The organism is Bacillus sp. HU-1818 (assembly GCF_022695965.1).
GTDB classification, from domain to species: domain Bacteria; phylum Bacillota; class Bacilli; order Bacillales; family Bacillaceae; genus Bacillus; species Bacillus atrophaeus.
Window position 1 is genome coordinate 630142 of the sequence record NZ_JAAPBE010000003.1, and the last position, 114334, is coordinate 744475.

At 43.2% G+C, this 114334-nt stretch carries 131 protein-coding genes, 1 other RNA gene and 2 riboswitches (2 of these 134 running past the window's edge); of the genes, 113 read left to right on the forward strand and 19 right to left on the reverse strand.

Going from position 1 to position 114334, the window contains the following annotated elements; all coding sequences use genetic code 11:
* The 5 genes from resD to aroD all read left to right on the forward strand — a co-directional run.
* A protein-coding gene (gene resD / locus GXP75_RS13805) for a DNA-binding response regulator ResD (RefSeq protein ID WP_004429698.1) crosses the window boundary here: on the forward strand, positions 1 to 33 show its 3' end. It extends 690 nt beyond the left edge of the window; 33 of the gene's 723 nt are visible here — the last part of the coding sequence; its start codon lies off the left edge, out of view; its stop codon occupies positions 31 to 33.
* Complete coding sequence (locus tag GXP75_RS13810; RefSeq protein ID WP_004429699.1) at positions 30 to 1817, forward strand: ATP-binding protein; 1788 nt, start codon at positions 30 to 32, stop codon at positions 1815 to 1817. The genes resD and GXP75_RS13810 overlap by 4 nt, the downstream gene beginning before the upstream one ends.
* Positions 1818 to 2000: 183 nt before the next feature.
* Positions 2001 to 2585, forward strand: coding sequence for an RNA polymerase sigma factor SigX (sigX, locus tag GXP75_RS13815; protein ID WP_061572944.1), 585 nt, complete (start codon positions 2001 to 2003; stop codon positions 2583 to 2585).
* Positions 2521 to 3621 (forward strand): sigma-X negative effector, encoded by a 1101-nt coding sequence (locus GXP75_RS13820; RefSeq protein ID WP_106044228.1) that lies wholly within the window; start codon positions 2521 to 2523, stop codon positions 3619 to 3621. The genes sigX and GXP75_RS13820 overlap by 65 nt, the downstream gene beginning before the upstream one ends.
* A 138-nt stretch (positions 3622 to 3759) precedes the next feature.
* The gene (gene aroD / locus GXP75_RS13825) at positions 3760 to 4515 is read left to right on the forward strand and encodes a type I 3-dehydroquinate dehydratase (protein ID WP_242557032.1); all 756 of its coding nucleotides are present in this window, start codon (positions 3760 to 3762) and stop codon (positions 4513 to 4515) included.
* Positions 4516 to 4564: 49 nt separating this feature from the next.
* Here the strand turns inward: aroD and serA are convergent, their stop codons facing one another.
* A complete protein-coding gene (gene serA, locus GXP75_RS13830) occupies positions 4565 to 6142 on the reverse strand; it encodes a phosphoglycerate dehydrogenase (RefSeq protein ID WP_061572947.1) in 1578 nt (525 codons plus the stop codon).
* 223 nt (positions 6143 to 6365) lie between these two features.
* Positions 6366 to 6502: riboswitch (FMN riboswitch) on the forward strand.
* A gap of 152 nt (positions 6503 to 6654) precedes the next feature.
* On the opposite strand from serA, the gene fmnP reads away from it, so the two are divergent.
* Entirely contained in the window at positions 6655 to 7233 is a 579-nt protein-coding gene (gene fmnP, locus GXP75_RS13835; protein ID WP_088117487.1) for a riboflavin transporter FmnP, read from the forward strand.
* A gap of 71 nt (positions 7234 to 7304) precedes the next feature.
* On the opposite strand, the gene GXP75_RS13840 is transcribed toward fmnP, so the two are convergent.
* Positions 7305 to 7553 carry a ferredoxin gene (locus tag GXP75_RS13840; protein ID WP_004429710.1) on the reverse strand — a complete coding sequence of 83 codons (249 nt, stop codon included), beginning with the start codon at positions 7551 to 7553 and terminating at the stop codon, positions 7305 to 7307.
* A gap of 267 nt (positions 7554 to 7820) precedes the next feature.
* Between GXP75_RS13840 and GXP75_RS13845 the strand changes: the two genes are divergently transcribed.
* The 17 genes from GXP75_RS13845 (at position 7821) to fni (ending at position 23868) form a co-directional block, all read left to right on the forward strand.
* Entirely contained in the window at positions 7821 to 8879 is a 1059-nt protein-coding gene (locus GXP75_RS13845) for a YpbB family protein (RefSeq protein WP_242557161.1), read from the forward strand.
* Positions 8872 to 10362, forward strand: coding sequence for a RecQ family ATP-dependent DNA helicase (locus GXP75_RS13850; protein ID WP_242557033.1), 1491 nt, complete (start codon positions 8872 to 8874; stop codon positions 10360 to 10362). The genes GXP75_RS13845 and GXP75_RS13850 overlap by 8 nt, the downstream gene beginning before the upstream one ends.
* Before the next feature lie 14 nt (positions 10363 to 10376).
* Positions 10377 to 10991, forward strand: coding sequence for a CPBP family intramembrane glutamic endopeptidase (locus GXP75_RS13855; RefSeq protein ID WP_279626851.1), 615 nt, complete (start codon positions 10377 to 10379; stop codon positions 10989 to 10991).
* Positions 10942 to 11781: a LysM peptidoglycan-binding domain-containing protein gene (locus tag GXP75_RS13860; protein WP_242557034.1), complete on the forward strand. Its 840-nt coding sequence runs from the start codon at positions 10942 to 10944 to the stop codon at positions 11779 to 11781. Before GXP75_RS13855 ends, GXP75_RS13860 begins: the two co-directional genes overlap by 50 nt.
* Before the next feature lie 65 nt (positions 11782 to 11846).
* The gene (locus GXP75_RS13865) at positions 11847 to 12305 is read left to right on the forward strand and encodes a YpbF family protein (protein ID WP_061670078.1); all 459 of its coding nucleotides are present in this window, start codon (positions 11847 to 11849) and stop codon (positions 12303 to 12305) included.
* Between the two features lie 83 nt (positions 12306 to 12388).
* Complete coding sequence (locus GXP75_RS13870) at positions 12389 to 13177, forward strand: metallophosphoesterase (RefSeq protein WP_242557035.1); 789 nt, start codon at positions 12389 to 12391, stop codon at positions 13175 to 13177.
* Between the two features lie 167 nt (positions 13178 to 13344).
* Positions 13345 to 13929, forward strand: a complete 585-nt coding sequence (locus tag GXP75_RS13875; protein WP_061572953.1) for a genetic competence negative regulator — start codon at positions 13345 to 13347, stop codon at positions 13927 to 13929.
* A gap of 166 nt (positions 13930 to 14095) precedes the next feature.
* Positions 14096 to 15370 (forward strand): NAD-specific glutamate dehydrogenase, encoded by a 1275-nt coding sequence (gudB, locus tag GXP75_RS13880; RefSeq protein ID WP_004429726.1) that lies wholly within the window; start codon positions 14096 to 14098, stop codon positions 15368 to 15370.
* 107 nt (positions 15371 to 15477) lie between these two features.
* On the forward strand, positions 15478 to 16452 hold the full coding sequence (locus GXP75_RS13885) for a YpdA family putative bacillithiol disulfide reductase (RefSeq protein WP_242557036.1): 975 nt from the start codon (positions 15478 to 15480) through the stop codon (positions 16450 to 16452).
* A gap of 131 nt (positions 16453 to 16583) precedes the next feature.
* Positions 16584 to 17240, forward strand: a complete 657-nt coding sequence (gene prsW / locus GXP75_RS13890; RefSeq protein ID WP_088117482.1) for a glutamic-type intramembrane protease PrsW — start codon at positions 16584 to 16586, stop codon at positions 17238 to 17240.
* A 144-nt stretch (positions 17241 to 17384) separates the two neighbouring features.
* On the forward strand, positions 17385 to 18314 hold the full coding sequence (gene sleB, locus GXP75_RS13895) for a spore cortex-lytic enzyme (RefSeq protein ID WP_010789078.1): 930 nt from the start codon (positions 17385 to 17387) through the stop codon (positions 18312 to 18314).
* Positions 18315 to 18348: 34 nt separating this feature from the next.
* On the forward strand, positions 18349 to 19698 hold the full coding sequence (gene ypeB / locus GXP75_RS13900; protein ID WP_242557037.1) for a germination protein YpeB: 1350 nt from the start codon (positions 18349 to 18351) through the stop codon (positions 19696 to 19698).
* Positions 19699 to 19793: 95 nt separating this feature from the next.
* Positions 19794 to 20459 (forward strand): flagellar brake protein, encoded by a 666-nt coding sequence (locus GXP75_RS13905; protein ID WP_242557162.1) that lies wholly within the window; start codon positions 19794 to 19796, stop codon positions 20457 to 20459.
* A 36-nt stretch (positions 20460 to 20495) separates the two neighbouring features.
* Positions 20496 to 20672 carry a YpfB family protein gene (locus GXP75_RS13910; RefSeq protein WP_106044239.1) on the forward strand — a complete coding sequence of 59 codons (177 nt, stop codon included), beginning with the start codon at positions 20496 to 20498 and terminating at the stop codon, positions 20670 to 20672.
* Positions 20673 to 20750: 78 nt separating this feature from the next.
* Entirely contained in the window at positions 20751 to 21437 is a 687-nt protein-coding gene (gene cmk, locus GXP75_RS13915; RefSeq protein ID WP_214918727.1) for a (d)CMP kinase, read from the forward strand.
* A 220-nt stretch (positions 21438 to 21657) separates the two neighbouring features.
* Positions 21658 to 22806 carry a 30S ribosomal protein S1 gene (rpsA, locus tag GXP75_RS13920; RefSeq protein WP_004429740.1) on the forward strand — a complete coding sequence of 383 codons (1149 nt, stop codon included), beginning with the start codon at positions 21658 to 21660 and terminating at the stop codon, positions 22804 to 22806.
* A 12-nt stretch (positions 22807 to 22818) separates the two neighbouring features.
* The gene (fni, locus tag GXP75_RS13925) at positions 22819 to 23868 is read left to right on the forward strand and encodes a type 2 isopentenyl-diphosphate Delta-isomerase (protein WP_242557163.1); all 1050 of its coding nucleotides are present in this window, start codon (positions 22819 to 22821) and stop codon (positions 23866 to 23868) included.
* Between the two features lie 52 nt (positions 23869 to 23920).
* Here fni and GXP75_RS13930 read toward each other — a convergent pair whose 3' ends face one another.
* Positions 23921 to 24052 (reverse strand): YpzI family protein, encoded by a 132-nt coding sequence (locus tag GXP75_RS13930; RefSeq protein WP_004429742.1) that lies wholly within the window; start codon positions 24050 to 24052, stop codon positions 23921 to 23923.
* Positions 24053 to 24132: 80 nt separating this feature from the next.
* Between GXP75_RS13930 and GXP75_RS13935 the strand changes: the two genes are divergently transcribed.
* From GXP75_RS13935 to GXP75_RS14115, 37 genes are all read left to right on the forward strand, one after another.
* On the forward strand, positions 24133 to 24735 hold the full coding sequence (locus tag GXP75_RS13935; RefSeq protein WP_106044240.1) for a YphA family membrane protein: 603 nt from the start codon (positions 24133 to 24135) through the stop codon (positions 24733 to 24735).
* Positions 24732 to 25625: a YIEGIA family protein gene (locus GXP75_RS13940; RefSeq protein ID WP_061572960.1), complete on the forward strand. Its 894-nt coding sequence runs from the start codon at positions 24732 to 24734 to the stop codon at positions 25623 to 25625. Before GXP75_RS13935 ends, GXP75_RS13940 begins: the two co-directional genes overlap by 4 nt.
* On the forward strand, positions 25622 to 25816 hold the full coding sequence (locus GXP75_RS13945; protein WP_004429745.1) for a capping complex subunit for YIEGIA: 195 nt from the start codon (positions 25622 to 25624) through the stop codon (positions 25814 to 25816). The genes GXP75_RS13940 and GXP75_RS13945 overlap by 4 nt, the downstream gene beginning before the upstream one ends.
* Before the next feature lie 157 nt (positions 25817 to 25973).
* On the forward strand, positions 25974 to 27284 hold the full coding sequence (der, locus tag GXP75_RS13950) for a ribosome biogenesis GTPase Der (protein WP_061572961.1): 1311 nt from the start codon (positions 25974 to 25976) through the stop codon (positions 27282 to 27284).
* 17 nt (positions 27285 to 27301) lie between these two features.
* Positions 27302 to 28339, forward strand: a complete 1038-nt coding sequence (locus GXP75_RS13955) for an NAD(P)H-dependent glycerol-3-phosphate dehydrogenase (RefSeq protein WP_214918730.1) — start codon at positions 27302 to 27304, stop codon at positions 28337 to 28339.
* 337 nt (positions 28340 to 28676) lie between these two features.
* Entirely contained in the window at positions 28677 to 28880 is a 204-nt protein-coding gene (locus GXP75_RS13960) for a DUF2768 domain-containing protein (RefSeq protein WP_004429748.1), read from the forward strand.
* Positions 28881 to 28901: 21 nt separating this feature from the next.
* Positions 28902 to 29633, forward strand: a complete 732-nt coding sequence (locus GXP75_RS13965) for a hypothetical protein (protein WP_214918733.1) — start codon at positions 28902 to 28904, stop codon at positions 29631 to 29633.
* A 194-nt stretch (positions 29634 to 29827) separates the two neighbouring features.
* Complete coding sequence (gene spoIVA / locus GXP75_RS13970; RefSeq protein WP_004429750.1) at positions 29828 to 31306, forward strand: stage IV sporulation protein A; 1479 nt, start codon at positions 29828 to 29830, stop codon at positions 31304 to 31306.
* A 363-nt stretch (positions 31307 to 31669) separates the two neighbouring features.
* Complete coding sequence (gene hbs / locus GXP75_RS13975) at positions 31670 to 31948, forward strand: non-specific DNA-binding protein Hbs (RefSeq protein ID WP_003153447.1); 279 nt, start codon at positions 31670 to 31672, stop codon at positions 31946 to 31948.
* 197 nt (positions 31949 to 32145) lie between these two features.
* A complete protein-coding gene (gene folE, locus GXP75_RS13980; protein ID WP_242557038.1) occupies positions 32146 to 32718 on the forward strand; it encodes a GTP cyclohydrolase I FolE in 573 nt (190 codons plus the stop codon).
* Positions 32719 to 32740: 22 nt separating this feature from the next.
* On the forward strand, positions 32741 to 32968 hold the full coding sequence (gene mtrB, locus GXP75_RS13985; protein ID WP_003230576.1) for a trp RNA-binding attenuation protein MtrB: 228 nt from the start codon (positions 32741 to 32743) through the stop codon (positions 32966 to 32968).
* 165 nt (positions 32969 to 33133) lie between these two features.
* Entirely contained in the window at positions 33134 to 33889 is a 756-nt protein-coding gene (hepS, locus tag GXP75_RS13990; protein ID WP_004429753.1) for a heptaprenyl diphosphate synthase component 1, read from the forward strand.
* A gap of 5 nt (positions 33890 to 33894) precedes the next feature.
* Entirely contained in the window at positions 33895 to 34596 is a 702-nt protein-coding gene (gene menG / locus GXP75_RS13995) for a demethylmenaquinone methyltransferase (RefSeq protein ID WP_010789067.1), read from the forward strand.
* Positions 34597 to 34624: 28 nt separating this feature from the next.
* Positions 34625 to 35587, forward strand: a complete 963-nt coding sequence (gene hepT, locus GXP75_RS14000) for a heptaprenyl diphosphate synthase component II (protein ID WP_010789066.1) — start codon at positions 34625 to 34627, stop codon at positions 35585 to 35587.
* Positions 35588 to 35709: 122 nt separating this feature from the next.
* Positions 35710 to 36156: a nucleoside-diphosphate kinase gene (gene ndk, locus GXP75_RS14005; RefSeq protein ID WP_004429759.1), complete on the forward strand. Its 447-nt coding sequence runs from the start codon at positions 35710 to 35712 to the stop codon at positions 36154 to 36156.
* A gap of 223 nt (positions 36157 to 36379) precedes the next feature.
* On the forward strand, positions 36380 to 37150 hold the full coding sequence (locus GXP75_RS14010) for a protein-glutamate O-methyltransferase (RefSeq protein WP_061572964.1): 771 nt from the start codon (positions 36380 to 36382) through the stop codon (positions 37148 to 37150).
* A 71-nt stretch (positions 37151 to 37221) separates the two neighbouring features.
* Complete coding sequence (gene aroC, locus GXP75_RS14015; protein ID WP_004429762.1) at positions 37222 to 38394, forward strand: chorismate synthase; 1173 nt, start codon at positions 37222 to 37224, stop codon at positions 38392 to 38394.
* Entirely contained in the window at positions 38394 to 39482 is a 1089-nt protein-coding gene (aroB, locus tag GXP75_RS14020; protein ID WP_242557039.1) for a 3-dehydroquinate synthase, read from the forward strand. The genes aroC and aroB overlap by 1 nt, the downstream gene beginning before the upstream one ends.
* Entirely contained in the window at positions 39479 to 39862 is a 384-nt protein-coding gene (aroH, locus tag GXP75_RS14025; RefSeq protein ID WP_010789062.1) for a chorismate mutase, read from the forward strand. The genes aroB and aroH overlap by 4 nt, the downstream gene beginning before the upstream one ends.
* Before the next feature lie 217 nt (positions 39863 to 40079).
* Complete coding sequence (gene trpE, locus GXP75_RS14030; RefSeq protein ID WP_242557040.1) at positions 40080 to 41627, forward strand: anthranilate synthase component I; 1548 nt, start codon at positions 40080 to 40082, stop codon at positions 41625 to 41627.
* On the forward strand, positions 41599 to 42615 hold the full coding sequence (trpD, locus tag GXP75_RS14035) for an anthranilate phosphoribosyltransferase (protein WP_242557041.1): 1017 nt from the start codon (positions 41599 to 41601) through the stop codon (positions 42613 to 42615). The genes trpE and trpD overlap by 29 nt, the downstream gene beginning before the upstream one ends.
* Positions 42608 to 43360: an indole-3-glycerol phosphate synthase TrpC gene (trpC, locus tag GXP75_RS14040; RefSeq protein ID WP_242557042.1), complete on the forward strand. Its 753-nt coding sequence runs from the start codon at positions 42608 to 42610 to the stop codon at positions 43358 to 43360. Before trpD ends, trpC begins: the two co-directional genes overlap by 8 nt.
* A gap of 4 nt (positions 43361 to 43364) precedes the next feature.
* Positions 43365 to 44021, forward strand: a complete 657-nt coding sequence (locus tag GXP75_RS14045; protein ID WP_242557043.1) for a phosphoribosylanthranilate isomerase — start codon at positions 43365 to 43367, stop codon at positions 44019 to 44021.
* Positions 44002 to 45204 carry a tryptophan synthase subunit beta gene (gene trpB, locus GXP75_RS14050; RefSeq protein WP_242557044.1) on the forward strand — a complete coding sequence of 401 codons (1203 nt, stop codon included), beginning with the start codon at positions 44002 to 44004 and terminating at the stop codon, positions 45202 to 45204. Before GXP75_RS14045 ends, trpB begins: the two co-directional genes overlap by 20 nt.
* On the forward strand, positions 45197 to 46000 hold the full coding sequence (gene trpA / locus GXP75_RS14055) for a tryptophan synthase subunit alpha (RefSeq protein WP_106044249.1): 804 nt from the start codon (positions 45197 to 45199) through the stop codon (positions 45998 to 46000). The genes trpB and trpA overlap by 8 nt, the downstream gene beginning before the upstream one ends.
* Before the next feature lie 11 nt (positions 46001 to 46011).
* Entirely contained in the window at positions 46012 to 47094 is a 1083-nt protein-coding gene (gene hisC, locus GXP75_RS14060) for a histidinol-phosphate transaminase (RefSeq protein ID WP_242557045.1), read from the forward strand.
* A gap of 50 nt (positions 47095 to 47144) precedes the next feature.
* Positions 47145 to 48260 (forward strand): prephenate dehydrogenase, encoded by a 1116-nt coding sequence (locus tag GXP75_RS14065; RefSeq protein ID WP_216413589.1) that lies wholly within the window; start codon positions 47145 to 47147, stop codon positions 48258 to 48260.
* Between the two features lie 11 nt (positions 48261 to 48271).
* Entirely contained in the window at positions 48272 to 49558 is a 1287-nt protein-coding gene (aroA, locus tag GXP75_RS14070; RefSeq protein ID WP_242557046.1) for a 3-phosphoshikimate 1-carboxyvinyltransferase, read from the forward strand.
* A gap of 349 nt (positions 49559 to 49907) precedes the next feature.
* The gene (locus tag GXP75_RS14075; protein ID WP_150223325.1) at positions 49908 to 51179 is read left to right on the forward strand and encodes a tetratricopeptide repeat protein; all 1272 of its coding nucleotides are present in this window, start codon (positions 49908 to 49910) and stop codon (positions 51177 to 51179) included.
* Positions 51180 to 51255: 76 nt separating this feature from the next.
* Positions 51256 to 51795, forward strand: a complete 540-nt coding sequence (locus tag GXP75_RS14080; RefSeq protein ID WP_004429781.1) for a ReoY family proteolytic degradation factor — start codon at positions 51256 to 51258, stop codon at positions 51793 to 51795.
* Between the two features lie 55 nt (positions 51796 to 51850).
* Positions 51851 to 52297: a YpiF family protein gene (locus GXP75_RS14085; protein ID WP_242557047.1), complete on the forward strand. Its 447-nt coding sequence runs from the start codon at positions 51851 to 51853 to the stop codon at positions 52295 to 52297.
* Positions 52298 to 52438: 141 nt separating this feature from the next.
* On the forward strand, positions 52439 to 52942 hold the full coding sequence (locus tag GXP75_RS14090) for a Rieske (2Fe-2S) protein (protein ID WP_010789049.1): 504 nt from the start codon (positions 52439 to 52441) through the stop codon (positions 52940 to 52942).
* 1 nt (position 52943) lies between these two features.
* The gene (gene qcrB / locus GXP75_RS14095; RefSeq protein ID WP_003225560.1) at positions 52944 to 53618 is read left to right on the forward strand and encodes a menaquinol-cytochrome c reductase cytochrome b subunit; all 675 of its coding nucleotides are present in this window, start codon (positions 52944 to 52946) and stop codon (positions 53616 to 53618) included.
* A gap of 32 nt (positions 53619 to 53650) precedes the next feature.
* Positions 53651 to 54418 (forward strand): menaquinol-cytochrome c reductase cytochrome b/c subunit, encoded by a 768-nt coding sequence (locus GXP75_RS14100; protein ID WP_004429786.1) that lies wholly within the window; start codon positions 53651 to 53653, stop codon positions 54416 to 54418.
* A gap of 112 nt (positions 54419 to 54530) precedes the next feature.
* On the forward strand, positions 54531 to 55124 hold the full coding sequence (gene lhaT, locus GXP75_RS14105) for a lipoprotein heptaprenylglyceryl N-acetyltransferase LhaT (RefSeq protein ID WP_242557048.1): 594 nt from the start codon (positions 54531 to 54533) through the stop codon (positions 55122 to 55124).
* Positions 55125 to 55191: 67 nt separating this feature from the next.
* Positions 55192 to 55986, forward strand: a complete 795-nt coding sequence (ypjB, locus tag GXP75_RS14110; protein ID WP_214918765.1) for a sporulation protein YpjB — start codon at positions 55192 to 55194, stop codon at positions 55984 to 55986.
* 31 nt (positions 55987 to 56017) lie between these two features.
* The gene (locus tag GXP75_RS14115; RefSeq protein ID WP_242557049.1) at positions 56018 to 57190 is read left to right on the forward strand and encodes an oxalate decarboxylase family bicupin; all 1173 of its coding nucleotides are present in this window, start codon (positions 56018 to 56020) and stop codon (positions 57188 to 57190) included.
* 36 nt (positions 57191 to 57226) lie between these two features.
* On the opposite strand, the gene GXP75_RS14120 is transcribed toward GXP75_RS14115, so the two are convergent.
* Entirely contained in the window at positions 57227 to 58099 is an 873-nt protein-coding gene (locus GXP75_RS14120; RefSeq protein WP_061572982.1) for a YitT family protein, read from the reverse strand.
* Positions 58100 to 58239: 140 nt separating this feature from the next.
* Between GXP75_RS14120 and GXP75_RS14125 the strand changes: the two genes are divergently transcribed.
* From GXP75_RS14125 to GXP75_RS14215, 19 genes are all read left to right on the forward strand, one after another.
* Complete coding sequence (locus GXP75_RS14125) at positions 58240 to 58575, forward strand: nucleotide pyrophosphohydrolase (RefSeq protein ID WP_003325626.1); 336 nt, start codon at positions 58240 to 58242, stop codon at positions 58573 to 58575.
* An 11-nt stretch (positions 58576 to 58586) separates the two neighbouring features.
* On the forward strand, positions 58587 to 59390 hold the full coding sequence (gene dapB, locus GXP75_RS14130) for a 4-hydroxy-tetrahydrodipicolinate reductase (RefSeq protein ID WP_061572983.1): 804 nt from the start codon (positions 58587 to 58589) through the stop codon (positions 59388 to 59390).
* 13 nt (positions 59391 to 59403) lie between these two features.
* Positions 59404 to 59817: a methylglyoxal synthase gene (gene mgsA, locus GXP75_RS14135; RefSeq protein WP_003325628.1), complete on the forward strand. Its 414-nt coding sequence runs from the start codon at positions 59404 to 59406 to the stop codon at positions 59815 to 59817.
* Positions 59810 to 60520, forward strand: coding sequence for a bacillithiol biosynthesis deacetylase BshB1 (gene bshB1, locus GXP75_RS14140; RefSeq protein WP_214918773.1), 711 nt, complete (start codon positions 59810 to 59812; stop codon positions 60518 to 60520). The genes mgsA and bshB1 overlap by 8 nt, the downstream gene beginning before the upstream one ends.
* A complete protein-coding gene (gene bshA / locus GXP75_RS14145) occupies positions 60517 to 61650 on the forward strand; it encodes an N-acetyl-alpha-D-glucosaminyl L-malate synthase BshA (protein WP_214918775.1) in 1134 nt (377 codons plus the stop codon). The genes bshB1 and bshA overlap by 4 nt, the downstream gene beginning before the upstream one ends.
* 4 nt (positions 61651 to 61654) lie before the next feature.
* A complete protein-coding gene (locus GXP75_RS14150; RefSeq protein WP_242557050.1) occupies positions 61655 to 62848 on the forward strand; it encodes a CCA tRNA nucleotidyltransferase in 1194 nt (397 codons plus the stop codon).
* Entirely contained in the window at positions 62833 to 63816 is a 984-nt protein-coding gene (locus GXP75_RS14155; RefSeq protein ID WP_242557051.1) for a biotin--[acetyl-CoA-carboxylase] ligase, read from the forward strand. The genes GXP75_RS14150 and GXP75_RS14155 overlap by 16 nt, the downstream gene beginning before the upstream one ends.
* Complete coding sequence (locus GXP75_RS14160) at positions 63797 to 64015, forward strand: hypothetical protein (RefSeq protein WP_242557052.1); 219 nt, start codon at positions 63797 to 63799, stop codon at positions 64013 to 64015. Before GXP75_RS14155 ends, GXP75_RS14160 begins: the two co-directional genes overlap by 20 nt.
* A gap of 41 nt (positions 64016 to 64056) precedes the next feature.
* Positions 64057 to 64890 carry a 3-methyl-2-oxobutanoate hydroxymethyltransferase gene (panB, locus tag GXP75_RS14165; protein WP_242557053.1) on the forward strand — a complete coding sequence of 278 codons (834 nt, stop codon included), beginning with the start codon at positions 64057 to 64059 and terminating at the stop codon, positions 64888 to 64890.
* The gene (gene panC / locus GXP75_RS14170) at positions 64891 to 65751 is read left to right on the forward strand and encodes a pantoate--beta-alanine ligase (protein ID WP_214918784.1); all 861 of its coding nucleotides are present in this window, start codon (positions 64891 to 64893) and stop codon (positions 65749 to 65751) included.
* Between the two features lie 2 nt (positions 65752 to 65753).
* Positions 65754 to 66137 (forward strand): aspartate 1-decarboxylase, encoded by a 384-nt coding sequence (gene panD / locus GXP75_RS14175; protein ID WP_214918786.1) that lies wholly within the window; start codon positions 65754 to 65756, stop codon positions 66135 to 66137.
* Between the two features lie 128 nt (positions 66138 to 66265).
* On the forward strand, positions 66266 to 69058 hold the full coding sequence (gene dinG, locus GXP75_RS14180) for an ATP-dependent DNA helicase DinG (RefSeq protein WP_242557054.1): 2793 nt from the start codon (positions 66266 to 66268) through the stop codon (positions 69056 to 69058).
* A gap of 150 nt (positions 69059 to 69208) precedes the next feature.
* Positions 69209 to 69379: a YpmA family protein gene (locus GXP75_RS14185; protein ID WP_003325639.1), complete on the forward strand. Its 171-nt coding sequence runs from the start codon at positions 69209 to 69211 to the stop codon at positions 69377 to 69379.
* 9 nt (positions 69380 to 69388) lie between these two features.
* A complete protein-coding gene (gene tseB, locus GXP75_RS14190; protein ID WP_003325640.1) occupies positions 69389 to 69874 on the forward strand; it encodes a cell wall elongation/penicillin-binding protein regulator TseB in 486 nt (161 codons plus the stop codon).
* A 22-nt stretch (positions 69875 to 69896) separates the two neighbouring features.
* Complete coding sequence (locus GXP75_RS14195) at positions 69897 to 71078, forward strand: pyridoxal phosphate-dependent aminotransferase (RefSeq protein ID WP_214918790.1); 1182 nt, start codon at positions 69897 to 69899, stop codon at positions 71076 to 71078.
* A 139-nt stretch (positions 71079 to 71217) separates the two neighbouring features.
* The gene (gene asnS / locus GXP75_RS14200) at positions 71218 to 72510 is read left to right on the forward strand and encodes an asparagine--tRNA ligase (protein ID WP_242557055.1); all 1293 of its coding nucleotides are present in this window, start codon (positions 71218 to 71220) and stop codon (positions 72508 to 72510) included.
* A gap of 94 nt (positions 72511 to 72604) precedes the next feature.
* On the forward strand, positions 72605 to 73303 hold the full coding sequence (gene dnaD / locus GXP75_RS14205) for a DNA replication protein DnaD (protein WP_061572996.1): 699 nt from the start codon (positions 72605 to 72607) through the stop codon (positions 73301 to 73303).
* Between the two features lie 18 nt (positions 73304 to 73321).
* Positions 73322 to 73981, forward strand: coding sequence for an endonuclease III (nth, locus tag GXP75_RS14210; RefSeq protein ID WP_242557056.1), 660 nt, complete (start codon positions 73322 to 73324; stop codon positions 73979 to 73981).
* Positions 73978 to 74469 (forward strand): YpoC family protein, encoded by a 492-nt coding sequence (locus GXP75_RS14215; RefSeq protein WP_242557057.1) that lies wholly within the window; start codon positions 73978 to 73980, stop codon positions 74467 to 74469. Before nth ends, GXP75_RS14215 begins: the two co-directional genes overlap by 4 nt.
* A 92-nt stretch (positions 74470 to 74561) precedes the next feature.
* Here the strand turns inward: GXP75_RS14215 and GXP75_RS14220 are convergent, their stop codons facing one another.
* Together GXP75_RS14220 and recU are read right to left on the reverse strand one after the other, a co-directional pair.
* Positions 74562 to 77321 (reverse strand): PBP1A family penicillin-binding protein, encoded by a 2760-nt coding sequence (locus GXP75_RS14220; RefSeq protein WP_242557058.1) that lies wholly within the window; start codon positions 77319 to 77321, stop codon positions 74562 to 74564.
* Positions 77322 to 77358: 37 nt separating this feature from the next.
* Positions 77359 to 77967, reverse strand: coding sequence for a Holliday junction resolvase RecU (recU, locus tag GXP75_RS14225; RefSeq protein ID WP_061572999.1), 609 nt, complete (start codon positions 77965 to 77967; stop codon positions 77359 to 77361).
* 42 nt (positions 77968 to 78009) lie between these two features.
* Between recU and GXP75_RS14230 the strand changes: the two genes are divergently transcribed.
* Positions 78010 to 78972 (forward strand): DUF2515 domain-containing protein, encoded by a 963-nt coding sequence (locus GXP75_RS14230; protein ID WP_242557059.1) that lies wholly within the window; start codon positions 78010 to 78012, stop codon positions 78970 to 78972.
* 26 nt (positions 78973 to 78998) lie between these two features.
* On the opposite strand, the gene sspM is transcribed toward GXP75_RS14230, so the two are convergent.
* Positions 78999 to 79103, reverse strand: coding sequence for an acid-soluble spore protein SspM (sspM, locus tag GXP75_RS14235; RefSeq protein WP_003325650.1), 105 nt, complete (start codon positions 79101 to 79103; stop codon positions 78999 to 79001).
* A gap of 200 nt (positions 79104 to 79303) precedes the next feature.
* Here sspM and GXP75_RS14240 point away from each other — a divergent pair, with 200 nt between their 5' ends.
* Complete coding sequence (locus GXP75_RS14240) at positions 79304 to 79549, forward strand: DUF5446 family protein (RefSeq protein WP_150223338.1); 246 nt, start codon at positions 79304 to 79306, stop codon at positions 79547 to 79549.
* A gap of 41 nt (positions 79550 to 79590) precedes the next feature.
* A complete protein-coding gene (locus GXP75_RS14245) occupies positions 79591 to 79965 on the forward strand; it encodes a YppE family protein (protein WP_214918801.1) in 375 nt (124 codons plus the stop codon).
* 30 nt (positions 79966 to 79995) lie between these two features.
* On the opposite strand, the gene GXP75_RS14250 is transcribed toward GXP75_RS14245, so the two are convergent.
* Entirely contained in the window at positions 79996 to 80184 is a 189-nt protein-coding gene (locus tag GXP75_RS14250) for a YppF family protein (protein WP_214918804.1), read from the reverse strand.
* Positions 80185 to 80372: 188 nt separating this feature from the next.
* Here GXP75_RS14250 and GXP75_RS14255 point away from each other — a divergent pair, with 188 nt between their 5' ends.
* Entirely contained in the window at positions 80373 to 80762 is a 390-nt protein-coding gene (locus GXP75_RS14255) for a YppG family protein (RefSeq protein ID WP_242557060.1), read from the forward strand.
* Between the two features lie 19 nt (positions 80763 to 80781).
* Here GXP75_RS14255 and GXP75_RS14260 read toward each other — a convergent pair whose 3' ends face one another.
* Positions 80782 to 81201 (reverse strand): Hsp20/alpha crystallin family protein, encoded by a 420-nt coding sequence (locus GXP75_RS14260; protein ID WP_010789024.1) that lies wholly within the window; start codon positions 81199 to 81201, stop codon positions 80782 to 80784.
* A 149-nt stretch (positions 81202 to 81350) separates the two neighbouring features.
* Here GXP75_RS14260 and GXP75_RS14265 point away from each other — a divergent pair, with 149 nt between their 5' ends.
* The 9 genes from GXP75_RS14265 (at position 81351) to GXP75_RS14305 (ending at position 88700) form a co-directional block, all read left to right on the forward strand.
* Positions 81351 to 81857, forward strand: a complete 507-nt coding sequence (locus GXP75_RS14265; protein ID WP_242557061.1) for a PTS sugar transporter subunit IIA — start codon at positions 81351 to 81353, stop codon at positions 81855 to 81857.
* Between the two features lie 104 nt (positions 81858 to 81961).
* On the forward strand, positions 81962 to 84211 hold the full coding sequence (locus GXP75_RS14270) for a DEAD/DEAH box helicase (protein WP_242557062.1): 2250 nt from the start codon (positions 81962 to 81964) through the stop codon (positions 84209 to 84211).
* 15 nt (positions 84212 to 84226) lie between these two features.
* Complete coding sequence (locus tag GXP75_RS14275) at positions 84227 to 85468, forward strand: ribonuclease H-like domain-containing protein (RefSeq protein ID WP_214918813.1); 1242 nt, start codon at positions 84227 to 84229, stop codon at positions 85466 to 85468.
* A 101-nt stretch (positions 85469 to 85569) separates the two neighbouring features.
* The gene (locus tag GXP75_RS14280) at positions 85570 to 85698 is read left to right on the forward strand and encodes a hypothetical protein (RefSeq protein WP_003230707.1); all 129 of its coding nucleotides are present in this window, start codon (positions 85570 to 85572) and stop codon (positions 85696 to 85698) included.
* An 84-nt stretch (positions 85699 to 85782) separates the two neighbouring features.
* Complete coding sequence (gene cotD / locus GXP75_RS14285; RefSeq protein ID WP_003325661.1) at positions 85783 to 86007, forward strand: spore coat protein CotD; 225 nt, start codon at positions 85783 to 85785, stop codon at positions 86005 to 86007.
* An 86-nt stretch (positions 86008 to 86093) separates the two neighbouring features.
* Complete coding sequence (locus tag GXP75_RS14290; RefSeq protein ID WP_061573007.1) at positions 86094 to 86648, forward strand: SLOG family protein; 555 nt, start codon at positions 86094 to 86096, stop codon at positions 86646 to 86648.
* A gap of 71 nt (positions 86649 to 86719) precedes the next feature.
* Positions 86720 to 87016 carry a cell division regulator GpsB gene (gene gpsB, locus GXP75_RS14295; protein WP_003325664.1) on the forward strand — a complete coding sequence of 99 codons (297 nt, stop codon included), beginning with the start codon at positions 86720 to 86722 and terminating at the stop codon, positions 87014 to 87016.
* Between the two features lie 51 nt (positions 87017 to 87067).
* Positions 87068 to 87451, forward strand: an RNA gene (gene rnpB, locus GXP75_RS14300) — RNase P RNA component class B.
* Positions 87452 to 87542: 91 nt separating this feature from the next.
* Complete coding sequence (locus GXP75_RS14305; RefSeq protein WP_242557063.1) at positions 87543 to 88700, forward strand: THUMP domain-containing class I SAM-dependent RNA methyltransferase; 1158 nt, start codon at positions 87543 to 87545, stop codon at positions 88698 to 88700.
* 54 nt (positions 88701 to 88754) lie between these two features.
* On the opposite strand, the gene GXP75_RS14310 is transcribed toward GXP75_RS14305, so the two are convergent.
* Complete coding sequence (locus GXP75_RS14310; RefSeq protein ID WP_003153548.1) at positions 88755 to 88907, reverse strand: YpzG family protein; 153 nt, start codon at positions 88905 to 88907, stop codon at positions 88755 to 88757.
* A gap of 162 nt (positions 88908 to 89069) precedes the next feature.
* On the opposite strand from GXP75_RS14310, the gene GXP75_RS14315 reads away from it, so the two are divergent.
* Both GXP75_RS14315 and GXP75_RS14320 read left to right on the forward strand, forming a co-directional pair.
* A complete protein-coding gene (locus GXP75_RS14315; protein ID WP_242557064.1) occupies positions 89070 to 89261 on the forward strand; it encodes a hypothetical protein in 192 nt (63 codons plus the stop codon).
* Positions 89262 to 89364: 103 nt separating this feature from the next.
* Positions 89365 to 91296 carry an ATP-dependent DNA helicase gene (locus GXP75_RS14320; protein WP_242557065.1) on the forward strand — a complete coding sequence of 644 codons (1932 nt, stop codon included), beginning with the start codon at positions 89365 to 89367 and terminating at the stop codon, positions 91294 to 91296.
* A gap of 43 nt (positions 91297 to 91339) precedes the next feature.
* Here the strand turns inward: GXP75_RS14320 and kduD are convergent, their stop codons facing one another.
* Positions 91340 to 92104: a 2-dehydro-3-deoxy-D-gluconate 5-dehydrogenase KduD gene (gene kduD, locus GXP75_RS14325; RefSeq protein ID WP_242557066.1), complete on the reverse strand. Its 765-nt coding sequence runs from the start codon at positions 92102 to 92104 to the stop codon at positions 91340 to 91342.
* Complete coding sequence (gene kduI, locus GXP75_RS14330; protein WP_061573012.1) at positions 92105 to 92932, reverse strand: 5-dehydro-4-deoxy-D-glucuronate isomerase; 828 nt, start codon at positions 92930 to 92932, stop codon at positions 92105 to 92107.
* 221 nt (positions 92933 to 93153) lie between these two features.
* On the opposite strand from kduI, the gene GXP75_RS14335 reads away from it, so the two are divergent.
* The 14 genes from GXP75_RS14335 to GXP75_RS14400 all read left to right on the forward strand — a co-directional run bounded on the left by GXP75_RS14335 (position 93154) and on the right by GXP75_RS14400 (position 107815).
* Complete coding sequence (locus GXP75_RS14335; RefSeq protein WP_106044277.1) at positions 93154 to 94170, forward strand: LacI family DNA-binding transcriptional regulator; 1017 nt, start codon at positions 93154 to 93156, stop codon at positions 94168 to 94170.
* A 37-nt stretch (positions 94171 to 94207) separates the two neighbouring features.
* A complete protein-coding gene (locus tag GXP75_RS14340) occupies positions 94208 to 95182 on the forward strand; it encodes a sugar kinase (RefSeq protein ID WP_214918822.1) in 975 nt (324 codons plus the stop codon).
* A gap of 1 nt (position 95183) precedes the next feature.
* A complete protein-coding gene (gene eda, locus GXP75_RS14345; protein WP_061573015.1) occupies positions 95184 to 95774 on the forward strand; it encodes a bifunctional 4-hydroxy-2-oxoglutarate aldolase/2-dehydro-3-deoxy-phosphogluconate aldolase in 591 nt (196 codons plus the stop codon).
* A 51-nt stretch (positions 95775 to 95825) separates the two neighbouring features.
* Entirely contained in the window at positions 95826 to 96818 is a 993-nt protein-coding gene (gene kdgT, locus GXP75_RS14350; protein WP_242557164.1) for a 2-keto-3-deoxygluconate transporter, read from the forward strand.
* A gap of 144 nt (positions 96819 to 96962) precedes the next feature.
* Entirely contained in the window at positions 96963 to 98468 is a 1506-nt protein-coding gene (locus tag GXP75_RS14355; RefSeq protein ID WP_061573016.1) for a carboxypeptidase M32, read from the forward strand.
* A gap of 152 nt (positions 98469 to 98620) precedes the next feature.
* A riboswitch (purine riboswitch) is annotated at positions 98621 to 98720 on the forward strand.
* A gap of 89 nt (positions 98721 to 98809) precedes the next feature.
* On the forward strand, positions 98810 to 99394 hold the full coding sequence (gene xpt / locus GXP75_RS14360) for a xanthine phosphoribosyltransferase (RefSeq protein ID WP_061573017.1): 585 nt from the start codon (positions 98810 to 98812) through the stop codon (positions 99392 to 99394).
* Positions 99391 to 100704: a xanthine permease PbuX gene (gene pbuX / locus GXP75_RS14365; protein ID WP_242557067.1), complete on the forward strand. Its 1314-nt coding sequence runs from the start codon at positions 99391 to 99393 to the stop codon at positions 100702 to 100704. Before xpt ends, pbuX begins: the two co-directional genes overlap by 4 nt.
* A gap of 72 nt (positions 100705 to 100776) precedes the next feature.
* The gene (locus tag GXP75_RS14370) at positions 100777 to 101874 is read left to right on the forward strand and encodes a type III polyketide synthase (protein ID WP_242557068.1); all 1098 of its coding nucleotides are present in this window, start codon (positions 100777 to 100779) and stop codon (positions 101872 to 101874) included.
* A 2-nt stretch (positions 101875 to 101876) separates the two neighbouring features.
* Positions 101877 to 102383: an isoprenylcysteine carboxyl methyltransferase family protein gene (locus GXP75_RS14375; protein WP_214918831.1), complete on the forward strand. Its 507-nt coding sequence runs from the start codon at positions 101877 to 101879 to the stop codon at positions 102381 to 102383.
* Between the two features lie 69 nt (positions 102384 to 102452).
* Positions 102453 to 102542 (forward strand): Fur-regulated basic protein FbpC, encoded by a 90-nt coding sequence (gene fbpC, locus GXP75_RS14380; protein ID WP_100198805.1) that lies wholly within the window; start codon positions 102453 to 102455, stop codon positions 102540 to 102542.
* 161 nt (positions 102543 to 102703) lie between these two features.
* Complete coding sequence (gene dynA, locus GXP75_RS14385; RefSeq protein WP_242557069.1) at positions 102704 to 106282, forward strand: dynamin GTPase; 3579 nt, start codon at positions 102704 to 102706, stop codon at positions 106280 to 106282.
* Between the two features lie 65 nt (positions 106283 to 106347).
* Positions 106348 to 106605: a YpbS family protein gene (locus GXP75_RS14390; RefSeq protein ID WP_003325682.1), complete on the forward strand. Its 258-nt coding sequence runs from the start codon at positions 106348 to 106350 to the stop codon at positions 106603 to 106605.
* A 74-nt stretch (positions 106606 to 106679) separates the two neighbouring features.
* Positions 106680 to 106826, forward strand: coding sequence for a hypothetical protein (locus tag GXP75_RS14395; RefSeq protein WP_010789002.1), 147 nt, complete (start codon positions 106680 to 106682; stop codon positions 106824 to 106826).
* Positions 106827 to 106924: 98 nt separating this feature from the next.
* Positions 106925 to 107815, forward strand: a complete 891-nt coding sequence (locus GXP75_RS14400) for a 5'-3' exonuclease (protein WP_242557070.1) — start codon at positions 106925 to 106927, stop codon at positions 107813 to 107815.
* A 6-nt stretch (positions 107816 to 107821) separates the two neighbouring features.
* Here the strand turns inward: GXP75_RS14400 and sspL are convergent, their stop codons facing one another.
* From sspL to GXP75_RS14415, 3 genes are read right to left on the reverse strand one after another with little or no spacing between them, the layout of a single operon-like run.
* Positions 107822 to 107950, reverse strand: coding sequence for a small, acid-soluble spore protein L (sspL, locus tag GXP75_RS14405; RefSeq protein WP_003325686.1), 129 nt, complete (start codon positions 107948 to 107950; stop codon positions 107822 to 107824).
* 41 nt (positions 107951 to 107991) lie between these two features.
* The gene (locus tag GXP75_RS14410) at positions 107992 to 108390 is read right to left on the reverse strand and encodes a reverse transcriptase-like protein (RefSeq protein ID WP_061573024.1); all 399 of its coding nucleotides are present in this window, start codon (positions 108388 to 108390) and stop codon (positions 107992 to 107994) included.
* A gap of 2 nt (positions 108391 to 108392) precedes the next feature.
* The gene (locus GXP75_RS14415; RefSeq protein WP_151290513.1) at positions 108393 to 109079 is read right to left on the reverse strand and encodes a queuosine precursor transporter; all 687 of its coding nucleotides are present in this window, start codon (positions 109077 to 109079) and stop codon (positions 108393 to 108395) included.
* Between the two features lie 89 nt (positions 109080 to 109168).
* Here GXP75_RS14415 and GXP75_RS14420 point away from each other — a divergent pair, with 89 nt between their 5' ends.
* Both GXP75_RS14420 and GXP75_RS14425 read left to right on the forward strand, forming a co-directional pair.
* Positions 109169 to 109840, forward strand: a complete 672-nt coding sequence (locus GXP75_RS14420; protein ID WP_106044285.1) for a ribonuclease H family protein — start codon at positions 109169 to 109171, stop codon at positions 109838 to 109840.
* A gap of 2 nt (positions 109841 to 109842) precedes the next feature.
* Positions 109843 to 110025, forward strand: coding sequence for a zinc-finger domain-containing protein (locus tag GXP75_RS14425; protein WP_242557071.1), 183 nt, complete (start codon positions 109843 to 109845; stop codon positions 110023 to 110025).
* A gap of 28 nt (positions 110026 to 110053) precedes the next feature.
* Here GXP75_RS14425 and GXP75_RS14430 read toward each other — a convergent pair whose 3' ends face one another.
* Positions 110054 to 110311 carry a DUF2564 family protein gene (locus GXP75_RS14430; RefSeq protein ID WP_010788998.1) on the reverse strand — a complete coding sequence of 86 codons (258 nt, stop codon included), beginning with the start codon at positions 110309 to 110311 and terminating at the stop codon, positions 110054 to 110056.
* Positions 110312 to 110466: 155 nt separating this feature from the next.
* Between GXP75_RS14430 and degR the strand changes: the two genes are divergently transcribed.
* Positions 110467 to 110649 carry a transcriptional regulator DegR gene (degR, locus tag GXP75_RS14435; RefSeq protein ID WP_003325692.1) on the forward strand — a complete coding sequence of 61 codons (183 nt, stop codon included), beginning with the start codon at positions 110467 to 110469 and terminating at the stop codon, positions 110647 to 110649.
* Positions 110650 to 110700: 51 nt separating this feature from the next.
* On the opposite strand, the gene cspD is transcribed toward degR, so the two are convergent.
* The 3 genes from cspD to metA form a co-directional block, all read right to left on the reverse strand.
* Entirely contained in the window at positions 110701 to 110901 is a 201-nt protein-coding gene (gene cspD, locus GXP75_RS14440) for a cold-shock protein CspD (RefSeq protein WP_003153604.1), read from the reverse strand.
* A gap of 286 nt (positions 110902 to 111187) precedes the next feature.
* The gene (locus GXP75_RS14445; RefSeq protein WP_010788997.1) at positions 111188 to 112336 is read right to left on the reverse strand and encodes a diglucosyl diacylglycerol synthase; all 1149 of its coding nucleotides are present in this window, start codon (positions 112334 to 112336) and stop codon (positions 111188 to 111190) included.
* 230 nt (positions 112337 to 112566) lie between these two features.
* Positions 112567 to 113472 carry a homoserine O-acetyltransferase MetA gene (gene metA / locus GXP75_RS14450; protein WP_214918842.1) on the reverse strand — a complete coding sequence of 302 codons (906 nt, stop codon included), beginning with the start codon at positions 113470 to 113472 and terminating at the stop codon, positions 112567 to 112569.
* 342 nt (positions 113473 to 113814) lie between these two features.
* Here metA and GXP75_RS14455 point away from each other — a divergent pair, with 342 nt between their 5' ends.
* Together GXP75_RS14455 and GXP75_RS14460 are read left to right on the forward strand one after the other, a co-directional pair.
* A complete protein-coding gene (locus GXP75_RS14455; protein ID WP_061573030.1) occupies positions 113815 to 114297 on the forward strand; it encodes a glutathione peroxidase in 483 nt (160 codons plus the stop codon).
* 11 nt (positions 114298 to 114308) lie between these two features.
* A protein-coding gene (locus GXP75_RS14460; protein WP_214918844.1) for an HD domain-containing protein crosses the window boundary here: on the forward strand, positions 114309 to 114334 show its beginning. It continues 598 nt past the right edge of the window; only the first 26 of its 624 coding nucleotides appear in the window; its start codon is at positions 114309 to 114311; the stop codon falls past the right edge of the window.

Genomic DNA, 114334 nt, shown 5'->3' on the forward strand with positions numbered 1-114334 from the left:
GTCGGCTATAAATTTGAGGTAGGCGCTGAATGAAATTTTGGAAAAGCGTAGTAGGCAAGCTATGGTTCACAATCCTTTCGCTTGTTCTGATCGTTTTATTTATCTTAACGGTCCTGCTGCTGGAATTTATCGAAAATTATCACGTAGAAGAAGCGGAAAATGACTTAACCCAGCTCGCCAACAAAGTAGCGGTTATTTTAGAAAACCATGAGGATCAAGCGCTGGCCAGATCCATCACATGGGAGCTGGCAGATAACTTAACAAGCATTGCGATTGTACAGGATGAGAAGAAACACTGGTATTCGCCTAATGATAAAAATCAATTATCCTCGATTACGCTGGAACAAATTAAGCGTGACCCGGAGTTAGACAAGGCGCTGTCGAACTACCAAAAAGTGAGTAAACGCACCGGAGTCAACGACACTAATACGAATAATGAGCGGCTCGTCGTCGGAGTCCCTTATGAAAAAGACGGAAAAAAAGGGATGGTATTTTTATCGCAGTCTCTTTTAGCTGTGAAGGATACGACAAAACACACAACCCGCTATATTTTTCTGGCTGCAGGCATTGCGATCGTGCTGACAACATTTTTCGCCTTCTTTCTGTCAAGCCGGGTAACCTATCCGCTTCGAAAAATGAGGGAAGGTGCTCAGGATCTGGCGAAAGGAAAGTTTGACACAAAGATTCCGATTCTGACGCATGACGAAATCGGTGAGCTTGCGACTGCCTTTAATCAAATGGGGAGACAGCTCAACTTCCATATTAACGCGCTGAATCAGGAAAAAGAACAGCTTTCCAACATATTGAGCAGTATGGCCGACGGGGTCATTACAATTAATATAGACGGAACAATTCTGGTCACAAACCCGCCGGCGGAGCGTTTTCTGCAAGCGTGGTATTATGAGCAGAACATGAATGTACAGGCAGACGATCACCTTCCGCCGGAGGCAAAAGAACTGTTCCAAAACACGGTCAATACAGAAAAAGAACAAATGATCGAAATGACGCTGCAAGGGCGGTCGTGGGTGCTTTTAATGTCGCCGCTTTACGCGCAGTCTCATGTGCGGGGCGCCGTTGCCGTGCTGCGGGACATGACGGAAGAGCGCCGGCTTGATAAATTGCGGGAAGATTTTATCGCCAATGTGAGCCATGAGCTCAGAACGCCGATCTCTATGCTTCAAGGCTATAGTGAGGCCATCGTTGACGATATCGCAAGCTCAGAGGATGACCGGAAAGAAATTGCGCAGATCATTTACGACGAGTCATTACGAATGGGCCGTCTTGTCAATGATTTGCTGGATTTAGCGAGAATGGAATCCGGCCATACCGCATTACATTACGTAAAAGTAAATCTCGATGAATTTTTAGAAAAGATCTTCAGAAAATTTTCCGGAGTTGCAAAAGAGAAAAACATCTCTTTAACGGACGACATATCACTTAATGAAACAGAGTTTGCATTCGATGAGGACAAAATGGAGCAGGTATTTACAAATTTAATTGACAATGCGCTGCGTCATACTCAATCGGGCGGAACCGTCCATATTGCGGTCCAATCTGTCAAAGACGGATTGAAAATTGACGTGAAGGACTCTGGTTCAGGAATACCGGAAGAAGATTTGCCGTTTATCTTCGAGCGTTTCTACAAAGCGGATAAAGCACGTACAAGGGGCCGAGCGGGCACAGGGCTCGGACTTGCGATTGTGAAAAATATCGTAGAAGCACACAATGGCTCCATCACAGTGCACAGCCGTATTGATAAAGGAACGACATTTACGTTTTACATTCCGACAAAACCGTTGGATGAAGTCCAAATTTGACGAAGAATCTTGTTCCATACGAAACACCCGCTGTTTATGCGGGTGTTTTTTTCCTTTTACGCTTACAAAATTTAAGAATAAGTTAATATAAATTCCCTTCCAAATTCCAGTTTCTCGTAATATAGTTGTAATGTAACTTTTCTACCTATTCTTACGACAAAAAAGTGAACGGAGGGGTTTCCCATGGAAGAAACCTTTCAGATATTGTATGATACATATCATCAAGATTTGTACCAATTCTTATTTTATATGGTAAAAGACAAAAGCCAAGCAGAGGACCTTCTTCAAGAGGTTTATATCCGTGTGCTGAATTCATATCATACATTTGAAGGAAGAAGCAGTAAAAAAACATGGCTGCTGTCAATAGCCCGCCATGTCGCAATTGATTGGTTCCGCAAGCAGCAGACGATCAGACAGCGGATTATGGGGACATTTGATTGGGATACACAGGATGTCAGAGATCAGCATTTGCTTCCGGATGAACTCGCCGTTCAGCATGAAAATGTCCGGGAAATCTATGCCGCGCTGGATCAATGCACGATAGATCAAAGAGCTGTTATTATCTTAAGATTTATTCAAGGATATTCTATTCAGGAAACAGCCAAAGCTCTGCGCTTCTCGGAAAGTAAAGTGAAAACGACCCAGCACAGGGCGCTCAAAGTACTTCGTAAACATATGGAGCTTTTGAGGGAGGAGCTAATGGATGATGAAGTCAGATTGGAACGAAGAACGGATAAAGGAGTTGTTAAATCAACTTCCCAAAGTTAAAGACCAACGCTCGGCAAACGACATTTACGAGTGTCTTCTGAAGGCAAAGCATAAGAAAAAACTGCCTGTAAGCTGGATTGGTCCCGCAGTTGCAACAGCGATTGTAGTATATATTGCTTTCATTATTTCTCCTCATTTATTTCCCAAATCACAGTTTGACAACAAAGGAACGGCTGATGACAGTGCTGCCGCTGAAATGAAGCTGGCAGACAGCCAAAAATCAGAAGCAGCCCGCATTCAAAAAACGTTTGTTGTTTCTGACAAAGATCAAAACAAGTACATAACCGTAGCATTTGCCAATGCAAAAACGTCCACGATCATACCCGTAAGCATCGAAAAAACAAACTCAGGCGAAAACATTCAGGACATGCTGTTTGCCTACGACCACTCAGATTTATTTGATACCGGCATATCTGTCCCATCATTTATTGATGACGTGAAAGTCACGGAAAATCAGAAGGAGCTGTTGATACAGGTCAAACAACAAATCACGGTCGATTCTTCTAAAGAGGCAAAGTTATTGGAAAAAATGCTGAACGAAACAATGAAATGGAGCCCCTATGACCGCATCAAATTCACGACAGACCAAGGCGATTCAGGTGCAGACATAGGATCCTACGGCACTTTAACGGAACTTCCCGTTCACAAACAGACCCAAAGGGGTTACTATGCCTATCAGGATGAAGAAGGGCATTATTTCCTCGTCCCTTCTGAAAAAACCTATCATAATATAAGTGACGCAATAAAAGGAATGGAAAACAGCAGCAATTCAGATATCAGACCTATTATTAAAAGCGGAACGGTCAAATCTGTAACAGAAAAAAATGATTCCTTATTGATATATTTCTCAGAAAAGTCGGTTGTTGAGAATTCGATAAGCAGTATTTTAATGCTTGAAGGATTGCTTTTGACAGCGAAAGATTTTGGTTATACCAAAGTGACCTTTAAAAATACGAAAACACATCAGGTTGGGAAGTATGATGTAACAGAACCCGTATCGGTTCCGTCTGCTCCAAATCCGATTCATATAAATTAAGACAAAGAACTCTTTTCGGGCAGTAAGGGAAGAGTTCTTTTTTATGCGGACAGCCGCCGGTTTTTGAAAAGGGACTGCCGCTTTCGCCTTGTAAGTGTTATATAATAATAAGACGATTGAAGAAAGGGCTGAAAGTCTATGAATACATTAACAATCAAAAATGTTTCAATAGGGGAAGGGATTCCTAAGATTATTATTCCTTTAATGGGGACGACAGAAAAACAAATTCTTCAAGAATCAGAAGCTATAAAAGCCTTAAAGCCGGACATTGTGGAATGGCGAGTGGATGTGTACCAAAAGGCTGAAGATTTAGAAGCGGTAAAAGACATGATTTCAAAGCTTAGAAAGACGTTGGCAGACACCCTTTTTCTTTTTACATTCCGAAGTCATAAAGAGGGCGGCAGCTTACAAGTTGAAGATCGTTACTATGCGCAACTGCTGGAAATGGCTATTCGTACAAAAAAAATTGATCTGGCGGACGTTGAACTGTTTTCAGGACAAGCAAAAGCACTAGTTGCGTGTGCGGAAGAAAATGGTGTGTATGTCGTGATGTCTAATCATGATTTTCGCAAAACACCAGCAAAAGAAGAAATCATTTCACGTTTGCGCCAAATGCAAGAGTACGGAGCTCATATCCCTAAAATCGCGGTAATGCCGAATAGCGCTGAAGATGTATTGACTCTGCTCGATGCCACGCTCACTATGAGAACAAAATATGCAGATCGTCCAATCATTACAATGTCAATGGCGGCAACAGGACTTGTCAGCCGTCTTGCAGGAGAAGTTTTTGGTTCAGCCTGCACATTTGGTTCAGGAGAAGAAGCATCTGCACCAGGACAGATCCCAGTCCAAGAATTGAGAAGTGTTTTAGACATTTTACATAAAAACACGTAATGATCAAAAAAACTCAAGCCTTCAATGGCTTGAGTTTTTTGTGTATTGATTAAGGAAGATCAATCAGTTTGACAGAAACAATGTCTGGAACGTCTGATAGTTCATTAACAACCTTTTCTTCTAAATGTCTGTCAAAGGAGAGCATCATAATAGCTTCTCCACCTTTTTCTTTACGGCCAACCTGCATTGTGGCGATATTGATATCATTATCGCCGAGAATACGTCCAACGCGGCCGATAACACCGGTTGTATCTTGATGCTGGATGTATACCAGATGTCCTGTTGGGTAAAAGTCAATATTAAATCCGTTTAATTCAACAATACGCTCTCCGAAATGAGGGATATACGTAGCTGTGACTGTAAATGTGCTGCGGTCTCCCGTAACTTTAACGCTGATGCAGTTATCGTAACCAGTCTCATTAGATGAAATTTTCTCGCTGAAGCTGATTCCGCGTTCCTTAGCAACTCCGCCGGCATTTACCTCGTTGACGGTTGAATCAACGCGCGGTTTTAAAAAGCCTGACAGCAAACTTTTAGTGATAAACGATGTTTCAAGTTTCGAAATGGTTCCTTCGTATTGAATCGCCACATCTTTTACAGGTTCCTTCATACATTGTGAAACGAGGCTTCCGATTTTATCTGCGATTTGGTGGTAAGGCTGAATTTTTTTGAACTCATCCTTTGTCATCGCCGGCAGGTTGATCGCTGACATAACAGGAAGGCCTTTTGCAAACTGCAATACCTCTTCAGATACCTGAGCTGCAACATTCAGCTGGGCTTCTTTTGTTGATGCACCCAAGTGAGGAGTGGCAATTACTAAAGGATGATCAGGAAGCTTTGATTCAACAGGCGGTTCAACCTCGAATACATCAAGTGCCGCACCTGCGACATGGCCGTTTTCCAAAGCTTCTAAAAGCGCAGCTTCATCAATAATGCCGCCTCTTGCACAGTTAATCAGGCGAACACCCTTTTTCGTTTTCGCAATGGTTTCTTTGTTCAGTAAGCCCTTTGTTTCTTTCGTTAAAGGCGTATGAACTGTGATAATATCCGCGCTTTCGAGAACTTCCTCAAATGTACGGCTGTTTACACCGATTTTTTTTGCTCTGTCTTCTGTTAAGAAAGGATCAAATACGTGCACGGTCATACCGAAGGCTCTCGCACGCTGTGCAATTTCGCTTCCGATTCTGCCCAATCCTACGATTCCAAGTGTTTTTCCGTAAAGCTCAGAACCGACATAAGCTGTGCGATTCCACTCTCTGGATTTCACAGAAATATTGGCCTGAGGAATGTGTCTCATTAAAGAAGAAATCATCGCAAATGTATGCTCTGCCGTGGAAATGGTGTTTCCGTTCGGAGCATTAATGACGATTACCCCATGCTTTGTGGCCTCATCAATGTCAATGTTGTCGACACCGACGCCGGCTCTGCCGACAATTTTTAAGGAAGTCATTTTTTTGAAAAGGTCTTCCGTTACTTTTGTCGCGCTGCGCACCAAAAGAGCATCAAAAGTATGTAATTCATCTTCTGCTTCTGTCACGTTTTTCTGAACAATTTCAATAAAGTCTGATTCAATTAGCGGTTGTAAGCCGTCGTTGCTCATTTTGTCTGAGACCAATACTCGAAACATCGTAAGATTTCCTCCTAAATTTACTAACATAAATATCTGATAATTTATCATATTCTTAATAGAGTGTCAACGTGTATTGCCGCAGTAAAGGGCGAAAGTAAAGCTTATAAATGCGCTGTTTTATCACACAAAAGAGCATAAATATTTATTTAAAAATAAAGATTTTGAGCTCTTATCTATACATTACGATTTATATCATTTATAATGTGAATAAATTCATATGATCAATCTTCGGGGCAGGGTGTAATTCCCTACCGGCGGTGATGAGTATAATGTGCTCTAAGCCCGCGAGCTGTTTTTACAGCAGGATTCGGTGTGATTCCGAAGCCGACAGTATAGTCTGGATGGGAGAAGATGGAGGTTCAGCAGCGTTTTGAAATAAGATTTTCAAACGTTTCTTTGCCGAGTCCAAATCTAAACCCCGCTTATCTTAAAGCGGTTTTTTTATTGGGCTGGACAGAACGAACCTTTCCACTTTTCGAGAGATATGATCGAAAAGGAGAGAGCTCAAAATGAAAGTGAAAAAATTAGTGGTTATCAGTATGCTTAGCAGCATCGCGTTTGTATTAATGCTGTTAAATTTCCCGTTTCCGGGTCTTCCTGATTATTTAAAAATTGATTTCAGTGATGTACCTGCCATTATCGCCATTCTTCTATACGGACCGGCAGCGGGCATTGCCGTTGAAGGGATAAAAAATGTTCTTCAATATATGATTCAGGGAAGCATGGCCGGCGTACCTGTGGGGCAGGTTGCAAACTTTATCGCAGGAACGCTGTTTATTCTGCCGACTGCTTTCTTATTTAAAAAGTTAAATTCGGCAAAAGGACTGGCTGTGAGCCTGCTTGCGGGAACTGCGGCTATGACGGTCTTAATGAGTATTTTAAATTATGTTCTCATTCTACCTGCTTACACATGGTTTTTACATTCGCCGGCATTATCAGACAGCGCTTTGAAAACAGCGGTTGTCGCGGGAATATTGCCGTTTAATATCGTAAAAGGGATCATTATTACGATCGTCTTCACTTTAATCTTTACGAAGCTTAAGCCTTGGATTGAACAGCAAAGAAACCTTCAAACCATTGATTCATAAAAAATGCGCCAGGTCTGTTAACAGACCTGGCGCAACATATTAAAAAAGCTCCCAATGACAGGGAGCTTTTTCTATTCGAACTTAAGCGGGTCGCCTTCGAACGGCTCATCCGCAACTTTGATGGAATCAGTCGGGCATCCTTCAAATGCATCAATCATATCCTCTTCAAGCACATCCGGAACTTCTACAACACCTTTATTTTCATCAAGCGTGACGAATGCAATGCCCTCATCATCATAATCATAAATGTCTGGTGCAGCAGCACCGCAAGCTCCGCATGCAATGCACGTATCTTTGTCTACAATTGTGTACTTTGCCATAAAAATAAACCTCCCAGATTGTTCTTATTGGAACAAATGGATTAATCTTTTATATTTTTTTAATATAACACCTATTCCCTTTACCTATTGTAATGATGTTGATGCTACATTTCAACAGAAAAATGAATGAGAATGCTTATCACATAAGGGGTTATCTACATAACCTCCCCTTGAATGTCGACTTTAAACATCGATTTATCTTTAAAATCTGTTAAAATAAAAAGAAGAAAACATCGATTTTTGTCAGAAAGAATGTGGGTGAGGCAGTTGTCATTAAATTACTTCGATATTATGGTACTTGACTGTCTGGAAAAAATAGATGCAGAACGGTCTCAAAGCGCTGTTTTTCATTTGTTAAAAGGAAAAAGATCGTCCCAAACGATACAAGATGCCGGATTATTTCAGATCGCAAAATATTTTGGAATGGTTCCGGACTGTTCAAGGAGTGACATCACAGCATCACTGAAAAAGCTTAAACAGCTCTCATTCGTGAAAGCGATGAATGAAACAGATACATACAGGGTGACAGCAGAGGGAACACAAGAATTGAAGCGGGCGCTTTTTGCCAGACCTTGGCCCGCCCATTGCCACGGGGCTTATCACCAGCAGGCTGCCAAAATATTTTGGAAAAGGTTATCCCTTCTTGTTCAGGTTTTATCAAATAAGCAGCATTATTGCCAGCGATATACACCCATTACAAAAGACACTCAAATTTTGCAATGGGTGAAACGCTATTTGCGCCGCCATCCCGACCATAACGCCCTTAGTGCCAGCGTGTGGGGCATGATAACAGCACATTTGAACAAACTCGGTGAAAAACAGGCATTTATCTTTGTGTACTCATTAACTTCATATGAAAGAATAGGTTATACAAACAGACAGCTTGCCGATTCACTTCGTGAGGATGAGCGTTATGTTTATATTCTGTTTTGGGGTGCTGTACATTATTTTATTCAATCTATCCCGCATTGTGAACATTCTGTTTTAGCGGATCTTCTTTCTGATACGGTGCTTGAGAGCGCCCTTACACAGTCGGCAAGAAAAACGCTGCATCTGGTTCAAAAAGGTTTTCCGATTGAACGGATAGCGGATATAAGAAACCTGAAAACAGCGACAATTGAAGATCATATTGTGGAAATTTCTTTGCATCAGCCCTCATTTTTTATTGAACAGTATATTTCTAAAGAGGAGCAGCGGCGAATTGTTGAGTTTGCAAAGAATATGCAGACCAATAAAATGAAACGAATTCGGGAAGGGTTGCATCAGCAGTTTAGCTACTTTCAAATTAGACTGGCACTGGCAAAAACGGTGAGTCAATATGAATAAATTACAACAAGCTTTATATCAAAATTTTGGTTTTCATACCTTTAAAAAAGGGCAAGAGGAAATCATCCAAAGTGTACTGAATGGAAAAGATACGATTGCTATGCTGCCGACTGGCGGAGGGAAATCGCTCTGCTATCAGCTGCCGGGGTATTTGCTGGACGGAATGGTTCTTATCATTTCACCTTTGCTTTCTTTAATGGAAGACCAGGTACAGCAGCTGAAAGCGCTGGGAGAAAAACGGGCAGCCGCTCTCAACAGCATGCTGAGCCGGAATGAGAGAAATACTATTTTGGAGAACATTGGACGATATAAATTTTTATATTTATCCCCCGAGGCTCTTCAGTCAGATTACGTTTTAGACAGGCTGAAAAGAGTGCCGATCAGTCTTTTCGTTATTGACGAAGCCCACTGTATATCCGAATGGGGCCATGATTTCAGACCGGATTATTCGAAGCTCGGACTGCTCAGGAAGACACTTGGCCATCCGCCGGTGCTTGCGCTGACGGCTACAGCCACAAAGAATACTTTGCTAGATGTCATGAATTTGCTTGACCTGCAGCATGCTGACCGCCATCTCTATTCAGTGAATCGCCCCAATATTGCTTTAAAGGTTGAAAATGCGGCGGATACTGCCGAAAAAATATACAGGACGGTTCAGCTCGTCGAACAGCTTCAGGGTCCTGGTATTGTATATTGTCCGACAAGGAAGTGGGCTGAAGAATTATCTGCTGAAATCAAAGCGAAAACAAACAGCAGAGCGGATTTTTACCACGGCGGAATGGAGTCCGGTGACAGAATTTTAATACAGCAGCAATTTATCAATCATCAGCTTGACGTGATTTGCAGTACGAACGCTTTTGGAATGGGCGTAGATAAAGCGGACATAAGATATGTTATTCATTTTCATCAGCCTCAGACTGCTGAAGCCTTTATGCAGGAGATCGGCAGAGCAGGGCGGGACGGAAAGCCGAGCGTCAGCATTTTGTTAAGAGCGCCGGGAGATATTGAGCTGCAGCAGCAAATCATCCAGATGGAATATTTGGCTGATCATGAAATCAGTTCGATCTTAAGCATATTGACAGCAACTGAAGAGCGGGATGAAAAAAAACTGCGGGAACTCCTAATCAGCCATGGCGTTTCAGAGACTCAGGCCCGTACCATCATCCACCTTTTTTTAAGCGGAAAGACGTCTATAGAGCTTATGACTCAGGAATTGTCGCACCGCATGGAATTGAAGCTGGATAAAATGTATCATCTTTCTGCATTGCTGGAACAAAAAAGCTGTTTAAGGGAGTCGCTGCTTTCTTATTTTTCCGAAGCTTACAAGCCTGATCATACGAAAAATCAATGCTGCAGCCACTGCGGTATCGATCTTACCGCCTATGAACAAAAAGGAGAAGGTAACAAAATGGAACCGTTTGACAACTGGCAATCAGAATTGAATCGAATATTCGGCCTGCAGTCTGAAGGTGAGCTGTGCTGAAACAACAAAAAGATTTGATTGACCAGCTGTCTGATGGGGATATGCTAAAGCAATTATATATGACACAGCTAATTGTTATAATTGTGTCGGCTGTAGCAGGACTGTTTTTATTTCAGCATGCAAACGACTTTTTTAAGCTTTGGAATATTCGGGACCCCCATATTATATGGTATGGTGTTTCGCTTGCTGTTATTGTTATTATCTTGGATCTGGCAGTGATGAAATGGTGTCCGCCTCACTTATACGATGATGGCGGGATAAATAAAAAGTTATTCAGTAAGAGGTCAGTCCCTCATATTATATTTTTAACGCTTCTGATTGCCTTTACAGAGGAAATCTTATTTAGGGGCGTATTGCAGACACATATCGGTTTATGGGCTGCAAGCGTGGTGTTTGCCGTTCTTCATTTTCGATATTTGACAAAATGGCTGCTTTTTATCATGGTGACGGCGATCAGCTTTTTGCTTGGCCTTATCTATGAATGGACCGGTAATTTATTTGTGCCGGTTATGGCGCATTTTATCATTGATGTAGTGTTTGCCTGTCAGATTCGTTTTCAACAGGTTAGGAGGGAAATGCATGACGAAAATGTCAAGAGTAGAGAGAAGAAAAGCCCGGAATCTTTATGAACAGCAAAAAGACGTTTTTGAAGAAGAGCATGTTGACCAACAGGATGAAACTCTTCCGTCAAGACAATCAGTAAAAGATCAGAGAAAAAAGAAGCAGGATAAGGCCAAAACCAAAACGCCGTTATTTACGGTTCTTGCCGTACTGTTTGTATTTGTTCCGATTATCGTGTTTATCAGTCTGCTGTATTTCACAAAAGGCGATCCGTTTAATCCCAATAAAGATTATGAAGATGTCTTTATCGACAGCAGCCAAAGCAAGTATGAATCTCTGCCTAAGGCTGGAAAACAACAAGAAACAGAAGATACTGTCGCATTGCAGGATTCCGCAAAAGAGACAAAAGATCAAGAAACAGATGAAAAAACAGAGGATCTCGTATCCTCTGTGAGTAAAAAAGAACAAGCGAAGGGCAATAAGCCTTCGGAGAGTAAAAAAGAACAAGCGGAGGACAATAAGCCTTCGGAGAATAAAAAAGAACCAACAGAGGAGAAAGATTCCTCTATACATAAAAAAGTTGATACCAAGGCCAATGAGAAGTCAGAAAGCAAGGCTTCTGCTGCCGCTGCCCCCGAGGAAACAAAGACGGTGCAAAAGGATACTCAGCAAGTGCAGACTAAAGAAGACGCAACTCGAGTTGTTAAACATACGGTCAAAAAGAAAGAAACCTTATATCGTATTTCCATGAAGTATTATAAAAGCCGAGCCGGTGAAGATAAAATCCGCCATTATAATAACTTAAACGGCAATGAAGTGTACACCGGCCAAGTTCTTAACATTCCCCTGACCAATTAACAGGCATGTATTTTGCAGGCCTCTCATATATTGTACCAATGAATGATGGACAAGGTGTGAAGCGCATGGAACGAATATGGGATCAATTAGACCGTTTTACTGATGCACCGACAAAACAGATGCTTCAGGCGCTGGTGAAACGGAAAGTAAAGTATGAAAATTACGCCAAGCAATGCCGAAGGTGGCAGTGGACCTCGCTTATCTGTTTTGGTTTGTTATGCTTATTTTTCATTTTTAAAGGTTTCAGCCTAAATCAGCAAGCGCCTCAGATCATGCTTGAAGAGTTTCTGAACCATACGGTTTATTTATTTTGGATGATGGCGGCCGCTTTTGCATATTGTACGTCTTACTATTTTAAAAAGAAGGAAGAAAAAGCAGAGGGAGAGTATCACAAGCTGAGATGTGAAATCATACAAAAAAGCACTGATCTGTGGCCTCAGCCTGAAAAATGGAAGGCGAGAGAATCTGTTTTTCAAATGATGAAGCACCAATATGACATCAATCTATATTTTGAAAGTAAATAAATTGCGGCGTTTTCTCAAACGATAGAAACGTCTTTTTTTTATTGGCCGTCTTATTGATAAGTCATAAAGAATGGAGAGTTTTTATGAAGCTTACAGTTGCAATGGCCGGCGCGCTGACTGCAGCAGCAGCGGCAATGACGGTGAAAATGTATACTCTTGCTAAAGGTAACCACCTTAAAACCCACACATTTGTTTTACCAAAAATGAAAGGCATGACCCCGCTTACGATTTTTTTTATTTCTGACATTCATAAACGTACAATTGACAGAGGCTTGTTACATGAAGCTGAAAGCCATCATCCTGACCTAGTCATTATTGGCGGTGATTTAGCGGAGGGGGGCGTCCCTTATGCTAGAATCGAAGAAAATATAAAACGGCTTGCGGATCTTGCTCCTGTCATGCTGGTATGGGGAAATAATGATTATGAGGTCAGCCAGCAAAAGCTTCTTTTGATCTGCGAAAAATACAAAGTCACTCCTTTACGCAATGAATCGGTTCCGTATTTCTATAATGGGCATACCGTAACAATTGCAGGTGTGAATGATATCAGGATGGAAATGGACGATTATGCCGCTGCCATTCAGGACGTTGATAAACAGCAGCTTAATATACTTGTTTCTCACAACCCTGCGATTCATGAACAAATAAACGAATCTGACGGCATAGATGTCATTTTCAGCGGACACACACATGGCGGACAGATTCGGTTTGGCAAGTTCGGGCCCTATGAATTGGGGACGACCGGCCATGTGAAAAATGCGCGTTATCTCATCAGCAACGGCTATGGCACAACGAAGGTGCCGCTTCGGTTCGGAGCTAAGCCGGAAACACATATTGTGACACTTGCCGCACCGCCAGATCCTTCTGTATAAAATGCAATTTTTACTAAAAACAGCCGGACACTTCAAGAAAAGACTGCATTGTGCTTGTCTTACCAGTGAACACAGTGTAAACTGATAACAAATTAAGAACCTATGACTCATCATCTCATATAATGTGTTATATGATTTGTGTGCAAGAAGAGGCAGGAGGGAACGTTATGCGGCTTGAGCGTCTGAATTATAATAAGATAAAAATCTTTTTGACACTCGATGACTTGACAGATCGAGGGCTGACAAAAGAAGATCTCTGGAAGGACTCATTTAAAGTCCACCAGTTATTTAAAGATATGATGAATGAAGCAAATACAGAGCTCGGATTTGAAGCGAATGGACCTATCGCAGTCGAAGTGTATTCTCTCCAAGCACAAGGCATGGTTGTCATCGTAACAAAGAATCAGGAAGCGGATTCAGAGGACGAGGAGTACGATGACGATTACATTGAGATGCAGGTGAAGCTGGATGAAAGTGCAGATATTATTTATCAATTCCATTCATTTGAAGATATTATCCAGCTTTCTGAAAGCCTGCAGCGCATCGGCATTATGGGAGGGACCGTTTACCATTATGAAGGCCAGTACTTTTTAAGCCTTGACGATCTCGGTTCCCGTTCATCCGAAGGGGTTGTCGCAGTATTGGCTGAATACGGAAGCCCGACCACTTTAACGATCTATCGCTTGCAAGAGTACGGGAAAGTCATTATGGACGGAAATGCTGTTGAAACGATCCGGACTCATTTCTCATAAAACATATAAAAAAACTGCTGTTTATGACAGCGGTTTTTTTATTAGATAATTTAGGTAAAAATCATCAAAAAACTAACGTTTAACCTATGCATAGCTGATATGAAGGTGTATACTATTCTCTGAAAGGGAGCATGTGAGAAACAGAAGATTCTAGGAGGTTAACTTAATGGTAGCCGATCGAAACACCGGTCATAATGAAGAAGACAAACTTGATGTATTATTATCAACCCAAACCGTAATACATAAGGCTCTTGAAAAATTGGGGTATCCAGAGGAAGTTTATGAATTATTAAAAGAACCGATGAGATTATTAACGGTGAAAATACCCGTTCGAATGGACGACGGGTCTGTGAAGATTTTTACTGGTTATCGCGCCCAGCACAATGATTCAGTCGGTCCGACAAAAGGCGGAATTCGTTTTCACCCGAATGTGACAGAAAAAGAAGTGAAGGCGCTTTCAATTTGGATGAGTTTAAAATGCGGAATCATTGATCTTCCTTATGGCGGGGGTAAAGGCGGAATTATTTGTGATCCAAGGGATATGTCATTCAGAGAACTGGAAAGACTGAGCAGGGGCTATGTCAGAGCGATCAGCCAGATTGTAGGGCCGACAAAGGATGTGCCTGCACCAGACGTGTTTACCAATTCTCAAATTATGGCATGGATGATGGATGAGTATTCAAGAATTGATGAATTTAATTCACCAGGTTTTATTACAGGTAAGCCGCTTGTGCTTGGAGGTTCTCACGGAAGAGAATCAGCAACTGCAAAAGGTGTAACCATCTGCATAAAAGAAGCGGCTAAGAAAAAAGGCATTGACATTCAAGGTGCGCGTGTAGTCGTTCAGGGCTTCGGAAACGCGGGAAGCTATTTGGCGAAATTCATGCATGATGCCGGTGCCAAGGTCGTCGGGATTTCCGATGCATACGGCGGACTTTATGATCCGTCCGGACTTGACATTGATTATTTGCTAGACCGCCGGGACAGCTTTGGAACAGTAACGAAACTGTTTAATGATACGATTACGAACCAAGAGCTGCTTGAATTAGAATGTGACATTCTCGTTCCCGCTGCGATTGAAAATCAAATTACAGAAGAAAACGCCCATAACATTCAAGCTAAAATCGTTGTCGAAGCGGCTAATGGTCCGACAACGCTGGAAGGGACGAAAATCCTTTCAGGCAGGGATATTCTGCTTGTTCCTGACGTGCTTGCAAGCGCAGGCGGCGTTACGGTTTCCTATTTTGAATGGGTGCAAAATAATCAAGGCTTTTACTGGAGCGAAGAAGAAGTTGAAGAAAAACTTGAAAAAATGATGGTCAAATCATTTAATAATATCTATGATATGGCGCAGAACCGGAGAATTGACATGAGGCTTGCAGCCTACATGGTCGGTGTTCGAAAAATGGCTGAAGCTTCTCGTTTCAGAGGATGGATCTAAGTCAATCATTTGCATAAAAATAAAAAATCTCCTATGATGATATAGGAGATTTTTTATTTATGAACGGAATATCTTGATGGAATTGCCAATCGCAGGAGTTGAAGGAAATGATTGAAGAAAAAGCAATAGTTATTGGCGGGGGGCCATGCGGATTATCAGCAGCCATTCACCTAAAACAAATTGGCATTGATGCACTTGTTATCGAAAAAGGAAATGTGGTCAACAGTATATACAATTATCCAACCCATCAAACCTTTTTCAGCTCAAGTGAAAAGCTTGAAATCGGTGATGTGGCGTTTATCACTGAAAACAGAAAACCGGTTAGAATTCAAGCATTGTCTTATTATCGGGAAGTTGTCAGACGCAAAGACATACGCGTAAATGCATTTGAAACGGTGCAGACGGTTTCGAAAACAGACGGAAACAAATTTCTGATCGATACATCGAAAGGAACTTATGTGACACCGTACTGCATTATCGCAACAGGCTATTATGACAATCCGAATTATATGAACCTTCCGGGGGAACAGCTGCCTAAAGTTTTTCATTATTTCAAAGAAGGCCATCCATACTTTGATAAAGATGTTGTGGTCATCGGCGGGAAAAACTCAAGTGTTGACGCCGCGCTGGAGTTAGTGAAATGCGGAGCACGGGTTACGGTATTGTACAGAGGGAAAGAATACTCATCAAGCATTAAGCCTTGGATACTGCCGGAGTTTGAAGCTCTTGTGAGAAACGGAACAATCCGTATGGAGTTTGGTGCATGTGTTGAAGAAATCACGGAAGATAAAGTAATGTTCCGTACCGGACAAAACGAATTGGTGAGCATAAAAAATGATGTTGTATTTGCCATGACAGGCTACCATCCGGATCACGGTTTTCTTAAAAAAATCGGCGTGAAGATAGATGAAGAATCAGGCCGGCCTTTTTTTAACGAAGAAACGATGGAAACAAATGTGGAAGGTGTTTTTATTGCGGGGGTTATCGCTGCCGGCAATAATGCCAATGAGATTTTTATTGAAAACGGGCGTTTCCACGGCGGATTAATCGCATCTGAAATCTCAAAAAGAAATCATCATTAAACAGCTTGTAAGAATGGGGCATATGAAAAAGATTCATATGCTCTTTTTGCGCTTTTTCATAAAAGGCAGATGTAAAATGATAAACAACATGATACGATAGTTATAGGAATTTAAAGGAAAGAGGTTGCCTGATGTTTGCAATCATCTCTGCAGGAATAGCTCCAGGCATCGCGCTGTTAAGCTATTTTTATCTAAAAGATCAGTATGACAATGAACCTGTACACATGGTGCTGCGTTCTTTTTTTCTGGGTGTTGTACTTGTATTCCCTACCATGTTTATCCAATATGTATTAGAAAAAGAAAATGTGGGATCCGGAAATTTGTTTGTTTCTTTCTTATCGTCAGGTGTTTTAGAGGAATCGTTAAAATGGTTTATCCTGATGGTAAGTGTATATCCTCACGCCCATTTTGATGAACATTATGATGGGATTGTATACGGGGCCAGCGTCTCCCTTGGATTCGCAACCCTTGAAAATATTCTCTATTTAGTCGGCCATGGAGTGGAACATGCTTTTGTGAGAGCGCTTTTACCTGTTTCATGTCATGCTCTCCTTGGTGTTATTATGGGATTTTACCTAGGTAAAGCACGTTTTTCGGATCAGAAAGCCCGCTTGAAATGGCTGCTTCTCTCATTAGTAATTCCTTCAACTCTTCACGGGTCGTATGATTTTATTCTGACAGCCCTTCATAATTGGGGCTATTACATGATCCCCTTTATGCTTTTTTTATGGTGGTTTGGTTTAAGGAAAGCGAAGAAAGCCCGCACCGTCAATATGATGCAATTATAATGTTGGAAGCTGCCCACTCGTGCAGCTTTTTTTTATGCCTGCAGGAAGAATGTTAAGAGGGATAAGAAGGAAAGAGTGTATAAAAATAACCTTGCTACAGAAAATACGACTACACTAAAAATTTGCTGTAGGAGGCTTGAAAAGATGAAGTCCAAAGGTGCGATCATGGTATGTCTCATCCTTTTTTCCTTTACAATAACCGCTTTTTCAAATTGCGAGAAGATCTATGCCTTTTCAAATCAAGTGATTCAAAGAGGGGCGACGGGAGATGACGTTATTGAATTACAAGCGCGTCTTCAATACAACGGATACTATAATGGCAAGATAGACGGGGTCTATGGATGGGGAACGTACTGGGCGGTACGGAACTTTCAAAACCAGTTCGGTTTAAAAGAAATTGACGGTCTTGTCGGAGCACAAACGAAACAAATCTTAATTTCAAAATCCAAATATTATCGGGAATATGTGGTTGAGCAGCTTCAAAAAGGAAATACATTTACACACTATGGAAAAATTCCGTTAAAGTATCAAACAAAGCCGTCTAAAGCAGCAACCCAACAAGCAAGGCAGAAGGCGGAGGCGCGGCAAACCCAGCCTGACCAAAACCAAAAAGCGCAGAACAAATCAGCTGGCAATCAGCAAGCGCAAAATAACGCACCGGCACAAAAGACACCGGAAAAAAAACCGGATGCTGTTGCGGCAAATATGCCGGGAGGGTTTTCAAATAATGATATTCAGCTTCTCTCTCAAGCGGTATATGGTGAAGCAAGGGGCGAGCCATACGAGGGACAGGTGGCGATCGCAGCCGTTATTTTAAACCGTATTAACAGTCCATTGTTCCCGAATACGGTAGCGGGAGTTATTTTTGAACCGCTCGCCTTTACAGCAGTTGCCGACGGCCAGATTTATATGCAGCCGAATGAACGGGCCAAAGAAGCAGTGCTCGATGCGATAAATGGCTGGGACCCAACTGAAGAAGCCCTTTACTATTTTAATCCGGATACAGCGACAAGCGCATGGATTTGGGGACGACCGCAGATTAAAAGAATTGGAAAACACATTTTCTGTGAGTAAGAGCATGAAAAAGCATAAAAAAGAGGTGTGACAAATGATTAGAGGAATTTTAATCGCCGTACTGGGAATCGCCATCGTCGGCACAAGCTACTGGGGATATAAAGAGCACCAAGAAAAAGACGCTGTGCTTCTCCATGCTGAAAATAACTACCAGAGAGCATTCCATGATCTGACGTATCAAGTTGACCAGCTTCATGATAAAATCGGAACGACATTGGCCATGAACAGCAAAAAATCACTGTCTCCCGCTTTGGTAGACGTATGGCGGATTACCGCGGAAGCCCACAACAATGTGAGCCAGCTTCCGCTTACCTTAATGCCGTTTAATAAAACGGAAGAGTTTTTATCCAATATCGGGGATTTCAGTTACAAAGCATCAATCAGGGATTTAGACCAAAAACCGCTCGATGAAAAAGAATATTCATCTCTCAATAAGCTGTATCAGAAATCAGAGGATATTCAAAATGAATTGCGCCATGTCCAGCATCTCGTTATGAGCAAAAACTTACGCTGGATGGATGTGGAGATGGCGCTTGCGTCCGATGAAAAACAGAGTGACAATACGATCATAAACAGCTTTAAAACAGTTGAAAAAAACGTAGGGTCATTCTCTGAATCCGAGTTCGGCCCGACCTTCACTAGCACGAAAAAAGAAGACAAAGGATTCACCCATCTGAAAGGAAAACAAATAACTGAACAAGAAGCAAAGAACATCGCTCAGCGTTTTGCTCCGGACGATAACTATTCAATTAAAGTGAATAAAAGCGGCAAAAAATCAAAGCGGGACGTTTACAGCATCAGTATGAAAGACCCGGACCAAAAAGCAGCAATTTACATGGACATTACCCAAAAAGGCGGACATCCTGTTTATCTCATTCAAAACAGAGAAGTAAACAAACAGAAAATCAGTTTGAATGACGCCTCAAACAAAGCGCTTGCGTTCTTGAAGAAAAATGGATATGAGACAAAGGACCTTGAAATAGATGAAAGTGCCCAGTATGACAAAATCGGTGTATTTTCATATGTCCCGGTTGAAAAGAATGTGCGGCTTTATCCGGAAGCCATTCGTATGAAAGTGGCGCTTGATGATGGTGAGGTAGTCGGTTTTTCAGCGCGTGACTTTTTAGCGGCACACCGCACAAGAGATATTCCGAAGCCTGCTCTTTCTGTTGATGAAGCAAAAGAAAAACTGAACAAAAACGTGGATGTGAAAGAAACAAGGCTTGCAATTATCACAAACGAGCTCGGGAAGGAAGTGCTTTGCTACGAGATGCTCGGTACGATTGAAAACGATACGTACAGGATGTTTATTAATGCCGATGACGGAACGGAAGAAAATGTCGAAAAACTAAAAAATGCTGAACCTATATATAAAGACCTATAAAAAACAAGGAGGAAAGGACTAAATGTCTTTTCCTTTTTTACATAACATGCTTTAATAAAAAAGTGAAGCATATTGAAAATGAAAGAGTGAATTTCATGATAGGTGTCGGTGATATTGTAACAATTGAATATAAAGAAGAAAGCCAATTGAAAACAGTAAAAAGTAAAGCCGTGAGTGTGGAAAACGGTGAGCTGTTTATTGCATACCCAGTCGATCAGCATACAGGCCGGACGGTCTTTTTACATAACGGCACTGAGGTGATGGTGGAATTTGTTGGAAAAGAAGAAATGCCGTATCAATTTAAAAGCAGCGTGAAAGGAAGAAAGAAGGACAAAATTCCGATGATTTGCCTGTCGCTTCCCCGCCAAGAACAGATAAAAAGAATACAAAGGCGGCAATATCTGCGGATCAGCGCCATATTAGATGTATATGTTCAAAGGAACAGCGATCAAAAAACGTTTCAAACTTTTTCATACAACATCAGCGCCGGCGGTATTGCGCTTCTATTGCCGGAAAACCTGTCCTTTATGCCTGAGGAAGAACTGCATTTGCGAATCTGCCTTCCTGAAGAGAAAAAAACGCTTCAGGTCGACACAGACGCAATCGTCAAACGCGTCTTTTATGATAACAAATCAGCAAAATATAAAATGACGCTGGAATACTCTAATATTACCTCAGATCAGCAGCAGCTCGTACTGCAATACTGCTTTCGGCGCCAACTTGAAAATAGAAGAAAGGGCTCGCGGAATAAACAAGGGTAAACATTTCCATACTATTTGTATTGGAGGTGCGCCGTAATGAAAACTTTTGAACGCTTGCTGGTTAAATTATTGCTCATCCAGGCAGTGATATTGATCGGTGTCCAGTGTCTTTTTCATTATCAACATATTGAACCATATGTATCAAAAGCCGTTCGATATGAAGGGGTCGATAAAATGGAAATTGAAGAATGGATAGAGACATTAAAGCCGTAAGTATCATCAATTTTTTCACCCTTTTTTGTATAGTTCATGATACAATCCATAGAGGAGAAAAGAGCAAGGAGAGAGATTATGGAGAAGAAATTATCAATTGCTATTGATGGACCGGCAGCTGCGGGGAAAAGCACTGTAGCAAAAATTGTAGCTGAGAAAAGGTCATATGTTTATATTGATACAGGAGCGATGTACCGGGCTATTACATATGTAGCGCTCAAGGAATCAGCAGATTTAACGGATGAAAAAATGCTGTCAGAGCTGCTGAAAAAAACGACCATTGAATTGATCACATCAAAAGAAGGACAAAAAGTATTAGTAAACGGAAATGATGTGACAGAAGATATCAGAAAAGATGAAGTCAGCAATCAAGTTTCTATCGTAGCCAAGCACAGATTAGTCAGAGAAGAAATGGTCAGAAGACAGCAGCTGCTGGGAGACAAAGGCGGCGTTGTCATGGACGGGCGTGACATCGGCACTCATGTGCTGCCGAATGCGGAAGTGAAAATCTTTCTCTTGGCGTCTGTTGAAGAGAGGGCCAATCGACGTTTTGAAGAAAACGTAAAAAAGGGCTATGACGTAAACTACGAAACATTGATTGAAGAAATCGCCAGAAGAGATAAGCTGGATTCCGAACGTGAAGTTTCGCCCCTTCGCAAAGCGGATGATGCGGTTGAAATTGATACGACATCACTCTCAATTGACGAAGTGGCGGGCAGAATACTCGAGATTGCAGATCAAAAGTCCCGTCCAGCCGATAAGTAACTTCTTTTTTGAAATTTTTCAACAAAGACAAGATGTTATTGCTTGACAAACCTGTCCTTTTATTAGAAGTTAATACTAATAAAACTTTTTATTGGTCATTCAAAATCTTTTTTTGAATGATTCTTTAATACATATTCGGCTAAAAGCGGGCATGTTGCATGTTCAGCTTTCAAACCGTTTTAATTAAGCTGTGTAGGTTTGGACCAAGGAGGTTATTCAAATGACAGAGGAAATGAATCAAATTGATGTTCAAGTGCCAGAGGTTGGAGATGTAGTAAAAGGAATTGTTACAAAAGTGGAGGACAAGCATGTGGATGTTGAGATTATCAACGTCAAGCAGTCCGGCATTATTCCAATCAGTGAATTATCAAGTCTTCATGTAGAGAAAGCATCTGATGTCGTAAAGGCAGACGACGAGCTTGACCTGAAAGTGACGAAAGTGGAAGACGATGCTTTGATTTTATCTAAACGTGCTGTTGATGCAGACCGCGCTTGGGAAGACCTTGAGGAAAAATTTGAAACAAAAGAAGTGTTTGAAGCTGAAGTGAAAGATGTGGTAAAAGGCGGGCTCGTGGTTGATATCGGCGTTCGCGGTTTTATTCCTGCGTCGCTTGTTGAAGCTCACTTTGTCGAGGATTTCACTGATTATAAAGGAAGAACACTTACTTTAATCGTAGTGGAGCTTGACAGGGATAAAAACAGAGTCATCCTGTCACATCGTGCTGTCGTAGAAAAAGAGCAAACAAATAAAAAACAAGAATTTCTGCAAACTTTAGAAGTCGGAAGTGTGCTTGAAGGTAAAGTGCAGCGTTTGACTGACTTCGGAGCATTTGTAGATATTGGCGGGATCGACGGTCTTGTCCACATTTCGCAGCTTTCCCATTCCCATGTGGAAAAGCCATCTGATGTGGTGGAAGAAGGCCAGGAAGTGAAGGTGAAAGTCCTTTCTGTAGACCGCGATAATGAGCGTATTTCTTTATCTATTAAAGAGACGCTTCCGGGACCTTGGAGCCAGATTGGCGAAAAAGTCAAAAAAGGTGATGTTCTTGAAGGGAAGGTTCAGCGCCTCGTAAGCTTCGGTGCGTTTGTGGAGATTCTCCCCGGAGTGGAAGGCCTTGTGCACATTTCACAAATTTCCAATAAACATATCGGCACACCGCATGAAGTTTTGGAAGAAGGGCAAGATGTAAAAGTGAAAGTCCTTGATGTGAATGAAGGCGAGGAACGCATCTCACTTAGCATGCGTGAACTGGAAGAAGCGCCTCAAGGCGGTCAAGAAGACTATCGCCAGTATCAAGCCAAAGAAGAACAAAGCTCCGGTTTCCAGCTTGGAGATCTAATTGGTGATAAACTTAATAAACTAAAATAATTGGTGATGAACGTGACACGAGCAGAACGCAAAAGACAACATATAGATCACGCGCTGTCTACCGGACAAAAACGAGAGACAGGTCTTGACGATATAACGTTTGTTCATGTCAGTCTTCCCGATCTTGCATTAGAACAAGTTGATATAACAACAAAAATCGGCGAACTTACGAGCAGTTCGCCGATTTTTATCAATGCAATGACGGGCGGCGGCGGACAACATACATATGAAATTAATAAATCGCTGGCGAGAGCGGCGCGAGAGGCGGATATTCCTCTTGCTGTGGGTTCGCAAATGTCGGCTCTTAAAGACCCTTCTGAACGCTTTTCTTATGAAATTGTGAGAAAAGAAAATCCTGATGGGCTTATTTTTGCTAATTTGGGCAGTGAAGCGACAGCAGAACAGGCAAAGCGGGCTGTTTCAATGCTTGAGGCGGATGCTCTGCAAATCCATCTGAACGTCATTCAGGAAATTGTCATGCCTGAAGGGGACAGAAGCTTCAGCGGTGCGCTTGGACGAATTGAGCAGATGTGCAAGGAGCTCGAAGTGCCTGTTATTGTAAAGGAAGTTGGATTTGGAATGAGTAAAGAATCGGCAGCCAAGCTGTATGAGTCGGGTGCAGCGGCCGTTGATATCGGCGGGTACGGCGGCACGAATTTCTCAAAAATTGAAAATCTTCGCAGAGATAAGCAACTGAACTTTTTTAACGCGTGGGGCATTTCAACAGCTGCAAGCTTAGCTGAAATCAAATCACAGTTTCACGATAAGGCTATTATCGCTTCCGGCGGTCTGCAGCATGCGCTTGATGTGGCCAAAGCGATCGCTCTCGGCGCTTCCTTTGCCGGAATGGCAGGCTACTTCTTAAAAGCGCTTACCGCTAAAGGGGAAGACGGATTGATTGATGAGATTCGTGAACTTCTGCAAGAACTAAAGGTGATCATGACTGTGCTTGGGGTCAAAACCATCCCTGAATTACAGCAGGCTCCTCTCGTCATACAAGGAGATACCCACCATTGGCTGAAGGAGAGAGGCGTGGATACATCCGCTTTTAGCGTACGTTAAAAGGATGACAAAAAATCTTTGTCATCCTTTTCGTATGCTTTTTTTTTAATGCCTATGATTTCCTCTTTTTGAATTCCCCGTTTTTCTCAAGGGCTGTCGCGCCGTTATGGTGAATGGACTGATCTCTGTCTGACTCCACTCGGTGAGAAGCTTTGAGTTTTCTTTCCTGTCTGTCTCTTCCCATCATCATTCTCCTTTTCGTTTATCAGCTAGTTTAAAAAACGTTCTCCGGCCCCATACTGTGTGTAGATGGAGGAACGCGAAATGGAACCATTTTATTATTATTGGTCAATGTGGTTTTTGTGGATACTGACGACTTTTATCCTCGAAAAGACAAAAAGCCGGTTTATCGTATCTGTTTTTATTTTGACAAATATCATCTTAAGCATACATCACTTTACTTTTTATTTTACGCTGAATGCGGCATACGTGATGTTTTATACAGCTGCATGTGCCTTTGGCGGTTATTTGGGTATGTATAAACGGCTCCGTTACATCGTTTTGCATATGACATTGGTGTTTGCGTATGCTTTTGTCTTTCTTTTTGCATTATATGATCCGGTTTGGTTCATCATAAAACCTGAGTGGGTTGTTGTGATGGTTTTTACGGTCGTGACAGCTTCGGTTGAAAGGAACTTTCGCGAGCGGCTTGCATTATTTGTTCTTGGAATGTGCCAAGGGGAGCTTTTGTACTCTTTTATTATTCAAAGATTTGCGGGTGCAGTCAGTATTGGTGATTTTCAATGGCTGTATGCATGCTCAGCAGGCACGATTTTGCTGTTTGGTATCTCAAAATGTGAACACCTTGCCGGCCAACTCAGTCAAAAAGGCAAAAGATCCAACAAAGGAGCCACAAAAATGTCATGAGTAATTATGTATATCCCATTATTGCGGGAGTCATTGCAGGAGTGTTGACAAGGCTTTATATGCTGAAAACAGATTACCGCCAATATCCTACCTATATCCATGGAAAAGTGATCCATATCGCGCTTGGGTTAATTGCTGCCGGCCTCGGTGCAATTATTATGCCGGCTTTGTTGGAAGAAGAATTTACCGCGATTACCTTTCTGACATTAGCGGCAACGCAATTTCGAGATGTACGGAATATGGAGCGGAACACGCTGACCCAAATGGATTCTTATGAGCTTGTGTCCAGAGGCAGCACATATATCGAGGGGATTGCAATCGCGTTTGAAAGCAGAAATTATATTGTCATATTCACCGCGCTTCTCACAACTTCCGCTTATGTGTTTTTCTCTTTATGGGCAGGTGTAATTGCGGCGGTTGTTTGCTTCTTGCTCGCGATGAAATTCATGTCCGGCAGTGTATTGAAAGATATAGTGGATATTGAATACATAAAGCCCCGTTTTGAAGGACCGGGTTTGTATGTTGATAATATTTATATTATGAATATCGGGCTGCCCGAGAAACAAGAGCTGATTTTAAAGCATGGAATGGGATTTATTTTAACACCGAAAAACTTTAATTCAGCTACTACAATTGCCAACTTAGGACAGCGGCAGGCTATTTTATTCGATGTTTCCAATGTGCTCGGCGTCTATCGCGATTCAGGGGAACCGTCACTTACGCCGCTGGCAAAACGGGATCTCAATGACGGCCGAGTCGGCATCTTCGTTCTGCCGCAAGTGCATCATCCGGATACTGCGCTTCAAATTATCAGCAATGTTCCGACCCTTGAGAATGCAATCAGAATGCCGACTGAATTTATTAAAAAGCAAGATAAGGTGATAAAATGAGCGATTCCTTAACGAATTTTGTATTGGCTGTCATAACGACCAACCGAAACCGTGCGATCGGCGGGACAACCATCTTTTTTTGTGAAGATCAAAAGGAAATGGAACTTTACGCTACAAATCTTGAAGCCATTCTTGACGGAATTGCCCATCGTATTGGGGACGACTTATATTTGATTGTGAAACATTTTTAAGAATACGTTGTGATCTTACTGAAAACTGATATAATAAATGAGTTAAGCCCTTCAGTGTGAAGGGTTTCTTTTCATAAAGAGTAAAAATAAGAATTCTAATAACCGGTTGAAAATTTATGTGAAAAATGAAAGCGGCTGGATTGAAAGGAAGGGTACAATGGGTAAACCTGTCGTAGCCATAGTCGGGAGACCGAATGTAGGGAAGTCCACAATCTTTAATAGGATTGCGGGTGAAAGAATTTCAATAGTAGAAGATACCCCTGGAGTGACCAGGGACCGGATATACAGCTCAGCTGAATGGCTGAACTATGATTTTAACCTGATTGATACGGGCGGTATTGATATCGGTGATGAGCCGTTTATGACACAGATTCGCCAGCAGGCTGAAATCGCCATGGATGAAGCGGATGTCATTATTTTTATGGTGAATGGCCGTGAAGGAGTAACGGCAGCCGATGAAGAGGTCGCCAAAATTCTGTACCGGACGAAAAAGCCGGTTGTTCTTGCGGTGAATAAATTGGATAATACTGAAATGAGAGCGAATATTTATGATTTTTACTCGCTTGGTTTTGGAGAGCCATATCCGATTTCAGGCACCCACGGATTGGGTTTAGGGGATTTGCTTGACGCTGCGGCGGAACATTTCAAAAACATACCGGAGACAAAGTACAACGAAGAAGTTGTGCAATTTTGCCTTATCGGACGCCCGAATGTCGGAAAATCTTCTCTTGTTAACGCTATGCTCGGAGAAGAGCGGGTCATTGTAAGCAACGTGGCCGGAACAACAAGAGACGCAGTGGACACAATGTTCAGTTACAATCAGCAGGATTTTGTGATTGTCGATACTGCAGGTATGAGGAAAAAAGGAAAAGTATATGAAACAACCGAAAAATACAGTGTGCTGCGTGCGCTAAAAGCGATTGACCGCTCAGAAGTGGTTGCCGTTGTGCTTGATGGGGAAGAAGGTATCATTGAGCAGGACAAGCGTATTGCAGGCTATGCCCATGAAGCGGGCAAGGCTGTAGTCATTGTTGTGAACAAATGGGATGCTGTTGATAAAGATGAGCGGACGATGAAAGAATTCGAGCAAAATATCCGCGATCATTTTCAATTTCTTGATTATGCGCCGATACTATTCATGTCGGCTTTAACAACAAAACGCATTCATACGCTGATGCCTGCTATAATTAAGGCGAGCGAAAATCATTCGCTCCGTGTGCAGACCAATGTTTTAAATGACATCATCATGGACGCGGTAGCGATGAATCCGACACCGACGCATAATGGGCAGCGCCTGAAAATTTACTATGCGACACAGGTCGCTGTAAAGCCGCCGAGTTTTGTCGTTTTCGTAAATGATCCGGAGCTCATGCATTTCTCTTACGAAAGGTTTTTAGAAAATCGGATCAGAGATGCGTTTGATTTTGAAGGGACACCAATTAAAATATTTGCAAGAGCGAGAAAATAAAAAGGTGTGATTCAACTATGAAAAAAGTGACGATGCTCGGAGCAGGGAGCTGGGGAACCGCACTCGCTTTGGTCCTTGCAGATAACGGACATCAAGTGTGTATGTGGGGTCACCGCCCTGAGCTTATCAGTCAAATTAATGAACGTCATGAAAACAAGGATTATTTGCCGGATGTAAAGCTTCCTGAAGGAATTATAGGAACAACCGATTTGCGGGAATCATTGAAGGATGCTGATTTCATTATTGTCGCTGTCCCGACAAAAGCAATCCGTGAAGTATTAAGCCAAGCTGTCCCTTATATTACTAAAAAGGCTGTCTTTGTCCACGTCAGCAAAGGGATTGAACCGGACACGCTTCTTCGTATTTCGGAAATTATGGAAGAAGAGCTGCCTGCCGATATCAGAAAAGATATCGTCGTGCTTTCCGGACCGAGCCATGCAGAGGAAGTCGGCCTGCGGCACCCGACTACAGTGACTTCTTCTTCGAAAAGCATACAGTCGGCGGAAGAGGTACAGGATTTATTTATGAATCATAATTTCCGCGTATACACAAACCCGGATATTATCGGTGTTGAAATCGGCGGTGCTTTGAAAAACATTATCGCCCTTGCAGCGGGGATCACTGACGGCTTAGGGTATGGAGATAATGCAAAGGCGGCCCTGATTACGCGGGGACTTGCCGAAATCGCCAGACTCGGAACGAAAATGGGCGGCAATCCGCTGACCTTTTCAGGCTTAGCGGGTGTAGGGGACCTGATTGTGACGTGTACAAGCGTTCATTCAAGAAACTGGCGCGCCGGCAATATGCTCGGAAAAGGTTACAAACTAGAAGCTGTTCTTGAAGAAATGGGAATGGTGGTTGAAGGGGTACGCACCACAAAAGCGGCTTATCAGCTGTCTGAAAAGTATCAGGTGAAGATGCCGATTACAGAAGCACTTCATCAAGTTCTTTTTAACGGGCAAAAAGTAGAAACAGCAGTCGAATCCCTAATGGCGCGGGTGAAAACCCACGAAATGGAAGATTTGGTGAATACGTTTGAAAATCAAGTGAAGTAAAAAGTGACAATTCGCTGACACCCTGCATATTCTGGGTTGAACGATTATCACGAAAAATGGAGCTTCCCGGCCCGGAATCGCTTGAAACATTTTGGCGATTTAGGCAGGAGAGGATGCATCTGTACGGACACTTGCATACTATAGCATCGAAGTCCAAGAGAGCTGGATCTTAAACGTGTAGGTAAATATAGTCATGTGACTGAAGCGAAGTCCCCCCTTTGCTTCAGTTTTTTTGTGCTTTCAAAGCCTGGAAAATCTGTTGATCTTTTCAACCTTTGTATATTAAAATGAAATATAACGCTTACATAACATATATACAGGGGAAGGGGCGGATCGTTTGAGTCTGGCATTAATGAAAATGTGGTTTGCGCTTGGAGCCATGGGTTTAATGTTCATCGCCGTTGCAGCTATTTATATGAGCCGATACAAATGTAAAAATGCTTTTTTGAAAGCTGGCGTGTCTTCGCTTGCCTACGCTTGTATGCTGATATCGGGATTGATCGTGATCATTGTCGTTTTCAGCGGCCCTGTCAATGAATAAATGTGCAAAAGGAAGTGTGGTATGGTCAAACTGAAATGCGCCTTCATTTTCTTTTCTGCGATTCTTTTATCAGGGTGTTTATACCCGGAGGAGCGCAAAGTTGAAAATGCCATTCCTTATGAGGAGCAATTAAAACAGGTTCAGTCTGCTGTTGACAAGTTTAAAGAGGCGAACGGAGGGCTTCTTCCGATTCAGACAAAGGATATGAAAACACCGATTTATCAAAAATACCCGATTGATTTTAATCGTTTGGCCCCTAGATATATCGCTGAACCGCCAAGCTCAGCTTTTGAAAGCGGAGGAGACTACCAATACGTGCTCGTGGATGTGGAGAACAATCCTTCCGTAAAGCTGATAGACTTAAAGATGGCTGAAAAAATCCGTGATATTAAACTTCGGGTAAAAATGTACAAGGAACAGCATGGCTATCCTCCTTATGAGGATGTATTATCCCGTGATTTATTCACCTTAGACGCGAAGAAATTGGGTGTGAAGCATGCGCTCACCGTCACTAGCCCCATATCGGGAGCCTCTCTGCCGCTTATGATTGGAGGCGATGGAGACATCTATGCTGATTACAGGATTGATTTGGCCGATTGTATGAAACAAAGCAAAAAAGATCTCAAGCCCGGCGCTGAAATCCAGGATATCATTTGGGAAGAGACACCCTTTGTACCCGCGTTTTCCGTCAAGTATACCGTTAATGAAAAACAAGAACCCGTTTTTTTAGAAAATGATATGAAACAGGAATGAACCTTTCTCCCTCGCATACAAATAGGGAGAAAGGTTTTTTCATACTTTACTAGAATGAGGATTGAAAATTTTCTAAAGGTGTCATATTGAAATAGGACAACGTCATACACATATAGTGTCCTGTATTTGATTGATGAAGGTGAAATGAATGGTGAATAAAAATGATTAGGATAGGAAGTCCGGGAGGGGATCACTTGGAAAAGGTCGATATTTTCAAGGATATCGCTGAACGAACAGGAGGCGATATATATTTAGGGGTCGTTGGAGCTGTCCGTACAGGGAAATCTACGTTTATTAAGAAATTTATGGAGCTTGTGGTGCTCCCGAATATCAGCAATGAAGCTGACCGTGCACGTGCACAGGATGAGCTGCCGCAAAGCGCTGCCGGAAAAACGATTATGACCACAGAGCCTAAGTTTGTTCCTAATCAGGCGATGTCTGTCCATGTATCAGACGGACTTGATGTCAATATAAGGCTGGTAGATTGCGTAGGGTACACCGTGCCCGGAGCTAAAGGCTATGAGGATGAAAACGGACCGAGAATGATTAACACGCCTTGGTACGAAGAGCCGATTCCATTCCATGAGGCTGCTGAAATCGGTACGAGAAAAGTGATTCAAGAACACTCGACAATCGGGGTAGTCATTACGACAGACGGTTCTATCGGCGATATCGCCAGAAACGACTATGTCGAAGCAGAAGAACGAGTCATTGACGAGCTGAAAGAAGTCGGTAAACCTTTCATTATGGTTATTAACTCGGTGAAGCCGTATCATCCTGAAACAGAGGCGCTGCGCCAGAGTTTAATGGAAAAGTATGATATCCCGGTACTGGCGATGAGTGTTGAAAGCATGAGAGAAACAGATGTACTCAGCGTGCTCAGAGAAGCGCTTTACGAGTTTCCGGTGCTTGAAGTGAATGTGAATCTCCCAAGCTGGGTCATGGTGCTGAAAGAGAACCATTGGCTGCGGGAAAGCTATCAAGACTCTGTCAAGGAAACGGTAAAAGATATCAAGCGGCTGCGGGATGTTGATCGTGTTGTCGGTCAATTCAGTGAATTCGATTTTATTGAAAGTGCAGGACTTGCCGGGATTGAAATGGGGCAGGGGATAGCTGAAATTGACCTGTACGCGCCGGATCACCTATACGATCAGATTTTAAAAGAAGTAGTCGGTGTTGAAATCAGAGGAAGAGACCACTTGCTTGAGCTTATGCAGGATTTTGCCCATGCGAAAACAGAGTATGATCAGGTCTCCGATGCCTTGAAAATGGTGAAACAGACCGGATACGGGATCGCTGCGCCGGCATTGTCGGATATGAGTTTAGATGAACCTGAAATCATACGACAGGGCTCCAGATTCGGTGTCAGGCTGAAAGCAGTCGCGCCGTCCATTCATATGATCAAAGTCGATGTAGAAAGCGAATTCGCTCCGATCATCGGGACTGAAAAACAAAGCGAAGAACTTGTCCGCTACTTAATGCAGGACTTTGAGGATGATCCGCTTTCCATTTGGAATTCAGATATTTTCGGAAGATCGTTAAGCTCCATCGTGAGGGAAGGCATACAGGCCAAATTATCTCTCATGCCTGAGAATGCGAGGTATAAACTGAAAGAAACGCTGGAAAGAATCATTAACGAAGGCTCCGGCGGTTTGATAGCGATTATCCTGTAATATGGAAGACCTCTTTGGAAATGGGAGGTCTTTTTTTATTGTCCGCAGATAATGGAAATAGATCAAGGAATAGGATGATATAAGTAAAAAAAGGAATATTTGTTCGGTTTATCACCCTAAATCCTTGACGAGCAAGGGATTGAAGCTTTAAAATGCTTGATATGGCTTTTTATATGTGTTACTCTACATACAGAAAATCTTCACTCTGTTGGACAAACATTCCTCAGGGTGCAGATTTCTCTATAAGAAGCCGTATGTGCCCTTCCTCTGAATTTTTTTCAGAGAGGTTTAGAATCAGGCTGAACTGTGAAGAAATGATAATAATCTACCTGAATTTATTACTTTTGGGAGGAGGTGAAAGGCATGAACAAGACAGAACTAATCAATGCAGTTGCGGAAGCAAGCGAGTTGTCTAAAAAAGACGCTACAAAAGCAGTTGACTCTGTTTTTGATACGATTTTAGATGCACTTAAAAATGGTGATAAAATCCAACTGATCGGTTTTGGTAACTTTGAGGTGCGTGAGCGTTCAGCACGTAAAGGACGTAACCCGCAAACAGGTGAAGAAATCGAAATTCCGGCAAGCAAGGTACCTGCTTTCAAACCAGGTAAAGCTCTTAAAGACGCTGTTGCAGGAAAATAATTGTGAATATAGATCGTGTATGCATCTAGCTTACATACACTTTATTTCTTCACAGAAAAGCCCCTTTTTAAGGGGCTTTTCATATTTTTAAACGCCCCGATCTATTCGTGACCCATTTAGGGCTTTCGTTTTGCTTTTGGCGTGATATGTGTGCTAGAATCGAAATTAAATGTATTCATTGGTGGAGGACATAGAAGATGAAAGAAGTTAATAAAGAACAGATTGAACAAGCGGTTCGCCAAATTTTAGAAGCGATTGGAGAAGACCCAAACCGGGAAGGGCTGCTGGATACTCCGAAAAGAGTCGCAAAAATGTACGCCGAAGTTTTTTCCGGACTGAATGAAGATCCAAAAGAACATTTTCAAACCGTCTTCGGTGAGGACCATGAAGAGCTTGTTCTTGTGAAGGATATCGCATTTCATTCTATGTGTGAGCATCATCTTGTTCCTTTTTACGGAAAAGCGCACATTGCTTATATACCGCGCGGCGGAAAGGTCACAGGCCTCAGTAAATTGGCTCGTGCCGTCGAAGCCGTAGCAAAGCGCCCTCAGCTTCAGGAGCGCATTACATCTACGATTGCAGAAAGCATCGTGGAAACACTCGATCCGCACGGCGTGATGGTCGTAGTTGAAGCGGAGCACATGTGCATGACAATGAGAGGCATCAGAAAGCCGGGGGCAAAAACAGTCACTTCTGCTGTGCGAGGCATTTTCAAAAACGATGCTGCTGCCCGTTCTGAAGTGTTAGATCATATTAAACGACATGACTAAATAAGATAGAGGGTGCTCTTATATGAACCAAAAGCATTCAAGCGATTTTGTCGTCATTAAAGCGGTTGAGGACGGAGTGAATGTAATCGGCCTGACAAGAGGAACAGATACAAAGTTTCATCATTCCGAAAAGCTGGACAAAGGCGAAGTAATCATTGCTCAGTTTACTGAGCATACATCTGCGATTAAAGTCAGAGGCGAGGCCCTCATTCAAACCGCGTATGGAGAAATGAAAAGCGAGAAAAAATAAACTGGCTGTCCCCGCTGTTGCCGCAAATGCTCGCAAACGGCGGGATGATACAGCTAATTTCTTTTTTTTATGCTATAATGATATCTGCGTATAAAAATGACAAAAAAGAATGTATTACATATATGATTTAGAATAAATGTGAATTTGGGGACAAGGGTGATATTTTTGCAAGACATCTACGGAACTTTAGCGAATCTGAATACGAAATTAAAACAAAAGCTGTCACATCCTTATTTAGCGAAACATATTTCCGCGCCTAAAATTGATGAGGATAAGCTTCTTCTTTTTCATGCGTTATTTGAAGAGGCGGACATTAAGCCTGAAGACAAAGAAAATTATATTGTAACAGCGATGCTTGTCCAAAGCGCCCTTGATACCCACGATGAAGTGACAACTGCCAGAGCAATAAAGCGAGACGAAAATAAAAATCGGCAATTGACCGTCCTTGCCGGCGACTATTTCAGCGGGCTGTATTATTCTCTCCTGTCAGAAATGAAGGATATATACATGATTCGGACGCTTGCTACAGCAATTAAAGAGATCAATGAGCACAAAATACGTCTGTACGACCGTTCTGTACGGGATGCAAACCATTTTTTTGAGAGTGTTGCTATTGTGGAAGCGGCATTATTCCATAGAGTATCGGAACACTTCAACCTTCCTCGCTGGAAAATACTATCAAGTGACTTTTTTGTATATAAACGGCTTATGAACGGGCATGATACATTTCTTGATGTGATTGGCGGTTTCGTTCATTCAGGCAAAACAATGGCAGAGATACTGGAAGACAGCCGCAAAAAAGCACAGCACAGCATTGAAACGATCCTGCCTGTGAATTCACCTATTCAAAATATGTTATTAAATCGTCTGAAAACAATCAGCCAAGACAAAACTTATCATCAGAAAGTGGAAGAAGGGTAACCATTATGCAGGAGTCTAAAGAACAGCGAGTACACGGCGTATTTGAGAAAATTTATAAAAATTATGACCAGATGAATTCTGTCATCAGTTTTCAGCAGCATAAAAAATGGCGTGAGAAAACAATGCGCATTATGGATGTGAAAGAAGGCGCTAAAGCACTGGATGTGTGCTGCGGAACAGCGGACTGGACCATCGCGCTTGCGGAAGCTGCCGGAAAAACAGGCGAGGTAAAAGGCTTGGATTTCAGCAAAAATATGCTGAGCATCGGCGAAAAAAAAGTAAAAGACGGCGGATACAGTCAAATCGAACTGCTGCACGGAAATGCGATGGAACTTCCTTTTGATGATGATTCATTTGATTATGTCACAATAGGGTTCGGACTTCGCAACGTCCCGGACTATTTAACGGTTTTGAAAGAGATGAAGCGTGTGGTAAAGCCAGGCGGACAGGTCGTTTGCCTTGAAACGTCCCAGCCTGAAATGTTTGGTTTTAAGCAAGCCTATTTTATGTACTTTAAATATATTATGCCGTTTTTCGGCAAGCTGTTTGCGAAAAGCTATAAAGAATACTCTTGGCTTCAAGAATCAGCAAGAGAATTTCCCGGTATGAAGGAACTTGCGCGCCTGTTTGAAGAGGCGGGCCTTAAAAATGTCAAATATCATTCGTTTACTGGCGGTGTCGCTGCCACGCATATCGGATGGAAATAACGAATACACAGATGTTTGGGTGAATGATATGAAATTTAAAATGGCCTATTCTTTTTTAAATGACGATATTGATATAATCGAAAAAGAACTTGAACAAACCGTACGTTCCGACTATCCGTTATTAAGTGAAGCGGGGCTTCATCTGCTCCAAGCGGGAGGCAAACGAATCCGCCCGGTTTTTGTTTTGCTTTCCGGAATGTTTGGAAACTACGACATTAACAAGATCAAATATGTCGCCGTCACATTAGAAATGATTCACATGGCGTCTCTTGTTCATGATGATGTGATAGACGATGCTGAGCTTAGAAGAGGGAAGCCTACGATCAAAGCGAAGTGGGACAATCGTATCGCAATGTATACGGGCGATTATATGCTTGCCGGCTCTCTTGAGATGATGACAAGAATTAACGAACCGAAAGCTCACCGTATTCTGTCTCAAACCATTGTTGAAGTATGCCTCGGTGAAATCGAGCAGATTAAAGATAAATACAACATGGAACAAAACCTAAGAACGTATTTGCGGCGTATAAAAAGAAAAACCGCTATCCTCATTGCCGTCAGCTGTCAGTTGGGAGCCATTGCTTCCGGAGCAGATGAAAAGGTTCATAAAGCGTTGTATTGGTTTGGCTATTATGTGGGAATGTCTTATCAGATTATTGATGATATTTTAGATTTCACTTCAACAGAAGAAGAGCTTGGGAAACCGGTCGGAGGAGATTTGCTGCAAGGTAATATCACACTCCCGGTTTTATATGCATTGGAGCATCCCGGTTTGCGAAATCAGCTTAAATTGATAAATAGTGAGACGACACAGGAACAGCTTAATCCTATTATTGAAGAAATTAAGAAAACAAATGCGATCAAAAAATCAATGGCCGTCAGTGAAATGTATTTGGAGAAGGCCTTCCAAAAACTAAATACTTTGCCTAGAGGGCGCGCGCGCTCATCCCTTGCCTCCATCGCAAAATATATCGGAAAACGAAAATTTTAAGTTTTTTTCGAACAAGATGTGAATTTTCTCCTCCCCTGATTGATTAATTGTCAGAAAGATGTTACGATTTCGTTGTACAACGTGAAAGCCTATACATACATAATGATGGGGTGGAGAATCTTATGGAAAAGACGTTTATCATGGTAAAACCTGATGGTGTAGAACGCCAGCTAGTCGGTGAAATTTTGTCTAGATTTGAACGTAAGGGCTTACAATTGGCCGGAGCCAAATTGATGGCCGTTTCTGAGCAAATGGCAGAAAATCATTATGCAGAACATAAAGGTAAACCATTCTTCGGAGAGCTCGTGGAATTTATCACTTCAGGTCCCGTATTTGCGATGGTATGGGAAGGTGAGAACGTAATTGAAGTGACAAGGCAGCTGATCGGAAAAACAAATCCGCAAGAAGCATTGCCGGGCACGATTCGCGGAGACTTCGGAATGTTTGTAGGAAAAAATATTATCCATGGATCAGATTCTTTAGAAAGCGCAGAGCGCGAGATTAATATTTTCTTTAAACAAGAGGAATTAGTGCCTTATCAAAAACTCATGACCAATTGGATTTATTAAACATCAGCTAAAAGGCTCATGCTTTAAGACAATTTTATTGGTTTCAACTTTCTCTCGATTGTAAGGGTTTTCAATAATGTGTTAACAAATGGCAGGGTTTGAAAAACCCTGCCATTTCCCGTTTGTAATCAGCTGAAAAGCTGATTTTTTTGTTGAAACGATACAATTCCCCTAGAAAAAAAGCTATACTAGGACAAAAGAAATCAAGGCTGGGAGAGAATCAATGGAAGCATACAATATATTCATCAGCAAATGGAAACAATTAACTGGAGTAGATCTTACTTTATACAAAGAAGCACAAATGAAGAGAAGGCTTACCTCATTATATGAAAAAAAGGGTTATCAGAACTTTAAGGAATTTGCTGAGGCTCTTGAGAAGGATCAGCGGCTTTTAAATGAAACATTAGACAGGATGACGATTAATGTTTCAGAATTTTACCGTAATTATAAAAGGTGGGAGGTTCTTGAAACCTCCATTTTACCATTAATAAAACATAAAAAACCGTTAAACATATGGAGTGCGGCATGTTCCACGGGAGAGGAACCGTATACGCTGGCCATGATTCTCGAGCAGCAAAAAGGGCTGTCCGGTTTTCAGATTTTGGCGACAGATATTGATGAGAAAGCGCTCGAAAAAGCAAAAACAGGAATATATCAGGAACGTTCATTACAGGAGGTTCCCGCGTCGGTAAAAGACAGGTTTTTTAAACAGAATGATGACAGAAGCTATCAAGTGAAAGCGGATATTAAAAAAAATATCAGGTTCAAAAAGCATAACCTGCTTGCTGATCGCTATGAACAGGATTTTGACTTAATTGTCTGCCGAAACGTTTTTATTTATTTTACAGAACAGGCGAAGGAAGAACTGTACTTAAAAATGGCGCAAAGCCTGAAAAAAAACGGAATTTTATTCGTCGGCAGCACAGAGCAAATCTTCAACCCTGAGAAATACGGTCTGATTTCTGCTGATACATTCTTTTATCAAAAAAGATAGAATGACTTTTCACTAAAAAATATGTTATAGTTTTACTTAAAAGCGTTAATGTGATGAAGGGAGAAGAGGTCATGAGATATTTAACAGCTGGAGAATCACACGGTCCGCAATTGACAACCATTATAGAAGGTGTGCCTGCGGGGCTTTACATAACAGAAGAAGACATCAATTTTGAGCTTGCAAGACGCCAAAAAGGCCATGGACGGGGCCGCCGGATGCAGATTGAAAAAGACCAGGCGAAAATTATGAGCGGTGTTCGTCACGCACGCACACTAGGTTCACCAATCGCGCTTGTTGTAGAAAACAAGGATTGGACCCACTGGACAAAGATTATGGGGGCTGCTCCCATTACTGAGGAAGAAGAAAATGAAATGAAACGGCAGATCTCAAGACCGAGACCGGGGCATGCTGATTTGAACGGTGCGATTAAATATAACCATCGTGATATGAGAAATGTGCTTGAACGTTCTTCTGCGAGAGAAACGACGGTCAGAGTGGCTGCTGGTGCCGTAGCGAAACAAATTCTTTCAGCGCTCGGCATTAAAGTGGCGGGCCACGTATTGGAAATTGGAGGCGTAAAAGCTGAAAAAACCGATTATACCTCTATTGAAGACCTACAGCGGGTTACTGAGGAATCGCCAGTCAGATGCTATGACGAAGAAGCCGGCCGTAAAATGATGGATGCCATTGATGAAGCGAAAGCCAATGGAGATTCAATCGGGGGTATTGTAGAAGTTATTGTCGAAGGCATGCCTGTAGGTGTCGGCAGCTATGTTCACTATGACCGGAAACTCGACAGCAAACTTGCTGCCGCTGTATTATCAATCAACGCTTTCAAAGGTGTAGAGTTTGGCATCGGTTTTGAGGCAGCAGGCAAAAACGGAAGTGAAGTGCATGACGAAATCATTTGGGATGAGGAAAAAGGCTATACACGCGCAACCAACAGACTTGGAGGACTCGAAGGCGGTATGACGACAGGAATGCCGATTGTCGTCCGCGGTGTGATGAAGCCAATCCCTACATTGTATAAACCGCTGAAGAGCGTAGATATCGAAACAAAAGAGCCGTTTTCTGCAAGTATCGAACGGTCAGACAGCTGCGCGGTGCCGGCAGCAAGCGTAGTGGCCGAAGCCGCTGTGGCATGGGAAATTGCGAATGCCGTCGTTGAACAATTCGGCCTGGATCAGATTGACCGAATTAAAGAAAATGTGGAAAACATGAAAAAGCTGTCGAGGGAATTTTAATGAGAACACTGCATGTGGAAACAGCTTCCTCTTCATATCCTGTTTTTATCGGCGAAGGCATTAGAAAACAGGCTTCCGAGCTTTTGTCTTCATTGAACAGGCCGTTGACCAGTATTTTGCTCATTACGGATGAAGAAGTGGACCGCCTGTACGGTGAGGAAATGTTTCGTATATTAGAGGAGAAATGGTCCGTGAAAAAAGTGACGGTGCCAAGCGGCGAGAAGGCTAAATCCTTAGAGGTGTATACCCGGCTTCAGACGGAAGCCATTTCATTTCACATGGATCGCTCCTCATGTATCATCGCTTTTGGCGGCGGGGTCGTAGGAGATCTAGCCGGATTTGTGGCAGCCACGTTCATGCGGGGGATCGACTTCATTCAAATGCCGACGACGCTTTTGGCCCATGACAGCGCGGTAGGAGGAAAAGTAGCCGTTAACCATCCAATGGGGAAAAATTTGATCGGTGCTTTTTATCAGCCGAAAGCCGTGCTATATGATACAGAATTATTACACACACTTCCTCAAAAAGAGCTGAGATCAGGGATGGCAGAGGTCATTAAGCACGCTTTTATTTATGATAAAGCGTTTTTAGAGGAGCTATTGAGCATTCAAGCGCTGAATGACATAAACAGTGAACAGCTCAATGAGATGATTTATAAAGGCATTTCCATTAAATCATCTGTTGTCAATCAAGATGAAAAGGAAGAAGGAATCAGAGCCTTCTTAAATTTCGGTCATACACTCGGTCACGCTGTTGAGGCGGAATATGGCTACGGCCAGATCACCCACGGTGACGCAGTGGCGCTCGGAATGCAGTTCGCTTTGTATGTAAGTGAACAAGCAGAAGGATGCCAAATGGACAGAGAGCTTCTCACCGAATGGTTCAAGAAGCTTGGATATCCTCATAGAATTAAACAGGAAGTTTCTACACCTGTACTAGTAAACCGTATGATGAATGATAAAAAAACCCGCGGGGGCATTATCCAGTTTATTGTATTGAAACAAATCGGCCAGGTAGCTGACCATGCGTTTTCAAAAGATGAACTGGAAAATTGGCTGAACAAATGGCGAATGGAGGAGACAGCATGATGATTCGCGGCATTCGCGGAGCAACAACCGTTGAAAATGATACAGAACAAGAGATCTTAAGCAAAACAAAACAGCTGTTGGAGAAAATGATCACAGAAAACAAAACAAAGCCGGAAGATGTTGTCCAAATGCTTCTTTCGGCGACTCCTGATTTGCATTCTGTTTTTCCAGCCAAAGCCGTGCGTGAAATCGCCGGATGGCAATATGTTCCGGTTACCTGTATGCAGGAAATGGACGTAAACGGCGGTTTAAAAAAATGTGTGCGTGTCATGATGACCGTTCAGACCGATGTGCCGCAAGATCAAATCAAACACATTTATTTAGAAAAAGCGGTCGGATTAAGGCCAGATTTATCATTGACAAAAAATACTGAATTGTAATACGATAAGAACAGCTTAGAAATACACAAAAGTGTGTATAAAGCAGAAGTTAGAACAGTTGAGTTAGAGAATAGGGTAGCTGAGAATGAGTTTAGTTGAGCTGAGGACAAATTTGTTAATTCCTACCCAAAAGAAGTTTATTCTTTTGGGTTTATTTTGTATACATTCATTCCCTCTTATACCTCACCTCATTCTCCTTGCCATAAGGAGTGAGAAGATGAATTTCCAATCAAATATTTCCGCATTTTTAAAGGACAGCTTGTCTCATAACACCATTCCCATTGTGGAGACTTTCACAGTGGATACACTGACACCCATTCAAATGATTGAAAAGCTGGACCGAAAAATCACTTATCTGCTTGAAAGTAAGGACGATACATCAAGCTGGTCAAGATATTCTTTTATCGGCATCAATCCCTTCATCACCATTAAAGAGCAAAAAGGACAATTTTTAGCGATTGATTCAGAACATCAGACGCTTTATACCGGAAACGAATTAAAAGCCGTCCTTGATTGGATGAACGAAACATATCGGATTAAAACACCAGAACTTGATATCCCGTTTGTAGGCGGGGCGGTGGGGTATTTAAGCTATGACATGATACCGCTGATTGAGCCGGCAATTCAGAGCCACAGCCAAGCAACTGATTTGGAAAAGTGCATGTTGTTTGTTTGCAGAACGATGCTGGCGTACGACCATGAAACAAAAAAAGTACACTTCATCCAGTATGCGAGGCTAAACGGACAAGAAGCAGAGTCCGAAAAAATTGATATATTTAACGAGAATCAAGGCGAACTTCAAAGAATCATGGATCAAATGACGGAGAATAAAAACTTAACAGAGCTTTTCCTGTCATCAGAAACTTATATGACACCAAGCTTTGACACAGTCTCTTCTAATTATGAAAAGCGTGAGTTTATGGCGGATGTAGAGAGAATAAAAGAATATATTAAATCGGGTGATATCTTTCAAGGTGTGCTGTCACAAAAATTTGAGATTCCGATAACAGTGGACTCTTTTGAACTATACAGAGTGCTGCGCATTGTCAATCCCTCACCCTATATGTATTACATCAAGCTGCCTGACCGGGAAATTGTCGGAAGCTCTCCCGAACGGTTAATTCATGTTCAAGACGGCCATCTGGAAATTCATCCGATAGCGGGAACGAGAAAAAGAGGCGCTGATAAAGAGGAAGATGAAAAGCTGAAAATAGAGCTGATGAAAGATGAAAAGGAGAAGGCGGAACATTACATGCTTGTTGACCTTGCGAGAAATGACATAGGCAGAGTGGCGGAGTACGGCTCGGTTGCTGTTCCGGAGTTTACAAAAATTGTTTCCTTCTCACATGTGATGCATATTATCTCTATCGTCACAGGCCGATTGAAAGACGGCATTCATCCTGTAGACGCATTAATGTCAGCATTTCCTGCAGGCACTTTAACGGGTGCCCCTAAAATCCGTGCCATGCAGCTATTGAACGAATTAGAACCGACGCCGCGTGAAACGTATGGCGGCTGCATCGCTTACATCGGATTTGACGGAAGTATTGATTCATGTATTACGATTCGCACAATGAGCGTAAAAAAAGGTGTTGCTTCTATACAAGCCGGAGCGGGCATTGTGGCTGATTCCGTACCGGAAGCCGAATATGAAGAAAGCTGCAATAAGGCGGGGGCTTTGCTGAAAACCATTCATATTGCGGAAGACATGTTCCGAAGCAAGGGGGATGAAGCGGATGAACAAATTTCTGCTATCATGCGTTAATGGCAGCACATTATCTGTTCGCGAAGCGGAAGACCTCATGCAGCTCATGATGAGCGGAAATATGGGACCGACTGAGATGGGCGGGATTTTATCGGTATTGGCTCATAGGGGAGAAACCGCAGAGGAACTGGCAGGGTTTGTGAAAGTGATGCGCGACCATGCGTTAACGATAGACGGCCTGCCTGACGTTGTTGATACGTGCGGAACGGGTGGAGACGGGATCTCCACGTTTAACATTTCAACTGCCGCTGCGATTGCGGCCTCTGCGGCCGGAGCCAAAGTTGCAAAGCACGGAAACCGCTCAGTCTCTTCAAAAAGCGGAAGCGCAGATGTTTTAGAGAGATTGGGAGTTTCCATTCAATCAACTCCGGAGAAGGTAAGGCAAAGCATAAAAACAAAAAATATGGGCTTTCTGTTTGCCCCGCTTTATCATTCGTCTATGAAACATGTCGCAGTCGCAAGAAAAGATCTCGGTTTCAGAACGATTTTTAACTTGCTTGGCCCTCTCAGCAATCCTTTGCAGACGAAGCGCCAAGTCATCGGGGTATACTCAACGGAAAAAGCCAAGCTGATGGCAAGCGCTCTGGAAAGCTTCCATCCGAAACATGTTCTGTTTGTTTCGAGCCGCGACGGACTAGACGAGCTGTCCGTGACATCACCGACCGATGTCATCGAATTAAAGGACGGTGCCCGGCGGGAGTACACCGTATCGCCTGAAGAATTCGGCTTTAAAGCGGGGGAGCTGAAAGATATTCAGGTGCAGTCTCCGCAAGAAAGCGCGTTGTTGATTCAGAAAATTTTTGAAAATGACAGTAATTCATCAGCCCTGAACATTACGGCTTTAAATGCGGGCGCCGCCATTTATGCGGCTGGGATTGCCGCTAATATGAAAGAAGGCGTACAGCTTGCCTTAGAAACGATCAAAAACGGAAATGCCCGCGCACAGCTTGAACGTCTGAAACAGAAAGAGGAAGAGATCTATGCTTGATAAAATCATTGCGCAAAAAAAAGAAGAGGTAAAAACGATTATTTTACCAGAGGAACAAACTGTTATAAGACGTTCTTTTAAACAGGCGCTTGCAAACCCGAACCGGTTTATCGGGTTGATTGCAGAAGTGAAAAAAGCGTCTCCTTCAAAAGGACTGATTAAAGAAAATTTCATCCCTGACATGATTGCTCAAGATTATGAAGCGGCAAAGGCGGATACGCTTTCTGTATTAACGGACACACCCTTTTTTCTAGGCGAAAATTACTTTTTGACAGATGTTAAGCGGGCTGTCTCAATTCCGGTTCTAAGAAAAGATTTCATCATAGATTCTATCCAAGTAAAAGAATCCAAGAGAATAGGGGCAGACGCGATCCTTCTGATCGGTGAAGCGCTCGATCCTTTGAAACTGCACGAACTTTACACAGAAGCACAAGAATCGGGGATGGATGTTTTAGTGGAGGTCCATGATGAATTGACGCTTGAACGGATTTTGAAGGTGTTTACGCCGGATATTATCGGCATTAACAATCGAAACCTGAAAACATTTGAAACCTCGGTAACGCAGACAGAAAAAATCGCGGCTCTCGTTCCGAAAGACAGCCTGCTCGTCAGTGAAAGCGGCATTGGGACCTTGGAGCATCTGCAATTCGTAAAAGAACATGGGGCAAAAGCGGTACTTATAGGAGAGTCACTAATGAGGCAGTCGTCACAGCAAGAAGCAGTCTATGGTTTGTTTGGGGAGTGAGGCTGTGAAAAAGCCCGAATTAAAATACTGCGGCATTCGCTCTCTCCAAGATTTGCAGACGGCAGCAACATCACAAGCCGATTATTTGGGATTCATTTTTGCTGAGAGCAAACGAAAAGTGTCGGCGGCTGAAGTGAAACAGTGGTGCAGCCAAGTGCATATAGGCGATAAAAAACGTGTGGGTGTTTTTGTTAATGAAAAAAATGCGAACATAGCTCGTATTGCCAATGACCTTCAGCTTGATGCCATTCAGCTGCACGGCGACGAAATCCCGAAAGATGCCGTAAACCTGCGTTCTCTCGCGGATTGTGAAGTATGGAAAGCACTGCATCATAATCAGGACACAATTCAGCAAATGAAGCGTTTTGCGGCGGCCGTCGATGGGTTTGTAATTGATTCATCTGTCAAAGGGATGAGAGGCGGAAGCGGTATTTCGTTCTCTTGGGAGAGTGTGCCTGCATATCAGCAGGAAGCTGAGCGGACAAAAAAACGGTGTTTCATCGCAGGCGGTGTACATCCGGAAACGATTGCCGGACTGCTCAAATGGAGGCCAGGAGGGATTGATCTGGCGAGCGGAATTGAAAGAAACGGAAAAAAAGATCAAATCCTCATTAAGCTTTTAGAAGAAAGGATGAATCACTATGTATCAATATCCAAATGAAATCGGCAGGTTTGGCGAGTTTGGCGGAAAATTTGTTCCTGAAACGCTGATGCAGCCTTTAGAAGAAATTGAAAAAGCATTCAAAGAAATAAAAAATGATCCTGTTTTCGAAGCAGAGTATAAAAAGCTGTTATTCGACTATTCCGGAAGGCCGACAGCGCTGACATTTGCCGATCAGGTGACAAATCATTTAGGCGGGGCTAAAATTTATTTAAAAAGAGAAGATTTAAACCATACAGGTTCCCACAAAATCAATAACGCTTTAGGGCAGGCTCTGCTTGCAAAAAAAATGGGCAAAACAAAAATCATTGCTGAAACAGGGGCAGGCCAGCACGGTGTCGCAGCGGCGACGGTAGCCGCGAAATTTGGTTTTCCCTGTACCGTTTTTATGGGAGAAGAAGATGTGGCGCGTCAGTCACTGAATGTGTTCCGTATGAAACTTCTGGGAGCGGAAGTGGTTCCGGTCACAAGCGGTAATGGTACGCTTAAGGACGCAACGAATGAAGCGATCAGATACTGGGTCCAGCATTGTGAGGATCATTTTTATATGATCGGTTCTGTAGTAGGTCCTCATCCGTACCCTTACATTGTTCGTGAATTCCAAAGAATAATCGGCGATGAAGCGAAAGAACAGCTGCGCGGCATAGAAGGAAATCTTCCGGACAAAGTGGTTGCATGTGTTGGCGGAGGAAGCAATGCTATTGGTATCTTTCAGGCTTTTTTAGCGGAAGATGTAGATTTGATAGGCGCAGAAGCCGCCGGAAAAGGAATTGACACTTCTCTTCACGCAGCCACTATCTCAAAAGGAACAAAAGGTGTCATCCACGGATCGCTGACTTATTTGATTCAGGATCAATTCGGCCAGATCATAGAGCCATACTCCATTTCGGCAGGATTGGACTATCCGGGAATCGGGCCGGAGCATGCTTATCTTCACCAAAGCGGCCGAGTGAAGTATGAAAGTGTGACGGATGATGAAGCGGTCGCTGCATTAAGGCTTCTCTCCGAAAAAGAAGGCATTTTGCCGGCAATCGAATCTGCCCATGCATTAGCTAAGGCGTTTGAAATGGCTAAAGAAATGGACCGTGAGCAAAGTATACTTGTTTGTTTGTCAGGAAGAGGAGACAAAGACGTGAACACATTGATGCAAGTATTGGAAGATGAGGTGAATGCGCATGTTTAATTTGAAACAGAAGCCTTCTGACAAATTATTTATCCCCTTCATTACGGCCGGAGACCCTTTGCCCGAGGTCTCTATTGAGCTTGCAAAGTCCCTTCAAAAAGCAGGGGCTTCCGCGCTGGAGCTGGGTGTCGCCTACTCAGACCCGCTTGCCGACGGACCGGTTATCCAGCGTGCTTCGAAACGGGCGCTTGCCAATGAGATGAATATCGTAAAAGCCATAGAATTAGGCGGTAAAATGAAAAAAAGTGGTGTCGATATTCCGATAATTCTCTTTACGTATTATAATCCTGTGTTACAATTGAACAAAGAATACTTTTTCGCTTTACTGCGGGAAAATCATATAGACGGCTTGCTTGTTCCGGATTTGCCATTTGAGGAAAGTGCCCAGCTTCAGCAAGAATGCAAAAAAAATAATGTGACTTATATTTCCTTAGTGGCACCGACAAGCGAAAGCCGTTTGAAAAAAATTACAGAACAGGCCGAGGGCTTCGTATATTGTGTGTCTTCATTAGGCGTGACCGGCGTTCGCAATGAATTCGACTCAGCAGTCTACTCCTTTATCCGGACGGTTAAGGAGCTCAGCTCTGTTCCTGTGGCTGTAGGCTTCGGAATCTCCAGCCGCGAACAGGTAATCAAGATGAATGAGATGTGTGACGGTGTTGTTGTAGGCAGCGCACTGGTCAGAAAAATAGAAGAATTGCAAGACCAGCTCGTTTGTCAGGATACAAGGGAGCGTGCGGTGCAAGCATTTGAAGAATATGCGAAGACGTTTAGTGGCGTGTACAGTTTAAAATGAGGTGACTGGATTTGCGAATCAAAGAACAATTAAAACAGCTGAAGCCTTATCAGCCTGGAAAACCAATTGAAGAAGTAAAAAGAGAATACGGCCTGGACAAAGTCGTTAAGCTGGCTTCTAATGAGAACCCATTCGGCTGTTCAGAAGCTGCAAAAGAAGCTCTTCAACAAGAAATTGAGCAGCTTGCGCTTTATCCGGATGGCTATAGCGCCGCTTTGCGTACAAGGCTCAGCGAACATCTTAATGTAAGTGAAAAGTCCCTCATCTTTGGCAATGGTTCTGATGAGCTTGTCCAAATCATCTGCCGGTCATTTTTAAATGAAAAGACAAACACAATTACAGCAGCTTCGACGTTTCCTCAATATAAACACAATGCGGTCATTGAGGGCGCGGAAGTTCGTGAAATTGCGATTCGTCAAGACGGCGGTCATGATCTTGATGCGATGTTAGCAGCCATTGATGAAAATACGCAAATCGTGTGGGTATGCAGTCCGAATAATCCGACGGGAACCTATACAGCGGAAAGTGAATTGCTTTCGTTTTTAAACCGTGTGCCGAGTCATGTGCTCGTAGTGCTGGATGAAGCGTATTATGAATATGTAACGGCTGAGGATTATCCGGAAAGTATACCGCTTTTGGAAAAACACCCTAATCTGATCATTTTGCGGACCTTTTCGAAAGCCTATGGTCTGGCGGCGTTAAGAGTCGGTTACGGCATTGCAAGCGAGACGCTGATCCGTCAGATTGAGCCTGCGAGAGAACCGTTTAATACAAGCCGCCTTGGTCAGGCTGCCGCGATCGCCGCGCTTAGCGATCAGGACTTTATCGTATCCTGTGTGAAAAAAAATGCTGCCGGTCTTAAGCAATATTATGACTTTGCCAAAACACACGGATTAAGATACTATCCTTCACAAACCAACTTTGTGTTAATTGATTTTAACCGTCCGGCAGATGAACTTTTCCAAGCCTTACTGCAAAAAGGCTATATTGTGCGGTCTGGAAATGCGTTGGGATTCCCGACCTCGCTGAGGATAACAATCGGAACGAAAGAGCAAAATGAGGAAATCCTCACAATTTTAGCTGAAATGTTATAAGAGGTGATCATGCATCACCTCTTTAGTCTATCAAACCAGGTGATTAAGATATGAATCAAACCAAAAATACAATATTGCTCGCGGGACTTGGATTAATCGGCGGCTCCATCGCGTTGGCCGTCAAAAAGCAATTTCCGGACAAGCGGATCATCGGCGTTGACATCTCAGAAGAGCAGCTTGTGGCAGCATTAAAGCTTGGCGTGATAGATGAAAGCGCCGATTCGTTTATTGAAGGAGCGAAAAAGGCTTCAACCATTATTATTGCGACCCCTGTTGCACAAACGCTGCTTATGCTGGATGAATTGGCTCAATCAGGTATCAAACACCAGCTTTTGATTACGGATGTAGGAAGCACCAAACAAAAAGTCGTCCGCTATGCAGATCAAGTGCTGCCTGAACATTATCATTTTATCGGCGGCCATCCGATGGCAGGCTCTCATAAATCCGGAGTCGCGGCTGCGAAGGAATTCTTGTTTGAAAATGCTTTTTATATTTTAACGCCAGGCCGTAACGCGGCGAAAGAAGCGGTCGATCAAATTAAAAAGCTGCTGAAAGCGACAAATGCCCAATTTGTTGAAATGACTCCGGAAGAGCACGATGGCGTAACAAGCGTCATCAGCCACTTTCCTCATATTGTTGCGGCCAGTCTTGTTCATCAGACTCATCATTCGGAAGAGTTATATCCGCTCGTGAAGCGGTTTGCCGCGGGAGGATTTCGGGATATTACCCGCATTGCTTCAAGCAGTCCTGCGATGTGGAGAGATATTCTGTTACATAATAAAGAAAAAATACTGGATCGCTTTGATGAATGGAAGCGAGAAATCGAAACCATTCAAACCTATGTGGAAAACGAAGATGCAAAAAAGCTTTTCGACTATTTTAAAATGGCGAAGGACTATCGTGACGGACTGCCGCTTCGGCAAAAAGGAGCGATTCCGGCTTTTTATGATCTTTACGTAGATGTGCCTGATCATCCCGGAGTTATTTCTGAAATAACAGCAATCCTGGCTGAGGAGCGCATCAGTATAACGAATATAAGGATTATTGAAACACGAGAAGACATAAACGGGATTTTAAGAATCAGTTTTCAAACCGACAATGACCGCAAGCGGGCTGAAAATTGCATAGAATCCCGTGCAGAATATGAAACTTTTTATGCTGATTGAGGTGGAAAACAATGAAAAGAGAAAAAGTGCAGTCTTTGAACGGAGAAATCCATATCCCCGGAGACAAATCAATTTCACATCGTTCTGTGATGTTTGGCGCGCTCGCAAACGGAAAAACAACAGTCAAAAACTTTCTTCCGGGAGCAGACTGTCTCAGTACGATAGAATGCTTCAAGAAAATGGGTGTTCACATTGAGCGCAGCGGCAGTGACGTAACGATACACGGAAAGGGTATCTCAGCTCTTCGGGAGCCTGAAAGCCTTTTAGACGTCGGGAACTCAGGTACGACGATTCGTCTGATGCTTGGAATCTTGGCGGGACGACCGTTTTACAGCGCCGTTGCCGGTGATGAAAGTATCGCAAAGCGTCCGATGAAGCGCGTGACAGATCCTTTGAAAAAAATGGGCGCACATATTGACGGCAGAGCGGGCGGAGAGTTTACTCCTTTGTCAGTGAATGGCGGGGGTTTAACTGGTATTGATTATGTCTCACCTGTTGCAAGTGCCCAAATTAAATCTGCCGTGCTGCTTGCAGGTCTGCAGGCAGAAGGAACAACAACGGTCACAGAGCCACATAAATCACGAGATCATACAGAGCGGATGCTAAGTGCTTTTGGTATTGAGCTTTCAGAAGACAATACAAGCGTTTCTATCAAAGGAGGCCAATCGCTTACAGCTCAAGACATCTTTGTGCCTGGGGATATTTCTTCAGCCGCCTTTTTCCTTGCGGCGGGGGCGGTTATTCCAAATAGTAGAATTGTACTGAAAAATGTAGGCTTAAACCCTACAAGAACCGGAATCATTGATGTTCTTCAAAAGATGGGGGCCAAACTTCACATCACTGAATCAAGCGGCGACAGCGCAGAGCCTTACGGAGATTTGACGATTGAGACTTCTGAACTGAACGCGCTTGAAATCGGCGGAGACATTATTCCGCGCTTAATTGATGAAATACCGATCATCGCTCTGCTTGCGACTCAAGCTGAGGGAACGACTATTATTAAGGATGCGGCTGAGCTGAAAGTAAAAGAAACCAACCGGATTGATACAGTAGTGTCAGAGCTTCGTAAGCTGGGCGCAAACATTGAGGCTACAGATGACGGGATGAAAATCTTCGGAAAACAGACCCTAAAAGGCGGTGCAACTGTTTCCAGCCATGGAGATCACCGTATCGGAATGATGCTCGGCATTGCTTCATGCTTGACTCAAGAGTCTATTGAAATCTTGCAGACAGAAGCGATTCACGTATCGTATCCAACTTTTTTTGATCATCTGAACAAATTAGCTGCAAAAGCCTGAAGGTGCTCCTTCAGGCTTTTTTCATTAATACGGTTAAGGAAAAACAATCATAAAATGTAAGAAAGCATCATAGCTTGTCTTATACAGGAAAAAATAAAAAGGGAAAGGAGGATGCGCTTTATTTGGAGAGCAGTCTGAAAAGGCTGTTTTTGTGTACAAGTTGCTTTCTTCCTTTTTGCTGTTTTCCTGAGCTAGTTCTTTTGGTAAACTAAAATGACCAAAAACGAGGCCGCATTGGGGCAGGCATCTTATTTGCCGAAGGCTTTCGTCTGAATTATGATAAGATTAACCCGAACAAAAAAGTCCCTTTGTAAGTTTTATGTATAGGAAAAGAAAGGACCGGTCCGATTTGAATACATTAATTCAAGAAGCCATAAAATTAGTTGAAGCTGGTGAAACCGAAAAGGGCCTCAATACGCTCTCGAAGGCTGAGAAACAGCTCCATGATGAGGATAAAGCGATAGCAGCCCAGCTGTATTATGAATGGGGAAATGCGGATAAAGCAATTTCGCTGATCAGTGATTTGCATGATTTGTATCCTGAGGAAACAGAGTTAACGAATTTTTACGCTGAACTGCTAATAGATATTGACGAAGAAGAAAAAGCTCTGGCTGTGCTGGAGACCATTCCTGAAACAGATGCGTCGTACCCGGAAAGCCTGCTTCTCATGGCAGACCTTTATCAGATGCAAGGTTTATTTGAAGTAAGTGAACAAAAGCTTTTAAAAGCAAAATCAATCCTTGAAGATGAACCTGTCATCGATTTTGCGTTAGGTGAGCTTTATTATACCCAGGGCGCGTATGCAAAGGCTATCCAATATTTTAAAAGAACGGCTGAGGAACAGAGTGAAATCGGAGGCGTTAATGTTCATCAAAGATTAGCAGAATCTTTAAGCGCTTCAGGTGAATTTGAGGAAGCGATTCCTTGGTACGAAAAAGCTGTCGAGGAAACCCCTGAGCCTAATACCATTTTTGGCTACGGTTTTACTGCATCACAGGCTGGGTTCGTCAAAACCGCCATCAAGCAGCTGTCAGACCTGAAAGAGATTGATCCGTCCTATTCATCGCTTTATATGCCGCTTGCTGAAAGCTATGAGGCAGAAGGCATGTATGAAGAGGCTTTGAAAACAGCCAAAGAAGGCATCAGTTATGATGAATACAACAAGGAACTCTTCCTTTACGCAGCAAAAATGACGCTGAAAATCGGAAATGTCCAAGAGGGCAAAAAGCTGCTTCAAGAAGCGCTTGCGCTTGATCCCGGTTACGTGGAAGCACTCCACACTCTGCTTGCCGTTTATCTCAAGGAAGAAGATTATGAGTTAATCATTGATTTGATTCAAGAAGTGCGGGGCTATGGGGAAGAGGACCCGAAATACAATTGGTACCTGGCAAGCGCTTATACTGAATTGGAGAAATATGAAGAGGCTAAAAAATGCTTTGAAGCCGCTTTTCTTCATTATCGCGAGGACAGAGATTTCTTATACGAATACGCGAACTTCTTACTGGAAGAAGGGCTGCAGCAAGAAGCGCTTCCGCTTCTAAAAGAAGTGCTCAAACTGGACGGCGCCAATGAAGAACTGGAAGAAACGATATTACGGATTGAGGATGAATTTTCTAGATAAGCAGGAATTATTATTCTCCATGTGGAATTTATGATGTATAAGAATAAACTTAACGACCGATAGAGGAGGGAATTACATGCAGACCCCTGTTTCTGTCAATGAGAAAAAGGACTTTATCAGATGGTTTTTAAACCATTATCAGCTTAAGCGCCGAGAGTGCGTTTGGATTTTGAATTATTTAATGAGCCACGACTCTTTAATGGAAAAAGTCCATTTCGTAGAACAAGCTGAGTTTTGCCCAAGAGGCATTATAATGTCAACACACTGTGTTGAAGAAGTTCCGTTTCGGTTTTATAAAGAGAACGTAATGACAACCGATGCAGAAAAATCTTTCCATGATATCAGATTAAATAAACAGCAGGATTTATTTATCCAGCTGAATTTCCGTTCAGCTTACAATTCGCCGGAGTATGCGGCAGTGCTTGAGTCTAATCCTCATATTCCTAAAGACCTATTTGAGAATAAAAAGGATCAAGGGATGGCTGAACAAATTTTAGAACACGCGATTTCTACATTTCAAAGAGAAAGACTGCTGAAAGATATAGACGAGGCTCTGGACCGTCACGATAAAGAAGCATTTGAACAATTATCTCAGCAATTGAATCAGCTCACATAATATTTCCGGCCTTGCAAAATATGCAAGGCTTGTTGCCGTAGAGGGGGAGAAAACAATGAGGTGGAGAATAGCTGATGCCGAGGCTTATTTGCAGGCTGCGGATTACATTGATACCGCTGTCATTCCTTTAATATCCATTAAAGCTGATCATCAATTTAAGGCTTCAGTAGAAAAAGGGGAATTTACACAGCTGATTTGTGAAGAACTGGAACGGCAATTAAAGGGACGGGTATATTTATTCCCTGCATATACATATATAGATATAAATGAAACAACCATTCAGGAATTGAGGTATTGGAAAAAAGAGGCTGGTTCCCGGTTTCGGCATGTCGTTTTTTTGACTGCTGAAGCAAATTGGGAAGATGCGGTATCAGAAGAGAAGGTTGTGTATATCCCCTCAGTGCCATTTGAACATATGAATGATTCATTAAAAAGAAGAATATTGGAAGATAAGACAGGCGAAATTTTGAACGTTTTGTTACAGTTATGGGACACTTTATAAAAACACTTACATTTCCTATTTATTAATATTTTGGCTATATTGACCTTGCTGAGAGATTCATATATTATGAGGGTGTCTAGTGTTATGAAATATTTTCTATTTTAGTTAGTTTGTAGCGTCGACCTAGAGGGGGGAGAAGAGATGGGCGGAAGACATGATATATCAAGACGTCAATTTTTAAATTATACGCTCACGGGCGTAGGGGGGTTTATGGCGGCTAGTATGCTCATGCCTATGGTTCGCTTTGCACTCGATCCGGTGTTAAAACCGACTGGGGATCAGGATATGGTTCAGGTTGTCAGCGTTGATGAGCTGACAAAAGAACCGCAGCGCTTTGATTTTAAAATTAATCAAGTCGATGCCTGGTATGAATCAGAGGAATCGAGATCAGCTTGGGTGTTCAAACACGGGGATGAGATTGTGGCATTATCACCGATTTGCAAGCATTTGGGATGTACAGTCAACTGGAATAATGATCCTAAGAATCCGAACAAATTTTTCTGTCCATGCCATTACGGGCTATATGAAAAAGACGGTACGAATGTCCCCGGCACGCCGCCGCTTGCACCACTTGACCATTATGAGCAAGAAGTGAAGGACGGCTTCCTGTATCTTGGAAAAGCAAAGCCTAAGGGGGAAGGGTGACATGCTTAACAAAATTTATGATTGGGTAGATGAACGGCTTGATATTACACCGATGTGGAGGGATATCGCCGACCACGAGGTGCCTGAGCATGTGAATCCAGCCCACCATTTTTCCGCATTTGTTTATTGTTTTGGAGGTTTGACGTTTTTTGTAACCGTTATCCAAGTGCTGTCGGGTATGTTTTTAACCATGTACTATGTGCCTGACATTAAGAACGCATGGGAATCGGTTTATTACTTGCAAAATGAAGTGGCGTTCGGCCAAATTGTAAGGGGAATGCACCATTGGGGCGCAAGTTTAGTCATTGTGATGATGTTTTTACATACGCTGAGGGTCTTTTTTCAGGGCGCGTATAAGAAGCCGAGGGAATTAAATTGGATTGTCGGTGTACTTATTTTCTTTGTAATGCTTGGTCTCGGATTTACAGGCTATTTGCTGCCCTGGGACATGAAGGCGCTGTTTGCGACAAAGGTAGGTCTTCAAATTGCGGAAGCGACACCGCTTATCGGAACACAAGTCAAAACACTCCTTGCGGGCCATCCGGATATCGTCGGCGCCCAAACTCTGACAAGGTTTTTTGCGATCCATGTGTTTTTTCTTCCTGCCGCATTATTCGGACTGATGGCAGCGCATTTTATCATGATCCGCAAGCAGGGAATTTCAGGACCGCTTTAAACTTGATCTGTGAATAAAAGGGAGGGGATGACATGCATCGGGGCAAAGGGATGAAGTTTGTAGGGGACTCAAGAATACCCGCTGAGAAAAAGCCGAATATACCGAAGGACTACTCAGAATATCCAGGTAAGACAGAAGCGTTTTGGCCGAATTTCCTATTAAAGGAGTGGCTTGTCGGCGCTGTTTTTCTGGTTGGATTTCTTGTATTGACCATCGTGCATCAGCCGCCTTTAGAGCGGATGGCTGATCCGACAGATACCGGGTATATTCCGTTGCCTGATTGGTATTTTCTTTTCTTATATCAATTGCTGAAATACGAATACGCCGCCGGTAGCTTTACTGTTGTCGGGGCCATGATCATGCCGGGTCTCGCTTTTGGCGCGCTGCTTTTAGCGCCTTTCCTTGACAGGGGAACGGAGAGAAGGCCATGGAAGCGCCCGGTAGCCGTTGGTATGATGCTTTTTGCTCTTGCGGCAACCGTATTTCTGACATGGCAGTCTGTCGCCACACATGACTGGGCCAAAGCGGAAGAGCAAGGCAAGATTACAAAAGAGGCGGAAATTGATACCGAATCAGAAGGTTATAAGCTGTTTCAAGATCAAGGCTGTATTTCCTGCCATGGAGATAATCTTCAAGGAGGAGCAGCCGGCCCGTCATTGGTTGACAGCGGGTTAAGTCCTGAGGAGATCAAAAAAATCGCCGTGGAAGGGAAAGGGCAAATGCCGGCTGGGGTGTTTAAAGGCAATGATAAAGAACTTGAGGAACTGGCTAAGTTTATTTCTGAAACCACAGCGAAATAAAACGTATTGTGAATTACGAGATAGAAGGCTATACTTTTCTTATAAAAAGCTGACCTGGCGTCAGCTTTTTTGTATGCAGTACATACTTTTACAGACTGAGAGTTGATAAGACATGAAATGGTTTCAGTTTCTATTGGGACAGCGGCCGATGCTGCTGCTCGTTTTAGGGGTGAATTTTCTTGGTACGGTATATGGGTACTACTGGTATTTGCCCCAGCTGCTCGAAACACCGGCCCGCTTTCTCGTATTTGTTCCAGACAGCCCGACGGCGACGTTCTTTTTCCTGTTTGTGCTGCTGTCATTTCTCATGAAACGAAACGCGAAGCTATTCGAAGCGCTGGCATTGGTCACGCTCGTAAAGTACGGCCTGTGGGCGGTAGGAATGAACCTGCTCGTCCTTTTTGTCACCGGTGAATTGCCGTGGCAGGGTTATATGCTGATTGGCTCCCATTTTGCGATGGCTGTTCAAGGAGTTCTTTATAGTCCGTATTTCCGCTTTAGATTATGGCACCTTGTCCTTGCAGCGATCTGGACATTGCACAATGATGTTATTGATTATCTTTTCGGCATGATGCCTCAGTATTCTATGCTTTCGGATTATATGACATATATCGGTTATGCGACTTTCTGGCTCAGCCTGTTTTCAATCGCTTTAGCGTACTATTTAGTCGTTTCAAAAAAACAGATGAAGCTTGACCTGCCGTAACACAATGTTGGTCTAACCTTGTCCTTCTCTTCATATTCTGTAAGGAGAGAGAGTGGGAGGGACCTGCATGAAACGAAAGCTGACAATCTGTTTGTTACTTGCTCTTATTTTCTATATCGGAAATGCCAAAGCTGAAGAGCGGGGGAGCCTCGAGGAATTGAACGAGCTATCCGATACGGTTTTCCAAATGACTCGGCAGTCGCAATATGACGAGGCGCTTCAAGTGCTTGGTTACTTTGAAAAAAAATTAAAAGAGACTGAAAAAAGTCCGGCCAATCAATCTTTATCCGGCGCTCAAATTCGCCAGATCACACTGGGCTATAACGATATGGAGCGGAGTTTAAAGCAAACAGACACTTCAGACAGTGAAAAGCTGCGAGCGGCGGCGCAATTCAGGATGCTGATGGATGCAGTCAAAAATCAGTCCGATCCTCTTTGGGGATCGCTTGAGAAGCCAATTATGGAAACGTTCAGCGCTTTAAAAAAAGAAGTCCGGGAAAATGAGAAAACAAACTTTCACGAAAAGTGGAATGAATTTATATCTTTATATGATTTAATTTATCCGAGTTTAACGATGGATATTTCAATTGATCAGCTTGATGATGTGGGAAAGCATATTGACGTGATCGAGCAAGAAGCGTTTCAGCATATGACGGTAAGCACAAAGCTTGAACGGCTCTCACTTCTCCAAAAAGATTTGAAAAGTGTATTCGACAGGGTTGAAAAAGATGATGCGGACCCCTCTTTGTTATGGGTTATTCTCACAACAGGAGGCATCATTATTACTGCGCTCACCTATGTCGGTTACCGAAAATACAGAGCGGAAAAGAACAAATTGAAAAAACGTGATTATCCTAAATAAATGTTCTTAGCCGTAAAGGAGAAAATGCGAAATGAAAAAAATCATTCAGCAAATGCCTTCAAGCCATATCCCGCAGCCTATCAGAGGAGATAAAGGGGCGACTGATGACGGTCCACGCAACCTTGAGCGGGATCTGCAAAATCCGGATATGCTGGTGCCGCCGGCTACAGATGCAGGTATAATTGAGAATTTGAAATTTTCCTTTTCAGACACACATATGCGACTGGAGCACGGCGGATGGTCAAGAGAGGTGACAGTGCGGGAACTGCCGGCGGCGACCCAGCTTGCGGCTGTGAATATGCGGCTGAAGCCGGGCGGAGTGCGGGAGCTTCACTGGCATAAAGAAGCAGAGTGGGGCTATGTGTTAAACGGCAAGGTCCGTATTACTGCCGTGGATCAAAAGGGACGAAATTTCATTGATGATGTCGGAGAAGGCGATCTCTGGTACTTTCCATCAGGTATTCCCCACTCGATTCAAGGGTTGGAGGAAGGCAGTGAATTTTTGCTTGTTTTTGATGACGGTTCATTCTCCGAAAACAGCACTTTTTCTGTGACGGATTGGTTTGCCCATACATCCCGGAGCGTGTTGGCTGCTAATTTTGGCATTCCGGGTTATGAACTTGCACATATTCCGGCGAAAGAACGCTATATGTTCCAGTTGGGAACGCCTCCTTCGATAAACGAAGTGAAAATTGATTCTCCAAATGGCACGGTCCCCGAACCCTTTAGCTACAAACTGACGAAGCAAGCCCCGATTATCACCAATGGCGGCAAAGTCCGTATTGCAGATTCTTCTCTTTTTAAGGCATCAAAAACAATTGCTGCCGCCGTTGTGGAAGTAGAACCGGGCGGAATGAGGGAAATGCATTGGCATCCGAATACTGATGAGTGGCAGTATTATATTTCAGGCAAAGCAAAGATGACCGTTTTTGCAGCGGAAGGAAAAGCGAGAACGTTTAATTATCAAGCGGGTGACGTAGGGTACGTTCCCTTTGCGATGGGCCATTATATACAAAATACAGGCAGTACGGTTTTGCGCTTTTTAGAGGTTTTCAAAAGTGACCGGTTTGAGGATGTGTCGTTAAACCAATGGCTCGCATTGACGCCGCATGGTTTTGTGCAGCGGACGCTGAATGTCGGAGCTGCGTTTACAGATGTGCTACAAAAAGAAAAATTTCCGGTCGTAAAATGGAAAAGTGATTAGCAGCGAAAGGCGGCGAATGCCGCCTATTTGCATTGATTAGCGCGTGATAGGGTTTTTATTCTCATCATGAGTGAAGCCTTCCCCGAGCACGTCATGAACATCGCTCACGGCTACAAATGCGTGCGGATCAACTGAGGTAATCACACTTTTTAACAGAACGATTTCATTTTTCGGAACGACACAATAAAGCACATCTCTGTCCTCTTTCGTATACGATCCCTGACCTTTTAAAACCGTGACTCCTCTTTCCATTTCTTCAATGATTTTTTGCTGGATCATGTCATTTTTCATGGATATAATAGTAGCGCCTTTTGCAGCGTATCCGCCTTCTTGGATGAAATCAATTAATCTTGCTGCCACAAATACCGCAACAAGGGTGTACATAGCTTCTTTATATGAGAGATACGTGAGTAACGATAAAACGATGACGCAGGCATCAAAGGCGAACATTGTTCTTCCCATGGGTATTCCAAAGAACTTATTGATCAGGCGGGCGATAATATCTACTCCGCCGGTTGTGCCTCCGAATTTAAAGATGATTCCTAAACCGGCGCCGATAAACACACCGGCAAATAAGGCGGCAAGCGCCAAGTCATGCTGAAGGGGCATATGGATTTCGTAACGCTGAAAGATACTGAGAAAAAGAGACAAAGCGACGGTACCGACAATGGTATAAACAAACATCGTTCTGCCGAGCATGCGCCAGCCGATAAAGAATATCGGAATGTTTAACACAAGGTTCGAAATAGACGGGCTGATGTGAAATAGAGCATAAAGCAAAAGCGTAATGCCGGTAAACCCGCCTTCGGCTAAGTTGTTCTGCATATTAAAATGAACAAGTCCGAACGAAAAAATGGCCGCTCCTATTAAAATGAAACAAATGTTTTTTAATCTGATTTCTCCAAGCATTACACAAAACCCCTTTTCCTTCCATGAGATTGCGTTAATATTATAGAGGATACAAAAGAAAACAGCAAACACCTGCTTAAACATTTGTCAAACGTATCTGAATTAGCTAACATGTAAGAGATGATAGGAGGTTTCGCGCAGTGAGTGATAAAACGATGAAAGAATTACAGGCTGAGGTGGATCAATACATCGGCCAATTTAAAGAAGGCTATTTCAGCCCGCTTGCCATGATGGCCCGTTTGACAGAGGAGCTGGGCGAACTTGCAAGAGAAGTGAATCATTACTATGGAGAAAAGCCGAAGAAGGCGACTGAAGATGATAAAAGCATGGAAGAGGAAATGGGAGATGTCCTGTTTGTGCTGATTTGCTTAGCCAACTCTCTGAATATTTCACTAGAGGAAGCCCATGACCGTGTCATGCATAAATTTAATACGAGAGATAAAAACCGCTGGACGAGAAAAGAAGAAGGAAAGTAGAGGAGATTAGAATGCCGAATGAAACAATCAAAGTAGTTATAGCAGGACCAAGAGGAAGAATGGGACAAGAAGCTGTTAAATTGGCTGAAGGCACGCCTCATTTTGAGCTTGTCGGAGCAGTTGACCATACATACAATCAAAAAAAATTATCAGAAGTGATGTCTTCTGATTCAGAAGCACTCATTTATACAGATATTACACAATGTTTTCAAGAAACACAGCCTGACGTGCTGATTGATTTAACGACGCCGGAAATCGGGAAAGTACATACGAAGGTGGCGTTAGAGCATGGTGTTCGGCCGGTAGTAGGTACGACCGGTTTCACAGAGAGTGATTTAGAGGATCTTAAAACGCTGACAGACGACAAAGGAATCGGCGCTATCATCGCGCCAAACTTTGCATTAGGCGCGGTGCTCATGATGAAATTTTCGCAAATGGCAGCAAACTACTTTGAAGATGTGGAAATTATCGAGCTTCACCATGATCAAAAGCTTGACGCTCCAAGCGGAACGGCATTAAAAACGGCGGAGATGATTTCTGCAGTCCGCAGTGATAAACAGCAGGGGCATCCCGATGAAAAGGAAATTCTTCCGGGCGCGCGCGGCGCTGAACAAAACGGAATCCGTCTTCACAGTGTACGTCTTCCGGGATTGATCGCACATCAGGAAGTCATGTTCGGCATGGACGGCCAATCCCTTAAGATCCGCCATGATTCCTATAATCGCGCTTCCTTCATGTCAGGAGTCAAACTTGCCGTTGAACAAGTGATGAAAATTGACCAGCTCGTTTATGGGCTTGAAAACATTATAGACTAAAGGGGGATAACAGATGAAAATCGCTTTAATCGCTCATGACAAGAAAAAACAAGACATGGTGCAGTTTACGACTGCATATAAAACAATCTTGAGCGGGCATGACTTATATGCGACCGGTACAACCGGACTGAAAATTCAAGAGGCAACAGGCCTTTCTGTTGAGCGATTTCAATCAGGTCCTTTGGGAGGGGATCAGCAAATCGGAGCTCTGATTGCAGCCAACGCGCTCGATCTCGTTATCTTTTTGCGTGATCCTCTTACGGCGCAGCCGCACGAGCCGGATGTTTCGGCATTAATCCGTTTGTGTGACGTTTATGCGATACCGCTTGCTACAAATATGGGAACTGCGGAAATTTTAGTCCGTTCTCTTGAAGAAGGCGCATTTGAATTCCGCAATCTGATCCGCGGGGAAGATACAAATGGGTAACCTTGATCTCCTCGCTTTTGGCGCTCATAGTGATGATGTCGAGATCGGTATGGGCGGAACGATTGCAAAGTTTGTCAAACAAGGAAAAAGGGCCGGTATATGCGATCTGACTGAGGCGGAGTTATCTTCAAACGGCACGGTCAGCCTGAGAAAAGAAGAAGCGGCCGCAGCAGCCCGCATGCTCGGTGTGGAACAAAGAATTCAGCTCGGGCTTCCTGACCGCGGACTGGTGATGAACGACCATGCCGTACGCGCGATTGTGAGTGTAATCAGAGCCTGCCGGCCGAAAGCTGTATTTATGCCTTATAAAGAAGACCGGCATCCTGATCACGGCAATGCGGCTGCTCTTGTGGAAGAAGCAGTCTTTTCCGCGGGGATACGTAAATTTAAAGATGAAAAAAATCTCCCGCCTCATAAGGTGGAAAAGGTTTTATATTATATGATAAACGGGTTCCATCGGCCTGATTTTGTCATTGACATTACAGAGACGATAGAGGATAAAAAGCAGAGCCTTCAAGCTTATCAAAGCCAGTTTGTGCCGTCAGAGGGTTCAGTAGAAACGCCGCTTACAAACGGATACATTGAGATGGTAGAGGCACGGGAACGGCTGTACGGAAAAGAAGCAGGTGTAGGGTATGCGGAAGGATTCTTTTCAAAACGGCTTTTGGTCCTCAATCATGATCTGCTCGGAGGCGAACAATGAAGAAGCTGAAAATTGGCATTACATGCTATCCTAGCGTCGGCGGCTCAGGCATCATTGCCACCGAACTCGGGAAGCTGCTTGCAGAAAAGGGCCATGACATTCATTTTATTACATCAAGCATTCCTTTTCGATTAAATACATATCATCCAAATATTCATTTTCATGAAGTGGAAGTGAATCAATATGCTGTTTTCAAACACCCGCCATATGATTTGTCACTGGCAAGCAAAATTGCAGAGGTAGCGGAGCGGGAGAATTTGGATATTATCCATGCGCACTATGCTCTGCCGCACGCGGTTTGCGCGTATTTAGCTAAGCAGATGCTTAAACGGAATATCGGCATCGTCACCACTCTTCACGGCACAGATATTACCGTGTTAGGCTATGATCCGTCGTTAAAAGACTTAATCCGCTTTGCGATAGAAGCCTCAGACAGAGTGACAGCCGTATCCTCAGCTCTTGCGGCTGAAACCTATGATTTAATCAAACCAGAGAAAAAAATTGAAACCATATACAATTTTATCGATGAGCGGGTATATCTGAAGAAAAATACAAGAAGCATAAAAGAAAAATACGGCATTTCACCAGACGAAAAAGTAGTGGTTCATGTCTCGAATTTCAGAAAGGTCAAGCGGGTGCAGGATGTCATTCATGTTTTCCGGAACATCGTCAATCAAACAAAAGCAAAATTGCTTCTGGTAGGAGACGGTCCCGAGAAATCAGTCGCTTGTGAACTTGTCAGAAAGTACGGCCTTGAAAATCAAGTGATGCTGCTCGGAAATCAAGACCGGGTAGAGGAGCTTTATTCAATAAGCGATGTTAAGCTGCTTCTTTCTGAAAAAGAAAGCTTTGGCCTCGTTCTGCTTGAAGCAATGGCCTGCGGCGTACCGTGTATCGGAACGAATGTTGGCGGGATACCTGAAGTCATAAAGAACAATGTGAGCGGCTTTTTAGTGGATATCGGCGATATTGAAGATGCATCAGCAAAAGCCTTGCGCATTTTAGAGGATGAACAGCTCAGCAAACAATTTACCGATGCGGCGCTTCACATGCTGAAGAGCGAATTTTCATCACAAAAAATCGTTAGTGAATACGAACAGATCTATGCCGATTTAGCAGAACCGGAGTGATGACATGGAACAAGTTTTTATCAAAGCGCTTCCTGTGCTCAACACATTAATAGAAGCTGGCCATCAAGCTTATTTTGTCGGCGGCGCCGTTCGGGACAGCTATATGAACCGGGCAATCGGTGATGTTGATATCGCCACAGATGCCGCGCCGAATGAGGTGGAACGTTTGTTTAAGCGTACGGTGGATGTCGGCAAAGAGCACGGAACCATCATTGTGCTGTGGGAAGATGAGACCTATGAAGTGACGACATTCCGGACAGAATCGGATTATCAAGATTATAGAAGACCGTCAGAAGTGCACTTTATCACTTCATTAGAAGAAGATTTGAAACGCAGAGATTTGACGATTAACGCTATGGCAATGAAGACAGATGGAGAGCTGATTGATTATTTTGGAGGAAGACAGGATATTGATCATCATCTGATCCGGACTGTCGGAAAGCCTGAAGACCGATTTCAAGAGGATGCACTGCGTATGCTCAGAGCCATCAGATTTATGAGCCAGCTTGGCTTCGCGCTCTCAGAAGAAACCGAAGCTGCGATCGAACGCAGCCGCAGTTTGCTTCGTTATGTTTCTGTTGAACGGAAAACGGTGGAGTTCGAGAAACTTTTACAAGGAAGGTCTTGCAGTTCCGCTCTCCGAATGATGGTAAAAACAGGACTTTTCGAAGAGCTGCCGGGCTTCTCTGATAAAAAAGAACATATGCTTTATGCGAGTGAATGTCCGTTTTCGTTATTAACAGAGCGGGAGGAACTTTGGGCAGCGATGTTGGTTTATCTCAAGATCAGTGCAAAAGATCAAACGCCTTTTCTGAAAAAATGGAAACTTCCCGGAAAAGTAATCAAAGAAGCATCCCGCATCGCCGACACCTTTTATCAAGAACTTGATGCGCTTTCCATGTATCAAGCAGGAGAAAAGGCGCTAATTTCTGCTGTGAAGATCAAGATGCTGTCGGAAACCAAGCAAGTGGATAAAAAAAAGCTTGAGGCCGTCAGAAAAGAGTACCGCAGCCTGCCGATTAAAAGCCTCAAAGATCTCGACATAACAGGACAAGATTTACTGAATGTAAGAAACCGCCCTGCGGGAAAATGGGTTTCAGAAGAGCTGCGGCGGATTGAGCAGGCTGTTGTTACAGGAAAGCTCTCCAATCAAAAGAAACACTTAGAGGAGTGGCTGAAGTCATGGGATCAAAGTTAAGAACACAGTTAATCGACTTGTTTTCAAAGGCCGGAGATGAGTTTATTTCCGGCCAAAAAATAAGTGATGCTCTCGGCTGCTCCAGAACCGCCGTGTGGAAACATATAGAAGAGCTTCGCAATGAAGGTTATGAAGTAGAGGCCGTCAGGAGAAAAGGCTATCGGCTGTTGAAAAAACCGGGGAAACTCAGTGAAAGTGAGATTCGTTTCGGTTTGAAGACTGAACTGTTGGGCCGGCAGCTTTATTATCACGATGTTCTGCCGTCTACCCAAAAAACCGCTCATGAACTGGCAAATAACGGTGCGCCGGAAGGAACTCTCGTTGTTGCCGATAAACAAACAGCGGGCAGGGGGCGAATGTCAAGAGTATGGCATTCTCAAGAAGGAAACGGAATCTGGATGAGTCTTATTTTAAGGCCGGATATCCCGCTTCAACAAACGCCGCAGCTGACCCTTTTGTCAGCTGTCGCCGTTGTGCAGGCAATTGAAGAGGCTGCAGGCGTCCAAGCGGACATTAAATGGCCTAATGATCTTCTGATTCACGGAAAAAAAGCTGTCGGCATCTTAACTGAGATGCAAGCCGAGGAAGACCGCGTCCGGTCAATTATCATCGGCATTGGCATTAATGTGAACCAGCAGTCAGCCGATTTTCCGCAAGAGCTTCAGCAAATTGCGACGAGCCTCAGCCAGGAAGCAGGGGAAAAAATAGACCGGGCAGGATTGATTCAGCAAATTTTGCTTTCATTTGAAAAACGGTACCATGATTATTTAAAACACGGTTTTACCCCGATCAAGCTCTTATGGGAAAGCTATGCTCTTGGAATCGGCCAAGAATTAAGGGCAAGAACCTTAAAAGGGACATTTTACGGAAAATCGCTAGGAATAGATGATGAAGGGGTTCTTCTGTTAGAAACGAAAGAAGGCGTTAAAAAAATCTATTCGGCCGATATTGAAATGGGATCTTTCTAGTTGGTACAAGCCAACTGATTTTGGTATACTTCCAATGGGCAGTATCGCCTGCGAACTGCACCTATTTATCCAAATAGACAAAGATATAGCAGCAGTCTGCCTTGATCCAAAAGGACTGGGACAGAGGGATGAAACTCGCCGAAACTTCAAGATAAGTGAAGAATCCTTCTGGAAAAACGGAAGGTTTTTTGGCTTGTAAAAGAAGCGGCAGCTCATCTCCTCTACATGAGGAGGAGAAAGATGAAAACAAAGCTCGATTTCTTAAAAATGAAGAAGAGTGAAGAACCGATTGTTATGCTGACGGCTTATGATTACCCGTCGGCCAAGCTTGCCGAACAGGCGGGCGTTGATATGATTTTAGTCGGTGATTCACTGGGAATGGTCGTGCTCGGCCTGGACTCTACTGTAGGTGTAACTGTTGCCGACATGATTCATCATACAAAAGCGGTCAAACGGGGTGCGGTAAACACATTTATTGTGACAGATATGCCCTTTATGTCTTATCACCTCTCTAAAGATGAGACGCTTAAAAACGCCGCGGCCATCATTCAGGAAAGCGGAGCGGATGCGTTAAAGCTTGAAGGCGGAGACGGCGTCTTTGAATCAATCCGCGCTCTGACGCTCGGTGGAATCCCTGTTGTCAGTCATTTAGGACTGACTCCGCAATCAGTGGGCGTTTTAGGCGGTTATAAAGTCCAAGGGAAAGATCAGCAAAGCGCAAAAAAATTGCTTGAAGACAGCAAAAAATGTGAGGAAGCGGGAGCAATGATGCTTGTGCTCGAGTGTGTTCCGGCTGAACTTACCGCAAAAATTGCTGAGGAACTGACAATACCTGTAATCGGCATCGGAGCGGGAGCGCAAGCGGATGGTCAGGTTCTTGTATTTCATGATGTGGTCGGCTACGGTGTGGCCAGAACGCCTAAATTCGTCAAACAGTATGAACAAATTGACGGTGCTATTGAAACGGCGATCAGCGGATATGTCCATGATGTGAGAAAGCGTGCTTTCCCTGAACAAAAACATTCCTTTCAGCTGAATCAAACAGTGCTTGAAGGCTTGTACGGAGGGAAATAAATGAAACACATTACAGATATTTCAGAGCTGAAAACCGTAATTAACCAATATAAATCAGTAGGCAAATCAATCGGCTTCGTGCCGACGATGGGTTTTCTGCATGAAGGACACCTGAAGTTGGCTGATAAAGCGAGTCAGGAAAACGACATTGCGGTAATGAGCATTTTTGTGAACCCTGCACAATTCGGTCCTGGAGAGGATTTTGAAGCGTATCCCCGAGATCTTGAGCGGGATACGAAGCTTGCTGAAAATGCGGGAATAGATCTTCTTTTCACTCCGTCTGCCGACAGTATGTATAATGGCGATCCAAATGTCGCAGTGCAAGTGAAAAGACGGACCGACGTCTTGTGCGGGCGATCAAGAGAAGGGCACTTCGACGGCGTGGCAACAGTCTTAACGAAGTTTTTCAATCTAATAAAGCCGGAAAGGGCGTATTTTGGCCTCAAGGATGCACAGCAGGTTGCTGTCGTTGACGGTTTAATCAGTGATTTCTTTATGGATATTGAGCTGGTCGGTGTGGATACAGTCAGAGAGGAAGACGGACTTGCGAAAAGCTCTCGCAACGTATATTTAACTGAAAAAGAGAGAAACGAAGCCCCGAGACTCTATAAAGCTCTTCAGCAAGGCGCTGAGCTGATCAGGGCCGGTGAAAGAAATCCTGAAGCAGTGATCAAAGCCGCAGCAGATATCATCGGGACAACAAGCGGTGCCATTGATTATGTGGAACTCTACTCTTATCCTGAGCTCACAAAGCAGGATAAACTACAAGGGAAAGTCATCCTTGCTGCAGCAGTCAAATTTTCAAAGGCGCGTTTAATAGACAATATTATTATTGATATTCACGAAATGGAGAGAATATAAATATGTATCGTACGATGATGAGCGGAAAACTCCACCGGGCAACTGTCACTGAAGCCAACCTGAATTATGTCGGCAGTATTACCATTGATGAAGACCTCGTTGACGCGGTCGGAATGCTTATTAATGAAAAAGTTCAAATTGTGAATAATAATAACGGAGCCCGTCTGGAAACTTATATTATTCCCGGTGAGCGCGGAAGCGGAGTCATTTGTCTGAACGGAGCGGCCGCACGCCTTGTCCAGCCGGGTGATAAAGTCATTATCATTTCCTACAAGATGATGTCAGAACAAGACGCTGCAAGCCACCAGCCAAAGGTCGCCGTGCTTAATGAAAAAAATGAAATTGAACAAATGCTGGGCAGCGAACCGGCCCGCACCGTTTTGTAAAAGCAAACAGCCCCCTTTATCGGGGGTTTTCTTTTAAGATTTCAGAGTAAAAGCTGTTTTACCGCTCCATTCCAAAGAAAAACGTGTTACACTTTTCTCGTATGCAAGAATTGAGGTGTCCATTTTAAATGAACAAGCAACGGTTCGTTGTCATAGACGTGGAAACAACAGGAAATTCGCCAAAAAAAGGCGATAAAATCATTCAAATCGCAGCGGTTGTGATTGAAAATGGACAAATAACTGAGCGGTTTTCCAAATATATTAATCCAAATAAATCAATTCCGTTTTTTATTGAACAGCTGACTGGCATAACGAACAGCATGGTAGAGAATGAACAGCCTTTTGAAGCGGTAGCTGAGGAAGTTTTTCAATTGCTGGACGGCGCCTATTTTGTCGCTCATAATATCCATTTTGACCTCGGATTTGTCAAGCATGAATTAAATACGGCAGGATTCAGGCTCCCTGATTGTGAAGTGCTGGACACAGTGGAGCTTTCCCGCATTGTCTATCCGGGATTTGAAGGGTATAAGCTGACTGAACTCAGCGAAGAGCTTCAGTTGAAGCATGAGAATCCGCATCGCGCCGACAGCGACGCAGAGGTCACAGGTTTCATTTTTTTGAAGATCATTGACAAACTGCAAAGGCTTCCTTTGCCGACCTTAAAGCAATTAAGAAGGCTGTCTCAGCATTTTATCAGTGATCTGACGCTTCTGCTAGATACGTTTATATTTGAGCGGGAGAAAGCAGAAGCACCGGGCTATGTAAAATTTGCTTCATTCTCAATCAGAGAGCCTGAAGCTGAAACCGGCCGGCTACATAATGACCAGTTTCCTTCTGATGTAGACATATGGGATAACGAAAGCGGGAAAAGCCTTTCTGCTTTATTGCCCCGCTATGAAAAAAGGGAAGGGCAGACCATCATGATGAATGAGGTGCGTACCGCATTTGCCAATCGTGAGCACGCGTTAATAGAAGCGGCTCCGGGGATAGGCAAAACGATCGGCTATCTTGTTCCTGCGGCGCTTTTTGCCAAAAAGTCAAAAAAACCGGTTGTAATCAGTACGTACTCAACACTTCTCCAGCAGCAGATTTTAAATAAGGAACTGCCGGTTGTACAGCGCATGTTCCCCTTTTCGGTGACGGCTGCCATTTTAAAAGGCCAGTCCCATTATTTATGTTTGCATAAATTTGAGCACATCCTGCATGAGGAAGATGATAATTACGATGCCGTACTCACGAAGTCCCAGCTTCTCGTCTGGTTAACAGAAACCGATACAGGCGATGTGGCCGAACTGAATTTGCCGTCCGGCGGCAGGATGCTGTGGGAGCGAATGGCTCATGATGAAGAATCAGTGAAAAGAAACCGAAAAGAGCGGATCAGCGGTTTTTATGAGCGGGCACAGCATAAAGCGATGCAGTCAGACTTAATTGTGACAAACCATGCACTTCTTCTGACTGATGAAGTCAGCCGAAAAAAAAGGCTTCCGGAAAGCGGCGCCTTCATCATTGATGAAGCGCATCATTTCGAACGTGCGGCAAGTGAACATTTAGGCATAAGAGTTACATACATAGGGCTTCATGCTAAGCTCAGCCAGCTTGGCACATTAAACCAGCGCGGACTTTTAAAGAGAATGCGCCGCTTGTTCCAAACCCACCACTTGCCGGTCGATTCCTTTTTTGAAATGGATGAATGGCTGCAATACATTCAGGCAGAAAGCGATGCGTTTTTCAGTTCGGTTCATTCTTTTGTGAAACGCAGAAAACCTAAAGACGACATGAACCGTCTTGTCTTTAACCTGAACAAAAAAAGTCAGGATAACAGCTGGCCGACCCTATCTGATGGAGCGGAACGGCTTTGTTCCATGCTTATGCACGTCCAGCAGCAGTTTGAAGGCCAAATGGAGCTCATGGACAAAAAGCTGACTAACATAAAAAGCGGTGCTGCCTTTTTGGCGGATGAATACCGTAAAAGCATGCAAAGCCTGAAAGAATATTGCCATACACTGACCAGACTATTCTTCGAGTCTGATGAAAATGAAGCGGTTTGGATTGAAATTGATGCAAAAGGCGCAAAAAATGCTGTTGCAATTTACGCTCAGCCTCTAGACCCGGGAGAGCTGCTGGCGGATCAGTTTTTTGCGCGTAAAAACAGCGTCGTTCTCACATCAGCGACGCTGACAGTGGAAGGTTCTTTTCAATATATCATTGAGCGTCTCGGGCTTGGGGATTTTTATCCGCGCACGGTCAAAATTAAATCTCCTTTCTCTTACGATGACCGCATGAAAGTGATTATTCCAAAAGAAATGAGATCCGTGCAGGATGCAGGACAGACCGAAGTTGCCCAAGATACGGCCCATTACATTCAGATGATGGGCAAAGAGGCACAGCCGAAAATCCTTGTGCTTTTTACCTCCCATGAAATGCTGAAAAAAGTGCATCATGAGTTAAAGCACAGCCCGGCATTTTCCGGCGTTCAGCTGCTGGCGCAAGGCATAACAGGAGGCAGTCCGGGAAAATTAATGAAAACGTTCAAAGCAAGCAAGCAGGCGATTTTGCTCGGAACAAATCATTTTTGGGAAGGAGTCGACTTTCCGGGGGATGAACTGTCCACCGTTATTATCGCGAGACTTCCGTTTCGGTCCCCCGATAATCCGCTTCATGCCGCAAAATGTGAGCAGGCTCGCAAAAATGGCAAAAATCCGTTTCAAACCGTCTCGCTGCCGGAAGCTGTTTTGACGTTCAGACAGGGAGTCGGCCGCTTGCTTCGCACAGCCGGGGACAAAGGAACGATTGTCATTTTAGACAGGCGGATTAAAACGGCAGGCTATGGCCGCCTGTTTCTAGAGGCCCTTCCGACATCCTCAGTATTTGAGCTGACCGACAGGGAGCTTGAAGCTTATGTCTCGGGCGAAACAGAATAAAAGCCGCAAAAAGCGGCTTTTAATGGTGTGGGATAAGGATGGTGTTTTATTTAAAAAGCGGTTCTTTGATGCCGCTTTGTGTAAATAGTATGCCGCACGGGTAAAAGAGTATGATTAACAATATTTGTTTTGATAATGGAGGGCAATGAAATGGAAAGTAAAATTGAAATTCTATCTACAATCAATGTGGAACACTCAGATGATCTTTATAAAATTGTCGATATGCTGAATCGCACTCTGAAAAGAGACAATTTAATGTTCGGACTTGCGTTGGATGAAGAAGACCAAAACCAGGCTGTTTTTACTATTTATCGTACGTAGGAGGAGAAGATGAGAAAAAAAACATTAATCTTTACTGCGATTTTTGGTATTATTTTTTTAGCAGTTCTTCTTGTTTCGGCAGGCATTTTTAAATCAGCTATGGCGCAAAAGGAAGAAGGGCATGAGGAAGCTGCTGCCTCGGCAAAAAAAGAAACCGGTCTGACTGAAGTTGATCAAGTCGAAACATTTGTCGGAAAAGAAAAATATTATATCGTAAAGGGAACTGACAAACATGATACAGTCATGTACGTATGGGTTCCTGCTGATAAAAAAGCGAAAATTCTCTCTAAAAAAGCGAATGAGGGAATAACCGAACAGAAAGCGGCAAAAATCATTCAAGATGAAGGATTGGTTTCTAAGCAAAAAGAGGTTCACCTGGCAAGAGAAGATAACGTCCTGCTTTGGGAAGTGACCTATTTAGACAAGGAAGGGCAGTACAGTTTGAGCTATGTGGACTTTTCAAGTGGAAAGATTCTCAAAAATATCACGCCTTAAGACGAAATAGGGGGAATTGAAATTGAAACTGGCAAAAAGAGTATCCGCATTAACACCGTCTACCACACTTGCAATCACAGCAAAAGCAAAGGAATTAAAAGAAGCAGGCCATGATGTTATCGGTCTCGGAGCGGGAGAACCAGATTTTAACACGCCGCAGCACATTATTGACGCGGCTGTGCGTTCAATGAATGAGGGTCATACAAAATATACGCCATCCGGCGGGCTGGCGTCACTGAAAGAAAGTATTGTAGAGAAATTCAAACGTGATCAGCAGATTGAATACAAACCTTCTGAAATCATCGTTTGCACGGGTGCCAAGCATGCCCTGTACACCCTTTTCCAAGTCATTCTTGATGAAGAAGACGAAGTAATTATTCCGACGCCATACTGGGTCAGCTATCCGGAGCAGGTGAAATTGGCAGGCGGGCGGCCGGTTTATGTCGAAGGACTTGAAGAAAATCAATTTAAAATTTCTCCTGAGCAGCTGAAAAGTGCAATCACAGATAAAACAAAAGCGATTGTGATCAATTCACCAAGCAATCCGACCGGCGTGATGTACACTGAGGATGAGCTGTCAGCGCTTGGTGAAGTCTGTCTTGAGCACGATATTCTGATTGTTTCTGACGAGATTTATGAAAAGCTTACATACGGCGGAAGAAAACACGTTTCGATCGCACAGCTTTCTGACAAATTAAAAGAACAAACCATTATTATTAACGGCGTTTCAAAATCTCACAGTATGACAGGCTGGAGAATCGGATATGCGGCCGGAGCACAAGACATCATCAAAGCGATGACGAACCTTGCGAGCCACAGCACATCCAACCCGACTTCAATCGCTCAATATGGCGCAATTGCAGCTTATAACGGTCCAAGTGAGCCATTGGAAGAAATGCGAGTTGCATTTGAGCACAGATTAAACACAATTTATGCGAAGCTGATCGAAATTCCAGGTTTTACTTGCGTGAAGCCTGAGGGCGCATTTTACTTATTCCCTAACGCGAAAGAGGCGGCTCATTCCTGCGGATTCAAAGATGTCGATGAGTTTGTGAAAGCGCTGCTTGAAGAGGAAAAAGTGGCGATTGTACCAGGTTCCGGCTTCGGTTCGCCAGACAATGTGCGCCTCTCTTATGCAACTTCATTAGATCTTCTGGAAAAAGCGGTAGAGAGAATAAACCGTTTTGTAGAAAAACATAACTAGTGGTCAAAAGCGGCTGATAAACAAGCCGCTTTTTATCTGCATTGACCCAGTAAGATGTGAACGGTTATAATAAAGTGATGTTAAAAAAGATTCGGGGCTAAATAGTGCCGAATGTTTTTCTGTTCTGGAGGGAAATATTTTGAAAACTACAATAAACCAAGTGTATAAGCACGTAGGTCAGGAAGTTACGATCGGGGCTTGGGTTGCGAATAAGCGTTCAAGCGGAAAGATTGCATTTTTACAGCTGAGAGACGGAACCGGCTTCATTCAAGGAGTCGTGGTAAAAGCGGAAGTTGATGAAAACATTTTCCAAACGGCTAAGTCTGTGACACAAGAAACGTCACTCTATGTAAAAGGTATCGTGAAAGAGGACGAGCGTTCTCCTCTCGGTTTTGAATTAGCAGTGACATCCATTGAAGTCATTCATGAAGCTACAGATTATCCGATAACACCAAAAGAGCACGGTACAGAATTCTTGATGGATCACAGACACCTATGGCTCCGTTCTAAACGCCAGCATGCGATCATGAAGATTCGGAATGAAATCATCCGTGCGACATATGAGTTCTTTAATAACGAAGGCTTTGTAAAGGTAGACCCGCCGATTTTAACGGGAAGCGCTCCTGAGGGAACGACAGAGCTTTTTGCGACGAAATACTTTGACGAGGATGCTTACCTGTCTCAAAGCGGCCAGCTGTATATGGAAGCAGCGGCGATGGCTTTAGGAAAAGTTTTCTCATTCGGTCCGACATTCAGAGCGGAAAAGTCAAAAACAAAACGCCATCTCATCGAGTTCTGGATGATAGAACCGGAAATGGCATTTGTAGAATTTAATGAAAATCTAGAGGTTCAGGAGAATTATGTTTCATTCGTTGTGCAAAGTGTGCTTGAAAATTGCAAAATCGAATTAAACACTTTGGGAAGAGATACCTCTAAACTCGAACAAATAAAAGCGCCGTTCCCAAGAATCACTTATGATGAAGCGCTCGCCTTTCTAAAAGAAAAAGGCTTTGATGATATTGAGTGGGGAGATGATTTCGGAGCTCCTCATGAAACTGCAATCGCAGAAAGCTATGACAAGCCTGTGTTCATCACTCATTACCCAACTTCATTAAAGCCGTTTTATATGCAGCCGGCTGAGGATCGCGAAGATGTCGTATTGTGTGCGGATCTGATTGCTCCTGAGGGATACGGAGAAATCATTGGCGGGTCTGAACGGATTCATGATATGAAACTTCTTGAAGCGCGCCTTAAAGAACACGGGCTGGAATCAGATGCTTATAAGTGGTATGCTGAGCTTAGAAAATATGGTTCAGTACCGCATTCAGGCTTCGGTCTTGGATTAGAGCGGACAGTCGCGTGGATCAGCGGAGCGCCTCATGTGCGTGAAACCATTCCATTCCCGCGTTTATTGAACCGTTTGTATCCTTAATAATTGTAAGTGATAAGAAAAGAGTCTCCTGTAAACGGGAGACTTTTTCATAGTAAAGGGAAAAGCGATATCCTTTACAGTAAGAGGTGTAATGATGAAAAAACAGCAATTTATTGATATGCAGGAGCTTGGGACCTCAAGTATCCCGAATTTGCTGCTGACGAACTATCAGCAGCTCGGATTGAGTGAAACGGAACTGGTTCTGCTGTTGAAAATTAAGATGCATTTAGAGAAGGGCTCTTTTTTTCCAACGCCAAGCGAACTGCAGGCAGGCATGTCTATTTCTGTGGAAGAGTGCACGAACAGATTGAGAATGTTTATTCAAAAGGGATTTCTTTTCATCGAAGAATGCGAAGATGCAAATGGAATTAAATATGAAAAATATTCTCTTCAACCCTTATGGGGCAAGCTGTATGAATTTATACAGCTCGCGCAAAACCAAACACAGGAAAGAAAAACAGAGGGCGATCAAAAGAGCCTCTATTCCATTTTCGAAGAAGAGTTTGCTAGGCCGTTATCTCCTTTGGAGTGTGAAACACTGGCGATTTGGCAGGATCAGGACCAGCACGACGCGATGATGATCAAACACGCATTAAAAGAGGCTGTTTTATCCGGCAAGCTTAGTTTCCGGTATATTGATCGGATTTTGTTTGAATGGAAGAAAAACGGTTTGAAAACAGTGGAGCAGGCAAAAGCCCACAGCCAAAAATTCAGGCGTGTTCAAACAAGGCAGAATGAGCCGCAAAAAGAGTATACAAGGCAGGTTCCTTTTTACAATTGGCTCGAACAATAAAGTGAATAGGTGACTAAGGTGTTAAACTTAAAACAAATTGAATTCTGTTTAGAGAAAATAGGCGATATGTTCCCGAATGCGGAGTGTGAGCTTGTCCATTCAAATCCTTTTGAACTGGTGGTTGCTGTTGCTTTGTCTGCGCAATGTACGGATGCGCTCGTAAACAGAGTGACAAAAATGCTTTTCCAGAAATATAAACGGCCTGAGGACTATCTGGCCGTTCCGCTGGAAGAGCTTCAGCAGGATATCAGATCAATCGGATTGTATCGTAACAAAGCAAAAAATATACAAAAGCTAAGCAAAATGATTATAGAAGAATACGGGGGAGAGGTCCCGAAAGACAGAGATGAGCTTGTGAAGCTTCCGGGAGTGGGACGGAAAACAGCGAACGTCGTTGTGTCTGTGGCCTTCGGCGTTCCGGCGATTGCTGTGGATACGCATGTCGAGCGGGTCAGTAAACGTTTGGGCATCTGCCGCTGGAAGGATTCAGTGCTTGAAGTCGAAAAAGCATTAATGCGGAAAGTTCCGGAAGACGAGTGGTCTGTGACACACCACAGGCTCATTTTCTTCGGCAGATACCATTGCAAAGCACAATCTCCGCGATGTGCGGAATGTCCTTTACTTTCATTGTGCCGCGAAGGCCAAAAAAGAGACAAAAAAGGGCTGGTGAAACGATGACAGCAGGGGAAGAACTGTTAGCTTCCTATGAACAATATTTGCGAGGCCTTGATTACTCATGCGATGATGTACAGGCTGCTTTGCGAATTAACCCTTTATATGTGGATTTTTCGGCAGACGATTCTCTGGTTAAGCCTTGGGAGCACAGCAGTGAATATGTTCCCTATTTATTTGAAGTTTGGGAAGAGATAAAGATAGCACTGCTGCCTGTTTTTCAAACGAGAAAATCAAGATGCGAGCAAAATGAAATGCTGAAGGGTATAACATGTTTGCTGGCGGCGCTTCATTGGACAGCGGACGAACGGGTGACCTCATTGGAATGGCCCAGTTTGACACAGAAATCATTTCCCGCTAAGCCGATCAATTGGACTGAACGTGTCGAATTTATTTTAACGAAGCCGACTCAATACCATTGTTTTATTCAGCTTGATGAACTATTTACGGAAATGAAAAAACACTTTTTTAAATATGAAGCAATGAATCGTTGATTCCAACCTCTTTAAGCAGACGCTTAAAGAGGTTTTTTATTGAATACAACAAAAAGCCTTCACCGCATTTGGTGAAGGCTTCTTCATACATTTTAATTGTTCTTTTTCGTGTCTGTTGAAGAATTTGTTTTTGCTTTATCAGATGATGAGTTGCTTGTATCTTTATCTTTATCTTTATCAGATCCATCTGTTCCTGAACTTGAATCGCCGTCCGTTGTATCTTCTTCTTTACGTCCGCTGTCAGTGTTTCCGTTGTTGGATTGGTCCTGATTGCTGTTATCAGTCTGGTCTTTATCTTGCTGTTTGTCTTTATCTGTTCCCGAATCATCGGTTTGGTCTGATTGATCATTCTGGCTGTCGTCTGTCTGAGAATCATCCGTTTGTGTGTTATCTTGTTTTTGCTCATCATCTTGCTTTTGTTCATCATCAGTATTTTGCTGGTCTTCTTTGTCTTCTTCCTCTTCGTCTTTAGGGACCGTATAACTTGTCGAAACCGTATCGCTTTTTTCATCATCGGCGACTGCCGTGACTTGGAAGCTATAGACTGAACCAGGTTTCACTCCGGATACCACGGCTTCTTTGGCAGAACTGTTTTGAATCTCTGAGTAGCTGCCGCCGTCCACCGATTGTTTAACATCAAAGGAAGCGTCTCCGTCATATTTCCAGCTTAATGTTAAGGATTGATTGTCCTTATCATATTTTACACTTAAGTTTGTCGGGTTTTTCTTTTCTTCTTTTTCATATGTCTTCGATACGGCAGAAGGCGTTGTGCCTTTTACAAAGTACTCGGTCAGCTTCTTGTCGCTTGGCGTGTTAGGCCCTGCTAATGCGGCAGGGTTTGACCCTTTTTCAACGGTCGCTTTTACAACACTGTCCGGCTGTTTAAATGACCCGCTGCCATCATCGACTTTGGCGATGAGCTTTTGGAATAGCCGTTTCGCGACTTGCTGTTCCGTTTTTGATAATGATTTTTTTCCTATCTTATTGCTGGAATCAACCCCGGTCCATACGGCTGCCGTATATTGCGGAGTATAGCCGACAAACCAAGAGTCAGGCACGCCGCCGGTTGCGATATTGTATTTTTGTATATCACTTTCTGTAAAGTTTGTTGTACCGGTTTTCCCGGCAACTTCTACATTCGGAACCTTTGCAAGCTGTCCTGTTCCGGTATTGACGGCTGTTTTTAGCATATCTGTAATCATAAAGGCTGTATAGTCACTCATGGCAGACTTCGATTTAGGTGTTAAATCAAGCTTAGTTCCATCATTAAACTCAATAGACGTCACGAAGTGCGGGTCATTATACGTTCCGTTATTTCCGAACGCACTGTACGCTCCTGCCATTGTCAAAGAGGAAACACCGACATTATCATCTCCGAATCCTCCGATTGAGTATGACTCATACACTTGATCTTTTTTTAAACCAAGACCAAGCCCATTTGCAAAGTCCACAGCAGCGTCTTTTCCGGCAGCCTGGAATGCTTTTAATGCCGGAATATTACGTGACTGTGCAAGTGCTTCACGCATAGACATTAGGCCTTTATATTTACGGTCGAAGTCATGAATCGCTGTTCCGTTAGAATAAGTGTAAGCCGAGTCGTCAATTTGCTCGTAGGTAGACCATTTCTTGTTTTCAATAACAGGCCCGTAGTCAAGGACTGGTTTAATCGTCGAACCAGGCTGAGACTTAGCTTGAGTGGCATAGTTGAAGCCGCCGACAGGCTGATTGCGGCCGCCGCCGATCGCCCGGATTTCTCCGTTTTGCGTGTCAAGCAGTGTGACACCGCCTTGCATGCCCTCTGTAAATCCGGCAGCATCGCCATTCATTAATTCATCTAAATAATCTTGCGCGTCTGTATCTAATGTCGTGTAAATTTTTAAACCGTCAGCGGATACATCCACATCTGATTTTTCTTTGATTTCGTTCATGGCTTCTTCGACAAAAGCGCTGTATTTATTGGAATTAGATTTTTCGTATTCCTTCTTGGAAACGACTCCTTCGTCTTTCATGGCAACATTTTTCGCTTTATTGTACTGTGAGTCAGAAATGAATCCTTGTTTTTCCATCAAGCTGAGGACGACATTCCGTCTTTTTTCAGCTTTGTCAGGGTTTTTGACCGGGTTGTAAGCAGTCGGGCTCTGCGGCATACCGGCAAGGGTAGCTGCCTGCTCAACCGTCAGCTTGCTTAAATCGGTTACGCCGAAAAACTCTTCAGCCGCTTTGCCGATTCCGTACGCTCTAGGAGAAAAATAAATTCGGTTTAGATACATTTCTAATATTTCATCTTTAGAATAATTACGTTCAAGCTGAATGGAGAGCCATGCTTCCTGAGCTTTCCGTTTTAGCGTTTTTTGATGGGTTAGAAGGGAGTTTTTGACTACCTGCTGCGTAATTGTGCTTCCGCCTTCAGAGCCAAAACCGCCTTTGAAGTTTGCGACTAGCGCTCCGCCGATACGGATAGGGTCAAGCCCATGGTGCTCATAAAAACGTGCGTCTTCAGTAGCAATAAACGCTTCTTTAACAACGTCCGGAATATCTTTTATTGAGACGTAGGTTCGTTTTTCCGCACCGACTTCCGCTATTTCTTTCCCGTTTTTATCATATATGGTGGAAGAATAAGGCGTCTTTAGTTTGTCTTCATCAAGTGACGGCGCATCAGAAACCAGTACAGCAAATGTGACGGCTCCTCCGACTACACCGATGACGAACAAAATGAGCAGAGTAAAAAGAGTTTTCTTTAACAGTCCGCCTTTTTTGTGTTTCTTTCCTTTTTTAGGTGAAGAATTCGGGTGGCTGCCTCTGTTTTGCGCAGCCTTTCGACGTTCTTCACGGCTCTTAAATTGATCTGACATAACATCTCAACCTTTCGTTAATCAACCTTTCGCTCGCTTATGGGTTTGGCGAAAAATAAAGCTGTTCAATAATACTAATATAATCAATTCTTGGCGAGTATCCAAGTGAAATTGGAAAAGCGGCTTCATTTAATTCGTCTTTCCGAATCGACTTTCTGCCGTTCTTTTCTTTTCTTTCCCAGAAGTAAAACAGCTTTTCAGCCTCTAAAAAATAAACTTGGCCGAATGCGGATATAATAACAAAACAAATTCCGTCTTGAGCCGTTACCTGCTTCATATGCTCAATTTGGTGATCATGAAAGTTTTGCAAAGGGAAGGAGGTTGTATTTTTCGTTTCCTTTGCTTCAAAATCAATATACCGCCCTTTGTAAAGGCCATTATAGTCAGTTGTTGATGACTGCTTAAAATAGGCTTCTTTGATGACAGCTGCGCTTCTTTTTGGATAATGGACATTTACAATTTGCACGGGCGTCGGTTTTTTGTGAATCACGGCAATTTGCTTTGCTAGATAATACTTATTCGTTTCATTTAAGTCATCTTCGAGGGTCATGCCGCGATTACTGTATGATAGCGGCTTTTTATGCCTGCTTTGGGATGAAACCGTTTTTTTCGGCTGAAACGTTTTTCCGTTGGGATACCGAATCACTTTCTTCATCCTCCTTATCAAACTTATAAATGACGGAAGTGAATGAACATGCTTGAAAAGCAGATTTTACATGATGTTCTCTGCCGAATCGATCGACAGACAAAACTGAAAAACGCAGACAACGTGTCCAGAACAAATGCCTATAAATCATATTACGATCGTCATCCGGAAATCAAATGGTCTCTTTTAGCCTCCTTTGTTTCCCGTAATGCCGGCTGGTCGATGACTGATTTAAAGGGCAGCCTGTTTCAGCTGGGGTTGTCTGATGAGCAGCAGAAGTGGTTCTTTCTGGCGTATGAGCGCGCGAACTGGCTTATTTTTTCAGACGCATATCCCCAGCTGCTTTTATATCATTGGTCTAAAAGATTAGGCAAACCGCTTTTTCAGCATCTGCGTGTGTTTCATGTTTCACAGTTTATGCAAGAAGAGTGGGCCCGTTTTTGGCGCGATCAGAACAATGAGCGGCTCATGTATGCTCTCATTATAAATGAACAAAACACTATCCAAACACCTATTATACAAAATCCTGCGTTCAAAAAGAACGTTTTTGGCACGATTCCTTTTTATTTAAGTGACTGGTTTCATTTTAATACCGTTATTTTTCCTTCTTCAGACGGCGGTCTGTACGGAATTTCGTCAAAGCATTTCTCAAAAACGGAAGAAAGAATTAAATTAGGGAAACAACTGGCACAGCTTTTATTCAAACCGGAGCTGTTTCCTTCCTTTTACCATTTTTTACACACAGTTCCCCATACCGGTTCGCGCTTTGACATGGAAAAAATGATCGGAATGACAAAAAGAACATCTCCTATGATGCGGACATGCTACCCTGTATTTGCCCATTCATTAGACGGGGTAAAGGCTGAATGGTTTCATGGAAAGATCAAGAAAGGGGCCTTTTCAGCGGAGTCCTTACCGAAGCAAGTGGAAGTGACGGACTGGTATTTACAAAAAAAACGCCAGCTTTATGCGCTGTTTTCCATTCAGCATTGGATGGGGAAGTAAAAAAAGCAAGGAGAGCTCCTTGCTTTTTAAGTGGAAGGACGGTTAGGCCCGCCTAATTTTTTATCTAAAGTATCTGTTGTTTTTGATTCAGTTTTTTGTTGTTTACCGGCTTTCTTCGGTCTTGTTTTCATACGGCACCTCCTTACTTGTAGCGTTTGCATTAACAGTGCGCTTCATACAATTTCTGCGGGTCTTTTTGTCGAAAACTTCAGCTTTTCGTGGAATAGCGGTTTGTTTGGCGATTTAGTTCTAGTTTTGTCAAGTGTGGAGGAGTGCGTGAAGGAAACGAGAATTCTATCACTAGACAGGCTACGAAAAGGGAGGAACATGAATGTCCGGTTACGTGAGTAAAGGTGAAATTCTCCAAATGCTTTCTGATATTGAGAACGAATTGTCGCGTGCTGAGCAATGCCTGAACCATTCTCTAAATCTTTATGAGACAGAAATGAAAGAAACGGAAGGCGAACGCCTGAGTGTGATAGAGGAAGAATTGCATGATCTTCATACTTGTCTGCAAGAGCTTTCACAAACGAAGAAGGAAAAGCTTACATTTGAAAAGGCGTATCACATCAGCTGAATTTGTCTGCCGAGTCTGGTACGATATATACTGAGGTGAGAATGTTGAACATACAAGCATTTTTAGAAAAGACTAAGCAAATGATTGAAGCAGCAGAAAAAGGGGCGGCACGCTACGAAGACGGGAAAGAAAATGACCGTTCTTACGATTTCTTTGCAACGATAAAACCGGCAGTTGAACAAAATGAGGAACTTGTGTCACAGTGGACGGAAAATGCACTCGAATTTATTAAAATCCATCGCCCTAAATATATATATGAAGAGCAGATTCACGCAGTAAAAGAAAATTTCCTTGAAATCATGCTTCAGTCATATGTTCATCATATTCATAAAAAACGGTATAAAGATTTAACTGAATCGGTCCTCTATACCTTGCAAACAGTAAAAGATGAGATTGTAAAAGAAGGCAGCCTTTAGGGCTGCCTTCTTCTAATCGGGGTCCGGCAATTAACGAATGTCGTATGCCGGGTTTTCTGCTCCATTTGCTTCCAGAACTTTCATACTGTTACGAAATTCAGTTGCTGTCAGGTGTCCTTGAATATAGAGGAACTTCGTAAAGTCCATCAGTTTATTCACACAATCTGTTTCATATTCTTTTACTTCTGCAAAACGCTTTCTCAAGTATGATACGTTCATATGGTGCATCCCCTCTCATTTGTGTTAAAAATATCGTACCATAACGATTCGACTTTTTTCTGTTTTTCAAAAATTAAAACTTTCGACATCGTTTGACAAATCTGCCTCTTCAGCCGACAGACACAAATGAGAGAAATATTCATACATATAAAGGAGAGAACATGAAGAGCGATAAGGGGGAAACCGCGATGCGAAGGAGTTCAGCACAGTATTATCAGAATGTGAATCAGCAGATGGGTTACTATTACCCGCAGCAAATGCAAGGATACTATCCGCCGTCTGCACCTGCAAGTCAAAATCAATATCCGCCCCAATACTATGGAAATCAAGGTTATGTGCAGCCATATTCTCCGCCTGCACCTATACCTTTACAGCAGGCTGCATTCCATAATCCTTATCCAATCCCAAGACCGAATCAGCCCCAGCCTACACAATTTCAAAGTATTATGTCTCAATTCAAAAAAACAAACGGGCAGTTTGATTTTAATAAAATGATGGATACCACTGGCCAAGTGATGAGCGCGATGAATCAAGTCGGCTCCTTATTAAAAGGATTTACGAGCTTCTTTAAAGGATAAAAGCATGAATGATGCAAAATCATTCATGCTTATTTTTTGGGAAAAACAGAGTCATTGTCTGCTCATTCCATGACGTGTTCATTAACTCCTGCTGAACTTCATAAGGCAAGAGGACCGTTCTCGTCATGCTTGTATGTGTGGCTGAGGAGGCTTCCTGGTGATTTTGTCGCAGAGTAATATGGAGATAACGTGATTTGGCTTCGACCAAAATATCGCCGTCTTTAAATGAAGGCGGAATGTCGATATCGACAAAAAGGCCGGAATGCTCTTCCCTTACATTCATTGTGACCTGAGCTTCAGTAAGGCTTGAATTGACAAGATGCTGAAAGCTGTTCAGAAGCTCTCCGAAAGGGGAAGAGTGAAAAAATTGATCAAGCGCATGTTTCATATGTTCTTCCTTTTTCTGCAGTTCATTTTCTTTATCTTCTGAAAAACTCATACCAACACCACCTTTTTTACAGACTATGCATTTTTGTTCTATGTGGTTATGAATTGATGCCGAAAAGAAAGTATGATTAAATAATGAGGAATGTATAGTTGACGGAACGCAAGCACAAATGAATAAGCTTTGGGAAGGGAGAAAAAACATTGCTGAAAAAATTATTCGGATTTGGAAAAGACCAGGAAAAGATAACAGAAGAGGTCATCTATTCTCCAGCGGACGGATCGGTCATTGATCTCACAGATGTTCCTGATCCTGTTTTTTCGCAGAAAATGATGGGAGAAGGAATTGCAGTTGAACCGGCCAATGGAACTATTGTTTCACCTGCAGAGGGGGAAGTGATACAGCTTTTTCATACGAAACACGCCGTCGGCATCCGCACGGTCTCCGGAATCGAGCTGTTAATTCATGTCGGTTTAGAAACCGTAAATATGAACGGAGAAGGCTTTGAAGCCCATGTGAAAGAAGGCGACAAAGTCAAAATCGGCGATCCGCTGATTACATGTGATTTAGAATTAATAAAAGAAAAAGCAAGCAGCACGGTGATTCCCATTGTCATTATGAACGGCGAAGCGGTAGAATCTCTTGAACCCGCCGGGGAAAAAGACGCGCAAAAAGGCACGACAAAGCTTTTGAAAATAAAGATGAAGTGAGCAGGGCGAATGCCTTGCTTTTTTGATGTGTTATTGTATAAAGTTTACACCTAGCCATACAAACAAATATTCGGTAAACTGTACTTTACAAAGAGGTGTAAAGGATGAAAAAGAAATCACTGGCCGAGTTAATTTCTGAATTAAAAGGCAGCGAACATGTAGTGAACTGGCATGAAATTGAACCGCGAGAAGCGAGGACCAAACCCATGCCTGACAGTATAGATTCAAGGATAAAAACAGCCCTTGGCAAACGGGGGATAAATGAATTATTTACACATCAGTTTTCAGCTTTTCAAAGCGTGCAAAAAGAGGAGAGCATCGTAACCGTGACGCCCACGGCATCCGGGAAAACACTGTGCTACAATCTGCCGGTCTTGCAATCTATTGCCGAAGATCCGTCTAACCGCGCTTTATATTTATTTCCGACAAAAGCGCTCGCGCAAGACCAAAAAAGCGAACTGAACGAGATCATTGAAGAAATGGGCGTAGATATCAAAAGTTTTACATATGACGGGGATACTTCTCCGGCGATCAGGCAAAAGGTCCGAAAAGCGGGGCACATTGTCATTACCAATCCGGATATGCTGCACTCAGCTATCCTTCCTCATCACACAAAATGGGTGAGCCTGTTCGAAAACCTGAAGTATATTGTTATTGATGAATTGCATACCTACCGCGGCGTATTCGGAAGCCATGTGGCAAATGTCATCCGCCGTTTTAAAAGAATATGTCAATTTTACGGAAGCAGCCCGATTTTTATTTGTACATCTGCGACTATTGCAAATCCGAAAGAGCTTGCAGAGCAGCTGACCGGGAGTCCCATGAGGCTGATAGACGACAATGGGGCGCCGAGCGGAAGAAAACATTTTGTTTTCTACAATCCTCCGATCGTCAACAAACCTTTAAACATCCGAAAAAGCGCCACCATTGAAGTGAATGAGCTTGCGAAAGAGTTTTTGAAAAATAAGGTGCAAACCATTGTGTTTGCCAGAAGCAGAGTGCGTGTCGAGATCATACTCAGCCATATTCAAGAGCTGGTAAAAAAAGAGATCGGCACGAAGTCAATTAGAGGCTACCGCGGCGGCTACCTGCCTAAGGAACGGAGAGAGATTGAAAGAGGCCTCCGGGACGGGGAAATATTAGGTGTTGTGAGCACGAATGCGCTTGAGCTCGGAGTGGATATCGGCCAGCTGCAAGTCTGTATTATGACAGGCTATCCGGGCAGTGTGGCGAGTGCATGGCAGCAAGCCGGAAGAGCCGGGAGAAGACATGGGGAGGCTCTCATTGTCATGGTTGCCAACTCAACCCCGATAGACCAATACATTGTGCGCAACCCTGATTACTTTTTCGACCGTTCACCGGAATCGGCGAGAATCAATCCGGAAAATCTGATTATTTTAGTCGACCACTTAAAGTGCGCAGCATACGAGCTTCCTTTTAAAGCTGATGAAGAATTCGGGCCTTTAGATGTCACCGACATTCTTGAATATCTTCAAGAAGAAGGCATTCTTCACCATAACAGCGGGCGCTATCATTGGGCGAACGAATCGTTTCCTGCCACGAATATCAGCCTGCGTTCCGCTTCTCAGGAGAATGTGGTAATCGTTGATCAATCAGATGTTGCGAATGTAAGAATTATCGGAGAAATGGATCGATTCAGCGCGATGACGCTTTTGCATGATGAAGCGATTTATCTGCATGAAGGTGTTCAATATCAGGTAGAAAAGCTCGATTGGGACCATAAAAAGGCTTATGTGCGAAAGGTGGATGTCGAATATTACACTGACGCCAATTTAGCAGTTCAGCTGAAGGTATTGGAAATCGACAAAACGATTGACCGTAAGCAAACTTCTTTACACTATGGCGATGTCACAGTAAATGCGCTGCCCACGATTTTCAAAAAAATTAAAATGACCACGTTTGAAAATATCGGATCAGGTCCGATTTATCTGCCTGAAGAGGAACTTCATACAAGCGCTGCCTGGATGGAAATAAAAGAGATTGATCCGCATTTGGGGGAAAAGACATTGGAACAGCTGCTGCTGGGTATCGCCAATGTGTTTCAGCACATTGTGCCAGTATATGTCATGTGCGACCGAAATGATATTCATGTGGTTTCCCAAATTAAAGCTGCGCATACCGGTCTGCCGACGATCTTTTTATACGATCATTACCCGGGAGGCATCGGATTGGCAGAGGATGTCTATAAACGGTTCGCCGAGATCAATGAGGGAGCGAAGCGGCTGATTACAAATTGCCCTTGTCAAGACGGCTGCCCTTCTTGTATCGGGACAGAGATAGAAGGAATAAAAGCTAAGGACAACATTTTACGGATTTTGAATCAATTTAACTAAGAAAGGGGGACAGGCATGTCTTTAAAAGGTAAATTACATCGAATGAAAAAGCATATGGGAACGTCTGAAGCAGACAAACAGACCGCAGTGCCTCCCGGTAAGAACGGCCATTCGGACATTCCGTTTTTAGATAAATGGAAAGCTTGCGGGGTGAAGCCCTTCTATTTTGAAGACGAGTATTGCCTCATCAGGGAAGTTGTATACCCGCTCTCCCGCCGTCATGGGCTGTATTGTTTTTCTGAGCTTGAAGACGTGATGGCTTTATGGAATCAAAGCGATCTTTCCCATACCTTATCTGCTAAGGGCTACAAGCAAAGCCAGCTGTTCTTTTTTGATACAGAAACAACCGGACTTGGGGGAGGGGCGGGGAATACGATTTTTTTACTCGGACACGCAAGAGTATATGCTGATAAAGTGGTCGTCAAACAGCATCTCTTGCCTAACCCGGGGAATGAAACCGCTTTGTATCAGAGTTTTTTGAGTGAAGTAGATATCACATCACTTGTCACATATAACGGCAAAGCGTTTGACTGGCCGCAAGTGAAAACGAGGCATACACTGATTCGCGATCGGCTTCCCAAGCTGCCGGAGTTCGGCCATTTCGATCTTCTCCACGGCTCAAGACGGCTGTGGAAGCATAGAATGGATCGCGTGTCGCTCGGTACGGTTGAAAAAGAAGAGCTGGAGGTATACAGAAAAGAAGATACACCCGGCTATTTGGCGCCGATGCTGTATTTTCACTTTTTAAAAACACAGGACCCCGATCTCATGGCAGGTGTGCTGCATCATAATGAACAGGATGTGCTGTCTTTAATTTCGCTTTATATTCATCTGTCAAAAAAGATACTAATCCCTTCCGGAAGTGAGGTTGAACAGCATGAGACTTATGCCATGGCGAAATGGTTTATGGCCCACAAAGAAATAAGCCTGGCAATCAAACAGTTGGAAAGTATTCAGCACCAGCCATTTGAACACACTGACAGGGCCCTTTACGATCTGTCTATGCTCTACAAAAAACAGGACCGCCTGCAAGAAGCTGCTTCACTTTGGGAGCGGCTAATGCGCTCTGATGTTCAAAAATGCCGATTCGACGCTTCGATCGAGCTTGCGAAATATCTAGAGCATAAGAAAAAAGAGTACGGACGGGCATTACATGTGACCCAACAATTACTCGCTGACGAGGCGTTATTATCAGAAAAAGAGACTGAAAGATTACACATTCGTATTTCCCGGCTGAAGAGGAAATATTCAACGTAAATATTCCCCGGGAAAGCGCAAAAGACGACGTTCTTCGCCATATCAATTTTTTTACCGGATTCACCGCGCTTTTGTTGTAGAACGGTGCCGATTGCTGTAAAATAACATTAGTTATTTTTAAAGGGAGAGTTGGTATGTATAAGGGCGTTTTTTATTTATTCTTCGTCGTTGTTTTCTTAATCGCGTTTGTGTTTTCAAACTTTAAAGACAGTTTGATCGCTCATTTCTAAAATAGGTCTTTGCATTAGAACATGCACCCCCTTTTTTTCATAAGTTAGTAGTGTAATAAAGTTTATGGAAAGGGGATTTTAAATATGCATCACTGCAGACCGCACATGATGGCGCCGATTGTCCATCCTACTCATTGCTGCCAACACCATACGTTTTCTAATACTGTCGTGCCGCACATTCATCCACAGCATACGACAAATGTAAATCACCACAATTTCCAACACGTTCATTACTTCCCGCACACCTACTCAAATGCTGATCCGACTACACACCAGCATTTCCAAGCAGGAAAACCTTGCTGCGACTAGTATTGAACCGTGTGACTTTATTGGTGTAACATAGCAGCAAATCAAATGGGGCCATTGCGAGCCCCATTTTTTAAGCAGGTGAAATGATGAAGGTACTAGCAGTTACAGGGTACAAGCCGTTTGAAATCGGCATTTTCAAACAGGATGACAAGGCTTTGGTTTACATAAAAAAGACAATAGAAAAACGCCTGATTTCGCTGATAGACGAAGGACTGGAATGGATTTTGATATCGGGGCAGCTTGGCGCAGAGCTTTGGACGGCCGAAGTTGCCTATATGCTCCGGGAAGAGTATCCGGAATTAAAGGTGGCAGTCATTACTCCATTTTATGATCAGGAAAAGAAGTGGAAAGAACCGAACCAAGAACTGTATGAAGCTGTGCTCGCTCAGGCGGATTACGAGACAAGCCTGACCCATAGGCCATATGAAAGCCCGCTGCAATTCAAACAAAAAAATCAATTTTTTATACAGAAATCTGATGCGCTTATGCTGCTGTATGATCCCGAGACGGAAGGTTCGCCAAAATATATGCTGGATGCAGCGGAAAAACGGCGTGAAAAAGACGGATATCCTATCTATTTTATTACAATGGATGATCTTAGGGCGACAGTCGAGGAAGAAGACAGCCGTTATAACACGTAAGAGAAAATTTGACAAGCGCCCGGTTTTCTGAAAAAATATAAGGTAATGATTCACGATACGAGGTGAAAAAGATGCTTGCTGATAAAGTAAAGCTTTCTGCTAAAGAAATTTTGGAAAAAGAATTTAAAACAGGTGTCAGAGGATACAAACAAGAAGATGTAGACAAATTTTTAGATATGGTCATTAAAGATTATGAAACCTTCCATCAAGAAATCGAAGAGCTTCAGCAGGAAAACCTGCAGCTGAAAAAGCAGCTTGAAGAAGCCAGCAAAAAACAGCCTGTCCAATCGAATACAACCAACTTTGACATTTTAAAAAGGCTGTCAAACTTAGAAAAGCATGTTTTTGGCAGTAAGCTGTACGATTGAATAAAAACTTGAAAAATGACTGAAGATGTTCTATAATGAACAGGTGTCTTAACGTTCGGGTAATCGCTGCAGATCCAGAATCTGTAGAGGAAAGTCCATGCTCGCACGGTGCTGAGATGCCCGTAGTGTTCGTGCCTAGCGAAGTCATAAGCTAGGGCAGCCCTTGAAAGGCTGACGGCAGGAAAAAAGCCTACGTCCTTTGGATATGGCTGAGTATCCTTGAAAAGTGCCACAGTGACGAAGTCTCACTAGAAATGGTGAGAGTGGAACGCGGTAAACCCCTCGAGCGAGAAACCCAAATTTTGGTAGGGGAACCTTCTTGAAGGAATTGAACAGATAGAAGGACAGAATGATTTCTGTAGATAGATGATTGCCGCCTGAGTACGAGGTAATATGCCGTTTGCAGTACGATGGAACAAAACATGGCTTACAGAACGTTAACATCATTATAATGTGAATTCAGGCTCTCCCTATAACGGAGAGCTTTTATCTTGAAAAGAAAAGTTTTAAAAGACAGGGTGATACGATGAAGAAGTATACACTAATTGCAACAGCGCCAATGGGAATTGAAGCTGTTGTCGCTAAGGAAGTACGTGAGTTAGGATATGAATGCAAGGTGGATAACGGAAAAGTCATTTTTGAAGGAGACGCGCTCGCCATTTGCCGCGCGAATCTATGGCTTCGGACCGCAGACCGTGTAAAAGTACAGGTTGCCGAATTTCAAGCGAAAACGTTTGATGAGCTGTTTGAAAAAACAAAAGCGATTGACTGGAGTGCGTTTATTCCCGAGAACGGCAAATTCCCTGTCATCGGAAAGTCCGTTAAGTCAACCCTCGCGAGTGTGCCTGACTGTCAGCGAATCGTTAAAAAAGCAATTGTGGAAAAGCTGAAACTGCAATCCGGCAAACAAAATGACTGGATTGAAGAAACAGGCGCAGAGTATAAAGTAGAGATTTCCCTTTTGAAGGATAAAGCAATGATTACGCTTGATTCATCCGGGACAGGCCTTCATAAAAGAGGCTATCGGATCGACCAAGGCGGCGCTCCGATCAAAGAAACGCTTGCTGCTGCTTTGATTCTGCTGACAAATTGGACGCCTGACCGTCCGTTCGCCGATCCGTTTTGCGGCTCAGGAACCATCCCGATTGAAGCTGCGATGATCGGGCAAAACATCGCGCCTGGATTTAACAGAGACTTTGCTTCTGAAGGCTGGGAATGGATTGGAAAGGCCGTATGGGAACAGGCGAGGCTTGAAGTCGAAGAAAAGGCTAATTATGATCAGCCGCTTCGTATTTTCGGCAGTGACGTGGATCACCGAATGGTTCAAATCGCGAAAGAGAACGCCGAAGAAGCGGGCCTTGGAGATTTGATTGAATTTAAGCAGATGCAGGTGAAAGACTTTACCACGCAGCACGATTTTGGCGTTATTGTCGGAAACCCGCCGTATGGCGAACGTCTCGGTGAGAAAAAAGCAGTCGAACAAATGTATAGAGAAATGGGCAAGGCGTTAGAAGGGCTTGATACATGGTCTGTTTACATCTTAACATCGAATGAACAATTTGAAGAAGCGTACGGAAGAAAAGCAACGAAAAAACGAAAATTGTTCAATGGCTTTATTAAAACGGATTACTATCAATATTGGTCCAAGGTAAGACCTCAGCGCAAGAGAGCTGATAAAGAATAAAAAAGAAGACGCTCAATAAAGCGTCTTCTTGCATCTTTCAACCATATTCTATCGTTACCAACGGTGCGCTTTCGCGTTGCTTCTTAAAATAATGTTGGTTTGGGACATTTCGGTATGGCCGTTTACCTGCGACTTAGAGCGTTTAGGCCTTGTCCAATTGTGATGAAAAAGTTCGGAATGCTGATCTAATCGATCTTTATAACTCATTCAAACATCACTCCCAGATAGAATATTTTTGATAAGACGGATATTCAGACAGAATATCTTTTATAGTTTGTGTAGATATGGCGCGGAACATGCAGAACAGCATGTATATAAAATGAAAAGTTCGCATACAATGATGATTATTTCTATTTTAGAGGTGATCTCATGATGAACAGTGAACATTTTAATCTGATCCAAAAAGCACTGGACGCGACAGTCAGCGAACTGAAGGAGTTTGAGTCTGATTTGTCTCCGTCTGTCATTACACATGCGCAAGATGATTTTGAAAAAGCAGTGAATCATATCCATTCAACAGACCATCCGTTTTTATCATCGCATATGATAAACAGAAAATGAGGTCAATAAAAACTTGGCGAGGCCAAGTTTTTTTATTGTATTCAGCAGTGTAAAGTGATAATATAGGTGGTCTGAATGTCGAATAGTTGGGGGTTGGAGCTAGGTGACAACATCACGTTTGCCTTTTTCTTTAACAAAAACAAAGAATTTTTACGAAGAACTGAACAATTGGATTGGTGACGTGTTTTACGATATTCTTCCCGAGAAAGGGTTTGACCTGCGGGATGAGCAAATTTTTATGGCTTTTCAGCTTGAACGTGCGTTTAAAGAAAAAAATGTCATGTTTGCAGAAGCAGGGGTTGGAACGGGGAAAACATTGGTTTACCTGCTTTTTGCGATCAGTTACGCCAGATATGTGGGTAAACCCGCTGTTATCGCATGTGCGGATGAAACCTTAATTGAACAGCTGGTCAAAAAAGAAGGCGATATTTCAAAGCTGTCAGAGCATTTAGATTTAAAAATAGATACAAGACTTTCAAAATCTCATGAACAGTACCTTTGTTTGAAAAAACTAGAAAAAACCATGCAGCGTTCAGATGATGACAAATGGCTCGATCTTTATGAAGCCTTGCCTTCATTTGTCCATGAGTCCCAAGCGATGCAGCGGTTCCATCCTTATGGCGACCGAAAGCAGTACGCTAACTTGTCTAATGAAGAATGGTCACAGGTCAATTATGATTCTTTTCAGGATTGTCTGACATGTGATATGAGACATAGATGCGGATTAACGCTATCAAGAGACCACTACAGAAAGTCAACTGACCTGATCATATGTTCACACGATTTTTATATGGAACATGTATGGACGGAAGAATCCCGCAAACGCGAGGGGCAGCTGCCGCTTTTGCCTGATCACAGTGCGGTTGTGTTTGACGAAGGCCACTTATTAGAGTTTGCCGCGCAAAAAGCATTAACCTACAGAGTGAAGCAGTCCACTCTTGAAATGTTTTTAGAACGCCTGCTGCAAAATGATATACGGGAAGAGTTTGCGGAACTGATTGAAGATTCGCTTGCGGCTAATGATGAATTTTTCTATGTTCTTACTGAGGAATCAAAGGAAGTTGCCGGCTCACACCGTCTTGAAATCAAAAATGATAAACGTGTTAAACAGGCAGCGGACGAGCTTTGCCGTTTGCTTGATAAAATCGGAGAAGCTCTCGTCTTCGAATCAGAAATGTATACCATTGATCAATACGCACTATCGGTTGTTGAAGAATATATTGAACAAATGGCGCATTCTTTATCCTTGTATCAAAAAAATGCAATCAGCTGGCTTGAACAGAAAGAAGCCGACTCAACCTTTGTCGTGATGCCGAGAACAGTATCTGAAGTGCTTGGCGAGAAGGTGTTTTCTAAAAAGATTCCATTTATCTTTTCATCCGCTACCCTGTCAGAAGGCGGTTCTTTTGACTATATTGCCGGCAGTCTCGGCATTCATGACTACCTATCGCTGACAGTTGATTCTCCGTACGATTATGAAGAGCAAATGGCAGTGAATCTTTACGGAGAAAAAGGAAATGAATTGACCGCTGAGCAAAAAACCGCTCAAACGATTAAGACCATTAAACACTATAATGGCAGAACGCTTGTGCTCTTTCCGTCATTTGCCGAACTGGATCTGTTTAAGGAGCATTCTTCCGCTTGGGACTTGCCTTATCCGATTTATTTTGAAGGTGATGAAGAGATCAGCAATCTGGTGGAAAAATTTCAACGGGATGAAGAATCCGTGTTATGTTCCGTTCATTTATGGGAAGGACTTGATATACCGGGTGATTCATTGAAGAATGTCACCATCTGGTCGTTGCCGTACCCGCCGCATGATCCCGTGTTTACGGCAAAACGCAACGGAGCGAAAAAAGATCCGTTCCAGGAAGTAGATCTTCCATACATGCTGTTAAGGCTGCGGCAGGGGATCGGTCGTCTTATCCGTTCGAATCAAGACAGCGGCTCTATAAACATTTATGTGTCGGGAGAAAAAGGAACGGTCCTGAACGAAGTGAAAAACATATTGCCGGTTGATCCCATTTCACATTAAACAAAAAGGCTGCCCAAGCTTGAGGGCAGCCTTTTTGCTGTAATTATCGGGCGAGCCAGCCGCCGTCCACTGCTAAAATGTGTCCGTTTACATAATCAGAGGCACGTGATGCCAAAAAGACGGCCGCACCGCCGATATCATTTGCTTCTCCCCATCTTCCCGCAGGAATTCGCTTCAAGATTTCCTCGTTGCGCTCTTTGTCCCCGCGAATCGGTTTTGTATTGGCGGTTGCAATATAACCGGGGGCGATGGCGTTCACTTGCACGCCGCTTTGCGCCCATTCATTTGCAAATGATTTTGTTAAGCCGGCAACCGCATGTTTGCTTGCTGTATAAGCCGGCACGAAAATCCCGCCTTGAAATGAGAGAAGGGAGGCAATATGAATAATTTTGCCGCTTTTTTTTCGCAGCATGTATGCTCCTGCTGTCTGTGTCAGTAAAAACAAGCTGTTTAAGTTCACATCCAAAACGCTTTTCCAATCCTCTTCAGCATATGAAGCTGCCGGTTCACGGCGAATGATACCGGCGTTATTGACTAAAATATCAATTGGATGCTTTTCAAAAAGATCAGAGGCCGCGTCCTTTATTTCATCCGGTTTTCCCATATCAAGCCGGACAGATGTGAACGTGCGGCCTTCTTGTTCTACAAGCCGCTGTGTTTCTGAAAGACTGCTTTTATGGGATGTGCCGATAATATCAGCTCCGGCACCCGCTAAAGCTATAGCAATTCCTTGTCCGATTCCGGTGCCCGGTCCTGTCACAAGTGCTGTCTTGCCTTCTAGTGAAAATGTTGTTTGTAAATAGCTCATTTACTTTAGTCCATTCATCGGGACAAAATCCATGTCCGTAAATGTGTAATTTTCTCCCGCCATCGCCCAAACGAAGCTGTAATTTGACGTTCCCGCACCGGAGTGAATGGACCATGCCGGAGAAAGGACAGCCTGTTCATTTCCAACGACAAGATGACGGGTTTCGTCAGGTTCCCCCATGAAATGAAATACTTTCGCATCCTCATTTAAATCCAGATATAGATAAGCTTCCATCCGGCGGTCATGCACATGCGCCGGCATCGTATTCCAGTTGTTATTTTTCTCAAGAACGGTAATGCCCATCATCAGCTGGCAGCTTTTAATGCCGTCGTTATGAATCACTTTGTATAGATCCCGAACATTTGAGGCTGCGTCATCACCGAGATGTGCAGGCGTCAGTTCTGAAATCGCCGCTTTTTGTGTTGGATATTGCTGGTGTGCCCCTGCAGAAACAAAGTAGAACTTTGCTGTTTCACCGTTCAGGTTGGAGAAAGACACATCGCGATGGCCCATGCCGATATAAAGGAAATCCTTTGTTTGCAGCACATATTCTTCATCCCCGACCTTTACGACACCCGGTTTGCCAACATTGATAATTCCGATTTCCCGTCTTTCCAGAAAAAATTCTGTTTTAAGAAAATCTCCTGCATCAAGCTTTATATCGGCTTTTACTGGAACGGCGCCTCCGACTACAACACGATCTTCGTGCGAGTGGAACATCGTCAATTCATTTTCCGTAAACAAAGACTCCATTAAGAAATGGCTGCGCAGCTCCTCAGTCGTAAATCGCTTAACTTGTTCAGGATGTACAGAATAACGGTTTTCCATTTCATTTCCCCCTTGAAAGTCATTTCGATAACACTTGAATGAAATAAATAAAGATTTTGGTAACGGTTTCAAAGAAAATTTTAGAATAAATAGATAAAAGAGTCAATGTTATTTTGTTAAAGAAAAAAACTCTTCCCAATTTTTGAAATTATGTTATTCTTATGTTGTGAAGATTTTGAAATCGGTTTCAAATTTAAAGTATAAGATACAGGAGCGCTTGAATGAAAAAGAAAACCAGTCATGTGACGATTACCGAAGTAGCAGAATATGCAGGGGTGTCAAAATCTACCGTGTCCCGTTACATAAACGGGAAAGCAGATGCGATTTCTCCTCAAAAAGTAAAAAAGATCAAAAAAGCAATTGAAGATCTGAATTACCGTCCAAGCAAATTGGCGCAAGGACTGAAAGTCAGAAAAAGCAAATTAATCGGGTTTGTTGTGGCGGATATCACCAATCCCTTTTCAGTCGCTGCCCTTAGAGGTGTAGAGGAAGTTTGTGATCAATACGGCTATAGCATTATGGTCTGCAACACGGACAACAGTCCGGAAAAAGAACGGGAAATGCTGTTTAAGCTGATTGACCACTCTATTGAGGGCCTCATATTAAATGCGACAGGACAAAACGCAGATGTTCTTCAATCGTTTGCTGCTCAGGATGTCCCGGTTGTTTTGATCGACCGAAAAATGCCTGATATGAAACTGGATACAGTCACGACCGACAACAGAAGCATCACAGCAGAAATTCTTCAGATCATTTACAGCAAAGGATACACAGAAGTGGCGCTTTTCACTGAACCGATTGCTTCGATCAGTCCGCGTGCAGAAAGGGCGTCTGCCTATAAGGAAATAGCTGCGGCCCACAATTGGGACCATCTTCCGCGAATGTATGAAATAGATGTGAAAAGCAAAGCGCAGCTTACCCAAGCGGTGACAGCATTTTTACATGAAAATCCGACTTGCAAAAAAGCCATCTTGGCCTCAAATGGCCTGATATTGCTGAAAATCATCAGCTGTATGGCTGAGCTTGGCGTCAGTATTCCCGAAGATGCAGGGATCGCAGGGTTTGATGATACAGAATGGTACAAATTAATCGGACCAGGTATTACGACGATTGCACAGCCATCTCATGACATGGGAGTGGCGGCTATGGAACGGATTTTAAAGCGGCTAGAAGGGGACACCGGGGCGCCGCAAACCATTCAATTGAATGCTGAAGTCATCATGAGACAATCTTTGTAATGTAAAAATAAGAAGCTCAGGAAACGGAGGGCAATAGATGAAGCTGGATGTTGTGACATTCGGGGAATCCATGGCGATGCTTTATGCAAATGAGTACGGCGGGCTGCACAAAGCTTCTACATTTTCCAAAGCGCTCGCCGGCGCTGAAAGCAATGTGGCATGCGGTTTATCACGGCTTGGCTGTCTGACGGGCTGGATGAGCAAGGTAGGAGATGATCAGCTCGGAATTTTTATATTACAAGAGCTTGAAAAAGAAGGGGTAGACATCTCGCGTGTCATTCGTGCAAAAGACGGCAGCCCCACCGGCCTTTTGCTGAAATCAAAAGTAGAGGAGGGAGATCCTGAGGTAACCTATTATAGGAAGCATTCAGCCGCAAGCACTTTAGCGCCCGCAGATTATCCCTCAGATTACTTCAGAATGGCGAAGCATTTGCATGTAACGGGAATCCCTCCTGTTTTGTCAAAGAATATGAGGGAATTTTCCTATCTTGCGATGAAAGACATGAAACAGGCTGGAAAAACGGTGTCATTTGATCCGAATTTGAGGCTATCGCTGTGGCCTGACCGCGACACTATGGCGCATAGCATTAATGAACTGGCCGAATTGGCAGACTGGTTTCTCCCCGGCATTACAGAAGGAGAGCTATTAACAGGTGAAAAAACGCCTGAAGGTATCGCGGATTTTTATCTTGAAAAAGGCGTCAGCTTCATTGCGATTAAGCTTGGGAAAGACGGCGCTTATTTCAAAACGAAACACGAAGACGGATATATAGAAGGATACCACGTTGAAAACGTCATAGACACTGTAGGGGCAGGAGACGGGTTTGCTGTCGGTGTGATCAGCGGAGTGCTGGATGGACTATCATTCCAAGACGCTGTTCAAAGAGGAAATGCAATCGGCGCTTTGCAGGTGCAGGCCCCGGGCGATATGGACGGTTTGCCGACAAGGGAAAAACTCGCATCATTTTTATCGCGGAACAAAGTCATTCACCAGAAGAAAGGGGAGTGCTAACATGGAAAATCCACACTTGCAAAACCAGCTCCAAGAGGCCAAACTCATCGCAGTTATCCGGTCAGATGATAAACATAAGGCAAAGCAGCAAATCGAAAGAATCATAGAAAAAGGCATTACGGCCATTGAGGTGACCTATACCACACCTGGGGCTTCAGATATTATAGAAGCTTTTCGGGAACGAGGCGATGTGCTGATCGGAGCCGGTACTGTCATTTCAGCGGAACAGGCTCAGGAAGCGGTACAGGCAGGAGCACAATTTATTGTCAGTCCGGGCTTTTCTGCTGATCTTGCCGAGTACCTTTCATTTTTAGATACCCTTTATATACCGGGGGTGATAACGCCGAGCGAAATAATGGAAGCGCTGACATTTGGTTTTAACACCTTAAAACTTTTTCCGAGCGGAGCATTTGGCATCTCCTATATGAAGAATCTGGCGGGGCCTTTCCCGCAGGTGACATTTATTCCGACAGGCGGAATTCACCCGGCTGAAGTCCCTGAATGGCTGAAAGCGGGCGCCGGGGCTGTCGGTGTCGGCAGTCAGATTGAAAACTGCTCGAAAGCTGATCTGGAGTTGATTTTTCAAGTGTAAGCAGTATACAAGGCTTTTGTTTTTCCATAACAAGAGGATGGGAGAATGAAGATGAAAATCAAAGCGACCATAGAACGGATACCCGGCGGGATGATGATTATCCCGCTGTTTTTAGGAGCGGCTTTAAACACATTTGCTCCAAACACAGCGGAGTTTTTTGGCGGATTTACGGGAGCGCTTATTACCGGAACGCTTCCCATTTTAGGCGTTTTCATCTTTTGTGTAGGAGCTACCATTGATTTTCGTTCTTCAGGCTATATTGCCAGAAAAGGAATGACCCTTCTCCTTGGAAAAATCGGGTTTGCCGCCTTACTGGGGTTAATCGCAGCTCAATTTATTCCGGAAGAGGGGATTCAATCAGGATTTTTTGCCGGGCTCTCTGTTTTGGCTATCGTTGCAGTGATGAATGAAACGAACGGCGGACTCTACCTTGCGCTGATGAACCACATGGGAAGGAAAGAGGATGCCGGGGCTTTTGCGTTTATCAGCACTGAATCAGGACCCTTCATGACAATGGTGACATTCGGCGTTACAGGACTAGCTGCTTTCCCGTGGGAAACACTGGCGGCAACTGTCATACCGTTTTTACTTGGGTGTATACTCGGAAATCTGGATCATGAGCTCAGAGATTTGTTTAGCAAAGTGGTGCCGGCAATCATTCCGTTTTTCGCTTTTTCGCTAGGCAACACGCTGAATTTTGGCATGCTGCTCCAATCAGGGTTGCTGGGTATTTTCATCGGGATGTCTGTCGTCATTTTATCCGGAGGCTCTCTGTTTTTACTTGATCGCTTTATCGCAAGGGGTGACGGGGTGGCAGGAGTGGCAGCTTCCTCTACTGCGGGAGCGGCGGTCGCTGTTCCTTATGCATTAGCCGAGGCAAACGCAGCTTTTGTCCCTGTAGCAGAGGCAGCAACTGCCATCATTGCGACAAGTGTTATTGTGACTTCACTGTTAACACCGCTTGCGACGGTTTGGGTTGATAAAAAAGTAAGACGAAACAAACATAAGACATCGCCGCCTGATAAACAAGTCACATTGCATTGATAGGTGTAAAGCGGAATAAGGCTGACGGCGAAAAAACCGGACAGCCTTATTTGCTCTGATGGAATACGTCGCAGTTGACTTTCACCGCTCCTTCCATTAGCCTGAAATGGATAACGTCTCACGATATGAATGGGGGGATTATTTATGGAATTACATACACACGAAAAAGAGTTTTTTGATCTTTTGAAAAAAATCTCACATTATGAAGAAGCAGTGGTATTAATGCACTGGGATCTTAGAACGGGTGCGCCTAAAAACGGCGCTGAAGATCGGGCTGAGAGCATTGGTCAGCTGTCGGCCGATATATTTAACATGAAAACCTCAAAGCGGATGAAGGAGCTTCTGGACGCTCTTTATGAAAAATTCGAGGAATTGCCTGAAGATACGAAAAAAGCAGCAGAATGGGCTAAAAAAGATTATGAAGAGAATAGTAAAATTCCTGAAAAAGAATATAAAGAGTATGTCGTACTCTCATCAAAAGCTGAGACTGTATGGGAAGATGCGAAAGAGCGATCAGACTTTTCCTTGTTTGCTCCGTACCTTAAACAGCTGATTGAATACAATAAACGATTCATTACTTATTGGGGCTATGAAGGCCATCCTTACAATACCCTGCTTGATTTATTTGAGCCAGGCGTAACCATTGACGTTCTTGATGAGCTGTTTTCAGAACTGAAAAAAGCGATCATCCCTCTTGTTAAAAAAGTATCAGCTTCAACCAATAAGCCGGACACAAGCTTTATCCATCAACCTTTCTCTAAGAAAAAGCAAAAAGACCTCAGCCTGTATTTTTTAAAAGAGCTCGGCTACGATTTTAACGGCGGGCGTTTGGATGAAACGGTTCATCCATTTGCGACAACGATTAATCGCGGGGATGTACGGGTGACAACAAGGTTTGATGAGAACGATTTCCGTACGGCAATCTTTGGGACGATTCATGAGTGCGGCCACGCCATCTATGAGCAAAATATTGATGAAGCGCTTAGCGGCACCAATTTATCAGACGGTGCCTCCATGGGAATCCACGAGTCTCAATCATTATTTTATGAAAATTTTATCGGGCGGAACGAGAACTTCTGGAAGACGTATTATCCGAAAATGCAGGAAGCTTCTCCAGAGCAGTTCAGACCTGTTGCTCTTGAAGAGTTTGTCCGGGCCGTAAATGAATCTAAACCGTCGCTTATTCGTGTGGAAGCCGATGAACTTACCTATCCGCTGCATATTATTATTCGATATGAAATTGAAAAAGCGATTTTCAGCAATGAAGTGTCTGTGGAGGAGCTGCCAGCACTTTGGAACCAAAAATATGAAGAGTATTTAGGCATCACGCCGCCAAACGATGCGCAGGGGATTTTACAAGATGTTCACTGGGCGTGCGGTGATTTCGGATATTTTCCATCCTACGCGCTGGGATACATGTATGCTGCCCAGCTGAAAAACAAAATGCTCGAGGACTTGCCTGAGTTTGATACGTTGGTGGAAAAAGGCGAATTCCAACAAATTAAAGAATGGCTGACAGAAAAGGTCCATATTCACGGCAGACGGAAAAAACCTCTTGAAATTATTAAAGAAGCTACAGGCGAAGAGCTCAATGTTCGCTATCTCATTGAATATTTGAAAAACAAATATTCAAACCTATACTTGTCATAATCTTGCGCCTGGCGGCATCGTTTCGTCAGGCGCTGCTTTTAATAATTATCTCAATTTTCACTAAAAACGAATAATGAAGTGAAGAAAATACGAGAAGGTTCGGGAATTTTCATTTTCCTCTTTGCAAGCGTAAATAAACTTGCTATAATTTGTTACAATATCATATATACACTCATATAATCGCGTGGATATGGCACGCAAGTTTCTACCGGACACCGTAAATGTTCGACTATGAGTGAGCAATGAGACCGTATTTTTGGGTTTTATGTATTCAGCATTGCTTGCTCTTTAATTCTTGAGCGGGTAATGCTTTTTTTATTTTAAAATCGGAGGTATACGCTGTGGAAGCACTGAAACGAAAAATAGAGCAAGAGGGCATTGTTCTCTCAGATCAGGTATTAAAAGTAGATTCTTTTTTGAATCACCAGATTGATCCGCTGCTTATGCAGCAAATCGGGGAAGAGTTTGCATCCAGATTCGAAAAAGACGGTATTACAAAGATCGTCACGATTGAATCATCTGGAATTGCTCCTGCCGTGATGGCCGGTTTGAAGCTGGGTGTTCCGGTTGTTTTTGCGAGAAAACATAAATCTCTTACTCTTACAGACAATCTATTGACGGCCTCTGTATATTCTTTTACGAAGAAAACAGAAAGCCAAATTGCTGTATCGGGAACCCATCTTTCTTCTGATGACAAGGTATTAATCATTGATGACTTTTTAGCAAACGGACAAGCCGCACACGGACTTGTTTCTATTGTCAAACAGGCTGGCGCCAATGTTGCCGGACTCGGCATTGTCATTGAAAAATCGTTTCAGCCCGGAAGAGACGAGCTGGAACAGCTTGGCTACCGTGTGGAATCATTAGCCAGAATTCAGTCACTAGAAGAAGGAAAGGTATCCTTTGTGCAGGAGGTCCGTTCATGAAAAATGGCTTTGGCAAAACGCTTTCTCTAGGTATACAGCATGTGCTTGCCATGTATGCGGGTGCGATTGTCGTCCCTTTAATTGTAGGAGCTGCGCTTGGTTTATCGGCAAAAGAGCTGACTTACTTAGTATCCATTGATATTTTTATGTGCGGTGCCGCTACGCTTCTTCAAGTATGGAGCAACAAATTTTTCGGGATCGGGCTTCCGGTTGTCTTGGGCTGTACGTTTACCGCCGTTTCGCCAATCATTGCCATCGGGACCGAATACGGTGTTTCCGCAATTTACGGAAGCATCATCGCTTCAGGCTTGCTAGTTATTCTCATTTCTTTTTTCTTCGGGAAACTCGTTGCTTTCTTTCCTCCGGTTGTGACGGGATCAGTTGTGACGATCATCGGAATCACGCTTATGCCGGTGGCGATGAATAATATCGCCGGCGGAGAAGGCAGCGCTGATTTTGGAGATGCCTCCAATCTCATTCTCGGTTTTATCGTGCTTGCTGTTATTGTCCTGCTGTACCGCTTCACAAAAGGATTTTTAAAATCAATTTCCATCCTGATCGGAATTGTTTTCGGCACAGGCATCGCATTTTTTATGGGGAAGGTACACTTTGACAACGTGGCACAAGCGGACCTGTTCCAAATGGTTCAGCCCTTTTATTTCGGTACACCGTCATTTCATGCTGCACCGATTATTACGATGTTTATTGTTGCCGTTGTAAGCCTGGTAGAATCAACAGGCGTCTACTTTGCATTAGGCGATTTGACAAACCGCCGCCTTACTGAAAAAGATTTGGCAAAAGGTTACCGTGCTGAAGGAGTAGCCGTCTTTTTAGGCGGTATCTTTAACGCGTTTCCTTATACGGCTTATTCGCAAAACGTCGGGCTCGTCCAGCTGACTGGTATTAAGAAAAATGCTGTGATTGTTGTGACGGGAGCCATGCTGATGGTCCTTGGTCTATTTCCAAAAGTCGCCGCGTTTACTACCATTATTCCGTCGGCGGTGTTGGGAGGAGCAATGGTGGCAATGTTCGGCATGGTCATTGCTTACGGCATTAAAATGCTCAGCCGCATTGACTTCGGAACACAGGAAAACCTGTTGATTGTTGCCTGCTCAGTCGGCCTCGGCCTAGGAGTCACGGTCGTCCCTGATATTTTTAAACAACTGCCCGATTCCATCACGTTGCTGACAACAAACGGTATCGTGGCCGGAAGTTTTACGGCGATCCTGTTAAATATCATTTATAATATGGTCCCAAAAACTAAAAAGACAAGCAGTGATTTGGACATTAACCAAAAAACAGCTGTATAACTCCGCTTCGGCGGAGTTTTTTTGTATACAAAATGGATAATTGCGGAAAAATATATGCAAAGAGGTGGCGACATGGCATATATTTTATCGGTTGGAACGAGCATCCCTTCATACAATGTAAACCAAAAGAAAGCGATCGAATTTGCAAGGCATATGTTTCAAGATTCATTTAAAGACATTGAGCGTCTGTTAAAAGCGTTCGAAAATGGAGAAATTGAATCCAGACAATTTGTCAGGCCGATTGAATGGTACAAAGAGAATCACAGCTTTGGAGAAAAAAATCGCATCTATATCAATGAAACCGTCAAACACTGTACGCAGGCAGTGACTGAATGCCTGACAAGTCCAGATTTTTTGGAAGAATCAATCCCGTACGAAAAGGTAGAAGCCATTTTTTTCGTATCCAGCACAGGGCTGTCAACCCCAAGCATTGAGGCGAAGGTGATGAATGAGCTGCCGTTTTCTCCTTATACGAAACGCATTCCGATATGGGGACTTGGATGTGCGGGAGGCGCTTGTGGTCTTTCCCGCGCTTTTGAATACTGCAAATCATATCCTGACGCTTATGTTCTGGTCATTGCAGCAGAACTGTGCAGTTTAACATTCCAGCCCGGCGATAAGACGAAAAGCAATCTTATCGGCACTTCCTTATTCGCTGACGGTATTGCGGCAGCTTTACTCTGTGGTGAACAGGCGCTTCGGCATTCAGCGAAGCTTGATCTTGTGCCGCGTATTTTTGATTCCCAATCTGTCACGATGAAACAGTCTGAAGATGTGATGGGCTGGGATTTTACGGATCAAGGGTTTCAGGTTATTTTTTCAAGAGATATTCCGACATTGATAGAAGGATGGTTAAAAGACAACGTTGAAGCCTTTTTGGACAAACATCAGCTTACATTCCATGATATAAAAGCTTTTCTTGCTCATCCAGGCGGCAAGAAGGTCATCGAGGCGTACATCAAGAGTTTGAGTATACCTGCAGAACAGCTTGCATCCTCCCAAAAGGTACTAAGAAAGCATGGGAATATGTCTTCAGCAACTATTATGTATGTGATCAAAGACCATCTGCTGTTCGGGAAACAAAACGAAGCAGAAAACGGGATGATCGGGGCGCTGGGTCCTGGATTTTCCTCAGAGCTCTTGTTGTTCACATTGGAAAAGGAGGCTTAAATATGTTTTGGCTGTTTATTTTCATTCTTGCTGTCCAACGAATAGCGGAAATCATAGTGGCAAAGCAAAATGAACAAAAAGTAAAAAAACAAGGCGCGATTGAATACGGTGAGGGGCATTACCCTTATATCGTCTTGATGCATGTGCTGTTTTTTGTGTCGTTGATCTGTGAAGTGCTTTTGTTGCATAAAGAGCCGTCAACCTGGTGGATTGGCATTCTGACAGCCATTATTCTCGTACAGGGAGTCAGATACTGGGCGCTATTATCATTAGGTGCGCATTGGAACACCAAAATTCTCGTTGTGCCCGATGCCGAGCTTATCAAAAAAGGACCGTATAAATGGCTCAAGCACCCAAACTATGCCGTCGTGATGCTGGAAATCATCCTTTTGCCACTTTTGTATGGAGCTTACTGGACGCTCATATTGTTTACCATCTTAAATGCCTTCATGCTGTCGATCCGTATACGGGTTGAGGATAAAGCATTAAGAGAACACGCTTTAAAATAGAGATTGAATATCATTCTCAACCATGATAAAATGAAGTTGAAAAAGATTCTCAATAGGATGGTGAGGCAAATGACCATGTTGTTTTTGCTCGCGTCGGTTTGTACATACAGCGCATTAATCGGCTTTGTTTTAAAAGGAATTTCTAATAAATCTGTTTAATTATAAAATCTGACACAAAGCTGCCGATACGGCGGCTTTTTTTCTTAATTTCGTTTCATATGAAGAAATTTTTTCTGTTCTTGTGTAAAATGGTGAGAGAAGTTTTTTCAGATCTTTCTAAAAAGATCCGCAATTGATCCGACACAAAGGGGCACAGACACATGACAGAACGAAATGCACAAGTCCTTCTAGACAAAACAGGGGCGCTCTACGAACAATTGATTGAGAATCATGATAAACAAAGAGCGGATAAACTGGCAGCGATTATGAAAAAAGCAGTCGATGAAGATGTTTATATTGCGTTTACCGGGCATTACTCGGCGGGGAAGTCTTCTCTTATAAACAGCCTTTTATTAGAGAACATATTGCCGACAAGCCCGATTCCGACAAGCGCGAATGTCGTAGTGATCAGAAAAGGCGGCCAGCGGGTGGTTTTACATACTACAGAAGGAGCCTGCGCTGAGCTGGAAGGAGCCTACGACAAAGAAGCGGTGCAGCAATTCTGCAAAGAGGGCGATCAAATAGAAACGGTTGAGATATTTGATGATTACAAAGGGGTAGATCCGCACGTTGCTTACATAGACACGCCGGGAATAGATTCAACTGATGAAGCGCATTTTTTATCAGCCGCCTCAATCCTTCATCAAGCTGATGCGCTTTTTTACGTCGTTCACTATAACCATGTCCATTCAGAGGAAAATGTTTTATTCCTCAGATCGATAAAAGAATCCATCCCGAATATTTATTTTATCGTGAACCAAATTGACCGCCATGATGAAGCGGAAACACCTTTTGAGGATTATCAAGCACAGGTGGAAGACATGCTCGCCAATGAAGGCATCTCCAAAGACGCGCTTTTTTTCACCTCAGTCACAGAACCTGAGCATCCATTAAACGAGATCGGCAGTTTGCGGAGGACGTTAAAGGAGCTTGAACAGCAGTCGAAAGAACAGATGCTCTTATTAACAGAGCGAAAAATCACTAATCTTCTGCGGGATCATACGGAAATGCTCACACAGCAGGATGACGGCCCGGACTTCACGGAACAGCTGAAGACACAAACAGAGCTGGTGAATTCACTAAAGTCCGAACTGGAGGAAACCGCCCAAAAACCGATTCAGGCTGAACATGTGATAAAGGAAGAAGTTAACCGGATTCTCAACAACGCGAACTTAACACCATTTGAAATGCGGGAACTTGCAGCAGCGTGTTTAGAATCGAAAGAACCCGGGTTTAAAACCGGATTTCTATTTTCTAAAGCGAAAACAGCGCAAGAGAAGGAGAGGAGAAGGGCTGACTTTTTCGCCGACGTGAAAAAGAGAACAGAGGCTGAGGTGGATTGGCACATTATTGATACCCTCAACAAGCAGGCAAAAGCCTTTCGAATAGAATCAAATGATTGTTTAAAACGTATTCAAGCTTACCGCACTCCGTTGCATATTGACATGATAGAGCGGGCCGTCAAACCGGGGGCCAAGCTTTCTCCGGAATATGTTCTTACATATACGAAAGACCTGGCGGATTTGATTCGCAGAGAAGCCAAAGCAAAAGCGGCGGAAATTGCTGAGAAGCTCGCAGCCTTTATCAAAGACGGCAGTGCCGGACATCAAAAAGAAATCCAAGCGCAGCTGCAGAGAGAAACAGAAAAACTTGAGCTTCTTCAAAACAAAGCCGATGCCAAACAAAAAAACCGCGCGCAAGCTGATCATATTTGGGCTTTATGGAACGAAGAACTGACGAATGACATTCCGCAAAAGCCCGACTGGTTTAAAGGAATGAAAAAGACAGTCTCTGCACCTGTAAGCAAACAGAAGGAAAGACCGGACGCCGCACGCCGGGCGCAGCCTGTAAAAAGCGGAGACAGGGATTTCCAGATGCAAGATCAAATACAGCGCTTTTATCAGCTGTCTGACTTGCTGGGCGGATTCAGTATGCTGTCCAAACAAACAGAAGCCTTCCGGGGCAGAATCAAAAGGCTTGAAGAGAGACAATTTACTCTTGCTCTTTTTGGCGGCTTCAGCTCGGGAAAATCTTCGTTTGCCAATGCGCTTGTAGGTGAACGAGTGCTTCCATCATCGCCGACGCCGACAACCGCAACGATTAATAAAGTCACAAAACCGATAAACGGCAAAAAACATAAGACGGCGGATGTGGTGTTTAAAACAGAGGATGATATCATTGCCGAAGTTGTTCAGCTGACCGGAATCAATATTTCAGAGCAGAAGGGAAAATCTCTTTCTGAGAAATTACAAACGATGATGAAAAAAGGGCGCTTGCAGGAGGACCAAATCCGGACAGCCGGAAACTTTCTGAATGCTTACCGTAACTATGAACAGCATATACGGGAGCAAATTGTATTGACCATTCCGCTGGATGAATTGAAGCCTTATGTGGCGGAAGAAACAACAGCCTGCATCGTAAAAGCTGTGACGGTCTACTACACCTCTCCGCTTACTGAGAAGGGCATCACGATTGTAGACACACCGGGGGCAAGCAGCTTAAATAAACGGCATACCGAACTTGCGTTTCAATATATAAAAGATGCAGATGCTTTCTTTTATATGACGTATTATCAGCATTCTTTCTCGAAAGGAGACAAATCGTTTTTACGCAAACTTGGGCTGGTGAAAGAATCACTCAGCATGGATAAGATGTTCTTTGTGATCAATGCGGCAGATTTAGCGGAAAATGAACGAGAGCTTGAAACTGTGACAGACTACGTCGGTTCAGAACTTGCAAAAGAGGGAATACAGCAGCCTCAGCTCTATTCTGTGTCCAGCAAAGACGAATTGCAGGGCAAACGGGAAACTTTTTATAACCGTTTTCAGGATGTAAGGGCCGGTCTTGACCGCTTTATTGAGGTAGATCTGATGAAGGAATCTGCCGGCCAGCTAGCGGCAGAAGCCGATAAACTATGTGAAACAGTTTATCAGCTCCATGAATCCCTTCACCGGTCGATTGAAGAAAAGGAAGCCGAAAAAGAGCGTCTGAATGACTCGTTTGAATCGGCTGCCGCTGAGATAAAACAACGCCGGCACTCAGATGTAATTATTGACAAAGTGAAAAAAGATACACAAGAACAGCTTTATCATATTAAGCAGCGCTTATCATTTTACGCAAACGATTTGTTTAAAACGGCGTTTTATCCGGGGCTTCAGCAAGGTGATTGGAAGGCGAACTTGAAAAAAGCGCTGCAAGATGCATTAAAGGAATATCAATTTGAATTTATTCAGGAAATTAAAACGCTGGATATTCGGATGACCGGTTTCATCGAACAGCATATGACGGAAGAATGGATGGAAACCTGCCAGAGAAAACTGAGTGAAGGCGGCTATTTTTCCATATACATGAACGGAAATCACTCAAGAAGTTTGCAGCTGAAAGAAGTGGAACCGGAGCTTAACGATAGTGAATTTGCTCAAGAGCAAAAAGAAGTCAAATCGCCGAAACAGTTTTTTGAGCAAAATGGAAAAGCCGCCTTTGTGGAAGCTTTGCGGCTGAAGCTTTTGAAGGTAACGGAAAAGTGGATTGAAAAAGAAGAAGAAAGCCTTATAGCGCGATATGCCGGGCATGTCGAAAGTCTGCAAAATGAAAGCGCGGAAAAAGCCCTTTCTCAAATTCAGGACCAGAAAGAGACTTACCTTCAAGGACTTAAAGAAGGCGAGGCCGCCAGTGAAGTGGAAAGCGCGTATCAAGCATGTATATCCTGGCAGAAGTCAGACGAAGAGATGAAAATATAAAATATAAGTTGGCTCGTATGTGAAGTCATGATAGACTAAATAAAAAAAAGCGAGATGAACTATTGATGTCAAACGTCCACGAAGCAATCACAGCACACTCAAACAAACAGCATCAGCATATTAAACATTTTTTACAGCTTGAACAAAAGCGGGAACAGGCGATCGAAGAAACAGTCGCCAAATGTCAAAACGGCGAGCCTTTTACTACGGATACGATTAATGAAATCACTGCTGAAATGAATCAGCTTGCCAAACAAGGCATCGTGCCCACTAGGCGGCTTGTCACTAAAGAAATGGTTGAAGAATACGCGAACAGAAAATAAGATGGATGATCCTCCCTCGGGTGTACGGCGTTCTATAAGCGCATACTACACGTATACCGGTATAAGGGGGGATTATGATGGGCAGAACAAAATTGGGAAACAGAAACGCTCAGCAAAATAATAATGTGAAAAAGAAAAATGGCTTTCAGACACATTTTGATTCCTATGCCGGGCGTGAAGCTGAAAAGCTGATTGCCAGCAACAAAAAGCATAACGACTAAACATATGCAGCAGCATCTCTTTTAATGAGATGCTGTTTTCTTTTTTTTTAATACTTATGGTAAAATAGGAAGACTGAGTGTAAAAGGAGTTAATTTGAATGAAGAAAAAATTATTGCTTGTCGATGGCATGGCTCTTTTGTTCCGCTCGTTTTTCGCAACTGCCGTGCATCGTAATTTTATGATAAATGACAGCGGAGTGCCGACAAACGGCGTCAATGGGTTTTTAAAGCATTTAATTACGGCGATGGAAAGATTTCAGCCGACCCATGTCGTATGCTGCTGGGATATGGGGAGCAAAACGTATCGAAACGACTTGTTTCAAGACTATAAAGCCAACCGCAGCCAGCCGCCGATTGAGCTTGTGCCTCAATTTGAACTGGCAAAGGAAGCCGCCGCAGAACTCGGCATTTTGAATATAGGCCTTAAAGGATATGAAGCAGACGATTGCATCGGCACACTGGCAGCCTTATTTACTGAAGAAGCGGAGATCACGATTGTGACAGGAGATAAAGACTTACTCCAGCTTTTATCTGACGGAATTAACGTGGCTTTGCTGCAAAAAGGCATCGGCAATTATAAAATATATACGAAAGATTTATTTTATGAAGAAACCGGGGTCCTTCCTAAAGCTTTAATTGATGTAAAAGCGCTGATGGGTGATGCAAGCGATAATTACCCTGGTGTGAAAGGGATCGGTGAAAAAACAGCCTACAAGCTTATAGGCGAATACGAAACGATTGAGCGTTTATTGGAAAATATCGCTCTTTTGCCAAAAGGCCAGCAGGGGAAAATACAGGCAGGGTTAAAGGAGCTCGGCATTTCAAGACAGCTTGCCGAAATTAATTGCGCCGTTCCGTTAACTTGCGCTCTGACAGATGCCGTTTTTACTCTTCAATTGGAACAAGCCGGCATGATGCTTCGCCGGCATCAAATTAAAGGCATTGAGCGTATGCTTGAAAAGCTGAACGCTAGAGAGATCAGTTCATGATCTTCTCTAGCGTTTTGTATTGCTTTTTTTTGCTTTTTCCTCAAGCTCGGATTTAGGGTCGTTATGGGTATTTCCTTCTAAATCGCCTTGCGGGGAAACGCCGCCGGTAAGCCGGCCCTTGTCTTTTTTATTCATTATTGTTCACCTCGTCTTTAGGATAAACAATTTGTAAGGATTTAATTCTTTTGATTCAGCCGGATCGCCTCTTTTGCCAGCTGATCAGCTTTTTGATTTTGCCTGCCTGGAATCCATTTGATAAAAAACAAGGGAAAAGCCGATTTTAATTGGATGATTTCATCAACAAAAGGCTGAAATGATTTATTTTTCACAAGCTCAAGATCGGCCGCCCGCTCCACAATATCCGAATCAGTTCGGAAGGAAACAGACTGATACCCGCGCTCAGCACATAGTTTCATGCCCTCAATCAATGCAAGAAATTCTGCTTCTTGGTTCGTGTATGTGCCAATTGGGATGGAAAAGGATTCCGTTGTGCCTTCATATTTTATAAAAATTCCGATGCCGGACAGCCCGGGATTACCGGCACTGGCTCCGTCAATATATATTTCTGCTGGCATGATTAACCCCTTTCACCTTTTGGCGTCATTTTTTTTGCTGCATAGGCATAGGGAAGAGAAATCAGCGAGACCGCAAACTTAATCAAATACGTTGAAATAAAAATACTGAACCAAACACCTGCCGGATAGACGCCTAAAAAAGCCACTCCGGTAAATATAAATGTATCTAACAGCTGACTGATCGCTGTACTGCCGCTGTTTCTCAGCCAAAGAAGACGGTCTGAAGGAAATATCCTTCTGATTGCCGAATATACATAAACATCTAGCATTTGGCTGAAAATAAAGGCAAGCAGACTGCCCAGGGCAACTCTTGGCAGGAAACCAAAAATCGTCTCCAGCGCAGTTTGTGAGATATCGGATGAGGCTGGTTCATAGAGCAGAACACCCTGCATGAGGCATGTTAATGTCAGCAGTGTAGAAAAACCGAGCCATACCGCTTTTCTGGCTTCAGCCGGGCCATATTTTTCATTCAGCACATCTGTCGCGAAAAAGATCGTGCCGTACATAATATTCCCGAGTGTCGCCGTAAGGCCAAACAGCTCAACGGTTTTGACCACTTGCAGGTTAGCGCACACAGTGGCGAAGCCAATCCACACAAACAGGCCCATTTTGCCAAATCCTTTATAAAATAAAAGAACAATGATAAAATGAATGATCGCAAAAAAGATCCATAATGAGTTATTAAACAAAACGGTGCAAGCTTCCTTTCTGGGGTAGATTAAGAACGGTTTGATTATAGCACATGCCCGGCAACTAATGAATGGTAAGGTGATCTTAAATGAATCTTAGACCGCATATGAAAATAGAAGCTAAGGGAACGGGAGGTGTCTCGTTTCTGGCAGAGAATTGGATCAGCGTCCAAGAAGCGCGGATGCTTGGGCGGGAGCTCGGCCGTTCTCCTTTTATAAAAGAATTTGGGTTTGAGGATGAGAAGGGGAGCAACTGGACGCTGAAGGAATTGGAAAAGCTGACGGAAGAGCTTTCTCAAGAGCCTGATGAGATTACTGTGTATTTTGACGGCAGTTTTGATAAAGACAGCGAGCTTGCCGGGCTTGGAATCGTCGTCTATTATACATTGGCGGGTCATCGCCGCCGGCTCCGGAAAAATAAAAGCTTCCGGCTGAAAACAAACAACGAAGCGGAATATGCCGCCCTGTATGAAGCTCTCAGGGAAGTGAGAGAACTTGGAGCAAGCAGAAATTCAATTACGATCAGAGGAGATTCCCTCGTCGTCTTGAATCAGCTTGACGGCAGCTGGCCCTGCTATGATCCGTCCCATAATCAATGGCTGGATAAAATAGAAGCGCTGCTTGAATCCTTGAAGCTCAGCCCGACATACGAAACCATTAATCGAAAAGAAAATCAAGAAGCTGATGATCTCGCCAAAAAAATCCTGTCACATCAATTCGTTGAAAGCCATATGAAATTAGATCATAACGGAGATGACTGAAATTGGATAAGAAAAGCATTTTTAAGGAACTGACTGAATTACAAGATGAATATTGCAAGGATTGTTTTATCAAGCAGCATTTTCGGAAGGAATACGGAAAAACATATGCTCATTCCTTCTGCATTAATAAATGTACGGTAGGGGAGAGGCTTAAAGCGTATGGAGAGGTGTTAACAAACCAATAAAAAATAAAAACCGCAGAATATGCGGTTTTTATTTTTTGAATTCATCCAACTGATGCTGGCATTGGTCTAACAGCTGATGCTGTTTGTGTAAAAAGTCACTGTCAAGAGCGGCTAATTCTTCAGATTGTGACAGCTCTCTGGCATCCGCGATTGATTGATAAGCGGACTCAAGTAAGGTTGTGCTTTGGTCTCGTGTCGCCATACCTGTCGTTTTCTGCGCTGTTTCCACCGCTAATTCTAACTGCCGTTTATCAGTAAATCCCTCTTCATGAAAGTTTGATTCCACTAAAAAACACCTCCGCGAATATTTTGCAGAGTTTTTGAAAATTTATGTGGAAAAATAGAAAATAAAACATAAAATAAGCCGATATAACTATTGAACCTAAATAAATAGGTCGTATTTACTATTTAGGGTATCTTGTAAAGAAGGGGAAAACAGCAGTGGACGATAAAGACTTAAAAACCATCCTTCATAAAACATTTATAGAAATATACAATGATTTGGAAGAACTAGCAGACGTTGCGAAAAAAGGAAGACCGTCATTGGAAAAGCACATCGAAGAGATTGAACAAAGGTGTAAACAAAACATTTTAGCAATAGAAATTCAAATGAAAATCAAATAGGAGAGGCTTTCGCCTCTCCTCTATTTGTCATCATGTCATCAAGTATTGAGTTTAGAGTTTTACAACATTAGAAGCTTGAGGTCCACGATTACCTTCGACAATTTCAAAAGAAACTTCTTGTCCTTCTTCTAATGATTTGTATCCTTCTCCTTCGATAGCAGTGAAGTGAACAAATACATCGTCTCCGCCTTCAACTTCAATGAAGCCGAAACCTTTTTCGTTGTTGAACCATTTTACTTTACCGTTTTGCATATTGCTTAATTCCTCCTAGTACTGTAGCACCTTCGTGCTAAAAAAAATTTTGTCATCACCCAACGTCAGTCAAGGACTGTTGTTAAATGATGGTTCAACTATACACCATCTGGCAGCGTGCGTCAAGCTGTAACCGCTTATTTCAGCACATTAAATTTCAAGAAGCAATCGATCATAAACCTGACTTGTAACCGCTTTACAAAAAGTAGACATATCACGCCGGAACAGATCATAAAAAAGGGCACACAAAAAATCCGTGTGCACCTGTTTATCAATACTTACGGGCTTAAGAGAGGGCCCTTGTTTTAGTTTGGCTGTTCATCATTTCAGATTCTTCAATGATATCCTGCAAAATGACTTCAGATGAATGAGATAAATGAAGGCTTTTAATATTTTGTTTCATCCGGTTCAGAGCCGCTTCATCTGAAAGGAGGGAGGACACAGATTCAAGAATTTCCTCATGGCGGTTAACCACGATTGCCGCTCCGCGCTCTTCAAAGAAAATTGCATTTTCCTTTTCCTGCCCAGGCACTGGTTTGTACAGAATGACAGGTACTCCGATAGCTGTCGCTTCAGTTAACGTGATGCCGCCCGGTTTTGTGATCATGCAATCTGTAATCCGAAACAGCTCGTCGATCCGCTCGACATAGCCGAGAACCTTCAGTTTATCACCGTTCGCCGCTGCAAGAGCGCTTAAAGATTCTTTTAATGCCGTGTTTTTCCCGCATACTACAATGACTTGCACGTTCTCATCCATGACGAGGTTTTCACATAGCTCTTTTACGTTTTTTAATACGCCATGTGCGCCCGCCATAATAAGAAGCACTTTTTTATCAGGAGAAATATTGTATTTTGTATAAATGGGCTCCGTGGGCATAGATTCTTCAAATTGCGGTCTGATCGGGATGCCTGTAATTTTTACATTATTTGGATGTGTACCGATTTCGATAAGCTTTTCCTTGACGTAATCAGTTGCCACATAATATTTATCCACATTTTCATGAACCCAAATTTTATGAAGACAGAAATCAGTCATGACGTTAAATGTCGGTATCACTCTGCCTGTTCTCCGTCTGTATTCCGGTACAACGATCATTGGAAATGTATTGATAATGATATCAGGCTCATGTTCATCTACAAGCTCGCCCAAACGTTTATTACCCATTTTAAAATAAATATTGAATTTGCGTTTATTATAGATTTTGTCAACTCCGTAATAAAACAAACGATAAAACTGTTTTCCGATTGAGAAGCTTTTTAGATAGAGGTATTGGGTGACCTCGGAAACAATCGGATTTGACTCTTGGTACAAATTAGAAACTGTTACATGTTGAAAGCCGAGCCGTATACATTGCTCATAAAGCGTTTTGGCGACCTGCACATGACCATTTCCGTAATTTGCAGTCAAAATTAATATTTTTTTATTGGTATTCAAGTAAATTCACCTCAATGTAATCAACAACAAGCAAGCTTCATGCATCGTAAGGAGTTATTGTCTATACATAAACATAACACAAATACATTATTGATTTATAAATGCCTCGAAAAATTTAAACTAAATTTAAAAGATTTAGATTCCAATATTTAAATTTTTTGTTATTCAAATACCGAATCAGATGTATTTTATCATATTTTTTGCTCACAGTATCACTAAAAGGCAAAAAATTATTCCCATTCGTAAGGAGTTTCTTGATATACATAATAATTGAGCCAATTCATAAACAATAGCGTTGCATGAGCTTTCCAGCGGTTAACAGGTTCTTTGCTGTCTTCTCTGAAATAATGTTTCGGGGCTTCTACAGACGAAAGATTTCTTGAAACATCTCTTTCATATTCTTGAAGAAGCGTATTTGTATCATATTCCGGGTGCCCTGTTAAAAAGACTTGTTTTTCATCTTTGGAAGCAATCAGACAAACTCCCGCTTCCTTAGACGTGCTCAGTATGCGTAATTCATCTGAGGCTTTCAGCTGATCCATATTTATATCTGTATGCCGGGAATGCGGCACATAGTATAGCTCGTCAAAACCTCTTACCAATCTCTCGTTTTTTTCGAGCACGGTGTGTTCAAAGACGCCAAAGGTTTTTTTTGGAAGATTAACTTTTTCAATGCCGTAATGATAATACAATCCCGCTTGTGCTCCCCAGCAAATATGGAGGGTAGACGTCACATTCGATTTGCTCCACTCCAAAATCTCTTTGAGTTCTTCCCAGTATGAGACATCCTCAAACGCCAAATGCTCGATCGGCGCTCCGGTAACAATCATACCGTCAAACTTTTTATCACGGATGCTGGAGAAAGTTGTATAAAATTCGTCTAAATGCTGCCTTGCCGTATTTTTGGGTGTATGTGTGCTGGGTATCAAAAAAGTAAAGTGCACTTGTAAAGGCGAATTGCCAAGCAGTCTCAGAAGCTGGGTTTCTGTTTGGATTTTTTTAGGCATCAAGTTTAAAATCACGATTCTCTGCGGCCTGATATCCTGGTGAAAAGCCCTGCTTTCATCCATTACAAATATATGTTCACTTTCTAGCACCTGTTTTGCCGGCAGATGAATAGGTATATTAATAGGCAACATGCCACCTCCGTCATTCCCCGTTAATTTTCTTCATTATAGGAACTTTCAAGCGATTTTTCAATCCATCCAAAGGGTTTAGCTTAAAAAAGGCACGAATTACAACATTTTTAAGGCTAAGATAGAACACTCCCGCTTTTTGCACAACGCATGCCGGGCTTTCTGTATAGAAGACGGATGAAGAGGACGTTAGTTCCTCTTACATTAGCATTTATCATATCGTATTGTTTAAGACAAAGGAATGCAATGTTTGAAACAGCAGTTATATACGAATGTTTACCGTTTGTTTTGCATAGCGAAAAGGGTAAAATAAACACAGCAGGAATGAAGGAGGGCAAGTGAATGTCAATTTATGATATTGAAGTCCGCACTATTACCGGAGAAGAAACGACGCTTCGGCCATTTGCCGGCAAGGTCATGATCATTGTCAATACGGCCAGTAAATGCGGTTTTACTCCTCAGTTGAAACAGCTTCAGGAGCTGTACGATACATATCAGCAGGAAGGTCTGGAGATTTTAGGATTTCCTTGTAATCAATTTATGAATCAGGAACCTGGGGATGAAACGAGTATACAAGAATTTTGTAAAAAAAATTACGGTGTTACCTTCCCGATGTTTGCGAAAATAGATGTGAATGGAGCGAAAGCCCACCCGCTTTTTACTTATCTGACCGAACAAGCAAAGGGAATGCTGGGGACGAAGGCGATAAAATGGAATTTTACGAAGTTTGTTGTGGATAAAGAAGGAAATATCGTCGGCCGTTATTCTCCCAATACCAACCCGAAAGAGATTGAAGATACAATTTTAAAGCTGTTAGCTGAGTAAGGGGTGTTCTGGTGAAAGAACAAAAGAGGATTCAGCT

Coding starts and splice junctions, on each gene's coding strand:
- GXP75_RS14010 (WP_061572964.1), top strand. CDS start 36,380: ATGGAAGCATACAATATATTCATCAGCAAATGGAAACAATTAACTGGA.
- dinG (WP_242557054.1), top strand. CDS start 66,266: ATGAACAAGCAACGGTTCGTTGTCATAGACGTGGAAACAACAGGAAAT.
- der (WP_061572961.1), top strand. CDS start 25,974: ATGGGTAAACCTGTCGTAGCCATAGTCGGGAGACCGAATGTAGGGAAG.
- prsW (WP_088117482.1), top strand. CDS start 16,584: ATGTTTGCAATCATCTCTGCAGGAATAGCTCCAGGCATCGCGCTGTTA.
- tseB (WP_003325640.1), top strand. CDS start 69,389: ATGAGAAAAAAAACATTAATCTTTACTGCGATTTTTGGTATTATTTTT.
- GXP75_RS14100 (WP_004429786.1), top strand. CDS start 53,651: ATGCATCGGGGCAAAGGGATGAAGTTTGTAGGGGACTCAAGAATACCC.
- hepT (WP_010789066.1), top strand. CDS start 34,625: ATGAAATTTAAAATGGCCTATTCTTTTTTAAATGACGATATTGATATA.
- aroD (WP_242557032.1), top strand. CDS start 3,760: ATGAATACATTAACAATCAAAAATGTTTCAATAGGGGAAGGGATTCCT.
- qcrB (WP_003225560.1), top strand. CDS start 52,944: ATGCTTAACAAAATTTATGATTGGGTAGATGAACGGCTTGATATTACA.
- GXP75_RS13870 (WP_242557035.1), top strand. CDS start 12,389: ATGAAGCTTACAGTTGCAATGGCCGGCGCGCTGACTGCAGCAGCAGCG.
- ndk (WP_004429759.1), top strand. CDS start 35,710: ATGGAAAAGACGTTTATCATGGTAAAACCTGATGGTGTAGAACGCCAG.
- trpE (WP_242557040.1), top strand. CDS start 40,080: ATGAATTTCCAATCAAATATTTCCGCATTTTTAAAGGACAGCTTGTCT.
- GXP75_RS13955 (WP_214918730.1), top strand. CDS start 27,302: ATGAAAAAAGTGACGATGCTCGGAGCAGGGAGCTGGGGAACCGCACTC.
- GXP75_RS14185 (WP_003325639.1), top strand. CDS start 69,209: ATGGAAAGTAAAATTGAAATTCTATCTACAATCAATGTGGAACACTCA.
- panB (WP_242557053.1), top strand. CDS start 64,057: ATGAAAACAAAGCTCGATTTCTTAAAAATGAAGAAGAGTGAAGAACCG.
- lhaT (WP_242557048.1), top strand. CDS start 54,531: ATGAAATGGTTTCAGTTTCTATTGGGACAGCGGCCGATGCTGCTGCTC.
- aroA (WP_242557046.1), top strand. CDS start 48,272: ATGAAAAGAGAAAAAGTGCAGTCTTTGAACGGAGAAATCCATATCCCC.
- kduI (WP_061573012.1), bottom strand. CDS start 92,932: ATGGAAAACCGTTATTCTGTACATCCTGAACAAGTTAAGCGATTTACG.
- GXP75_RS14255 (WP_242557060.1), top strand. CDS start 80,373: ATGCGAAGGAGTTCAGCACAGTATTATCAGAATGTGAATCAGCAGATG.
- GXP75_RS13965 (WP_214918733.1), top strand. CDS start 28,902: ATGGTCAAACTGAAATGCGCCTTCATTTTCTTTTCTGCGATTCTTTTA.
- GXP75_RS14115 (WP_242557049.1), top strand. CDS start 56,018: ATGAAAAAAATCATTCAGCAAATGCCTTCAAGCCATATCCCGCAGCCT.
- GXP75_RS14275 (WP_214918813.1), top strand. CDS start 84,227: ATGTCTTTAAAAGGTAAATTACATCGAATGAAAAAGCATATGGGAACG.
- cmk (WP_214918727.1), top strand. CDS start 20,751: ATGGAGAAGAAATTATCAATTGCTATTGATGGACCGGCAGCTGCGGGG.
- sigX (WP_061572944.1), top strand. CDS start 2,001: ATGGAAGAAACCTTTCAGATATTGTATGATACATATCATCAAGATTTG.
- serA (WP_061572947.1), bottom strand. CDS start 6,142: ATGTTTCGAGTATTGGTCTCAGACAAAATGAGCAACGACGGCTTACAA.
- panD (WP_214918786.1), top strand. CDS start 65,754: ATGTATCGTACGATGATGAGCGGAAAACTCCACCGGGCAACTGTCACT.
- GXP75_RS13930 (WP_004429742.1), bottom strand. CDS start 24,052: ATGGGAAGAGACAGACAGGAAAGAAAACTCAAAGCTTCTCACCGAGTG.
- GXP75_RS13940 (WP_061572960.1), top strand. CDS start 24,732: ATGAGTAATTATGTATATCCCATTATTGCGGGAGTCATTGCAGGAGTG.
- GXP75_RS14215 (WP_242557057.1), top strand. CDS start 73,978: ATGACAGCAGGGGAAGAACTGTTAGCTTCCTATGAACAATATTTGCGA.
- GXP75_RS13850 (WP_242557033.1), top strand. CDS start 8,872: ATGAATAAATTACAACAAGCTTTATATCAAAATTTTGGTTTTCATACC.
- GXP75_RS14340 (WP_214918822.1), top strand. CDS start 94,208: ATGAAGCTGGATGTTGTGACATTCGGGGAATCCATGGCGATGCTTTAT.
- dnaD (WP_061572996.1), top strand. CDS start 72,605: ATGAAAAAACAGCAATTTATTGATATGCAGGAGCTTGGGACCTCAAGT.
- GXP75_RS13820 (WP_106044228.1), top strand. CDS start 2,521: ATGATGAAGTCAGATTGGAACGAAGAACGGATAAAGGAGTTGTTAAAT.
- trpB (WP_242557044.1), top strand. CDS start 44,002: ATGTATCAATATCCAAATGAAATCGGCAGGTTTGGCGAGTTTGGCGGA.
- GXP75_RS14085 (WP_242557047.1), top strand. CDS start 51,851: ATGAGGTGGAGAATAGCTGATGCCGAGGCTTATTTGCAGGCTGCGGAT.
- sleB (WP_010789078.1), top strand. CDS start 17,385: ATGAAGTCCAAAGGTGCGATCATGGTATGTCTCATCCTTTTTTCCTTT.
- GXP75_RS14250 (WP_214918804.1), bottom strand. CDS start 80,184: ATGAACGTATCATACTTGAGAAAGCGTTTTGCAGAAGTAAAAGAATAT.
- mgsA (WP_003325628.1), top strand. CDS start 59,404: ATGAAAATCGCTTTAATCGCTCATGACAAGAAAAAACAAGACATGGTG.
- GXP75_RS13875 (WP_061572953.1), top strand. CDS start 13,345: ATGCGGCTTGAGCGTCTGAATTATAATAAGATAAAAATCTTTTTGACA.
- eda (WP_061573015.1), top strand. CDS start 95,184: ATGGAAAATCCACACTTGCAAAACCAGCTCCAAGAGGCCAAACTCATC.
- pbuX (WP_242557067.1), top strand. CDS start 99,391: ATGAAAAATGGCTTTGGCAAAACGCTTTCTCTAGGTATACAGCATGTG.
- GXP75_RS14370 (WP_242557068.1), top strand. CDS start 100,777: ATGGCATATATTTTATCGGTTGGAACGAGCATCCCTTCATACAATGTA.
- hbs (WP_003153447.1), top strand. CDS start 31,670: ATGAACAAGACAGAACTAATCAATGCAGTTGCGGAAGCAAGCGAGTTG.
- GXP75_RS14220 (WP_242557058.1), bottom strand. CDS start 77,321: ATGTCAGATCAATTTAAGAGCCGTGAAGAACGTCGAAAGGCTGCGCAA.
- sspM (WP_003325650.1), bottom strand. CDS start 79,103: ATGAAAACAAGACCGAAGAAAGCCGGTAAACAACAAAAAACTGAATCA.
- trpC (WP_242557042.1), top strand. CDS start 42,608: ATGCTTGATAAAATCATTGCGCAAAAAAAAGAAGAGGTAAAAACGATT.
- rpsA (WP_004429740.1), top strand. CDS start 21,658: ATGACAGAGGAAATGAATCAAATTGATGTTCAAGTGCCAGAGGTTGGA.
- GXP75_RS14260 (WP_010789024.1), bottom strand. CDS start 81,201: ATGAGTTTTTCAGAAGATAAAGAAAATGAACTGCAGAAAAAGGAAGAA.
- GXP75_RS14315 (WP_242557064.1), top strand. CDS start 89,070: ATGATGAACAGTGAACATTTTAATCTGATCCAAAAAGCACTGGACGCG.
- kdgT (WP_242557164.1), top strand. CDS start 95,826: ATGAAAATCAAAGCGACCATAGAACGGATACCCGGCGGGATGATGATT.
- GXP75_RS14290 (WP_061573007.1), top strand. CDS start 86,094: ATGAAGGTACTAGCAGTTACAGGGTACAAGCCGTTTGAAATCGGCATT.
- aroB (WP_242557039.1), top strand. CDS start 38,394: ATGAGAACACTGCATGTGGAAACAGCTTCCTCTTCATATCCTGTTTTT.
- GXP75_RS14120 (WP_061572982.1), bottom strand. CDS start 58,099: ATGCTTGGAGAAATCAGATTAAAAAACATTTGTTTCATTTTAATAGGA.
- gudB (WP_004429726.1), top strand. CDS start 14,096: ATGGTAGCCGATCGAAACACCGGTCATAATGAAGAAGACAAACTTGAT.
- GXP75_RS14080 (WP_004429781.1), top strand. CDS start 51,256: ATGCAGACCCCTGTTTCTGTCAATGAGAAAAAGGACTTTATCAGATGG.
- GXP75_RS14150 (WP_242557050.1), top strand. CDS start 61,655: ATGGAACAAGTTTTTATCAAAGCGCTTCCTGTGCTCAACACATTAATA.
- bshA (WP_214918775.1), top strand. CDS start 60,517: ATGAAGAAGCTGAAAATTGGCATTACATGCTATCCTAGCGTCGGCGGC.
- mtrB (WP_003230576.1), top strand. CDS start 32,741: ATGAACCAAAAGCATTCAAGCGATTTTGTCGTCATTAAAGCGGTTGAG.
- ypeB (WP_242557037.1), top strand. CDS start 18,349: ATGATTAGAGGAATTTTAATCGCCGTACTGGGAATCGCCATCGTCGGC.
- GXP75_RS14335 (WP_106044277.1), top strand. CDS start 93,154: ATGAAAAAGAAAACCAGTCATGTGACGATTACCGAAGTAGCAGAATAT.
- GXP75_RS13840 (WP_004429710.1), bottom strand. CDS start 7,553: ATGGCAAAGTACACAATTGTAGACAAAGATACGTGCATTGCATGCGGA.
- trpD (WP_242557041.1), top strand. CDS start 41,599: ATGAACAAATTTCTGCTATCATGCGTTAATGGCAGCACATTATCTGTT.
- ypjB (WP_214918765.1), top strand. CDS start 55,192: ATGAAACGAAAGCTGACAATCTGTTTGTTACTTGCTCTTATTTTCTAT.
- dynA (WP_242557069.1), top strand. CDS start 102,704: ATGACAGAACGAAATGCACAAGTCCTTCTAGACAAAACAGGGGCGCTC.
- GXP75_RS14390 (WP_003325682.1), top strand. CDS start 106,348: ATGTCAAACGTCCACGAAGCAATCACAGCACACTCAAACAAACAGCAT.
- GXP75_RS13905 (WP_242557162.1), top strand. CDS start 19,794: ATGATAGGTGTCGGTGATATTGTAACAATTGAATATAAAGAAGAAAGC.
- sspL (WP_003325686.1), bottom strand. CDS start 107,950: ATGAATAAAAAAGACAAGGGCCGGCTTACCGGCGGCGTTTCCCCGCAA.
- fmnP (WP_088117487.1), top strand. CDS start 6,655: ATGAAAGTGAAAAAATTAGTGGTTATCAGTATGCTTAGCAGCATCGCG.
- GXP75_RS14090 (WP_010789049.1), top strand. CDS start 52,439: ATGGGCGGAAGACATGATATATCAAGACGTCAATTTTTAAATTATACG.
- GXP75_RS13810 (WP_004429699.1), top strand. CDS start 30: ATGAAATTTTGGAAAAGCGTAGTAGGCAAGCTATGGTTCACAATCCTT.
- GXP75_RS14455 (WP_061573030.1), top strand. CDS start 113,815: ATGTCAATTTATGATATTGAAGTCCGCACTATTACCGGAGAAGAAACG.
- folE (WP_242557038.1), top strand. CDS start 32,146: ATGAAAGAAGTTAATAAAGAACAGATTGAACAAGCGGTTCGCCAAATT.
- GXP75_RS14410 (WP_061573024.1), bottom strand. CDS start 108,390: ATGCCAGCAGAAATATATATTGACGGAGCCAGTGCCGGTAATCCCGGG.
- GXP75_RS13935 (WP_106044240.1), top strand. CDS start 24,133: ATGGAACCATTTTATTATTATTGGTCAATGTGGTTTTTGTGGATACTG.
- GXP75_RS14355 (WP_061573016.1), top strand. CDS start 96,963: ATGGAATTACATACACACGAAAAAGAGTTTTTTGATCTTTTGAAAAAA.
- GXP75_RS13885 (WP_242557036.1), top strand. CDS start 15,478: ATGATTGAAGAAAAAGCAATAGTTATTGGCGGGGGGCCATGCGGATTA.
- cspD (WP_003153604.1), bottom strand. CDS start 110,901: ATGCAAAACGGTAAAGTAAAATGGTTCAACAACGAAAAAGGTTTCGGC.
- GXP75_RS14245 (WP_214918801.1), top strand. CDS start 79,591: ATGTTGAACATACAAGCATTTTTAGAAAAGACTAAGCAAATGATTGAA.
- GXP75_RS13945 (WP_004429745.1), top strand. CDS start 25,622: ATGAGCGATTCCTTAACGAATTTTGTATTGGCTGTCATAACGACCAAC.
- GXP75_RS14230 (WP_242557059.1), top strand. CDS start 78,010: ATGAACATGCTTGAAAAGCAGATTTTACATGATGTTCTCTGCCGAATC.
- GXP75_RS14065 (WP_216413589.1), top strand. CDS start 47,145: ATGAATCAAACCAAAAATACAATATTGCTCGCGGGACTTGGATTAATC.
- GXP75_RS13865 (WP_061670078.1), top strand. CDS start 11,847: ATGGAACGAATATGGGATCAATTAGACCGTTTTACTGATGCACCGACA.
- bshB1 (WP_214918773.1), top strand. CDS start 59,810: ATGGGTAACCTTGATCTCCTCGCTTTTGGCGCTCATAGTGATGATGTC.
- GXP75_RS14155 (WP_242557051.1), top strand. CDS start 62,833: ATGGGATCAAAGTTAAGAACACAGTTAATCGACTTGTTTTCAAAGGCC.
- aroC (WP_004429762.1), top strand. CDS start 37,222: ATGAGATATTTAACAGCTGGAGAATCACACGGTCCGCAATTGACAACC.
- GXP75_RS13910 (WP_106044239.1), top strand. CDS start 20,496: ATGAAAACTTTTGAACGCTTGCTGGTTAAATTATTGCTCATCCAGGCA.
- trpA (WP_106044249.1), top strand. CDS start 45,197: ATGTTTAATTTGAAACAGAAGCCTTCTGACAAATTATTTATCCCCTTC.
- GXP75_RS14240 (WP_150223338.1), top strand. CDS start 79,304: ATGTCCGGTTACGTGAGTAAAGGTGAAATTCTCCAAATGCTTTCTGAT.
- GXP75_RS14375 (WP_214918831.1), top strand. CDS start 101,877: ATGTTTTGGCTGTTTATTTTCATTCTTGCTGTCCAACGAATAGCGGAA.
- menG (WP_010789067.1), top strand. CDS start 33,895: ATGCAGGAGTCTAAAGAACAGCGAGTACACGGCGTATTTGAGAAAATT.
- cotD (WP_003325661.1), top strand. CDS start 85,783: ATGCATCACTGCAGACCGCACATGATGGCGCCGATTGTCCATCCTACT.
- GXP75_RS14310 (WP_003153548.1), bottom strand. CDS start 88,907: ATGAGTTATAAAGATCGATTAGATCAGCATTCCGAACTTTTTCATCAC.
- gpsB (WP_003325664.1), top strand. CDS start 86,720: ATGCTTGCTGATAAAGTAAAGCTTTCTGCTAAAGAAATTTTGGAAAAA.
- GXP75_RS14395 (WP_010789002.1), top strand. CDS start 106,680: ATGATGGGCAGAACAAAATTGGGAAACAGAAACGCTCAGCAAAATAAT.
- fbpC (WP_100198805.1), top strand. CDS start 102,453: ATGACCATGTTGTTTTTGCTCGCGTCGGTTTGTACATACAGCGCATTA.
- panC (WP_214918784.1), top strand. CDS start 64,891: ATGAAACACATTACAGATATTTCAGAGCTGAAAACCGTAATTAACCAA.
- kduD (WP_242557066.1), bottom strand. CDS start 92,104: ATGAGCTATTTACAAACAACATTTTCACTAGAAGGCAAGACAGCACTT.
- aroH (WP_010789062.1), top strand. CDS start 39,479: ATGATGATTCGCGGCATTCGCGGAGCAACAACCGTTGAAAATGATACA.
- GXP75_RS14400 (WP_242557070.1), top strand. CDS start 106,925: ATGAAGAAAAAATTATTGCTTGTCGATGGCATGGCTCTTTTGTTCCGC.
- GXP75_RS14270 (WP_242557062.1), top strand. CDS start 81,962: ATGAAAAAGAAATCACTGGCCGAGTTAATTTCTGAATTAAAAGGCAGC.
- GXP75_RS14305 (WP_242557063.1), top strand. CDS start 87,543: ATGAAGAAGTATACACTAATTGCAACAGCGCCAATGGGAATTGAAGCT.
- GXP75_RS13860 (WP_242557034.1), top strand. CDS start 10,942: ATGACGAAAATGTCAAGAGTAGAGAGAAGAAAAGCCCGGAATCTTTAT.
- dapB (WP_061572983.1), top strand. CDS start 58,587: ATGCCGAATGAAACAATCAAAGTAGTTATAGCAGGACCAAGAGGAAGA.
- GXP75_RS14420 (WP_106044285.1), top strand. CDS start 109,169: ATGAATCTTAGACCGCATATGAAAATAGAAGCTAAGGGAACGGGAGGT.